This is a genomic window from Rhizobium sp. R86522, from assembly GCF_042466255.1.
Taxonomy (GTDB): Bacteria; Pseudomonadota; Alphaproteobacteria; order Rhizobiales; family Rhizobiaceae; genus Allorhizobium.
Map to the genome: position 1 here is coordinate 906378 of NZ_JAXHBX010000001.1, position 111176 is coordinate 1017553.

Annotated in this window: 115 protein-coding genes and 2 pseudogenes (2 of these 117 cut by a window edge); 53 read left to right on the forward strand and 64 right to left on the reverse strand. The window is 61.7% G+C overall.

Features of this window, described 5'->3' with window-relative positions; genetic code table 11:
• The 3 genes from SJY08_RS04265 to SJY08_RS04275 form a co-directional block, all read right to left on the reverse strand.
• Positions 1-73, reverse strand: partial view of a hypothetical protein gene (locus SJY08_RS04265; protein ID WP_377274804.1) — the 5' portion only. It extends 431 nt beyond the left edge of the window; the window shows 73 of its 504 coding nt (coding positions 1-73); it begins with the start codon at positions 71-73; its stop codon lies beyond the left edge, outside the window.
• 68 nt (positions 74-141) lie between these two features.
• Positions 142-456: a helix-turn-helix domain-containing protein gene (locus tag SJY08_RS04270; protein WP_377274805.1), complete on the reverse strand. Its 315-nt coding sequence runs from the start codon at positions 454-456 to the stop codon at positions 142-144.
• Entirely contained in the window at positions 446-805 is a 360-nt protein-coding gene (locus SJY08_RS04275) for a type II toxin-antitoxin system RelE/ParE family toxin (protein ID WP_377274806.1), read from the reverse strand. The genes SJY08_RS04270 and SJY08_RS04275 overlap by 11 nt, the downstream gene beginning before the upstream one ends.
• A gap of 708 nt (positions 806-1513) precedes the next feature.
• Between SJY08_RS04275 and istA the strand changes: the two genes are divergently transcribed.
• From istA to SJY08_RS04290, 3 genes are all read left to right on the forward strand, one after another.
• The gene (gene istA, locus SJY08_RS04280) at positions 1514-3040 is read left to right on the forward strand and encodes an IS21 family transposase (RefSeq protein ID WP_340542099.1); all 1527 of its coding nucleotides are present in this window, start codon (positions 1514-1516) and stop codon (positions 3038-3040) included.
• Positions 3030-3842, forward strand: coding sequence for an IS21-like element helper ATPase IstB (gene istB, locus SJY08_RS04285; RefSeq protein WP_340542100.1), 813 nt, complete (start codon positions 3030-3032; stop codon positions 3840-3842). The genes istA and istB overlap by 11 nt, the downstream gene beginning before the upstream one ends.
• Positions 3843-4049: 207 nt before the next feature.
• Positions 4050-4622: a hypothetical protein gene (locus SJY08_RS04290; protein ID WP_377274807.1), complete on the forward strand. Its 573-nt coding sequence runs from the start codon at positions 4050-4052 to the stop codon at positions 4620-4622.
• Between the two features lie 84 nt (positions 4623-4706).
• Here SJY08_RS04290 and SJY08_RS04295 read toward each other — a convergent pair whose 3' ends face one another.
• From SJY08_RS04295 to SJY08_RS04305, 3 genes are all read right to left on the reverse strand, one after another.
• The gene (locus SJY08_RS04295; protein WP_377274808.1) at positions 4707-5261 is read right to left on the reverse strand and encodes a cysteine hydrolase family protein; all 555 of its coding nucleotides are present in this window, start codon (positions 5259-5261) and stop codon (positions 4707-4709) included.
• 259 nt (positions 5262-5520) lie between these two features.
• Positions 5521-6759 carry a saccharopine dehydrogenase family protein gene (locus SJY08_RS04300; protein WP_377274809.1) on the reverse strand — a complete coding sequence of 413 codons (1239 nt, stop codon included), beginning with the start codon at positions 6757-6759 and terminating at the stop codon, positions 5521-5523.
• A 50-nt stretch (positions 6760-6809) separates the two neighbouring features.
• A complete protein-coding gene (locus SJY08_RS04305; protein WP_153762549.1) occupies positions 6810-7907 on the reverse strand; it encodes a carboxynorspermidine decarboxylase in 1098 nt (365 codons plus the stop codon).
• 216 nt (positions 7908-8123) lie between these two features.
• Between SJY08_RS04305 and SJY08_RS04310 the strand changes: the two genes are divergently transcribed.
• The 6 genes from SJY08_RS04310 (at position 8124) to SJY08_RS04335 (ending at position 14275) form a co-directional block, all read left to right on the forward strand.
• Positions 8124-9398 carry a diguanylate cyclase domain-containing protein gene (locus SJY08_RS04310; RefSeq protein ID WP_377274810.1) on the forward strand — a complete coding sequence of 425 codons (1275 nt, stop codon included), beginning with the start codon at positions 8124-8126 and terminating at the stop codon, positions 9396-9398.
• A 103-nt stretch (positions 9399-9501) separates the two neighbouring features.
• A complete protein-coding gene (locus tag SJY08_RS04315; RefSeq protein WP_054151457.1) occupies positions 9502-10683 on the forward strand; it encodes a benzoate/H(+) symporter BenE family transporter in 1182 nt (393 codons plus the stop codon).
• Complete coding sequence (locus SJY08_RS04320) at positions 10680-10904, forward strand: hypothetical protein (protein ID WP_069043662.1); 225 nt, start codon at positions 10680-10682, stop codon at positions 10902-10904. Before SJY08_RS04315 ends, SJY08_RS04320 begins: the two co-directional genes overlap by 4 nt.
• 295 nt (positions 10905-11199) lie before the next feature.
• Positions 11200-11451, forward strand: coding sequence for a type II toxin-antitoxin system BrnA family antitoxin (brnA, locus tag SJY08_RS04325; protein ID WP_069043663.1), 252 nt, complete (start codon positions 11200-11202; stop codon positions 11449-11451).
• Between the two features lie 327 nt (positions 11452-11778).
• Positions 11779-13494, forward strand: coding sequence for a 2-isopropylmalate synthase (gene leuA, locus SJY08_RS04330; protein ID WP_377274811.1), 1716 nt, complete (start codon positions 11779-11781; stop codon positions 13492-13494).
• A 4-nt stretch (positions 13495-13498) separates the two neighbouring features.
• Complete coding sequence (locus SJY08_RS04335) at positions 13499-14275, forward strand: alpha/beta fold hydrolase (RefSeq protein ID WP_377274812.1); 777 nt, start codon at positions 13499-13501, stop codon at positions 14273-14275.
• A 106-nt stretch (positions 14276-14381) separates the two neighbouring features.
• Here SJY08_RS04335 and SJY08_RS04340 read toward each other — a convergent pair whose 3' ends face one another.
• Complete coding sequence (locus tag SJY08_RS04340; RefSeq protein ID WP_069043666.1) at positions 14382-15290, reverse strand: metallophosphoesterase; 909 nt, start codon at positions 15288-15290, stop codon at positions 14382-14384.
• Positions 15291-15331: 41 nt separating this feature from the next.
• Between SJY08_RS04340 and SJY08_RS04345 the strand changes: the two genes are divergently transcribed.
• Positions 15332-15838 (forward strand): NUDIX domain-containing protein, encoded by a 507-nt coding sequence (locus tag SJY08_RS04345; RefSeq protein ID WP_377274813.1) that lies wholly within the window; start codon positions 15332-15334, stop codon positions 15836-15838.
• A gap of 3 nt (positions 15839-15841) precedes the next feature.
• On the opposite strand, the gene SJY08_RS04350 is transcribed toward SJY08_RS04345, so the two are convergent.
• Positions 15842-16825, reverse strand: a complete 984-nt coding sequence (locus tag SJY08_RS04350; RefSeq protein WP_300888296.1) for a glutathione S-transferase family protein — start codon at positions 16823-16825, stop codon at positions 15842-15844.
• Positions 16826-17073: 248 nt separating this feature from the next.
• On the opposite strand from SJY08_RS04350, the gene SJY08_RS04355 reads away from it, so the two are divergent.
• On the forward strand, positions 17074-17631 hold the full coding sequence (locus SJY08_RS04355; protein WP_377274814.1) for a GNAT family N-acetyltransferase: 558 nt from the start codon (positions 17074-17076) through the stop codon (positions 17629-17631).
• Here SJY08_RS04355 and SJY08_RS04360 read toward each other — a convergent pair.
• Both SJY08_RS04360 and SJY08_RS04365 read right to left on the reverse strand, forming a co-directional pair.
• Complete coding sequence (locus SJY08_RS04360; RefSeq protein ID WP_377274815.1) at positions 17616-18731, reverse strand: AI-2E family transporter; 1116 nt, start codon at positions 18729-18731, stop codon at positions 17616-17618. The two genes, SJY08_RS04355 and SJY08_RS04360, sit on opposite strands and share 16 nt — an antisense overlap.
• 149 nt (positions 18732-18880) lie before the next feature.
• Positions 18881-19300 (reverse strand): N-acetyltransferase, encoded by a 420-nt coding sequence (locus SJY08_RS04365; RefSeq protein WP_054151466.1) that lies wholly within the window; start codon positions 19298-19300, stop codon positions 18881-18883.
• A gap of 199 nt (positions 19301-19499) precedes the next feature.
• On the opposite strand from SJY08_RS04365, the gene SJY08_RS04370 reads away from it, so the two are divergent.
• Positions 19500-20012: a GNAT family N-acetyltransferase gene (locus tag SJY08_RS04370; RefSeq protein WP_377274816.1), complete on the forward strand. Its 513-nt coding sequence runs from the start codon at positions 19500-19502 to the stop codon at positions 20010-20012.
• 57 nt (positions 20013-20069) lie between these two features.
• Here SJY08_RS04370 and SJY08_RS04375 read toward each other — a convergent pair whose 3' ends face one another.
• The 4 genes from SJY08_RS04375 to SJY08_RS04390 are packed head-to-tail and all read right to left on the reverse strand — an operon-like array spanning position 20070 to position 26913.
• Entirely contained in the window at positions 20070-22139 is a 2070-nt protein-coding gene (locus SJY08_RS04375) for a hypothetical protein (protein ID WP_377274817.1), read from the reverse strand.
• Between the two features lie 4 nt (positions 22140-22143).
• The gene (locus SJY08_RS04380; RefSeq protein WP_377274818.1) at positions 22144-24966 is read right to left on the reverse strand and encodes a DUF4159 domain-containing protein; all 2823 of its coding nucleotides are present in this window, start codon (positions 24964-24966) and stop codon (positions 22144-22146) included.
• Positions 24966-25883, reverse strand: a complete 918-nt coding sequence (locus SJY08_RS04385) for a DUF58 domain-containing protein (RefSeq protein WP_377274819.1) — start codon at positions 25881-25883, stop codon at positions 24966-24968. The genes SJY08_RS04380 and SJY08_RS04385 overlap by 1 nt, the downstream gene beginning before the upstream one ends.
• 16 nt (positions 25884-25899) lie before the next feature.
• Entirely contained in the window at positions 25900-26913 is a 1014-nt protein-coding gene (locus tag SJY08_RS04390) for a MoxR family ATPase (RefSeq protein ID WP_069043673.1), read from the reverse strand.
• A 160-nt stretch (positions 26914-27073) separates the two neighbouring features.
• Here SJY08_RS04390 and SJY08_RS04395 point away from each other — a divergent pair, with 160 nt between their 5' ends.
• The 4 genes from SJY08_RS04395 (at position 27074) to SJY08_RS04410 (ending at position 30243) form a co-directional block, all read left to right on the forward strand.
• The gene (locus SJY08_RS04395; RefSeq protein ID WP_377274820.1) at positions 27074-27697 is read left to right on the forward strand and encodes a DUF1285 domain-containing protein; all 624 of its coding nucleotides are present in this window, start codon (positions 27074-27076) and stop codon (positions 27695-27697) included.
• Positions 27694-28326, forward strand: a complete 633-nt coding sequence (locus SJY08_RS04400; RefSeq protein WP_054151473.1) for a CoA pyrophosphatase — start codon at positions 27694-27696, stop codon at positions 28324-28326. Before SJY08_RS04395 ends, SJY08_RS04400 begins: the two co-directional genes overlap by 4 nt.
• The gene (locus SJY08_RS04405; RefSeq protein ID WP_377274821.1) at positions 28323-29579 is read left to right on the forward strand and encodes a CCA tRNA nucleotidyltransferase; all 1257 of its coding nucleotides are present in this window, start codon (positions 28323-28325) and stop codon (positions 29577-29579) included. Before SJY08_RS04400 ends, SJY08_RS04405 begins: the two co-directional genes overlap by 4 nt.
• A gap of 175 nt (positions 29580-29754) precedes the next feature.
• Positions 29755-30243: a fasciclin domain-containing protein gene (locus SJY08_RS04410; RefSeq protein WP_054151475.1), complete on the forward strand. Its 489-nt coding sequence runs from the start codon at positions 29755-29757 to the stop codon at positions 30241-30243.
• A gap of 75 nt (positions 30244-30318) precedes the next feature.
• Here the strand turns inward: SJY08_RS04410 and SJY08_RS04415 are convergent, their stop codons facing one another.
• The 3 genes from SJY08_RS04415 to hemF form a co-directional block, all read right to left on the reverse strand.
• Positions 30319-30507 (reverse strand): DUF1059 domain-containing protein, encoded by a 189-nt coding sequence (locus SJY08_RS04415; RefSeq protein WP_054151476.1) that lies wholly within the window; start codon positions 30505-30507, stop codon positions 30319-30321.
• A gap of 126 nt (positions 30508-30633) precedes the next feature.
• Positions 30634-30909, reverse strand: a complete 276-nt coding sequence (locus SJY08_RS04420; protein ID WP_054151477.1) for a hypothetical protein — start codon at positions 30907-30909, stop codon at positions 30634-30636.
• A 171-nt stretch (positions 30910-31080) separates the two neighbouring features.
• Positions 31081-31995 carry an oxygen-dependent coproporphyrinogen oxidase gene (hemF, locus tag SJY08_RS04425; RefSeq protein WP_377274822.1) on the reverse strand — a complete coding sequence of 305 codons (915 nt, stop codon included), beginning with the start codon at positions 31993-31995 and terminating at the stop codon, positions 31081-31083.
• Between the two features lie 139 nt (positions 31996-32134).
• Here hemF and SJY08_RS04430 point away from each other — a divergent pair, with 139 nt between their 5' ends.
• Both SJY08_RS04430 and SJY08_RS04435 read left to right on the forward strand, forming a co-directional pair.
• On the forward strand, positions 32135-32395 hold the full coding sequence (locus SJY08_RS04430; RefSeq protein ID WP_054151479.1) for a hypothetical protein: 261 nt from the start codon (positions 32135-32137) through the stop codon (positions 32393-32395).
• A 161-nt stretch (positions 32396-32556) separates the two neighbouring features.
• Complete coding sequence (locus SJY08_RS04435) at positions 32557-33510, forward strand: flagellar hook associated protein (protein ID WP_377274823.1); 954 nt, start codon at positions 32557-32559, stop codon at positions 33508-33510.
• Positions 33511-33590: 80 nt separating this feature from the next.
• On the opposite strand, the gene SJY08_RS04440 is transcribed toward SJY08_RS04435, so the two are convergent.
• On the reverse strand, positions 33591-34904 hold the full coding sequence (locus SJY08_RS04440; protein ID WP_377274824.1) for a cell envelope biogenesis protein OmpA: 1314 nt from the start codon (positions 34902-34904) through the stop codon (positions 33591-33593).
• Positions 34905-35057: 153 nt separating this feature from the next.
• The gene (locus SJY08_RS04445) at positions 35058-35516 is read right to left on the reverse strand and encodes a tRNA (cytidine(34)-2'-O)-methyltransferase (protein ID WP_377274825.1); all 459 of its coding nucleotides are present in this window, start codon (positions 35514-35516) and stop codon (positions 35058-35060) included.
• Positions 35517-35882: 366 nt separating this feature from the next.
• On the opposite strand from SJY08_RS04445, the gene SJY08_RS04450 reads away from it, so the two are divergent.
• The 10 genes from SJY08_RS04450 (at position 35883) to SJY08_RS04495 (ending at position 48845) form a co-directional block, all read left to right on the forward strand.
• Complete coding sequence (locus SJY08_RS04450) at positions 35883-37751, forward strand: ABC transporter ATP-binding protein (protein ID WP_377274826.1); 1869 nt, start codon at positions 35883-35885, stop codon at positions 37749-37751.
• A gap of 262 nt (positions 37752-38013) precedes the next feature.
• Complete coding sequence (locus SJY08_RS04455) at positions 38014-39936, forward strand: methyl-accepting chemotaxis protein (protein WP_377274827.1); 1923 nt, start codon at positions 38014-38016, stop codon at positions 39934-39936.
• 196 nt (positions 39937-40132) lie between these two features.
• Entirely contained in the window at positions 40133-42055 is a 1923-nt protein-coding gene (locus tag SJY08_RS04460; protein WP_377274828.1) for a methyl-accepting chemotaxis protein, read from the forward strand.
• 213 nt (positions 42056-42268) lie between these two features.
• A complete protein-coding gene (locus SJY08_RS04465) occupies positions 42269-42733 on the forward strand; it encodes a DMT family transporter (protein WP_377274829.1) in 465 nt (154 codons plus the stop codon).
• Positions 42734-43156, forward strand: a complete 423-nt coding sequence (locus SJY08_RS04470; protein ID WP_054151487.1) for a DMT family transporter — start codon at positions 42734-42736, stop codon at positions 43154-43156.
• Positions 43157-43281: 125 nt separating this feature from the next.
• Positions 43282-45153 (forward strand): ABC transporter ATP-binding protein, encoded by a 1872-nt coding sequence (locus SJY08_RS04475; RefSeq protein WP_153762525.1) that lies wholly within the window; start codon positions 43282-43284, stop codon positions 45151-45153.
• A 272-nt stretch (positions 45154-45425) separates the two neighbouring features.
• The gene (gene petA / locus SJY08_RS04480) at positions 45426-46004 is read left to right on the forward strand and encodes a ubiquinol-cytochrome c reductase iron-sulfur subunit (RefSeq protein WP_377274830.1); all 579 of its coding nucleotides are present in this window, start codon (positions 45426-45428) and stop codon (positions 46002-46004) included.
• A 14-nt stretch (positions 46005-46018) separates the two neighbouring features.
• The gene (locus tag SJY08_RS04485; protein ID WP_377274831.1) at positions 46019-47287 is read left to right on the forward strand and encodes a cytochrome bc complex cytochrome b subunit; all 1269 of its coding nucleotides are present in this window, start codon (positions 46019-46021) and stop codon (positions 47285-47287) included.
• 21 nt (positions 47288-47308) lie between these two features.
• Positions 47309-48184 (forward strand): cytochrome c1, encoded by an 876-nt coding sequence (locus SJY08_RS04490; RefSeq protein ID WP_377274832.1) that lies wholly within the window; start codon positions 47309-47311, stop codon positions 48182-48184.
• Between the two features lie 118 nt (positions 48185-48302).
• Entirely contained in the window at positions 48303-48845 is a 543-nt protein-coding gene (locus SJY08_RS04495; protein WP_006725613.1) for an adenine phosphoribosyltransferase, read from the forward strand.
• Positions 48846-48897: 52 nt separating this feature from the next.
• Here SJY08_RS04495 and SJY08_RS04500 read toward each other — a convergent pair whose 3' ends face one another.
• The 5 genes and pseudogenes from SJY08_RS04500 to SJY08_RS04520 all read right to left on the reverse strand — a co-directional run bounded on the left by SJY08_RS04500 (position 48898) and on the right by SJY08_RS04520 (position 51805).
• Positions 48898-49506, reverse strand: a complete 609-nt coding sequence (locus SJY08_RS04500; protein ID WP_377274833.1) for a LysE family translocator — start codon at positions 49504-49506, stop codon at positions 48898-48900.
• A gap of 37 nt (positions 49507-49543) precedes the next feature.
• The gene (locus tag SJY08_RS04505) at positions 49544-50371 is read right to left on the reverse strand and encodes an AraC family transcriptional regulator (RefSeq protein ID WP_377274834.1); all 828 of its coding nucleotides are present in this window, start codon (positions 50369-50371) and stop codon (positions 49544-49546) included.
• 6 nt (positions 50372-50377) lie between these two features.
• Positions 50378-50853: pseudogene (locus tag SJY08_RS04510) on the reverse strand (glutathione peroxidase).
• A complete protein-coding gene (locus SJY08_RS04515) occupies positions 50850-51338 on the reverse strand; it encodes a MaoC/PaaZ C-terminal domain-containing protein (RefSeq protein ID WP_377274835.1) in 489 nt (162 codons plus the stop codon). Before SJY08_RS04515 ends, SJY08_RS04510 begins: the two are co-directional and overlap by 4 nt.
• Positions 51335-51805: a MaoC family dehydratase gene (locus tag SJY08_RS04520; RefSeq protein WP_377274836.1), complete on the reverse strand. Its 471-nt coding sequence runs from the start codon at positions 51803-51805 to the stop codon at positions 51335-51337. The genes SJY08_RS04515 and SJY08_RS04520 overlap by 4 nt, the downstream gene beginning before the upstream one ends.
• A 67-nt stretch (positions 51806-51872) precedes the next feature.
• On the opposite strand from SJY08_RS04520, the gene SJY08_RS04525 reads away from it, so the two are divergent.
• On the forward strand, positions 51873-52535 hold the full coding sequence (locus SJY08_RS04525) for a Crp/Fnr family transcriptional regulator (protein WP_377274837.1): 663 nt from the start codon (positions 51873-51875) through the stop codon (positions 52533-52535).
• A gap of 88 nt (positions 52536-52623) precedes the next feature.
• Positions 52624-52830, forward strand: a complete 207-nt coding sequence (locus tag SJY08_RS04530; protein WP_054151498.1) for a DUF2892 domain-containing protein — start codon at positions 52624-52626, stop codon at positions 52828-52830.
• Between the two features lie 73 nt (positions 52831-52903).
• Here SJY08_RS04530 and ychF read toward each other — a convergent pair whose 3' ends face one another.
• Entirely contained in the window at positions 52904-54007 is a 1104-nt protein-coding gene (ychF, locus tag SJY08_RS04535; RefSeq protein WP_377274838.1) for a redox-regulated ATPase YchF, read from the reverse strand.
• 112 nt (positions 54008-54119) lie between these two features.
• Between ychF and clpS the strand changes: the two genes are divergently transcribed.
• On the forward strand, positions 54120-54428 hold the full coding sequence (clpS, locus tag SJY08_RS04540; protein ID WP_006725606.1) for an ATP-dependent Clp protease adapter ClpS: 309 nt from the start codon (positions 54120-54122) through the stop codon (positions 54426-54428).
• A gap of 5 nt (positions 54429-54433) precedes the next feature.
• Positions 54434-54841: a hypothetical protein gene (locus SJY08_RS04545; RefSeq protein ID WP_377274839.1), complete on the forward strand. Its 408-nt coding sequence runs from the start codon at positions 54434-54436 to the stop codon at positions 54839-54841.
• Between the two features lie 11 nt (positions 54842-54852).
• Here SJY08_RS04545 and SJY08_RS04550 read toward each other — a convergent pair whose 3' ends face one another.
• Complete coding sequence (locus SJY08_RS04550) at positions 54853-55257, reverse strand: RidA family protein (protein ID WP_377274840.1); 405 nt, start codon at positions 55255-55257, stop codon at positions 54853-54855.
• 166 nt (positions 55258-55423) lie between these two features.
• Between SJY08_RS04550 and SJY08_RS04555 the strand changes: the two genes are divergently transcribed.
• On the forward strand, positions 55424-56032 hold the full coding sequence (locus SJY08_RS04555; protein ID WP_153762519.1) for a TetR/AcrR family transcriptional regulator: 609 nt from the start codon (positions 55424-55426) through the stop codon (positions 56030-56032).
• Positions 56033-56075: 43 nt separating this feature from the next.
• Entirely contained in the window at positions 56076-56474 is a 399-nt protein-coding gene (locus SJY08_RS04560) for a hypothetical protein (protein ID WP_069043699.1), read from the forward strand.
• Positions 56475-56484: 10 nt separating this feature from the next.
• Here the strand turns inward: SJY08_RS04560 and prmB are convergent, their stop codons facing one another.
• The 5 genes from prmB to SJY08_RS04585 form a co-directional block, all read right to left on the reverse strand.
• Positions 56485-57414, reverse strand: coding sequence for a 50S ribosomal protein L3 N(5)-glutamine methyltransferase (gene prmB / locus SJY08_RS04565; RefSeq protein ID WP_377274841.1), 930 nt, complete (start codon positions 57412-57414; stop codon positions 56485-56487).
• A gap of 68 nt (positions 57415-57482) precedes the next feature.
• Entirely contained in the window at positions 57483-58199 is a 717-nt protein-coding gene (pth, locus tag SJY08_RS04570) for an aminoacyl-tRNA hydrolase (protein WP_377274842.1), read from the reverse strand.
• A 78-nt stretch (positions 58200-58277) separates the two neighbouring features.
• Positions 58278-59018, reverse strand: coding sequence for an ABC transporter substrate-binding protein (locus SJY08_RS04575; RefSeq protein ID WP_054151506.1), 741 nt, complete (start codon positions 59016-59018; stop codon positions 58278-58280).
• Between the two features lie 24 nt (positions 59019-59042).
• Positions 59043-61421, reverse strand: coding sequence for an EAL domain-containing protein (locus SJY08_RS04580; protein WP_377274843.1), 2379 nt, complete (start codon positions 61419-61421; stop codon positions 59043-59045).
• Positions 61422-61631: 210 nt separating this feature from the next.
• Complete coding sequence (locus tag SJY08_RS04585) at positions 61632-62231, reverse strand: 50S ribosomal protein L25/general stress protein Ctc (protein ID WP_054151508.1); 600 nt, start codon at positions 62229-62231, stop codon at positions 61632-61634.
• Positions 62232-62496: 265 nt separating this feature from the next.
• On the opposite strand from SJY08_RS04585, the gene SJY08_RS04590 reads away from it, so the two are divergent.
• From SJY08_RS04590 to SJY08_RS04605, 4 genes are all read left to right on the forward strand, one after another.
• Entirely contained in the window at positions 62497-64611 is a 2115-nt protein-coding gene (locus SJY08_RS04590; protein WP_377274844.1) for a putative bifunctional diguanylate cyclase/phosphodiesterase, read from the forward strand.
• Positions 64612-64757: 146 nt separating this feature from the next.
• On the forward strand, positions 64758-65714 hold the full coding sequence (locus SJY08_RS04595; protein ID WP_054151509.1) for a helix-turn-helix domain-containing protein: 957 nt from the start codon (positions 64758-64760) through the stop codon (positions 65712-65714).
• Positions 65715-65850: 136 nt separating this feature from the next.
• On the forward strand, positions 65851-67365 hold the full coding sequence (gene adh, locus SJY08_RS04600) for an aldehyde dehydrogenase (RefSeq protein WP_300888338.1): 1515 nt from the start codon (positions 65851-65853) through the stop codon (positions 67363-67365).
• Between the two features lie 160 nt (positions 67366-67525).
• Entirely contained in the window at positions 67526-67903 is a 378-nt protein-coding gene (locus SJY08_RS04605) for a DUF779 domain-containing protein (RefSeq protein WP_377274845.1), read from the forward strand.
• A gap of 67 nt (positions 67904-67970) precedes the next feature.
• Here the strand turns inward: SJY08_RS04605 and SJY08_RS04610 are convergent, their stop codons facing one another.
• The 8 genes from SJY08_RS04610 to lgt all read right to left on the reverse strand — a co-directional run bounded on the left by SJY08_RS04610 (position 67971) and on the right by lgt (position 77383).
• Positions 67971-70253, reverse strand: coding sequence for a methyl-accepting chemotaxis protein (locus SJY08_RS04610; protein ID WP_377274846.1), 2283 nt, complete (start codon positions 70251-70253; stop codon positions 67971-67973).
• Between the two features lie 80 nt (positions 70254-70333).
• Positions 70334-71188: a hypothetical protein gene (locus SJY08_RS04615; protein ID WP_300888340.1), complete on the reverse strand. Its 855-nt coding sequence runs from the start codon at positions 71186-71188 to the stop codon at positions 70334-70336.
• A 143-nt stretch (positions 71189-71331) separates the two neighbouring features.
• Positions 71332-72264, reverse strand: a complete 933-nt coding sequence (locus tag SJY08_RS04620) for a ribose-phosphate pyrophosphokinase (protein WP_377274847.1) — start codon at positions 72262-72264, stop codon at positions 71332-71334.
• 152 nt (positions 72265-72416) lie between these two features.
• The gene (locus SJY08_RS04625) at positions 72417-73202 is read right to left on the reverse strand and encodes a hypothetical protein (protein WP_377274848.1); all 786 of its coding nucleotides are present in this window, start codon (positions 73200-73202) and stop codon (positions 72417-72419) included.
• A gap of 142 nt (positions 73203-73344) precedes the next feature.
• Entirely contained in the window at positions 73345-74496 is a 1152-nt protein-coding gene (locus SJY08_RS04630) for a Xaa-Pro peptidase family protein (RefSeq protein WP_300888342.1), read from the reverse strand.
• Between the two features lies 1 nt (position 74497).
• A complete protein-coding gene (pgeF, locus tag SJY08_RS04635; RefSeq protein ID WP_377274849.1) occupies positions 74498-75292 on the reverse strand; it encodes a peptidoglycan editing factor PgeF in 795 nt (264 codons plus the stop codon).
• 132 nt (positions 75293-75424) lie between these two features.
• A complete protein-coding gene (locus tag SJY08_RS04640) occupies positions 75425-76525 on the reverse strand; it encodes a class I SAM-dependent methyltransferase (RefSeq protein ID WP_054151518.1) in 1101 nt (366 codons plus the stop codon).
• Between the two features lie 9 nt (positions 76526-76534).
• The gene (gene lgt / locus SJY08_RS04645; protein WP_377274850.1) at positions 76535-77383 is read right to left on the reverse strand and encodes a prolipoprotein diacylglyceryl transferase; all 849 of its coding nucleotides are present in this window, start codon (positions 77381-77383) and stop codon (positions 76535-76537) included.
• Positions 77384-77573: 190 nt separating this feature from the next.
• Here lgt and SJY08_RS04650 point away from each other — a divergent pair, with 190 nt between their 5' ends.
• The 4 genes from SJY08_RS04650 to SJY08_RS04665 all read left to right on the forward strand — a co-directional run bounded on the left by SJY08_RS04650 (position 77574) and on the right by SJY08_RS04665 (position 79938).
• Entirely contained in the window at positions 77574-77834 is a 261-nt protein-coding gene (locus tag SJY08_RS04650) for an accessory factor UbiK family protein (RefSeq protein ID WP_377274851.1), read from the forward strand.
• Positions 77835-78275: 441 nt separating this feature from the next.
• A complete protein-coding gene (locus tag SJY08_RS04655) occupies positions 78276-78776 on the forward strand; it encodes a YbjN domain-containing protein (protein ID WP_006725585.1) in 501 nt (166 codons plus the stop codon).
• 2 nt (positions 78777-78778) lie between these two features.
• Positions 78779-79597, forward strand: coding sequence for a pyrroline-5-carboxylate reductase (gene proC, locus SJY08_RS04660; RefSeq protein WP_377274852.1), 819 nt, complete (start codon positions 78779-78781; stop codon positions 79595-79597).
• Positions 79594-79938 (forward strand): tRNA-binding protein, encoded by a 345-nt coding sequence (locus tag SJY08_RS04665; protein WP_377274853.1) that lies wholly within the window; start codon positions 79594-79596, stop codon positions 79936-79938. The genes proC and SJY08_RS04665 overlap by 4 nt, the downstream gene beginning before the upstream one ends.
• A gap of 40 nt (positions 79939-79978) precedes the next feature.
• On the opposite strand, the gene SJY08_RS04670 is transcribed toward SJY08_RS04665, so the two are convergent.
• The 3 genes from SJY08_RS04670 to SJY08_RS04680 are packed head-to-tail and all read right to left on the reverse strand — an operon-like array spanning position 79979 to position 82631.
• Positions 79979-81361, reverse strand: a complete 1383-nt coding sequence (locus tag SJY08_RS04670) for an ATP-binding protein (RefSeq protein ID WP_153762510.1) — start codon at positions 81359-81361, stop codon at positions 79979-79981.
• Between the two features lie 42 nt (positions 81362-81403).
• A complete protein-coding gene (locus SJY08_RS04675) occupies positions 81404-82105 on the reverse strand; it encodes a response regulator (RefSeq protein ID WP_377274854.1) in 702 nt (233 codons plus the stop codon).
• 1 nt (position 82106) lies between these two features.
• On the reverse strand, positions 82107-82631 hold the full coding sequence (locus SJY08_RS04680; protein WP_076394660.1) for a MarR family winged helix-turn-helix transcriptional regulator: 525 nt from the start codon (positions 82629-82631) through the stop codon (positions 82107-82109).
• A 306-nt stretch (positions 82632-82937) separates the two neighbouring features.
• Between SJY08_RS04680 and SJY08_RS04685 the strand changes: the two genes are divergently transcribed.
• Positions 82938-83102 carry a hypothetical protein gene (locus SJY08_RS04685; RefSeq protein ID WP_153762508.1) on the forward strand — a complete coding sequence of 55 codons (165 nt, stop codon included), beginning with the start codon at positions 82938-82940 and terminating at the stop codon, positions 83100-83102.
• An 89-nt stretch (positions 83103-83191) separates the two neighbouring features.
• The gene (locus SJY08_RS04690) at positions 83192-83836 is read left to right on the forward strand and encodes an MBL fold metallo-hydrolase (RefSeq protein WP_054151527.1); all 645 of its coding nucleotides are present in this window, start codon (positions 83192-83194) and stop codon (positions 83834-83836) included.
• A gap of 58 nt (positions 83837-83894) precedes the next feature.
• Here SJY08_RS04690 and SJY08_RS04695 read toward each other — a convergent pair whose 3' ends face one another.
• The 4 genes from SJY08_RS04695 to SJY08_RS04710 all read right to left on the reverse strand — a co-directional run bounded on the left by SJY08_RS04695 (position 83895) and on the right by SJY08_RS04710 (position 87152).
• Positions 83895-84344, reverse strand: a complete 450-nt coding sequence (locus SJY08_RS04695; RefSeq protein WP_069043714.1) for a BA14K family protein — start codon at positions 84342-84344, stop codon at positions 83895-83897.
• 155 nt (positions 84345-84499) lie between these two features.
• Positions 84500-84715 carry a cold-shock protein gene (locus tag SJY08_RS04700; RefSeq protein ID WP_006725577.1) on the reverse strand — a complete coding sequence of 72 codons (216 nt, stop codon included), beginning with the start codon at positions 84713-84715 and terminating at the stop codon, positions 84500-84502.
• A gap of 538 nt (positions 84716-85253) precedes the next feature.
• Positions 85254-86402, reverse strand: a complete 1149-nt coding sequence (locus SJY08_RS04705) for a PQQ-dependent sugar dehydrogenase (RefSeq protein ID WP_377274855.1) — start codon at positions 86400-86402, stop codon at positions 85254-85256.
• Positions 86403-86555: 153 nt separating this feature from the next.
• Complete coding sequence (locus SJY08_RS04710; protein ID WP_377274856.1) at positions 86556-87152, reverse strand: hypothetical protein; 597 nt, start codon at positions 87150-87152, stop codon at positions 86556-86558.
• Between the two features lie 62 nt (positions 87153-87214).
• Here SJY08_RS04710 and SJY08_RS04715 point away from each other — a divergent pair, with 62 nt between their 5' ends.
• A complete protein-coding gene (locus SJY08_RS04715; protein ID WP_069043717.1) occupies positions 87215-88417 on the forward strand; it encodes a pyridoxal phosphate-dependent aminotransferase in 1203 nt (400 codons plus the stop codon).
• A gap of 68 nt (positions 88418-88485) precedes the next feature.
• Here the strand turns inward: SJY08_RS04715 and SJY08_RS04720 are convergent, their stop codons facing one another.
• From SJY08_RS04720 to SJY08_RS04730, 3 genes and pseudogenes are all read right to left on the reverse strand, one after another.
• Entirely contained in the window at positions 88486-89715 is a 1230-nt protein-coding gene (locus SJY08_RS04720; protein ID WP_377274857.1) for a PQQ-dependent sugar dehydrogenase, read from the reverse strand.
• 164 nt (positions 89716-89879) lie between these two features.
• A complete protein-coding gene (locus SJY08_RS04725) occupies positions 89880-91085 on the reverse strand; it encodes an OpgC family protein (RefSeq protein ID WP_377274858.1) in 1206 nt (401 codons plus the stop codon).
• 190 nt (positions 91086-91275) lie between these two features.
• Positions 91276-91419: pseudogene (locus tag SJY08_RS04730) on the reverse strand (calcium:proton antiporter); the annotation flags it as partial.
• A gap of 87 nt (positions 91420-91506) precedes the next feature.
• On the opposite strand from SJY08_RS04730, the gene SJY08_RS04735 reads away from it, so the two are divergent.
• On the forward strand, positions 91507-91776 hold the full coding sequence (locus tag SJY08_RS04735; protein ID WP_054151533.1) for a DUF2188 domain-containing protein: 270 nt from the start codon (positions 91507-91509) through the stop codon (positions 91774-91776).
• A 48-nt stretch (positions 91777-91824) separates the two neighbouring features.
• Here the strand turns inward: SJY08_RS04735 and SJY08_RS04740 are convergent, their stop codons facing one another.
• Positions 91825-92763 (reverse strand): LysR family transcriptional regulator, encoded by a 939-nt coding sequence (locus SJY08_RS04740; RefSeq protein ID WP_377274859.1) that lies wholly within the window; start codon positions 92761-92763, stop codon positions 91825-91827.
• 93 nt (positions 92764-92856) lie between these two features.
• Here SJY08_RS04740 and SJY08_RS04745 point away from each other — a divergent pair, with 93 nt between their 5' ends.
• Complete coding sequence (locus SJY08_RS04745) at positions 92857-93897, forward strand: NAD(P)H-binding protein (protein ID WP_377274860.1); 1041 nt, start codon at positions 92857-92859, stop codon at positions 93895-93897.
• On the forward strand, positions 93894-94286 hold the full coding sequence (locus SJY08_RS04750; protein ID WP_377274861.1) for a DUF6220 domain-containing protein: 393 nt from the start codon (positions 93894-93896) through the stop codon (positions 94284-94286). The genes SJY08_RS04745 and SJY08_RS04750 overlap by 4 nt, the downstream gene beginning before the upstream one ends.
• Positions 94287-94329: 43 nt before the next feature.
• Here the strand turns inward: SJY08_RS04750 and SJY08_RS04755 are convergent, their stop codons facing one another.
• From SJY08_RS04755 to trxB, 4 genes are all read right to left on the reverse strand, one after another.
• Complete coding sequence (locus SJY08_RS04755) at positions 94330-95430, reverse strand: alkene reductase (RefSeq protein ID WP_377274862.1); 1101 nt, start codon at positions 95428-95430, stop codon at positions 94330-94332.
• A gap of 59 nt (positions 95431-95489) precedes the next feature.
• A complete protein-coding gene (locus SJY08_RS04760; RefSeq protein ID WP_054151538.1) occupies positions 95490-95783 on the reverse strand; it encodes a helix-turn-helix transcriptional regulator in 294 nt (97 codons plus the stop codon).
• A gap of 362 nt (positions 95784-96145) precedes the next feature.
• Positions 96146-97042 carry a LysR family transcriptional regulator VtlR gene (locus tag SJY08_RS04765; protein ID WP_054151539.1) on the reverse strand — a complete coding sequence of 299 codons (897 nt, stop codon included), beginning with the start codon at positions 97040-97042 and terminating at the stop codon, positions 96146-96148.
• Between the two features lie 20 nt (positions 97043-97062).
• A complete protein-coding gene (trxB, locus tag SJY08_RS04770) occupies positions 97063-98040 on the reverse strand; it encodes a thioredoxin-disulfide reductase (RefSeq protein ID WP_069043724.1) in 978 nt (325 codons plus the stop codon).
• Between the two features lie 238 nt (positions 98041-98278).
• Here trxB and SJY08_RS04775 point away from each other — a divergent pair, with 238 nt between their 5' ends.
• On the forward strand, positions 98279-98746 hold the full coding sequence (locus SJY08_RS04775) for an Lrp/AsnC family transcriptional regulator (protein ID WP_377274863.1): 468 nt from the start codon (positions 98279-98281) through the stop codon (positions 98744-98746).
• Between the two features lie 9 nt (positions 98747-98755).
• On the opposite strand, the gene SJY08_RS04780 is transcribed toward SJY08_RS04775, so the two are convergent.
• The 3 genes from SJY08_RS04780 to greA are packed head-to-tail and all read right to left on the reverse strand — an operon-like array spanning position 98756 to position 101312.
• Positions 98756-99712: a glycosyltransferase gene (locus tag SJY08_RS04780; RefSeq protein WP_377274864.1), complete on the reverse strand. Its 957-nt coding sequence runs from the start codon at positions 99710-99712 to the stop codon at positions 98756-98758.
• Between the two features lie 3 nt (positions 99713-99715).
• Entirely contained in the window at positions 99716-100813 is a 1098-nt protein-coding gene (locus tag SJY08_RS04785; RefSeq protein WP_377274865.1) for a glycosyltransferase family 4 protein, read from the reverse strand.
• 22 nt (positions 100814-100835) lie between these two features.
• Positions 100836-101312 carry a transcription elongation factor GreA gene (gene greA / locus SJY08_RS04790; protein ID WP_054151746.1) on the reverse strand — a complete coding sequence of 159 codons (477 nt, stop codon included), beginning with the start codon at positions 101310-101312 and terminating at the stop codon, positions 100836-100838.
• A gap of 267 nt (positions 101313-101579) precedes the next feature.
• Between greA and SJY08_RS04795 the strand changes: the two genes are divergently transcribed.
• From SJY08_RS04795 to SJY08_RS04805, 3 genes are all read left to right on the forward strand, one after another.
• On the forward strand, positions 101580-102809 hold the full coding sequence (locus SJY08_RS04795) for a putative DNA modification/repair radical SAM protein (protein WP_054151544.1): 1230 nt from the start codon (positions 101580-101582) through the stop codon (positions 102807-102809).
• Entirely contained in the window at positions 102809-104269 is a 1461-nt protein-coding gene (locus SJY08_RS04800) for a UdgX family uracil-DNA binding protein (protein WP_377274866.1), read from the forward strand. Before SJY08_RS04795 ends, SJY08_RS04800 begins: the two co-directional genes overlap by 1 nt.
• A 355-nt stretch (positions 104270-104624) precedes the next feature.
• Positions 104625-105191, forward strand: coding sequence for a phosphoribosyl-AMP cyclohydrolase (locus SJY08_RS04805; RefSeq protein WP_054151546.1), 567 nt, complete (start codon positions 104625-104627; stop codon positions 105189-105191).
• 58 nt (positions 105192-105249) lie between these two features.
• Here the strand turns inward: SJY08_RS04805 and SJY08_RS04810 are convergent, their stop codons facing one another.
• The 3 genes from SJY08_RS04810 to SJY08_RS04820 form a co-directional block, all read right to left on the reverse strand.
• Complete coding sequence (locus SJY08_RS04810; RefSeq protein WP_054151547.1) at positions 105250-105954, reverse strand: response regulator transcription factor; 705 nt, start codon at positions 105952-105954, stop codon at positions 105250-105252.
• On the reverse strand, positions 105951-107549 hold the full coding sequence (locus SJY08_RS04815) for an ATP-binding protein (RefSeq protein WP_377274867.1): 1599 nt from the start codon (positions 107547-107549) through the stop codon (positions 105951-105953). The genes SJY08_RS04810 and SJY08_RS04815 overlap by 4 nt, the downstream gene beginning before the upstream one ends.
• Positions 107550-107972: 423 nt before the next feature.
• A complete protein-coding gene (locus tag SJY08_RS04820; protein WP_377274868.1) occupies positions 107973-108401 on the reverse strand; it encodes an SRPBCC domain-containing protein in 429 nt (142 codons plus the stop codon).
• Positions 108402-108514: 113 nt separating this feature from the next.
• Between SJY08_RS04820 and SJY08_RS04825 the strand changes: the two genes are divergently transcribed.
• Positions 108515-109372, forward strand: coding sequence for a DMT family transporter (locus SJY08_RS04825; RefSeq protein ID WP_083229699.1), 858 nt, complete (start codon positions 108515-108517; stop codon positions 109370-109372).
• A 21-nt stretch (positions 109373-109393) separates the two neighbouring features.
• On the opposite strand, the gene SJY08_RS04830 is transcribed toward SJY08_RS04825, so the two are convergent.
• The 4 genes from SJY08_RS04830 to carB all read right to left on the reverse strand — a co-directional run.
• Positions 109394-109579 carry a hypothetical protein gene (locus SJY08_RS04830; protein ID WP_054151550.1) on the reverse strand — a complete coding sequence of 62 codons (186 nt, stop codon included), beginning with the start codon at positions 109577-109579 and terminating at the stop codon, positions 109394-109396.
• A 124-nt stretch (positions 109580-109703) separates the two neighbouring features.
• A complete protein-coding gene (locus tag SJY08_RS04835; protein WP_054151551.1) occupies positions 109704-109898 on the reverse strand; it encodes a DUF2283 domain-containing protein in 195 nt (64 codons plus the stop codon).
• A complete protein-coding gene (locus SJY08_RS04840; RefSeq protein WP_083229700.1) occupies positions 109895-110152 on the reverse strand; it encodes a DUF4258 domain-containing protein in 258 nt (85 codons plus the stop codon). The genes SJY08_RS04835 and SJY08_RS04840 overlap by 4 nt, the downstream gene beginning before the upstream one ends.
• Positions 110153-110162: 10 nt before the next feature.
• On the reverse strand, positions 110163-111176 hold the 3' end of the coding sequence (gene carB / locus SJY08_RS04845; RefSeq protein WP_377274869.1) for a carbamoyl-phosphate synthase large subunit. Its footprint extends 2481 nt past the window's final position; only the last 1014 of its 3495 coding nucleotides appear in the window; its start codon lies off the right edge, out of view; the stop codon is at positions 110163-110165.

A 111176-nucleotide genomic window follows, 5' to 3' on the forward strand; every position in this document is an offset into this window, starting at 1 on the left:
CTGGGCTGTGGTGGAGTTCGGTGAGGAGAGGGCGGAGGGCGGCGGTGAGGTCGGTGTGGAGGGCTGGGGGCATCGCGGTCTCGGGGTCAAGTGGGTGGCGTGTGGCGGCCTCGTAGCATGGCGGGGGCGGGGTGGATATGCTCAGTTCGGCTCTGGTGTCAGATCGACACGGCTTTCCTTCCCATCCGGCGTCTTGAGCACGAGTTCGACGCCGCCGCCGATCGAGCGCATGTAGCGGACGACGGAGGAGAGGAGCACGTCGTCGGCGCGTTCGATCTTCGAGACGGTGTTCTGGGTCATGCCGGCGCGGGCTGCGACATCCTGCTGGGTGACCTGCATGGCCTTGCGGACCTCGGCCAGCGCCTTGCCCAGCCGCCGTTCGTTGCGCTTGGCGTCGAGGCGTGCGCGGACGTCGTCCGGCAGTTCGGCGCGCAGTGTTTTCCAGTCAGTGTCCATTGCGTTTCTCCTTCAGCCAGGTTGAAAACCGAGTATCGGCCTTGCGGATCAGGGTCTTGTAAAACAGTACCTGGCTCATACCCTGCTTGTCGCCGCCGCAGAGGATGATGGCGCTCTGGGCTGGATCAAAAGCGAAGGCGAAACGCCAGACCTGTTTGCCGAACCGCACCCGTATTTCCTTCATGTTGGCATGGGTGGAGCCTGCCAGCGTGTCCACTTCGGGCCGACCGAGGAAGGGGCCGTCTTCTTCGAGATGGTCGAGGACCTCGCCGACCAGTTCCTTCAGGCCCATCTCCAGCGCTTTCCATTCGGGGACAAATTCGGGATGAAATTGCACCTTGTATGGCATTGGTTGGTTCCAGAATATATCTTTGAAGATATGGCGTCAATTGCGGCAACACTTGAAACTGCTGCCGTAAAATCCTGACGTTTGGGACACGACCGCTAATTTAGGTTTATGGTTGCGGCTTTTTAGTTTTAGTGCAATAACACAACCTATTCGTGCTTTTTCGGATCATCAAGCCGTTTTTTTTAAAGAACGGGGGCTGTACTGTTCGTACCAAAAAGTCGAGGCGGCAGAGGTCGTTGCGATTACACACGACCGAAGACCTGTTGAGATTATTTGGCTTAGATCACGCTTCAGGAGGAGTTCTAGCGCCCGATCTGGTCAAATAGCTCGGGAATTCTCTGGGGCGGGTGTTCATTCTTGCTGGAAGGTTTCCCGAAAGCTGGATCAATAAGGGAAGGTGTAATGGACCTAATTGAAAGTGCTCGGCAATGGGTGCTCCAAAACCTGCCCTACGATAGCTCCGATGCGGAACTAACGGCGCATCTGAATCAGCTGGATGCTCATGGTTTGTTGGTAGCATTTCATAATTGGAACAGCCGCCTGATCCGACAAACTCCCCGGAAAATTCACCGGTCGTCCACTTTTGAGGCGTCGCCTGTTGATTTCCATTGAGAGCTGACCCGGCGCAGCCAGATATTTCCATTGAGAATTGACCCATGTTTCAACCGTCCCTCGCATGTTTTCAGCGGGGGCTCTGGAGTGATCGACATGGCGTTACTGAGCGTGATCCGGCGCTGGCATTTTCGAGAGCATCTATCGATCCGGGAGATTTGCCGCAGGACCGGCTTGTCCCGGAATACCATCCGCAAATATCTGCGCGCCGACGGCGTGGAGCCAAAGTTCAACGTGCCGGAGAGGCCGAGCAAGCTTGATCCGTTTGCAGATCGGTTATCGGCCTGGCTGAAGACGGAGTCGAAGAAAGGCCGCAAGCAGAAGCGGACGATGAAGCAGCTACACGTTGATCTTGTCAGCCTCGGCTACAAGGGGTCCTACAATCGTGTGGCGGCATTTGCGCGGGAATGGCGCAATGATCGTCAGAGGGAATTGCAGACGACGGGCCGCGGTACATTTGTGCCCCTGACGTTCGAACCAGGCGAGGCCTTCCAGTTCGACTGGTCAGAAGATTGGGCGATCATCGGCAATGAGCGCACCAAGCTGCAGATCGCCCACACGAAGCTGAGCTACTCCAGGGCCTTCATCGTCCGGGCATACCTCCTGCAGACGCATGAGATGCTGTTCGATGCCCATAACCATGCCTTCCGTGTCTTCGGTGGCATTCCTGGTCGCGGCATCTACGACAACATGCGCACGGCGATCGACAAGGTCGGTCGTGGCAAGGAGCGCGACGTCAACGTCCGCTTCATGGCGATGGCCAGCCATTATGTGTTCGAGCCCGAGTTCTGCAATCCGGCTTCCGGCTGGGAGAAGGGACAGGTCGAGAAGAACGTGCAGGATGCGCGTCATCGCTTCTTTCAACCGATCCCGCGCTTTCCATCACTGGGGGCCCTGAACGATTGGCTCGAGGAGCGTTGCAAGGAGTTCTGGGCCAACACACCCCACGGTCAGATGCGTGGCACCATTGCCGACATCTGGGCCGAGGAAGTCCCAGCTCTCATGGCGCTCTCCAGGCCGTTCGACGGGTTCGTCGAATATACGAAGCGGGTCACGCCAACCTGCCTCGTGCATCTGGAGCGCAATCGCTACAGCGTTCCGTCATCCTTCGCCAATCGACCGGTGAGCCTCCGGGTCTATCCGGATCGTGTCGTGGTCGCCGCAGAAGGCCAGATCGTCTGCGAGCACCGCCGCGTCATAGATCGGTCCCATGATCGGCCGGGTCAGACCATCTACGACTGGCGTCACTATCTGGCGGTGGTGCAGCGTAAGCCTGGTGCTCTTCGTAACGGCGCACCGTTCATTGAGCTTCCCGATGCATTCCGGACCTTGCAGCAATACCTGCTCAAGAAGCCGGGGGGCGATCGGGAGATGGTCGATATCCTGGCGCTGGTCCTTCAGCACGACGAGCAGGCAGTCCTGTCTGCCGTCGACATGGCGCTGAAGTCTGGCGTTCCGACCAAGACGCATGTGCTGAACCTGCTGCATCGGCTCGTTGACGGCAAATCCTTCACGCCGCCAACCCTCGATACCCCTCAGGCACTGACGCTCACCAATGAACCCAAGGCTAATGTTGAACGATACGACACCTTGAGAAAGACGGAGGCTCGCCATGCGTCATAATCCAGCAAGCGGCGCGATCGTCATCATGCTGCGGCAGTTGAAGATGCATGGCATGGCCCAGGCCGTCGGGGAACTTACTGAGCAGGGATCACCCGCGTTCGAGGCTGCCCTTCCGATCCTGTCGCAGCTTCTCAAGGCAGAGATGGCGGAGCGCGAGGTTCGATCAACGGCCTATCAGCTCAAGACAGCACGCTTTCCAGCCTACCGTGACCTGAATGGCTTCGACTTTACCAGCAGCGAGATTAACGAGGCGCTCGTGCAACAGCTTCATCGCTGTGACTTCCTCGATGACTCCAACAATATCGTTCTGGTCGGCGGACCTGGCACGGGAAAGACGCACATTGCCACCGCGCTCGGCGTTCAGGCAATTGAACACCACCACAAGCGGGTAAGGTTCTTCTCGACGGTCGAACTGGTCAACGCGCTCGAGCAAGAGAAGGCACAAGGCAAGTCAGGACAGATCGCCAATCGGCTCGTCCACTCTGATCTCGTCATTCTCGACGAGCTGGGATACCTGCCATTCAGTACTTCAGGCGGGGCGCTGCTCTTCCACCTGCTCAGCAGACTTTATGAGCGCACCAGCGTCATCATCACCACCAACCTCAGCTTCAGTGAATGGGCAAGCGTCTTTGGCGACGCAAAGATGACCACCGCGCTGCTCGACAGGCTCACCCACCACTGCCACATCCTCGAAACCGGAAACGACAGCTTCCGCTTCAAGAACAGCTCGGCGCATCAGCCCAAAACATCAAAGGAGAAACGCAGGAACTTGACCCAGACCAACAACACGAACGATACCTAAAGGCGGGTCAATTCTCGGTGGAAACGCCGGGTCAGCTCTCAGTGGAAATCAACAGCGTCGCCGTCTACTTCCAAGTATCCGGGAGCTGTCTCTCGGATCATTGCCGACATCGAGATAGGCAACAATCTGACGAAATACCTGAGTCGTGGGGTCACCCATTCCGCTCAGGTGCCGCAGCAAGGTGGCAAGTTCAGCAAGCGGCGAGACTTGGACCTGTTGCTGACCTGCTGGAATATTCACCACCTGCATCTCGGTGCTGAGATCGAATGCGACGGTTTCGTTAGCCGAACTGATGACCTGCTATTTGCGGTTTTCCGAGATCATGACGCATATCTGGTAGACATCGTTGGACATGGAGGCTGGTACGAGGAGAATTTGCTGCGCGTCCTGATGAACGAACTTCCTGGTTCCAATGTAGTTCAAGAACTCAACAATGTTGCAGGGCAAGCCTACGAACCGGATCAGCTGGATATCAAGAAGTTCCGAAATGCCGGTGTCAACATCGCTCATACAATCGACGGAAAAGTCGTGATTCCTTTGGGTGGCATGACTTTGGCTGGCACCAGTTTATTTGCAACACGGGATGCGGACATGCTGCTAGCGCAACTCGAAGCTTTCGAACTGGAATGGCAGGAAGACCCCGACAAGATCAGGACGCAGTTCGCCAAAAATGGTGTCAAGCTTCCGCCCACGCCTACGTTCGAATTCAGGATATCAGAGTTGGGCCCCGGTGTTGTTGAGTTGGCTACAAATTCGTTTTGTCGCATCAAAGTGTCGTAGTTGTATTGGTGCCTGCCCATAGCCGGATGGATGCGCTATACTCCGGCTTAGCGCTTTCCGCATCATTGGGCCGAAAGACCTCAGCTAAGTCGCTCGCACCATCTCCACCACATCCTCCACCCCCACAACCCGCCCGATCTTCCCGTCCAGATAGCGCAGCGTTACCCGTGCGTGGTCGTCATCATAAGAGCCGATGCACTCCCTCGGCAGCAGAACGCGGTAGTCTCGCTGATAGGCATCGATGGCGGCGGTTCGGATGCAGGCGTGGGTGTTGATACCGCAGAGGACGAGATGATCGACCTTCTGCTCCTGCAGGTGCTGATCGAGCGTGGTGCCGAAGAAGGCGCTGTAGCGCTTCTTGATGATGGTCACGTCGTTTTCAGAGACTTCGAGGTCCGGATGGAGCTGCGCGCCCTCTGTTCCCTCGATCACGCCGGCAATGTTTTTGTCGCGCATTTCCAGAAAGGCATCGCTGAGGTCGGCGCGGAATTCCTGCCGTATCCAGACGATGGGCAGTGTCTCTGCGCGGAAGGTGCGGACGAGGTGGTTTGTGCTGCCGATCAGGGAGGTGACGACGCTGGCATCCAGCGGCGCGAGGAAGTCGTTCTGCAGGTCGATGATCAGAAGGCAGGGTTTCATGTCGCTGATCGTTATGGGCTTGGCACGACAGACATGTGACGGAATGGGTTGCCAAGAGGGAGGTCGTCATGCTCGGCATTGTGCCGAGCATCTGCCGTGGCATCCGCACTCTCGACCGTGCCGTCTGCCGCTGGCGGCAGTAGATCCTCGGGACTTCGCCCTGACATGACGGCGGTGGGCCTTGTGGGCATAAAAAACCCCGCCAGATCGCTCCGGCGGGGTCCGCATTCCCTCAATCCTCAAGCGCTTCCCTGCGCTCTCAGAATTCCACAGCCCGATCGCCGTTCTCGTCCTGAATGCGGGTCGGCAGGCCGATCTTGTTCAGGAGGTTGATGAAGGGCTTCGGCGGCAGTTCTTCGACGTTGGCCATCTTCTTCACGTCCCATTCGCCTGTCGCGACCAGCATCGCGGCTGCGACCGGGGGGACGCCGGCGGTGTAGGAGATGCCCTGGCTGCCCACTTCGTTATAGGCTTCCTTGTGGTCGGCGACGTTGTAGAGGAAGACGGTCTTTTCCTTGCCGTCCTTGAAGCCCTTCACATAGTCGCCGATGCAGGTCTTGCCTTCGTATTCCGGGGCAAGCGAGGAGGGGTCGGGCAGGCAGGCCTTGACGACCTTGAGCGGCACGACTTCGGAACCGTCGGCCAGCTTGACCGGCTGTTCGGAGAGGAGGCCGATCGACTTCAGTACGGTGAAGACGTTGATGTAGTGATCGCCGAAGCCCATCCAGAAGCGCACGTCGGCGCCGTCCATATTCTTGGCCAGCGAATGCACTTCATCATGGCCGCAGAGATAGGCGCGGCGGGTGCCGACGACCGGCAGGTCGTAGTCCTTGCCGATCTCGAACATCTTGTTGACCTTCCATTCGCCACCCTGCCAGGAATAGACGACGCCGGTGAATTCGCGAAAATTGATTTCCGGGTCGAAGTTGGTGGCGAAGTATTTGCCGTGGCTGCCGGCATTGATGTCGACGATGTCGACGTCGGTCACCTTGTCGAGATACTCGTCCTTGGCGAGACGCGCATAGGCGTTGACGACGCCCGGATCGAAGCCGGCGCCGAGGATGGCGGTGATGCCCTTTTCAGCGCATTCTTCCGCACGCTTCCACTCGTAGTTTCCGTACCACGGCGGGGTCTCGCAGATCTTGTTCGGCTCTTCATGGATCGCGGTGTCGATATAGGCCACACCGGTGTCCATGCAGGCGCGCAGCACCGACATGTTGAGGAAGGCGGTGCCGACATTGATGACGATTTGCGCGCCCAGCTTCTTGATCAGGGCCTTGGTGGCTTCGATGTCGAGGGCGTCGAGCGCATGGGCTTCGAGGACGCCCTCCTGCTTCATCGCCTTCTTTTCATGAACCGAAGCGATGATCGCGTCGCACTTCGCCTTGGTGCGCGAAGCGATGTGTATGTCGCCGAGCACGTCGTTGTTTTGCGCACATTTGTGGGCAACCACCTGCGCGACGCCGCCGGCGCCGATGATGAGCACGTTCTTCTTCATAATGGGACCAACTCCTATGTCCAATCGTCAGAACCTGGGCTTGAAGGATTTCAAGACAGGCTTTGTTCGTAGTCCGTGTAGTCGAACTCACGGACCGTCCTGAGGCTGCCATCCAGTTCGCGGATGGCGATTGCCGGCATTTGCACGCCGTTAAACCAGTTTTTCTTGACCATCGTGTAGCCGGCGGTGTCCTGCAGCGAGATGCGGTCGCCGATGTTCAATTCCTGTTCGAAATTGAACTCGCCGAAGATATCGCCAGCAAGGCAGGACTTGCCGCAGACCTGGTACCGGTGCGGTCCCTGGTTAGGGTGGACCTTTGCGCTTTCCCGGTAGATCAGAAGATCGAGGAGATGCGCTTCGATGGATGAATCCACCACGACAAGGTCCTTGCCGTTATAGAGCTTGTCGAGCACGGTGACTTCGAGCGTGGTCGACTTGGTGATCGAGGCTTCGCCGGGCTCCAGATAGACCTGAACCCCGAATTCGCCGGAGAAGCGCTTGAGGCGCTCGGCGAACTTCTCCAGCGGATAGTTCTCGCCGGTGAAATGGATGCCGCCGCCGAGCGAGACCCATTCGGCCTTCTTCAGGAGGGGACCGAACTTCTGTTCGATATCGCCGAGCATCTGATCGAAAAGGTCGAAATCGCCGTTTTCGCAGTTGTTGTGGATCATGAAGCCGGAGATCAGGTCCATGACCGGCTCGACCTTCTTCAAATCCCATTCGCCCAGCCGCGAGAAGGGGCGGGCAGGGTCTGCGAGGTCGAAGGTCGAGGAGGAGACGCCGGGGTTCAGCCGCAGGCCGCGGATGATGCCGGAGGACTGGCTCTCGAAGCGTGTCAGCTGGCCGATCGAGTTGAAGATGATCTTGTCGGCATGGCTGACGACTTCGTCGATCTCGTAATCGGCGTAAGCGACCGAATAGGCGTGGGTTTCCTTGCCGAAGCGCTCATGGCCGAGGCGGACTTCGTTGAGCGACGAGGAGGTCGTGCCGTCCATGTAATCGCGCATGAAATCGAAGACCGACCAGGTGGCGAAGCATTTCAGCGCCAGAAGCGCCTTGGCGCCGGAAAGTTCGCGCAAGGTCGCGATCTTTTCCATGTTCTGGAGCAGCTTGGACTTGTCGATCAGGTAATAAGGAGTCTGGATCAAGGCTCTATCCTTCGTGAACCCAGCCATATCTGGCGGAAGTGAACGGGACGCCCCGAATGCGTCGGAGGGGTCCCATAGGCAAAAGGGGGTCAAAAGGCAAGCATATGCTCAAGGGAATCTCCCCCGTTCCTCCTGTTTGCCTTGACATGGTGAAACGGCGATGACGATCAACCCGGCCGTTTCACAAGGCCGTCTTGCGTGGACGGGAATGCAGCCATGCGTGAGGCGGCGGGCTTCGTTCAGCAATCGGCAAGCTTTGCGTTGCTAAGCCAGGTTGTATCGGTTCTGCCTGGACGCCTCATGCAACTCGACCTCGCCACCATCCTGATCCTGCATCCGCTGTCGCTGACGGTCGGCGCGCTGTGTTTCCTCTATCTGCGCTTTGGCTCGCGGCGCGGCCATGGGCTCGGCAAGATGGCCGTCGCGTCCCTCGTGCTTGCTGTCGCCTCGGTACTGGCGGGCGCCTCCGAGCAGGGCTTCGTCGCTTACGAGACTTGGACCTATCTCACGACGATCGTCACCCCCGTTGCCTATGTTCTGATGCTTGTGGGGCTGAGCGACGTGATCACGGAAGACCGTGCGGGCAGGCTCTGGTGGGCGCTGCTCGTGCCTGCTGGCATCGCGGTCGCTGCCCTCGTGACCGCGTTTCCGCTGGAAAGGTTCTACCGCGGCGCAGTTTTCCTCACCTGCATGGGCGGCTTTTCGGCCGCCTCCGCTGCACTGGTGATGTGGGATCCGAAAAGGCAGAGGCTGACGAGCCGTTTCGGGCTTGCGGCAGCCTTCGGCGCCAAGGCCGTCACCGCTGCCGTAACCTTCGTGGCGCTCGTCGTGCCTGATAGCGTCCAGATGACGCCGGCGGCGGCATTTCTCGTGCTGATCCTCGCCCAGTTTGCCATCGCCATGTTTGTGCTGATTCTGGTGCAGGAGCGGGCAGAACAGAGACTGATCGCCCTCACCGAAACCGACAGCCTGACGGGCATCCGCAATCGCCACTGGATGATGGACCGTCTGCCGCGCGAGGCGCCGGTCGCCAGTGCCTATGTGATCATCGACATTGACCACTTCAAGCAGGTGAATGATCGTCTTGGTCATCTGGCGGGTGACGAGGTGCTGACATCGGTGGCGCAGGCGATGACACGACAGCTGGGGCGCAATGCCATCCTGGCGCGTATGGGGGGCGAGGAGTTCGGCCTCTATCTGCCGGCTGCCAACGAGGCTGATGCCATGCAGACGGCGCAGCAGTTGTGCGCCTCGATCGCCGCGCTGACCATTTTCCACGAGGGGACGAAGATTGCGGTGACCATGAGTGCCGGCGTGGCTGTGGCGCCAACGGCAATGTCGATCATGCAGCTCATCGGCCGCGCCGACGAGGCGCTTTACGCCGCCAAACGCGGCGGCCGCAATCGGGTCATTCTGGCGCGATTCGAGACCGCGGCACATGATATGCGCCTCCCGGAGGTCGATGTACCACTGGTGGCAAAACCCGTCTGAACCGCGGGAGGGCGAACGCTTTTGCCGTAGCGGCGGCTTGTCACAGCGACTGTAATTTGATTGGCCTTGGATCCATCCAGGTTCGTTTTTTGGCGAGTCCATCATGCTCAAAGACTTTTCTCCCCAGGCGGCCTTCATGGGCGTGCTCGTCGCCTTTGTCGGTTTTGCCAGTTCGTTTGCCGTCGTGCTCCAGGGGCTGAAAGGCGTCGGCGCGACGGATTACGAAGCGGCCTCCGGGCTGATGGCGCTGTCGGTCGCCATGGGGCTCTGCGGGATCGTCTTGAGTGTGTGGACGAAGCTGCCGGTCTCTGTCGCCTGGTCGACGCCGGGTGCTGCGCTGATGGTGACGGCGGGGATTCCGGTCGGCGGGTTTCCTGCGGCGGTCGGGGCGTTTCTGGTCTGTGCGGCGCTGATCGTGCTCGCCGGCCTCATCCGGCCCTTCGGGCGGGCGGTTGCCGCCATTCCGGCGCCGATTGCCAATGCCATGCTGGCGGGTGTCATTCTGAATTTGTGCTTCGCGCCGTTCAAGGCGGTCGCCTTCGATCCTTTGCTCGGTCTGCCGATCCTCGTGGTCTGGGCGGTGGTCGCGGCCTTCAAGCGGCTTTACGCGGTGCCGGCTGCGCTTTTGACCTTTGTTGTTGTCATCGTCTTCGGCGTAGACTTGCCGGAGGGGGCAATGGCCAGCTGGGCGGCATCGCTTGCGCCGCCGGTGGAGTTCGTGTCGCCGGTCTTCACGCTGCCGGCGCTGGTGTCGATCGCACTGCCGCTGTTCATCGTCACCATGGCCTCGCAGAACATTCCTGGTATCGCGATCCTCAAGGTCAACAAATATGACCCGCAACCGGGGCCGATGTTTGCCGTGACCGGTCTTTTTTCGGCACTCGCGGCACCTCTCGGCGGCCATGCAGTGAACCTTGCGGCAATTACAGCGGCAATGTGTGCAGGCGAGGACGCGCACCAGGACCCGAAGCGGCGCTACTGGGCGGCGATCATTGCTGGGATCGGCTATGTGCTGCTCGGGCTGGCAGCCGGTGCCGTCACCGGCTTCGTGTCGCTGGCGCCCCCGATCCTCATCCAGTCGGTTGCGGGACTGGCGCTGATCGGGGCCTTTTCGGGGTCATCGGTTGCGGCGTTCCAGGTGCCGGAGACGCGGGAGGCGGCAGCGGTGACGTTTCTTGTCACGGCATCGGGGATTTCCATCCTCGGGATTTCGGGGGCGTTTTGGGGGCTGATCGCCGGGGTGGCGATGCTGGGGCTGGTCAAGCTGGCGAGAAACCGCACGTGAGACGGCTGCGCATCAAAGCCATCATCTTTGTGCTCTTTGCCGGTTTCTTCGGCTATGTCTTCTACACGCGCTACTGGATCTGGCGGGACTGCATCGCGGCTTCGCAATCGAGTTGTGTCACGCCCGATGGCAGCAATGTTACCGATGGCGGGATGGTCTGGGGCGTGATCGCGCTCGCCTTCCTGGCTGCGGCCGTCATTGCCCAATTCGGGCGGCGGTGATCTGGGTGTGCCGGATCTGGTGCAGTCGTAAGGGTTGCGCTAGGTTTTGCGCATGGAGTTCGAATTCGATCCGGTCAAAAGCGAGGCGAACAAGGCGAAGCACGGAATCGATTTCGTGGCGGCGCAGGAGTTGCGGTATGATCCTTAGATTTGAATGCTGGGTATGCTGCCGAACCAAGGCGGATCCGAATAGGCCTGATCTTTGGTCTCTTGTGGGCAGGTATCTACGTTCTGCGTGACGAGCGCGTTCGGATCATTTCCGTTCGCCGGGCAAGAATTCAGGAAAGGCGTTTCTATGAAGACAATCAGCGCTGAAGAGCTGGATCGCCTGTTCGATGAGGGCGAAGAAGATGTGCTGCAGTACTTCAACCTGACCACGGCCAGACGTCCCAATCTCGAACCGGTTGAGCTGACCGTGACGGTCATGTTGGGAACGAAGCTTAGGCTGGAGCGTCAAGCAAAGGAACTCGGCGTATCCGTTGACTCCTTGCTTGAAGACTGGCTGCGCGAAAAGCTGGACGAGGCAAGTCCATCCGCCGCCGAATAACACCCTTGCGCGATTCAATTCATCGCGTTATTCCTGACCCCATGAAGATCAACGGCACGACCATTGCTGCGACTGAAATGACGGCCCGCACTGCGGCCCGCTTCGTCGCGTCGGTGCCAAACTCGCTTCTTCTTCTCGGCCTTATCCGCGGTTGCCGGGTCCATTGAGGAGCGCCCGGCGGCCGGGTCAGCCGTTTGGCGATTGCTCCTCGAAATCCCCTTTTGTAATGCAATCCATCCCTTGAATAGGGCCTGTTCGGACGTGCCAAAGCTCCGCTGATTTGTTATCAGCCATGGCAGCCGCCAGGGACGAGAAGAGACCAAGACGATGATTTTGAAGACCCATACCGTGAAGCAGGGCATGCCGGACGCTTCGCAGAAGTACCGCGCCTATCCGCAAATCGCCATTCCGGACCGCACCTGGCCGTCGAAGGTGATCGACAAGGCGCCGATCTGGTGCTCGGTTGATCTGCGCGATGGCAACCAGTCGCTGGTCAACCCGATGGGCCATGACCGCAAGGCGCGCATGTTCCAGCTGTTGCTCGACATGGGTTTCAAGGAAATCGAGATCGGCTTTCCCTCGGCCTCCCAGACGGACTTCGACTTCGCCCGCTGGTGCGTGGAAGAGGGCGGCGTGCCCGCCGATGTGTCGCTGCAGGTGCTGGTGCAGTGCCGGCCGGAGTTGATCACGCGGACGTTTGAGGCGCTGGAAGGTGCCAAGAACCCGATCATCCACTTCTACAACTCCACCTCCGAGCTGCAGCGCCGCGTGGTGTTCGGCAAGGATGTCGCTGGCATCAAGCAGATCGCGGTTGATGCGGCGAAGATGATCATGGACATGGCGGCGAAGGCTGGTGGCGGCTATCGCTTCGAATATTCGCCTGAGAGTTTCACCGGCACCGAGCTGGAAGTGGCTTTGGAGATCTGCAACGCCGTTATCGCCGAAGTGAAGCCGACTGATGACAACAAGCTGATCCTGAACCTGCCGTCGACCGTCGAGATGGCGACGCCGAACATTTATGCCGACCAGATCGAATGGATGTGCCGCAACATCGACAACCGCGAAAACGTGCTGATCTCCTTGCATCCGCATAATGACCGCGGCACGGGCATCGCTGCGACCGAGCTGGGCCTGATGGCCGGTGCCGACCGCGTCGAAGGCACGCTGTTCGGCAATGGCGAGCGGACCGGCAATGTCGATATCGTGACGCTGGCGCTCAACATGTTTACGCAAGGCGTCGACCCGCAGCTGGATTGTTCCGACATCGAGCGGATCAAGGCCGTCTACGAATATTCCAACGAGATGGTCATTCCCGAGCGCCATCCTTATGTCGGCGAACTGGTCTATACGGCCTTTTCCGGCTCGCACCAGGATGCGATCAACAAGGGCATGAAGTCGATCAAGACGGCGAATTCGCCGGTCTGGGAAGTGCCTTATCTGCCGATCGATCCGCAGGATGTCGGCCGCACCTATGAGGCGATCATCCGCATCAACTCGCAGTCGGGCAAGGGCGGTATCGCGTACATCCTGCAGGAGGATTACGGCATCAACCTGCCGCGCAACCTGCAGATCGAGTTCCGCGAGGACATTCAGCGGATCACCGACGAAGAAGGCAAGGAACTGCCGTCGAAGAAGATCTACGACCGCTTCATCGAACGGTACGTCGATCAGACCGGCGCGCGCATCAAGTTCGTCGATCACCACACCTATCCGGCCGGGACTGACCAGAAGGGTATTCGGGTGGTTGCCGCCGAGATTACCGACAATGGCGAGACAAAGCGGATCGAAGGCAAGGGAACGGGCCCGATCGACGGCTTCGTCAACGCGCTCTCGACCTATCTCGGCGTCGACCTCTCGGTGCAGGATTATTCCGAGCACTCTTTGCAGCATGGCTCGAATGCAGCTGCCATCGCCTATGTCGAAATGACCCATGCTGGCGGCAAGTTGTTTGGGGCTGGCATCAACACCAACATCGTGACGGCCTCGCTGGAGGCGATCGTCTCGGCCGCCAACCGTGTGTTGGACGAGCAGAAGAAAGCCTGATGAGATGACGCTCTTCGCCGAGGTTCGACATCCGTCCTCGGCGAAGGCCCCACTTGCGTTGCTGCATGGTTTTGGCGGGATCGGCGCCTCCTGGGCGCCGGTCATCGAGCGGCTCGAGCCACACCAGCCGCTTGTCGTCTATGACCTGCCGGGGCATGGGCGCTCGCTTGATGCCGAGGGTGTCGGGCATGGCGGCGTGATGGCCAAGGCAATACTTGCTGATCTCGACCGGCGCGGCATTTCGAGCTTTCATCTTGGCGGTCATTCCATGGGTGGTGCGATTGCCAGCCTGATTGCACTCAGGGCGCGGGATCGGGTGGCATCCCTGACACTTGTGGCGCCAGGTGGCTTTGGTCCCGAGATCGATCATCAGGCCTTGCGGCGTTATGGTTTGGCCGTCGAACCGGACGAGTTGGCTGTCGGGTTGGCCGCAATGGCTGCCCAGGGTGTTGCGTTTGAGGCAGCGGCTCTCGATCGGCTCGCGGCTGCTCGACGGATTGCCGGGGCGACGGATCGACTGATGGAGATCCTCCAATCCTTCCTCGTGGAAACCGACGAACGGATCGGGCAGGGGACGTTGCCGCTCTCCTCATTCTCCGATCTCGGCATTCCAACGCGATTGCTCTGGGGGACGGCCGACCCGATCCTGCCGGTCGCGCAGGCAAAAAACATCTGGGAGGGCGCGTCGGTCACGCTGATCGAGACTGCAGGCCACATGCTGATCGACGAGGCGCCGGATAGGGTGGTGGTGGCGATCCGGGCGGCGATGGCTGAAGGATAGAACATTCCGGCGGAATTAGAATCGCCTGAAATGCTCTATCTCTTTGCTTTGACGCAATTCCGAACGCAAAACCGGTTCCCACTTTTGCTGGAATTGCTCTAGCGGCTCAACCGAGCAGCCGTTCGCTGTGATCGAGCTTGAGCGGGGCATCTTCGCTTTCGATCTTGTAGCGCTGCCAGTCGAGTTGCCAGTTTCCGGCTTCGCCATCGATCGAGAAGAGATTGTAGCCGGCAGCGGGTTTCTTGGCGCCTGGTCCCTGGCTTGCTGAGGCGATGCCGACGACGGGGACGTTCTTTTCGCGGTCCGTCAGCCAGTAGAGCGTGTTGAGATGGGTGTGGCCGTGCAGCACGAGTTCGGCGCCGCCGGTGCGGATCGCTGCGGCGAAACGGCGGATGCCGATCATCCGCTTGTGCTGGGGAGCCGCTCCCCGGATTGGCGGGTGGTGGATCATCACCACGCGGAAAAGACCTTCCTCGCCGGCGGCCTTTAGAAGTGCTGCGGTCTCGCGGGCCTGGCGACCGCTGAAATAGCCCTGGGCGGAGAAGGGTGGGGTGGCGATGGAGGTCGAGCAGCCGATCAGCGCGACCGGGCCACGGCGGCGGATATAGGGGAAGAGCTTGTGATCGTCCTGGAAGATCAGGGGGTCGTCGTCGCCGCGCATGTAGTCGTACCAGGCCTGCACGACGCGCTCGTGGGCGCCAGGCACATAGGCGTCGTGATTTCCCGGCACAACGGATGTATCGAGCGGTGCACCGGCTTCCTTCAGCCATTCGGAAACGAGCTTGACCTCAAGCTTTGAGGCGAGGTTCACGAGGTCGCCCGTTATGGCAAGGTGATCCGGGTTTTCGGTACGAAGCGACTCCAGGACCATTTCCAGCGCATTGGGGAAAAGGTGCTTGCGGCGGTTGCGATGCCAGTTCACATAGCCCGTAATCCGCTTAGAGGCCAGTTCCCGGATCGTCAGGTTCGGCAGCGGGCCGAGATGCACGTCGGAGATGTGGGCGAGCTTGAACATGGCGCTTCTCTTAACGACGCTGAAACCGAGGGGCAAGGAAAATGACGCCAGCGGGTGGTACCGGGACGGGTGCCGATAGCGAAAGGCTCGGATGGCCGAAGAGGTTCCTCATTCGCCTTCTGCATGTCTATTTTGCCATCAATCGTGGCATGACGCTTGGTGTTCGTGCCGCCTGTTTCGACGACGCGGGGCGGATCTTCCTGGTCCGCCACACCTATGTGCCCGGTTGGCATATGCCGGGCGGCGGGGTGGAGCGCGGCGAGACGGCGATCGAAGCGCTTTTGAAGGAAATGCGGGAGGAGGGTAATCTTGAACCCGTCGATGCTCCCGCACTCTTCCATGTCTACTTCAATGCCCGGATCAGCCGGCGTGACCATGTCTTGCTTTACCGTGTCAACGTGCGGCAGACGATGGTCCGCCCCGCAGACCGGGAGATTGCCGAGGCTGGCTTCTTCCACTTCGACGCTCTGCCGGAGGGCGTGACCCAGGCGACACGGCGTCGGATCGCGGAACTGCGCGGGGAAATCTCCCCGGCGCATCACTGGTGAGTGTCAGGCGCCGAGCTTTTCTCGACCGTGCGGCGCCATCAGGTCCTCATCAGGGCCAACCGGCACGACCCCGGTCGGATTGATCATGGTGTGGCTGCGGTAATAGTGATGCTTGATGTGGCGCATCTCGACCGTCTCGGCCACGCCCGGCGTCTGGTAGAGGTCGCGCAGATAGGCCGACAGGGCAGGATAATCGGCGATGCGTCGGATGTTGCACTTGAAGTGGCCGACATAGACGGGGTCGAAGCGCACCAGCGTGGTGAACAGACGCCAGTCGGCTTCCGTCATGCCGCTACCGAAGAGGTAGCGCTGATCGGTCAGTCGCTTCTCCAGCCAGTCGAGTGTCTCGAAGAGCGGATAGACGGCGCTTTCATAGGCTTCCTGGGTTGTGGCGAAACCGGCCTTGTAGACGCCGTTATTGACCGTGTCGTAAATGCGGGCGTTCACCTCGTCGATCTCGGAATGGAGATCTTCGGGGTGCATGTCGAGGCCCGAGCCGGTCAGGCCGTCGAAGGCCGAATTCAACATGCGGATGATCTCGGAGCTCTCGTTCGAGACGATAGTGTTCTGATGCTTGTCCCAGAGGACCGGTACGGTCACGCGGCCCGAGAAGGTCGGGTCGGCTTTGACATAAACCTGCCAGAGGAAATTCGAGCCGAAGAGATGATCCGGCGTGGCGCCGTCGCGGTCGTGGAATTCCCAGCCGTTCGACAGCATCAGCGGATCGACCACGGAAACCGAGATCAGGTCTTCGAGGCCCTTCAGGGCGCGGAAGATCAGGGTGCGATGCGCCCAGGGGCAGGCATAGGAGACGTAGAGGTGGTAGCGACCTGCCTCTGCCTTGAAACCGCCCTTGCCGGAAGGGCCAGCGGAGCCGTCTGCGGTCACCCAGTTGCGGAAGCTCGAGTCAGCCCTCTTGAAGTGCCCCGAGGTCGATTTCGTGTCGTACCAGACGTCCTGCCAGACGCCATCCACCAGTCTACCCATGGTCGCTTCCTTCTCGTTTGAACTTGACCCGGAAGATACGGCTGTCGGCTGCAATTGCGAGGGGCGATGGGTTGAACAGTGCGTTTTCCGTTGGACGGACAGAAATTTTGCTGCTATCGGAACAACACTCAAGATTTGAAGGCCCCGATGACCCTCGCACGGAACCCACGACGACGCTGAAGCTCTCGAACGCACGATATTCGTGCGCGTGAACCCTATTGCTGTCTGTCTATTGGTTTCGGTCATCCATGTTTCACTCCGGCCTTGTCTACCTCACCGAGGATGCGTCGCACGACGCTGTCATCGAACTCATCAACGAAGAAGCTTTCGGTCCCGGCCGGCACACCCGTGCGGCAGCGCGAATCCGCGAGCAGGGCCCACATGACCGGTCACTTTCCTTCATCTGCACCGACAATGGTGAGACGATTGCATCAGTACGCATGACGCCAGTGCTGGCCGGGGATGTGAAGGGGCATCTGCTCGGACCGCTTGCCGTGCGCCCTTCCCACAAGAACCGGGGCATAGGCCGCGAGCTGGTGCGGATCGCGATCGAGGCGGCGCGGCGCAAGGGTTCGGAAGGCGTGATTCTGATCGGCGACCCGCCCTATTACATGCCGCTCGGCTTCGAGAAGGTCGCCTACCAGGCGCTCGACTTTCCCGGTCCAGTCGATCCGAACCGCGTGCTCATCGTGCCTTTGGTGGGCGACGTGCATGACCGTTTGAAGGGTGTGATCGCCTGGCGGGACGCAAGTCCCGTCGAGGCCGCGGATGCGGCCGACGGTTCGAAACGCTACGCCTCCGCCTGACGCGGCGACTGCTCCCAGGGAAGGCACGGCCGTTCGCGCATCGGGTGGACGCTTTCAACCTCACGTTCGAGACAGGCACGAATGTAGACCCGGTTCACCAGTTGCATCAGCAAGGCAGTGAGCGGTGTTGCCATGGCGAGCCCAATCAGGCCGAAGAGCGTTCCGAAGACAAGTTGCGACGAGATCACCAGGACGGGAGGAAGAGACACTTTCTGCTTCTGCACGATCGGCGTGACGACGTAACTCTCCAGTGTCTGGACGAACATATAGACGGCAAGCACCATCAGCACCGCATTTGTCCCATCGGGTACGGCGAGCAGCAAGCCTGGGATCGCGGCGAGGATGGGGCCGACATTCGGGATGAAGGCGAGCAAGCCGGCGATGAGGCCAAGCGCCAAGGCGAGCGGTATGCCGATCAGCCAGAGACCGAGACCGGTCAGAATGCCGACGACGGACATCGATATCAACTGTGCCGACAACCAGCTCTGCAGCGTCGCGATGCTCTCGTCGATCACGTTGCCGGCCTCAGGACGGAGCGACGGCGCAAACAGGCGCAGAAAGCCTCTTCTGTAGGTGCCGGGATCGAACGCGCCATAGAGCGCGATAAAGAGCAGCAGGACACTGTTGCCGAGATAGCCGAATGCGGAACCAAGCGCCTGCGTGGCGGCGCCGCCGAACGCGCCGGACCAGAGATCGGTCTGCTCAATGCGATCGAGGAGTTCGCGGCCCCAGGCATATTGCTCGATGCGCTCGGCAAGGCTCTGTGCCGCTTCGGGGAGCTGTCGCCACAGCTCGTCGATCTGCGTCGATACGGCGGGCGCTGCGACCGTGCCGCCAATTGCAAAGCCGCCGACGATCAGCAGGAGGAAGATCGCCACACCCCATGCCGGGCGCAGCGACAGATGCCGGGCAACCCAGAGCCCTCCAGCCCGAAAGAATACGGCGAGCAGGAGCCCGGCAAAGATCATCAGCAGCGTTGCGGGCAAAAGAACCAGGAAAAGGATGAGCGCCGCTGCGAGGACGCTGAGTGACAGGACGCGCATCGAGACGCCTCTATCCCGCGCTTGATTGCGGCCTGATGCTCTGTCCGTTCGGTTCATGTGAATTGCCCCTTGTTCGCCAAAAGTCGCTGGGGCCATGCCGGCACCCTAGACCGGGAACAGTGGGGAGCGCTCGATGTTCCGATCCATTCTTGGCCCGCATGTGCTGGCGGTGATCCGAACAATGGGCGATCGGGCGAAGCAGAAGCTCAGAAGCGCTTGATCAGCCAGCAGATATCATAGCCCTTGGCAAAATCCTCGATGCGGCCGAAGACGTGGTAGCCGGCACGTTCATAGGCACGGCAGGCAGCCGGGTTGATCGTGTCGATATAAGCGCCGATGCAACCGCGCGCCTTCGCCTCTTCTTCGGCGAGTGTCAACAATCTGCCGGCCATGCCCTGACCGCGCAGGCGCTCAGGGACCGAGAGCAATTCCACATAAAGCCAACCGCGACCGGTATAGCCGACGAGGCCACCGTCGACGGAGCCGTCGTCTGCCTGAATCGGAATGAAGAGATCGCGCCTATCGGATGGGCCGAGCAGGGTCTCGTTGTGGGCCTTGATGCTGGCGAGGATCGCGTCGCGGGCGGTTTCGGGGACGGTGTCGGCGGGAGGGAGTGATGGAGGCATGGGCGAAGGTTAGGCTGCGTTGGCTTCATTGTCCACGTGCTGGTCGGCTGGCCCACATCGGTCATGGGGGGATTCCGAGTGACCACAGCCGCAAAGTGCCTGTTTCCTCAGGGGGCTTGGTCGACGATGCATCGTTGGTCCGCCGTCGAATATGCTAGATCTGGTCCGCCCAGCTACCGATTTTGCAGTGAGAATTCCGATGCATCCGATACCGACATTCACAACAGGTCGCCTCGTTCTACGCGCCATGCGCAAGGAGGACTGGCCTTCGTACAAGCAGCTGATGGCGTCGGAACGGGCGCAATTCATGGGTGGCCCTTTCCTGGATGCTGCAGCCTGGGGCATGTTCTGCAGCGACCATGCGCAATGGGATCTGTTTGGTTGCGGGGCGCTGATGATCGATGAAACAACGACCGGTGCCTGTGTGGGACAGGTGGGGATCAATGCGGGGCCGCTGTTCCCGGAGTTCGAGTTGGGATGGTTCGTTTATCCTCAATTTGAAGGCAGGGGCTATGCCCATGAGGCGGCTGAAGCGCTGCTCCATTGGGCGAGAGAAGTGCGACGGCTTCCGAGCCTTGTTAGCTATGTCGATCCTGAGAATGTCAGGTCAGGGAGCCTTGCCATGCGGCTCGGCGCCGTGCTGGACCGGACAGCGGCTCGGCCCGCGCCAGAGGATCTGGTGTATCGGCACTATCCAAAGAGAGAGGGTTAGGCGGCGTCAGCAAGTAGCAGAGGGCGGGTGGTGCTACCGCCCAGAGGGCGGGTGGTGCTACCGCCCCTCGCGCCACCACATGGCCGAGACTGCCAACAGCAAGATCCCCAAGCCAGCAAAACCGGCAAACAGGGGCATTGTGTTGACGCCCTTGAGCACCGTTTCGTCCGTCAGCTTGATCAGCATGCGGCGGTCGTCGGCGACGCGGACTTCGCCGCGCACCGGCAGGATGTCGGGGATGCGAATGGTCTCGTCGCCGTCGTCGAGGCGGGCGGTCAGGCCGCGGGTTTCCTCGCTGATCGGCGACAGCGTGTCCGTGCTGGAGATCATTGCGCGGAATTCGGGGGCGTCAACGGCGCCGACATGGACGAGGCTCGAGAAGTCGCCATTGGTGATGGTGAACAGGCCGGTCTCGGTCATGCGGCGTTCGCCGCGATAGAGGCCGGGCTGGATCTCGTTTAGGTTCAACGCAATCGTTTCGCCTGAGGGCGTGGTGATCGTCGCGGGGCCGGGGGCGTCGCCGATGGTCTGGCGGGTCACTTCCAGCGTGCGGCCGGTGGCGCGCGCCTTCAGTGCCTCTTCCTCGAGCTCCGGCTCCTTCATCAGCCAGTGGGCGATGCGGCGATAGAGCGACACATGCGGGCCGCCGCCTTCAAAGCCGCGGGCCCAGAGCCAGCCCTGATCGGAGAGCAGCATGGCGACGCGGCCCTCATTGGCGCGGTTGAGCACGAGCAGGGGACGGTCGCCGTCGCCCGTCATGACGGTTTCGCCATCGGTACGGCCGACATCGACGCTGCGGAACCAGCGGCCCCATTGTGGCGGCTCCACGGCGGAGCCATCGAGGCCACGGGTGACGGGGTGGCGTTTGCCCTGCTCCGAGATGCGGGGATAGAAGCCGGCCTGATGAACATCGCCGGTCGGGGTGGCCGGAAGCACGGACTCGAGCGGTGTGAGGGCGATCGAGTCCTGTCCGGCATGTTCCGGGCCGGCGGCGATCAGCAGCGCGCCGCCATTCCTGACATATTCGGCGATGTAATCGTAATAGAGGATCGGCAGCACGCCGCGATGCTGGTAGCGGTCGAAGATGATCAGGTCGAAATCATTGATCTTTTCGACGAAGAGTTCGCGGGTCGGGAAGGCGATCAGCGACAATTCGTTGATCGGCGTGCCGTCCTGCTTTTCCGGCGGGCGCAGGATGGTGAAATGGACGAGGTCGACCGAGGCGTCTGATTTCAACAGGTTGCGCCAGGCGCGCTCGCCGGCATGCGGTTCGCCGGACACGAGCAGCACGCGCAGGTTCTGGCGGATGCCCTCGATCAGGTGGATGGCGCGGTTGTTGACATCGGTGACTTCGCCCGGTGTGGCGGCGACGGAGAATTCGAGGACATTGTTGCCGCCGCGCGGCACGCGGAAGGCAAAGGAGGTCTCGGCGCCGGGAACGGCCGGGACGATCCCCAAATCTTCGCCGTTCATCTTGACCGAAACATCCGCGGGCTGGTTCGAGGCTTCGCCGTCGTCGAAGACGCGGAAGGTCAGCTCCTGTTCCTCGTCGACGATTCCGAAGCGCGGAGCGCGGAGGACTTCGATACGGCGATCGAACTCGTCGGCCTTGCCGGTGATCAGCGAATGCACCGGAGCATCGAACGGGAGCGCCTGGTTTTCGGCGGGGATGTCATGCACCTGGCCGTCGGTGACGAAGATTGCGCCGCCGACACGGGCCGGCGGAACGTCCGTCGTTGCCGCAGCCAGCGCTTCGAAGAGCTTGGTGGACGGGGCGTCGCTGTCGCCGGGATCGGTGACCTCGATGATGCGCGGCTCGATATTGGGGAAGCGGCCGAGGCGGTCGCGGATGGCCTGCAGCGCCTGATCCGTTTGTTCGGCGCGGCCGGCGATCTGCTGGCTCTGGCTGCGGTCGACGATGACGGGCACGACGGTGGTCAGCGGGTCGCGCTCTTCCTGCAGGAGGAGCGGGTTGGCAAGGGCTGCAAGTACGGCGATCGAAGCGGCCAGGCGGATGGCGGTGCCGCGTACGCCGCGCAGGAAACCGAGGACGGACAGCACCACGGCCAGCACGGCAAGGGTGGCGATGGCGATCCAGGGGATGAAGGGGGCGAATTCGAGCGTCATGGTCTCACTGCCCCAGTCGTTCGAGCAGCGCAGGCACGTGGACCTGGTCTGCCTTGTAGTTGCCGGTCAGCATATACATCATGATGTTGACGCCGGAGCGGAAGGACATTTCGCGCTGCATCTCATCGGCGGGGACGACAGGGAGCACGCTTGCGCCATTGGCATCGATTGCCCAGGCGCCCATGAGATCGTTGCCGGTGATCATGATCGGGCTCACGCCATCGCCGGAGGAGGCGACGCCGCTGTTGCTGGAGAGCGCTTCCTGGCGGGCCTCGACCCAGAGCGGGCTGCCGCTGTAGCGGCCGGGAAAGCCCTGCAGCAGATAGAAGGCGCGCGTCAGCACGTGGTCTGATGGAACCGGCTCCAGCGGCGGGATGTCGATATTGGCAAGGATCGCCTGCAGGCGTTCGCCGTTTGGAGAGGCGCCGACCTCGTTGCCGAGTGTCGAGCCCTGGTCACGCGTGTCGAAGAGCACGGTGCCGCCGGCGCGCATATAGGCGTCGATGCGGCTGATGGCAGCGGCAGAGGGCATAGGGGCGGAGGCCGAGATCGGCCAGAAGATGATCGGGTAGAAGGAAAGCTCGTCCTTCGAAATGTCGACACCTATGGGCGGAGCGGGCTCTAGCGTCGTGCGGTAGGTGAGGAAGTCGGTGAGGCCGGCGAGACCCTGCTCGGAAAGGCGATCAACCTCGGCTTCGCCGGTGATGACATAGGCGAGGTGGGTGTTGTCGAGCCGCTCAAGGATCTGTTCGTCGCCGGGCTTGGCATCAGTCGACTGGGCAAGCGCCTGACCGGGCATTGTTGCCGCAGCGAGCGCGACGGCAAGCGCCAGGATTGAGGCGGCAGCAGCCGGCGCGCGTTTCGGCAGGCGGGAGTAGGCTCCGCCCATGAAGAGGACGATCAGGCTGTCGATGACGAGAAGCAGGAAGGCGAGCGTCAGCAGGGAGGGCTTCAGCGGGGTGGCGGCCGTGCCGGCCATCGGGTCGCGGGCGACGGTGAGGCCTGCCGGCGAGGGGAGCGGGCGCAGTGTGGCATCCGATGGCAGGAGGTTGAGTGCCGTGAAGCCGTCTTCCGTGCCGTAGAGGCCCGGCGGATTGTCGAAGGTCGCGGCTTCTGGACGGTCCGGGCCGAGCGACAGGGGCTTTGCGGTGCCCGCCTCGGCGGTGAGCGCGCCGCGTTCGGTCAGAAGACGGAAGGGCGGAAGCGACGGGGCGGTCGCCTGGCCGGCCTGAGCCTCAGCTGCGCCGACACGAGTGAGCTGGACGATACGGCGGAGCATGTCGACAAAGGTGCCGGAAATCGGCAGATCCGACCAGGTGGCCTCGGCGCTGACATGGAAGAGCACGATGCGACCGGCGCGGTTGTCCTCGACAGTGACGAGCGGTGTGCCGTCGGCAAGGCTTGCCCAGGTGCGGGCGGCGAGATCCGGCGTCGGTTCCGCCAGAACCTGGCGCTTGACGAGGATGCCTTCGGGCCGCGGCATGCCGGCAAAGGGGCCGAAATCCGGGAAATCGGCGAGCGGCTGCGGCTCGGCCCAGGAGAGCGCGCCGCCGAGCGCGCGTTCGCCCTGGCGCAGGATGACCGGCACGAGCGGGTCGTCTGCGGGGGCGGCGGCAAGGCGCGGACCGGCAAAGCGGATCAGCGTGCCACCACGGTTGATCCAGGCCTGCAGCGGATCATAGACATCGGCCGGCAGACGGCCGACATCGGCCAGCACGAGGGCAGACGGGTTCTGGTTGAGGATTTCAGGTATGGCGACTGCGAGGTCGGTCTGGCCGGGCTTGACCACGTCGGCATAGGGGCCAAGCGCGCGTTCGATGTAATAGAGCGGCGAGAGGAGTGGCTGGAAGCCGTCACCGCTGTCGCCGGAAACAAGCGCGACCTTGCGGCGGCGGAAGCCGTCGTCGAGCAGGTGGGTGGCGCCGGCCGAGGCGACGCCTGCGATCGAGAGGCGGGCGAAATCATTGCGCAGTTCGAAGGGCGCTGCGATCTCGCCGGACGCTTCCGTCGTGCCGGGGGCGAAATCGACTTGACCGGAGGCGATGACGCGACCCTGGCGGTCCTGAGCATCGATGATGAGGCTGCGAGGTTCCGAGGCGTTGAGGCGCGAGAGCGTGACGGTGAGCGCATCCGAGCCGTTGTTTGCGCCGGTGATGGCGACGCTTGCTGCACCATCGCCCTCGACGATGCGGAATTCGGCGGGCGAGAGGCTGGCGAGATCCGACAGGAACGGATCTTCCGCGTCGCGGGCGATGCCGTCGGAGACATAGGCGAGCGTGCCGGGGCGTTCCGACGAGAAGGTGGTGCGGAGCGCTTCGATGGTCCTTGCCCGATCGGGGCGCTGCGGATGGGGTGTGGCGGCGGCAAGTTTTTCGAGCGCCACGGCGGCGGTGCCGGGTATCGCGTCATGGTTTGCCTCTGCCGTGAAGACGATCGAGACGGGCAGGCTGCGGTCAGCGGCATCGCCGATCAGGGCGGTCGCGGTCTCGACGCGGCGATCCCAGTCGCCGACGGTTGCCCAGCCGTTGTCGACAACGAGCAGCAGAGGACCGTCGCCGGAGAGGGTGGCGTTGCGCGGATTGAGCACGGGGTCGGCCAGCGCAAAGATGACGATGGCGGCCATCAGCATGCGCAGAAGGGTCAGCCACCAGGGGCTTTTCGAGGGCGTTTCCTCGCGCTTCAAGACGCCAGCCAGGATCTTCAGCGGCGGGAAGACTTCCGTCTTCGGGCGCGGCGGGGTGAGCTTCAGGAGCCACCAGATCAGGGGCAGTGCAAGCAAAGCACCAAGAATGGCGGGAGCGCCGAAGGCGAGTGGCATACCGAACATCAGCCCGCACTCCTGTTGACGGCGGGCGGCATGCCCGACAGGTGCATGTGGACAGCGACGAGGGCCTCCGAGGCGAGGCGATCGGTGCGGTTGTGGGTGAAGCTCCAGCCCATGCGGCGGAGCTGATCCGACATCGATCCTCGGCGAGCGAGATAGGCCTGCTGGTAGTCTTCGCGCAGGGTCTCGGCGCGGCCGGAGGTGAGCTTTTCGCCGGTTTCGGGATCGGTGAACTCGGTGCGGCCGGTATAGGGGAAGGTCTCTTCCGCCGGATCGGCGACCTCGAGCACGTGGCCGCGAAGACCGCGGCGGGCGAGCGGCGTGATACGCTCCATCACCCGGTCGGCATCGTCGAGAAAGTCGCCGATCAGCACGATGTCGCTTGCGCCGCGGATCATTCGGGTGTCGGGCAGGCCTTCGGTCAGCGGCGCATGCATGATGGCGGTCGCAAGACGCTCGGCGGCGTTGCGGGCGGAGATCGGCTCCATGATGCCAGGGCAACCGATGCGTTCGCCGGAGCGCGCGAGGATTTCGGCGAGTGCCAGCATCAGCACAAGCGCGCGGCTTTCCTTGGAAACAGAGGCAAGCGTCGACTTGTACATCATTGAGGGCGACATGTCGGCCCAGAGCCAGACCGTGTGGGCCGCTTCCCATTCGCGGTCACGGATATACATGTGGTCGTCGCGGGCAGAGCGGCGCCAATCGATGCGCGAGAAGCTCTCGCCATCTGCATAGGGGCGGAATTGCCAGAAGTTTTCGCCGATGCCGCGCTTGCGGCGGCCATGCCAGCCGGCAATCACGGTATTGGCGATGCGCTTTGCCTCGACCATGCAGTCAGGCACGAGCACGGCGCGCTGGCGGGCGCGCTTCAGCACTTCGCTGCCGTCTGTCTGCTCGACGATCTGGCCGATCGATGCCACGCGGTTAAGGCCTCCCTTACTTGCGCAGGTCGGAAACGAGACCCGCGATGACGTCGCGGACGGTCATGCCTTCGGCACGCGCCGCAAAGGTCAGTGCCATGCGGTGTTCGAGCACGGGTTCGGCGAGCGCGTATACGTCGTCGATGGAGGGGGCGAGGCGGCCTTCATAGAGGGCGCGGGCACGAGCGCAGAGCATCAGGGCCTGTCCGGCGCGGGGACCCGGACCCCAGGCGATGTTCTTGTCGGTCGTGTCGTTGCCGTGGCCCGGACGTGCCGAGCGGACGAGCGTCAGAATGGCGTCGACCACGGTGTCGGAGACCGGCATCTGGCGGATCAGCTTCTGGATCTCCAGCAGGCGGGCGCTGTTGATCACTGCACTGGCGCGGCGGTCACCGACGCCTGTCGTCTCCAGCAGGATCTGCCGTTCGGCGGCAAGTTCCGGATAGAGAACGTCGACCTGCAGCAGAAAGCGGTCGAGCTGCGCTTCAGGAAGCGGATAGGTGCCTTCCTGCTCCAGCGGGTTCTGGGTCGCGAGCACATGGAAGGGAGCGGGCAGCTGATAGGGCTGGCCGGCGATGGTGACGTGGTACTCCTGCATCGACTGCAAGAGAGCAGACTGGGTGCGCGGGCTTGCGCGGTTGATCTCGTCGGCCATCAGCAGCTGGGCAAAGACCGGACCCTTGACGAAGCGGAAGGAGCGACGCCCCGTCTCGTCCTGGTCCATGACTTCCGTGCCGATGATGTCGGAGGGCATCAGGTCGGGCGTAAACTGGATGCGGTTGGCATCGAGGCCAAGGGCCGAGCCGAGCGTCGTCACCAGCTTGGTCTTGGCGAGACCGGGAACGCCGACCAGAAGAGCATGGCCACCTGAGAGAATGGCGAGGAGGGTGTTTTCGACGACCTTTTCCTGGCCGAAGATCACCTTGGCCACTTCCTGGCGGATCGCCGCGATATCTGCGAGCGCCTTCTCGGCCTCGGCGACGATCGCTTTCTCGTCCATTGCAACATCGGGATTTGGCATCATGCCCATGGTCTGCTCCAATTGGTTTTGGCCGAGTCCGGCGAATCGAACGGACGCGTAAGGTGCATGTTACTGAAACTAACTTATTGGCGAGAGGACGGCTGACAAGGACGTTTCGAATGACTATCTCGTGACTGTTATAAGCTAAAGACAAAACCGGGACGCAAAGATGGCAGGCGATACGCTGAAGGCGACTACAGATGCGGCGGGGCTCGCCGCGCTGATTTCGCGCGCGTCAGCGCAAACATCGGGCGGAAAGGCATCACTACCGCCGGTGGAACGCTGGGAACCGCCGTTCTGCGGGGATCTCGACATGGAAATCAGGGCTGACGGTACCTGGTTCTACATGGGCACGCCGATCGGTAGGGCGCCACTCGTCAGGCTGTTTTCGACGGTTCTGCGCAAGGATGAGGACGGCAAGACCTATCTCGTCACGCCTGTGGAAAAGGTCGGTATTCGTGTTCAGGACGCCCATTTCGTCGCGGTCGAGATGAGCGTGACGGAAGAGGCGGGTGAGTCGGTGCTGACATTCCGCACCAATGTCGGCGATGTGGTCGAGGCGGGGCCTGAGCATCCGCTGCGCTTCGAGATCGTTGGCGACAATCACGAGCTCAAGCCTTACCTGTCCATCCGTGGTCGTCTGGAGGCGCTTGTCTCGCGAGCGGTCATGTATGATCTCGTCGAGCGGGGAGAGGTGGTGGAGATCGAGGGCAAGGCAATGTTTGCCGTGCGCTCTCGCGGCGCGGTATTTCCGATCATGCCCGCCGAAGAACTCGATCGCCTGTCCCGATGACATCAATGACGTTTACCGCAGAGGACTTCCGTCGCCGGGCGCTGGAACAGGTGGGTGCACCGCTTGAGCATGCTTGGCGCGACCATGGCGACCATGCGCTGAACCCGGACACCATCCTGCAATACGAGCAGCTGAAGCTGAAGGACGCGGCGGTGCTGATCGGTGTGATCGACGATCCGGACGAGGCGCGCATCATCCTGACGCAGCGGACCAGCAAGCTCCGGCAACATGCCGGGCAGATCGCCTTTCCGGGCGGCGGTATCGATGCGACGGACAGGTCGCCGGAAGAAGCGGCGCTGCGCGAGGCGGAGGAAGAGATCGGCCTCGACCGTCGTTTCGTCGAGACGGTCGGGCGGCTGCCGCAATATCTCTCGGGAACCGGTTTCCGCATCCAGCCGGTGCTTTCCGTCGTGCAACCCGGCTTCGAATTGACGCTCAATCCCGACGAGGTGGACAGCGTCTTCGAGGTGCCGCTTTCCTTCCTGATGAACCCATCCAATCACCGGCAGGACAGCCGGATGTGGCAGGGCTCCGTCAGACATTTCTACGTGATGCCCTATCGGGAGCGGCATATCTGGGGCATTACGGCCGGCATCATCCGGACGCTTTATGAAAGGCTCTATGCATGACCAATCTGTCCGATCGCGACTGGTTCCAGGAGCCTGCCCTCAAGAAACTGATGACGCTGCTCAACAGCGGTGGCGCGGTGACACGGGTGGTCGGCGGCGCGGTGCGCAACAGCCTGATGGGACTTGATGTCGGGGATATCGACCTCGCCACGACGTTGATGCCGGAAGAGGTGAGCGGCCGGGCGGCGGCGAAAGGCATCAAGGCGGTACCGACCGGGATCGAGCACGGCACTGTGACGCTGGTCGTTGACGGCAAGGGTTATGAGGTGACGACGCTCCGGCGTGACGTCGAGACCAATGGTCGCCATGCCCAGGTCGCCTTTGGCGCAAGCTGGCAGGAGGATGCCGACCGGCGCGATCTCACGATCAACGCGCTTTATGTCGGTCTCGATGGTGAGGTGATCGATCTCGTCGGCGGCCTGAAGGACATCGAAACGAAGACAGTGCGCTTCATCGGCGATGCCGAGCAGCGGATTGCCGAAGACTACCTGCGCGTCCTGCGCTTCTTCCGCTTCTTCGCCCATTACGGCAGCGGCCGTCCCGATGCGGACGGGTTGAAGGCCTGTGCAAGGGCGCGGAGCCAGCTGAAATCGCTCTCCGCCGAGCGCGTCTGGAGCGAGATCAAGAAGCTCTTGTCCGCGCGGGATCCGGGGCGGGCACTCCTCTGGATGCGCCAATCGGGCGTGCTGACCGAAATCCTGCCTGAAACGGAGAAATGGGGCATCGATGCGATCCCCGGTCTGATCGCAGCCGAACAGGCATTGGGCTGGGATCCGGATCCGTTGCTTCGTCTCTGCTCTATCGTGCCGAAGGATGCGGCGCGGCTGGTGACGCTGTCCGAGCGATTGCGGCTGTCGAATGCCGAGGCGCTGGCGCTCGACCGGTTCGCACGGGCGCCGAAGCCGCAGGAGACGGTGACCGACGTCGCCTTCGACCGCGATCTCTACCGCTTCGGCAAGGACGGCATGATCTCGATGCTGAAGCTCGAGCTTGCCTCCGCCCGTGCGCGTGCAGAGGGTGACCAGAAGGCGATGGCGCGGAGTGCGCGGCTGTTTTCGCTGTTGAAGCGTGCCGAGGGCTTTGTGCGGCCGGTGCTGCCGATCAAGGGCTCCGACGTGCTTGCCGCCGGTATCCCTGCCGGGCCGCAGGTCGGGGAAATTCTCGGCAAGCTCGAGGAAGGCTGGATCGCATCGCAGTTCAATCTCAGCCGCGAAGATCTGCTGGCCCGGCTGGAGACACTGGCGAAAGCTTGAGAGTTCGGCGCATCGAGGTAGGACGATACGCCCGAGAGCGGGTTCGGTTCATCAGGCCCCGCTCAACAAAGAGTGTCCATTTGTCCGCGATCCAGCGGCGATCCCTGGAGCGTATCTCTCCCGGCTTCAGATGATCGACATGATGTCGGTCTGGCCTTTCAGAGGAGGGATTTCCATGACACGCTTCGCAGTCGCATTTCTTGCCGCAGGCATGACCTTTGCCGCTTCTTCGGCGAATTCCGCCAACATTGTCGAGACCGCCCAGCAGGCGGGCAGCTTCAAAACTCTTTTGGCCGCCGCTCAGGCTGCCGGTCTCGTTGACGCGCTTTCGGGCGGCGGTCCGCTCACGGTCTTTGCGCCGACGGACGAGGCTTTCGCAGCGCTTCCGGCCGGTACGGTCGAAAACCTGCTCAAGCCGGAAAACAAGGATCAGCTGGCCGCGATCCTGAGCTACCACGTCGTCGGTCGTGAACTGACCTCGACGATGCTGCCGGGCCGCACCATCCATGTCCGCACGATCAAGAGCGGCGGTGACCGGACGCTCGCCGTGTCGAAGTCTGGCGCAGGCGTGACCGTCGATGGCGCAAACGTCGTATCCGCCGACATACGCACCGATAACGGCGTCATTCACGTGATCGACAAGGTCATGCTGCCGAGCAGCTAAGACACGCAGGTTCGTCCTGGACACGGAGCCCGCCTGTCGGGCTCCGTTGCCGTTCATGCCGTGTCGCCTGAGGTTTCAGGCCGTCTGGGACTGGTCGTTGCGGATCCGTTCCTTGATGTGGTCCACCATGGACGGACGGATGATCTCCTCGCCATGGGTGACCTTCAGGTGTTCCACGGCCCGTCTTACGACTTCTGCCTCCTCGTCGGCCCGCGTGTGCCAATCGCAGCCGGGGACAAGAGTTCCGCATTCGAAGCGTTTCATGATCGTCTCCTCCTTCGTCGTCTCAACTCTCCCGTAACCGCAGAATGCCATGATTGTTCGGCGGATGGCAAAAAAATGGCCCGCACGAGGCGGGCCAAGGGTATCGACGCGGTGGATTCGGACTGATCAATCGGGCATGGCCCAGGCATGGAATACGGAGCGCGCGGGTTGGCGCTTGCCCCGATGGCTGCCAGTCTCGATGTCGTTTGCGGCAAGCCGGTCGGCGAGATCCTTGCCGGCCAGACCGAGGCGCACCTGCTCAACGAAATAAGAATGGGGCAAGTCGACATCACTCGACTGACGCATTTGCTCCGCCAGCCGATCGATCAATTCGGGTGCCTTGAGCGCACGATCGGTGGGGTCACTGACGCGGGATACGGATACTGAGCTGGATGGGGTCATCGCAATCTCCTCCTCGATACTGCGTGAGGCCGCAGAATGCCTCCCGTCCGGCGCGAGCGCAATGCAAACTGTCAAGTTCGCGACACACTTTGTCGTAAGCGGCGGGAATCACCGCTCATTCTTTTTCGTGAGTTGACGTGTGGATAACCGTGACAGCGGTAACCCGTGCGATCAGGGATATCGCACGAGCGGCGGGAGCGAGGAGAGGATTGATTCGACGTTACCGCCGGTCTTCAGGCCGAAGATCGTGCCGCGGTCGTAGAGCAGATTGAACTCCACATAGCGGCCGCGACGGACAAGCTGTTCCTCGCGGTCCCCGTCCGTCCAGGGATTGTTGAAATTGCCCCGGACGATCTTCGGATAGACGAGATTGAAGGCGCGGCCGACATCCTGGACGAAAGCAAAGTTGGCGGCCCAGCCGCCCTTGTCCTCGTCTGCCGTCAGCCAGTCGAAGAAGATGCCGCCGATGCCGCGCGCCTCGTTGCGGTGGGGCAGGAAGAAGTATTCATCGCACCACTTCTTGTAGGCGGGATAGTCGGCGACGGCGGGATGGCGTTCGCAGGTGACTTCCATCGCGCGGTGAAACAAACGAGTGTCCGGATCGTCCTGGCTGCGACGGCGGTCGAGGACGGGCGTCAGGTCGGCGCCGCCGCCGAACCACTGGCTCGATGTGACCACCATGCGGGTGTTCATGTGCACCGTCGGCACATGCGGGTTCACGGGATGGGCGATCAGCGAAATGCCGGAAGCCCAGAAGCGCGGGTCTTCCTCGGCGCCGGGCATCTGCTTGCGGAACTCGGGTGAGAACTCGCCATGTACGGTCGAAGTGTGCACGCCGACCTTCTCGAAGACGCGGCCATACATCATCGACATGCGGCCGCCGCCGCCCTTGCCCTCTTCGCGCTGCCAGTCCTTGGCCTGGAAACGACCCGGCTCGCGATCGGCCATCGGGCCGGTGAGCTCGTTTTCCAGCGTCTCGAAAGAAGCGCAGATCGTGTCGCGCAGGCTTTCGAACCAGGCGCGGGCGGCGTCCTTCTTCTCCTCGATATCCTCTGGCAGGCCTTTCGGCAGAACCGGTCGCTCCATGTCGTCCCCCTCAACTTCTTCAGGCAAACGAATATCAGGTGAAATCGCGGGCGGCCATATGGGGGCGGGGGTGTCCCCGTAAAATCGACTCGCCTTCCGGTTTTGCGTGGATTAATCTCTCGCCCATGCGAGGGATTTCATGACGAAGATACCTGGCCCGCCGCCATTTACAGGTCTCAGGAAGCGTATTGCCGATCACCGCGCCGGAACGGCCGGGCGTCTGGGCGGGCAGTTCGTGCGCGAGACCTATTGTCTGACCCGCGAAGAGGCCCGAGCCAAGGCGCGCGAGTGGTTCGACGCCTTTCCGAAGGCGGCCTACTGGACCGAGGTAGAAAGCTGGCGGCAGCTCGACGAAGACCAGATCGAGTTCACCATGCGCCGGCTGCCTTCGGCCGACTGACTGCGCCCTGCTCAGGTGCGATCCGAAGGCGAAACCTCAATTCGCTAAAATTCTAACAATCTTCGAAAGCCAATCACAAAGCCTCGTCGCTAGGGTGATCCCTATACAGCCGGAATGATGCCGGCTTCGGATCGACATGACATGCGACACAAGGTTTTCCCATGACTGCAGCCTCGTTCAACCCATCCATTGCCAGTCAGGCTTCGATGGCGAGCGCTGCCGCGTCCGCCCTTGACCGGGTAGCACCGCGCGCGGTGGCAGCGCCTGTCGCCGAGGTAGATGCGGCTGCATCGAGCTATTGGTCGATTTCCACCACCATGCGGCCCGGCAGCCTGTCGGCTGGCAGCGTGCAGGAAGCGAACGAGATTGCGGCCGCGGTCTCCGATACGGCTGCACTCGGCCTGGAGCAGGCGACGGATATCGTCGCACGCATCCAGCAGAAGCTCGTGCTTGCCAAGGCTATCGGTGCCGATCGTAATGCGATCAATGCCGATATCTCGCAGATGAAGGTCGATCTCGGTGCCGTCGTTGAGGACAGCACGTTCAACGGCGACAACTGGCTGATGGTTGAGGCCGGCGGGCGGCCCAAGGTCGCCTCGCTCCTCGCCTCGGTCACCACCGGCGATGACGGTGGCCTGTCCATCAATATGGTCGATTTCGACACTGCCAAGTCGACGCTCGTCTCGCGCCAGGAGGCGCGCGACGGGGTGCTGACGCGGGCCTATGCCGGCACCAACCTCGGCGGCGTGCCTTACAATTACCACCTGATGGATGCGCAATCGCGCGAACCGGCAGAGGCCGGGGCCCGCGAGATCAGGCTCGATAGCGGCACGACCAGCGACGAGATCGACGGGATGATCGCGACCCTCAATCGGGTCTTGATCGATATGGTGAGCGCCAGTGCCGAGGTGAGCAAGACGCGCAGCCAGGTGACGGGCGGCGGCGTGGTTCTCCAAGGCTTGCAGGGGATGTCCGAACTCGGTGTCAGCCGACTGGTCGATACGGAACTCAACGAGCAGCGGGTTCGGCTGACAGCAGAGAAGGTGCAGGACCAATTGCAGTCCTCCGCGCTCAACATGGCGAATGTTTCGATGACGTCGTGGTTGAAGCTCTGAGCTCAAGCTGCTGTTTGTGAATTGAAAAGGCCCGCTTTGAGCGGGCCTTTTGCTGTTTTCGGCAGCTGACCTGCTCTCGTTCAGCTCTTGGCGCGGGGACGCCTTGCCTTGCCGCGCGGCAGCGGGACCATGATGGGGCTCGCGGCTTTTCCGGCCTTCTTCGGCAAGTCCGTGTCCTTTTCCGGGGCGGCCGCTGTCGCAACAGGATCGACGGTCGGATCTGCCGCCTCCGGTGATGCCGAAGCCTCCGGCAAGGGCTCGTCTGGTGCTGGTGGTTCAAGGTCGATCACGGCTGGAAGCGGCGCCTCCCCGGCAAGCACGGGAAGGGCTTGCGGCTCGACCGGTTCTGTTTGGATGGTGACCGGTTCTGCGACGGTGTCTTCGACGAGGTTGGCTGCGACCGTCTCGGGTGTTGCGGTTGTCGCCTCAACGGGTGCTTCTGCAGCGGGCGCTTCACCGCGCAGGATGTCGTTGATGATTTTGGTGACCTTCAAGGCTGTCGGCAGGTCGGTGTTGGTCGAATGGCCGCAGAAGGAGACCTTGATGTCGGTCGCAATCTTCGGACGCGAATTCAGTTCGCCGAACCAGTCGAGTTCGCCGACGACGTCGATGACCTCGGTGAAGGCTTCCGGCATCTTGATCCGGCCACCGAAGGTGACGATCCGCGCGGTGTTGGCCAGCGTCTCTACCCGACCCGGGTCACTGGCCTTCAAGGCGTAGAGGGCGTCGGCAATGACGCGGTTGCCGCGGGAATGGCCAGCGATCAGGGTGAAGGACAGCGTGGGATCGGCAAGCAAGGTCGATACCGTATCGGCATCGAGGCCGGTGCGGCGATTGGTGTCGGTATCCTCGCTGCGCTTGCCATAGGCACCGAGCTTCGGCCGACCGACGACGTCGTCGATCACCTCGAGATTGCTTCTGATATGGCCGAGCCAGCCGAAGAGGAAGGCGCCGCCGATCGCCTCGTTGACGATGTCGCCAAGACCGTAGCCCGACACCACGGCTGCCACAGGGGCGTCGATCGCGTCGGCCACGTTGCGCGCGAAGGCGGCGGCACCGATCGCCGAGCCGCCGATGCCGGCGACTGCCATGGCGCGCACCTCGCGCCCACCGCGCAGGCGGAATTCCTCGACGCTGTCGCAGAGCGTCAGCATCCCGGCGCCTGTGGGCGGAACGATCATGATCAGGCCTTCAGAGGCCAAGCTGTCACTGATGTAGAAGGTCTCGTCGGCTGTGAGGGCCTTCACGTCATAATAGAGCGCGTCCATGCCGGTATTGCGGAGACGCCAGGGCTCCAGGGCGGCGTTGCGGACCGGGCGCTGGCTCAAGCGCTCGGGGAAGCTCAAGGATCGGGCGAACTGGGTGAGACCCAGGGCGAATGCTGTCTCGAACATGACTCCATCTCCCTATTTTGCTGCAATGCAGCATAGCGCGATACGGTTGAATTAGCAATTGCCGTTGAAGCGGCGCATCGCTAACGTCTCGCTATCCTAGGCGAGGGCGACTGTGGGCGCCTTGATCTATGTCTGGTTCCTGCCGATCTGGAGTCAGAAGCCGGTCTGGCGCAGCGCTTCCCCGGTGATCATCGCCGCCGACATCGCGACATTGATCGAACGCTGGCCCTCGATCATGGGGATAATGATCCGGTGATCGGCCCGGTCATGCACCTGATCCGGGACACCGGCACTTTCGCGCCCGAAGAGAAGGATGTCATTTCCGGCGTAATCGAATTGGGTGTAGGGCAGGGCGGCTTTGGTCGAGGCGAGCACGAGGCGGCGGCCTTCCGAAAACCTCCAGGCGTCGAAGCGCTCCCAGTTGACGTGGCGGGTCATGGCGACGCTTGCGAGATAATCCATGCCTGCGCGCTTCAGGTTCTTGTCGGAGAGCACGAAGCCGGCCGGCTCGATGATATCGACCTTCATGCCGAGACAGGCGGCGAGCCGGAGGATGGTGCCGGTGTTGCCGGGAATGTCTGGCTGGTAAAGGGCGATGCGCAAGTCGGTCATGGGCCGGTCTTATGCGATCGGGGCACGTCGCTCAAGGCGGTCGCTGTCTTGCTGACTGCCGGCTGTGATCGGTGTGCAACAGTTGCGGGCGAATGTCTCGATCGCCGCGAAAGCCGGCTGGAAAATTCCCCTGTCCGCCGATAGAAGGAAGCTCTACTTCAACACTAAAGCGGGAGGGCCATCGATGGATCTATTCGGTATTTCGCGCCATCCCCGATTTATGGCTGTTGCCGCCTGAGGGCGTCACCTCCGCCTCTTTTCCCAAACTGATTCATCCTGCGGCCATAAGTGGCCCCAATCATTGAATATTCGCGTCCTTGCGCCACCTTCGTCCGGTGTCGCGCGCGCCATTTCTGGAGACGTTTCATGTTCTCGTGGTTCGAAAGCCGCCTGAATCCGTACCCGGCCGATGACCCGGTCCTGCCGCCCAAGGGCCTTGTCGCCTTCTGCTGGCACTACACCAAGCCCGCCGGCTGGTGGCTGGCGTTGCTCGGCCTGTGCTCCGGCCTGATCGCGGTTGCCGAAGTGTTCCTGTACCAGTTCCTCGGCAATATCGTTGACTGGCTGTCGACGGCCGAACGTTCGACCTTCCTGCAGACGGAAGGCGGCACGCTTGCCTGGATGGCGGGCCTTCTGCTGATCGGCCTGCCGGTGCTCGGTGTGATGCACACGATCACCATGCATCAGGTGCTGGCCGGCAATTTCCCGATGATCGCGCGCTGGCAGATGCACCGCTTTCTGCTCCGGCACTCGATGACCTTCTTCGCCAACGAGTTCGCCGGTCGCGTCTCGACCAAGGTGATGCAGACGGCGCTGTCTGTCCGCGAAAGCGTGATGAAGATCATCGACGTCTTCATCTATGCGACGACCTTCTTCGTCTCGATGCTGGCGCTGGTTGCGTCCGTCGACTGGCGCCTCGGTGTGCCGCTCGTCCTTTGGCTGGCGATCTACGCGCTGATCCTGCGCAACTTCATTCCGAAGCTGCGCAAGCTCTCCAGCGAACAGGCCGATGCCCGCTCGATGATGACGGGCCGTATCGTCGACAGCTATACCAATATCGCGACGGTGAAGCTGTTCTCGCATGCCGGCCGGGAAGAGACCTACGCCAAGGAGGGCATGGATGCCTTTCTCGGCACGGTACATCGGCAGATGCGGCAGATTTCGCTGCTCAACATCTGCGTCGATATCAACAATGCCATCGTCCAGTTCTTCGTGGCGGCACTCGGCATCTGGTTCTGGCTGAACGGCACGGTGACCGTCGGTGCGATTGCGGTTGCCATCGGGCTTTCCATGCGCATCAACGGTATGTCGCAGTGGATCATGTGGGAGGTCGCAGCCCTCTTCGAAAACATCGGCACCGTCTATGACGGCATGGGCATGATGACCAAGGCCCACGACATCGTCGACAAGCCGGCTGCCAAGGCGCTTACCGCACCGAAGGGCGAGATCGTCTATGACGGCGTGCGCTTCCACTATGGCAAGCAGAAGGGCGTGATCGAGGACTTCTCGCTGACCATCAAGGCGGGCGAGAAGGTTGGCCTCGTCGGGCGCTCCGGTGCTGGCAAGACGACGCTGATGAACCTGCTTCTGCGTTTCTACGACCTGGAGAAGGGCAGGATCCTTGTCGATGGCCAGGATATCTCTGGTGTCAGCCAGGACAGTCTGCGGGCACTCGTCGGCGTTGTGACCCAGGATACGTCGCTTCTGCACCGCTCGATCCGCGACAACATCGCCTATGGTCGTCCCGACGCCACCGATGCCGAAGTCATCGAAGCGGCGAAACGGGCCAATGCCTGGGAGTTCATCCAGGGGCTCTCCGACATGCAGGAGCGGACGGGGCTCGACGCGCATGTCGGTGAGCGCGGTGTCAAACTCTCGGGCGGCCAGCGGCAGCGCATCGCGATCGCCCGCGTGTTCCTCAAGGATGCGCCGATTTTGGTGCTCGACGAGGCGACCTCGGCGCTCGATTCAGAAGTGGAGGCGGCGATCCAGGAAAGCCTGTTCAAACTTATCGAGGACAAGACGGTGATCGCGATTGCGCACCGGCTGTCGACGCTGACGCAGATGGACCGGCTGATCGTGCTCGACAAGGGCCGGATCGTCGAAGAGGGAACGCATCAGCAACTGGTGGCGAATGGCGGCATCTATGCCGATCTCTGGAACCGCCAGTCTGGTGGTTTCCTCGCCGATCAGGCCGACGGGCCGAACGAGGTCCGGGAAACGGCAGCCGAGTAACACGCCGCAGGCGCGGTCAAGACGATTGCTGGAAGACTGGCGGCGGCGGAGCAATCTGCCGCCGACCTTTTTTGGGCTGCAGCCATTCGGAAATACCCCATTTTTAGCGCTATCAAAGGTTGTCTGCAATCTAAGTAAAATATTCAGTGTTTACATTCTAGAACGATTTCATCCCGACCTATCCGGACGATGTCTTGTCCTTACACCTGGCGACCTCCCACGCCCGGTTGGGAATGTATTTTTCCTCCCGCCGGAGACATTCATGTCCAATCTCAAGATCAAAGTCGTGTTGCCGTTGCTGTTTGCCGTGGTGCTGACCTTTGGCATCGGCCAGGGCATTCTGGCCATCAATTTCATCGGAAACGTCAAGGAGCAGGTCGATGTCATCGGCCGTGAGCGCCTGCCGCGCACGCTGGCCGTCGCGCGCATGAACGCCACCTTCGCCGAGGTCCGCCGCGGCTACGCCATGCTGTTGAATGCCGAACCGGCAGAGCTGGATTCGATCGTGTCTGCCACCCAGACCGCTGTGGCGGAACGCGATGCGGCATTCGCCGCCTATGAGCCGATGATCACCATGCCTGCAACCCGGGCACGTTTCGACAGCATGAAGGCAGCGCTCGCACAATATGATCGCCTTGCCTTGCAGATGGTCGAATTGAAGCGCACGGGCAGTGAGGCTGCGGCCAAGGCCGTGTTCAACGGTGCCATGGCAACGAATGCGCGCTCGCTTGTTCAGCTCATGGACGAGACGATCAAGGCGAATATCCAACTCAGCGACGCGGCGATCGCGACTGCCGACGATGTCTCCACGACCGCCATCAACACGACGATCACCGCCGTTCTGATCAGCGCGCTGATTGCCGCCGGTGCCGCCTTCTTCAGCTTTGCTCGGATCGTTCGTCCGATCTCGGCCATTACCGGTTCGATGCGCGCGCTTGCTTCCGGCGACACACAGTCCGAGATCCCGTTTGCCGGTCGTCAGGATGAAATCGGCGAGATGGCGGCTGCTGTCAGCGTGTTCCGCGACAATGCCATCGAGCGTGCCGCGCTCGAGCGTCAGGCGGAAGAAAACCGTTCGCTCAGCGAAACCGAACGACAGGCCCGCGAAGCCCAGAAGGCTCGCGAAGCGGCCGAAGTGCAGTTTGCCGTCGACCAGCTTGCCTCCGGTCTGAAGCGTCTGTCGGATGGTGATCTCGTCGCGCAGATCAACGAGCGCTTTGCCGATCATCTCGATCCGCTGCGTTTGAATTTCAACCAGTCCGTCTCCCGCCTGAAGGACGCAATGCGCGCCGTCAGCGAAAATGCCCGGACGATCGATGCCGGCGCCAACGAGATGCTGGCTGCCGCCGACGATCTGTCGAAGCGGACCGAGCAGCAGGCAGCCTCCGTCGAAGAGACGGCAGCAGCACTCGAGCAGGTGACGACTGCCGTCAAGGACAGCGCTGTGCGTGCCGATGAGGCCGGTCAGCTGGTCAGCCGCACGCGGGAAGGGGCCGAGCATTCGGGCGAGGTCGTGCGCCGTGCGGTTGCTGCGATGCAGGCGATCGAGAAATCCTCTTCGGAAATCTCGAACATCATCGGCGTGATCGACGACATCGCGTTCCAGACCAACCTTCTGGCGCTGAATGCCGGCGTCGAAGCGGCTCGCGCCGGTGAAGCCGGCAAGGGCTTTGCGGTCGTTGCCCAGGAAGTGCGTGAGCTTGCGCAGCGTTCGGCCAATGCGGCGAAGGAGATCAAGGCCCTGATCACCACGTCTGGCGAACAGGTCCGCAATGGTGTCAGCCTCGTGGATGAAACCGGCAGGGCGCTGGAGACCATCGTGCGCGAGGTGCAGGAGATCAACCAGAATGTTCTGGCGATCGTCACCTCCACCCGCGAGCAGTCGACCGGCCTCCAGGAAATCAACATGGCCGTCAACCAGATGGACCAGGGCACGCAGAAGAACGCGGCTATGGTGGAGCAGTCCACGGCTGCAAGCCATGGTCTGGCTCAGCAGGCCGGTCAGTTGATACAGCTGATGGCGCAGTTCAAGACGGGCGAGAGCGGCTATCAGGCATCGCCGCGGGTCGCCCCGGCAACGCCGGCCGCCCAGCCGCAGCCTTCGCCCGCACGGGCACTGGGCCGCAAGATCGCCAATGCCTTCAAGGGCAACACGGCGGTGGCGGCAGAGTGGTCCGAGTTCTAAGCACTGCATTCCAGAGGATGCGAAGAAGAGGGGCAGACATGCCCCTCTTTTTTTGTCGGTGCTTGCGCACTGGATTGTGGATGAGGCGAGAACTGCCCTTCGGCGCGTAAGGCTTTGTTAGAATTCGGATTGGCATGGAAGTCTGCCGGCATTTTTTCCCGGTCGTCTCATTCCGTTTCAATCCAGGATTTCAGTCGTGAAAAATCTCAAGATCAAACTTCTGCTGCCGCTTCTCTTCGGTCTGATGGTGATCGTGTCGCTCGGGCAGGGTGCAATTGCCGTCCGCTCCGTGACCGACATGAGTGGTCAGATGGAAGCGCTGGGCGGGCGCCTCGATCGGTCCATGATGATTGCCGAGATCGATTCCGTCCTCGGCGACGTTCGCCGTCTCAACCTGATGATCCTGACGGCTGCCACCTCGGCCGACAAGAAGACGCTGGTCGAGGATCTCGCAGCCGCGCGCACGCGGCTGGATGCCGCGATCGCCGAGTTTGACGCCGCGATCGTTCTCCCCGATGCCCGGCAACGTTTTGACAGTTTCAAGGCGACCGTCGTCGAGTTCAATGGCCTGGGCCAGAGCTTCGTCGAACAGGCCATGGCCTCGAAGCTCTATCAGGCGAAGGACACGCTGGCCCAGATGGTGCCGCTCGGCAGCGCCGCGGAACAGAGCCTGGGGGAAATCAAGGACATCAACCGGGCTGCCGGCGTGCAGGTTCGTCAGGATGCCGATGCGTCTGCGACGCTTGCCATGCGCCTGTCGCTGGCGGCCTTCGTGCTGGCAGCGCTGATGGCGCTCGGTGCAGCGGTCGTGTCGATCCTGCGGGTTGCGCGCCCCATCTCCGCGATTACCGGTTCGATGCGGACGCTTGCCGGCGGCGACACCGAAACGGAGGTTCCTTTCGCGAACCGTCGGGACGAGATCGGCGAAATGGCGGCGGCCGTTTCCGTCTTCCGCAACAATGCGATCGAGCGGGCGGCGCTGGAGCGCCAGGCCGAGGAGAACCGGTCGCTGAGCGAGACGGAGCGTCAGGCGCGCGAAGCACAGAAGGCGCGTGAAGAAGCCGAGGTGCAGTTTGCCGTCGACCGTCTGGCCGGCGGATTGCAGAAGCTTTCCGATGGTGATCTTGCCGTCGAAATCGGGGAACGCTTCGCCGAGCACCTCGACCCACTGCGCGTCAACTTCAACCACTCGGTCGAACGGCTGCGCGATGCCATGCGCGCCGTCGGTGAGAATGCGCGCGCCATCGACGCCGGTGCGAGTGAAATGCTGGCAGCTGCCGACGACCTGTCCAAGCGCACCGAGCAGCAGGCAGCCTCCGTTGAAGAAACGGCAGCAGCGCTCGAGCAAGTGACGACTGCAGTCAAGGACAGTGCCGTGCGGGCCGAGGAGGCCGGGGCGCTCGTATCGCGGACACGGGTCGGCGCCGAGCGTTCGGGCGAAGTCGTGCGTCGCGCGGTCGATGCAATGCATGCGATCGAAAAGTCGTCGAGCGAAATCTCCAACATCATCGGCGTGATCGACGAGATCGCGTTCCAGACCAATCTTCTGGCGCTGAACGCGGGTGTCGAGGCGGCGCGTGCCGGAGACGCCGGCAAGGGCTTTGCCGTCGTTGCCCAGGAAGTGCGTGAACTCGCCCAGCGTTCGGCCCATGCAGCGAAGGAAATCAAGGGACTGATCACCGCGTCCGGCGAGCAGGTCCGGAGCGGGGTCACGCTGGTCGGTGAGACCGGTCAGGCGCTCGAAGCCATCGTCCGGGAAGTGCAGGAGATCAACCAGAACGTCGCTGCTATCGTCACGTCTGCACGCGAGCAGTCGACCGGTCTGGCCGAGATCAACGCGGCCGTAAACCAGATGGACCAGGGTACGCAGAAGAATGCGTCCATGGTTGAGCAGTCGACCGCTGCCTGCCATGGCCTGGCGCAACAGGCGACGTCCCTGACGCAGTTGCTCGGTCAGTTCCGTCTTGGCGAAGAGGCTCCGGGCATGACCGCCCCGCGGCTTGGCCCCACGCCCGGCGCAAGCCAGCCGCAGGCCTCACCGGCGCGCGCCCTCGGCCGCAAGCTCGCCAGTGCCTTCAAGGGCAATGCCGCTGTTGCCGCGGAGTGGTCGGAGTTCTGAGATCCCTGAATATCGGATCCGGAGACCAAGAAATGGGGCAGGGATGCCCCGTTTCGCGTTTATCGCGGGCGGTCGCCCCCAGGCATTCATGCGGCTGATCGGTTCATTTGCCGAATTGGCTTGTCGGCGGGATGGCGAGGGGGCTATGCGGTGCCTTCGAACAGACGGTGCCGACATCTTCACGCGGGCCCTCTCGTTCCGTTCAGGAGTGACATGCTGAAACATATCGACTGGATCTGGGCGGTCCTTGCCGGGGCGCTGCTCGCCGTCATGGTGACCATCAACAGCGGCCTTGCGGCTTTGACGACGCCGTTTACCGCATCCTGGGTGGTGCACGGTGTCGGCGGCGTGGTCGCCTTTGTCCTGCTGGTGGCCAATGGTGCCGTCGCGCGTCGGGCGGGCCGCATTCCGGCCACTGGCAAAGCGCCCCTCTGGTCCTATCTCGGCGGTGCGCCCGGCGCCTTTGCGGTGGCGTTGAGTTCGATCGCGGTCAATTCGGAGCTGGCGCTGGCCGGTGGCCTTTCGCTATTGCTTGTCGGGCAAATCCTGTTCGGGCTCCTTTCCGATCAGTTCGGGCTGTTCGGCACGCCGAAGCGCAGGCTCAACCGGTTTGATTTCCTGGCCACAGCATGCGTTATCGGCGGCAGCGCGCTGCTCATCTTCTCGAAGGGGGCGTGAATGCTGGGCGCTGTTCTCATTGCACTCGCCGGCGGTGCTGCCGTCGGCATGAGTCGGTCGATCAACGGGCGGCTGACCATGGACCGCGGCGCGTTTACGGCCTCGGCCTGGAACCACTGGATCGGCTTCCTGCTGTTGACGGTCTATGTGCTGCTTTTCCACCGCATCGGCCTGCCGCTGATCGCTGATGTCCCGGTCTTCTATCTGACAGGCGGCGTGATCGGAGCCTGTTTCGTGGTCATCAGCTCCTATGTCTTTCCGCGCATCGGTGCGGCCCGTTCGGGCCTCTTGATCATCGGCGGGCAGATGATCACAGGCCTGATCATCGATCTGGCGCGCGGCACGGCTGAGTTCCATATCGGCCAGCCGGCCGGTGTGGCATTGATCCTTCTCGGCATCTATCTCACCCGCTACACGCGCTGACGGCGAGCCCCTTTCCCGCAGCATGAGCGGGCAGGCGGCGGCGCGATCGGGTCTGACCAAATTGTAATGGTCGAGATGCTGTTTGAGGCTTTGCCCTCCCGGGCAATCGGCCTATATCGCTTTTCATGTTTCAAGCTGTCGCCCGCCTCTTCGAAAACTGGCTCGATCCCTTCGCCCGATCGGACAATCTGCGTCCACCGGAAAAGATCTGGGCCTTCGTCTGGTTCTATGTCAGTCAGGCGAAGATGGCCTTCTTCCTGATGGCGATCTTCGGCGGTGCCGTGGCCATGCTCGAAGCCGGCCTGTTCTGGTTCGTTGGACGGCTTGTCGACCTGCTCGATACCGTGCCCAAGGATGCCGGGTGGGACGGGCTGATCGCAGCGCATGGCGGCGAGTTGTTAGCGATGGCGCTGATCGTCCTCATCGGTCGCTTTATCGTCGTGACGATCGGTGCCCTCGTCGAGGAACAGGTGATCGTCCTCAACTTCTTCAACCTGGTGCGCTGGCAGGCGCATGCGCATGTGGCGCGTCAGTCGCTCTCCTTCTTCCAGAACGATTTTGCCGGGCGCATCGTCACCAAGGTCTGGTCGGCGGGGCAATCGACCGGGGATCTGCTGACGTCGCTGCTGCAGGTCGTCTGGTTCATGGTGATCTATACCATTTCGACCATGGCGCTGGTTGCACAACTCGACTGGCGGCTGGCGGCGATCATCGGCGCCTGGGTGGCGATCTTCCTGGTGCTGGCCCGGTATTTCGTGCCGAAGATCCGCCACCACGCAAGAGAGACGGCGGAGGCATCGTCGATGCTGAACGGCCGTCTGGTCGACAGCTATTCGAACATCCAGACCCTGAAGCTTTTTGCCCGCGAGCGGCAGAACGACCATTATATCCGCGCCGGGTTCGACCGGTTCCAGGATACGCTGCGGCCCTTCGCGCGGTTGCTCACCGGCGTGCGGGCTTCGCTTTCCATCCTTTCCGGCTTCATGATCCTGATGGTGGCGCTTCTTTCCGTCGATCTCTGGTTTGCCGGGGCGGTGACCGCAGGTGGCGTCGCGTTCACGCTCGGCCTCGTTCTGCGCCTCAACATGCTGCTCGGCCGGATGATGACGCAGCTCAACGGCATCATGCGCAACATCGGCACGATCCAGAATTCGGCCGAACTGGTTGCAAAACCCATCGGGCTCACCGACAAGCCGGATGCGGCGAAGCTACAGGTGAAGTCGCCGGAGATCCGCTTCGAAGACGTGACGTTTCATTATGGCCGCAAGACCGGTGCGATCGACAATCTGACGCTGACCATTGAGCCCGGCGAGAAGGTCGGCATCGTCGGACGCTCAGGCGCGGGCAAGTCGACGCTGGTCAATCTGCTCCTGCGTTTCTACGACCTGGAAGGTGGCCGTATCCTGATCGACGGACAGGATATCTCGACCGTCACGCAGGAAAGCCTGCGCTCGCAGATCGGCATGGTAACCCAGGATACGGCGCTTCTGCACCGCTCGATCCGCGACAACATTCTCTTCGGTCGCGAGGATGCGAGTGACGAGATGCTGTTGAAGGCCGCCGAGCGCGCCGAAGCACTCGACTTCATCCAGCGGCTGGAAGATCAGCGCGGGCGGAAGGGTTTTGACGCCCATGTCGGCGAGCGGGGTGTCAAGCTCTCCGGCGGCCAGCGGCAGCGCATCGCGATCGCCCGCGTGATGCTCAAGGACGCGCCGATCCTCGTGCTCGATGAGGCGACATCGGCACTGGACTCGGAAGTGGAGGCGGCGATCCAGTCCAATCTCGACCGGCTGATGCAGGGCAAGACGGTGCTGGCGATCGCCCACCGTTTGTCGACCATTGCCGCCCTCGACCGACTTGTTGTGATGGACAAGGGGCGGATCATCGAGCAGGGCACCCACCAGGAACTGGTGGCGCAAGGCGGGCTCTATTCCGAGCTCTGGGCACGGCAATCGGGCGGCTTCCTCGATACGCGGGACCAGCTGGTAACGGCTTGATACCTGCGGCCGTGTTTTCCTGGACGTCCAACGCGCTGCATTGCTTGATAAACTGTCGCTCACACTTGCGTTAAATCAAGCTTTTGGGGATGGTATCCCGGAAATCCGCGACAACGTGGCTCCTTGTCCGACGAAGACTGGACAGAATAGAATATCGGGCTTAGAACGCGCCAATCTGGCGGGGAATCTGTGGCTGCACAGTGGCCGGATTGTGATTCCCGCTGCGGGGGCAAATGCGGTGTGTCGCAGGATTGCGAGAGGAAAAAGTGACCGTGAGCGAACACGAGACAACGACAGAACATGCGGGCGAGCCTACGCGCCGCGACTTTCTCTACATGGTGACCGGTATTGCCGGCGCGGTTGGTGCGGCTTCGTTCGCCTGGCCTTTCATCGACCAGATGCGTCCGGATGCATCGACGCTCGCGCTCGCTTCGATCGAAGTGGACGTGTCTGCGATTGAGCCGGGCATGTCGCTGACCGTCAAGTGGCGCGGTAAGCCGGTCTTCATCCGCAACCGTACGGAACAGGAAGTCGCGGAAGCCAACGCCGTTGCGCTTGCTGACCTCAAGGATCCGGTTGCCCGCAACGACAATGTCGATGCGACAGCCGAAGCGACCGACCTCGCGCGATCGGCCGGCGAAGGCAAGGAAAACTGGATCGTCATGATCGGCTCCTGCACCCATCTGGGCTGCGTGCCGCTTGGCCAAGCCGGTGATTTCGGTGGCTGGTTCTGTCCCTGCCACGGCTCGCACTACGATACCGCGGGCCGTATTCGCAAGGGTCCTGCGCCGACGAACCTTCCGGTGCCGACCTTCGCATTCACATCCGACACTGTCATCACGATCGGCTGAGGGGATAAGACACAATGAGTGGCCATTCGAGTTACCAGCCGTCCACCGGCGTCGAGAAGTGGATCGATGCGCGCCTGCCGCTGCCGCGTCTGATGTATGACAGCTTTGTTTCCTACCCGGTTCCGCGCAATCTGAACTATGCCTACACCTTCGGTGGCATGCTCACCGTCATGCTGCTCGTGCAGATCCTGACCGGTGTCGTGCTTGCCATGCACTATGCTGCTGAGACGACCGTCGCCTTCAACTCGGTCGAGAAGATCATGCGCGACGTCAACAACGGCTGGCTGTTGCGCTACATGCATGCCAACGGCGCATCGTTCTTCTTCATCGCCGTCTACCTGCACATTGCCCGTGGTCTCTACTACGGCTCCTACAAGGCGCCGCGCGAAATCCTATGGATCCTCGGCGTGGTGATCTTCCTCCTGATGATGGCAACCGCCTTCATGGGTTACGTTCTTCCCTGGGGCCAGATGTCTTTCTGGGGTGCGACCGTCATCACCGGCTTCTTCACCGCCTTCCCGTTTGTCGGTGAAACCATCCAGCAGTTCCTGCTCGGCGGCTTTGCGGTCGACAATCCGACGCTGAACCGCTTCTTCGCCCTGCACTACCTGCTGCCGTTCATGATCGCCGGCGTGGTCATCCTGCACGTCTGGGCGCTGCACGTCACCGGTCAGACCAATCCGACCGGCGTTGAAGTCAAGTCGAAGACCGATACCGTTCCCTTCACGCCCTATGCGACGCTGAAGGATGCACTCGGCCTCTCGGTCTTCCTGCTCGTGTTTGCCTATTTCGTCTTCTACATGCCGAACTATCTCGGCCATCCGGACAACTACATCCCGGCTGACTCGCTGAAGACCCCGGCCCACATCGTTCCGGAATGGTACTTCCTGCCTTTCTACGCGATGCTGCGCGCGATCACCTTCGACATCCTCTTCATCGACTCGAAGCTCGGCGGCGTCCTCGTGATGTTCGGTGCGATCATCGTGCTGTTCTTCCTGCCGTGGCTCGACACGTCGAAGGTGCGTTCTGCCGTCTACCGTCCGTGGTACAAGCTGTTCTTCTGGATCTTCGTTGCCAACTCCATCCTGTTGGGCTGGCTCGGTGCCATGCCGGCGGAAGGCATCTACGTCATCCTGTCGCAGGCCGGTACCGCCTACTACTTCGGCTTCTTCCTCGTGATCATGCCGCTGCTCGGACTGTTCGAGACGCCAAGGCGCATCCCGAACTCGATCACCGAAGCGGTTCTCGAAAAAAGCGGCAAGTCCGCGGCCGCACAAGCCTGAGCACGTGAGAGGACGATAACAATGAAAAAGCTTGTCACGAGCATCGCTCTGATCGCAGCCATGGCCGGTTTTTCCGGCCAGGCCATCGCGGCAGAAGGCGGCGATCTGGCCGAAATGACGCATCATGCTGCGCAGACCGGTCACTATCCGATCCTGAAGCCCGAGCAGATGGACTGGTCCTTTGCCGGCCCCTTCGGCAAGTATGACAAGGGCCAGCTTCAGCGCGGTCTCAAGGTCTTCACCGAAGTCTGCGCTGCCTGTCACTCGATGGACCTCGTCGCCTTCCGCACGCTGGAAGACCTCGGCTATTCGGAAGCGCAGGTAAAGGCGTTTGCCGCAAACTACGAAGTTGAAGACGGCCCGAATGCTGACGGCGAAATGTTCATGCGCCCGGCCGTTGCCTCCGATCACTTCCCGTCGCCCTTCCCGAACAAGGAAGCGGCAGCGGCGGCAAACGGTGGTGCGGCTCCGCCGGACTTCTCGCTGATCGCAAAGGCGCGCGGCGTGACCCGCGGCTTCCCGACCTTCGTCTTCGACATCTTCACCCAGTATCAGCAGGGTGGCGCGGATTACATCCACGCGCTGCTGACCGGCTACCAGGATCCGCCGGAGGGTGTTGAAGTTGCCGAAGGCACCTACTTCAACCCTTACTTCATCGCCGGCCAGTCGCTGGCGATGGCGCAGCCGATCTCCGACGGCCAGGTGACCTATGACGACGGTGCGCCGGAAACGATGGAGCAGTATTCGCTCGACGTCTCCGCCTTCCTGATGTGGGCCGCCGAGCCGCATCTCGAAGACCGCAAGCGCATGGGCTTCATGGTCATGGTGTTCCTCGCGATCTTCACCGCGTTGATCTACCTGACGAAGAAGTCGGTCTACTCGACCAAGGAACACTGATCCTTCTAGGATGACGTTTCACGGAAAAGGCGGTCTTCGGGCCGCCTTTTTTGTTGGGGGGCCATGCCAATCTTGGTAAGGTCCCGCGCAACTCCTCCTGTCACAATCCGGATGCCCCATGACCAAGATCGCCCACGAACTCGCCGCAGCCATCCGCTCCATTCCCGACTATCCCAAGCCCGGGATCATATTTCGTGACATCACCACGCTGCTCGGCGACGCGCGGGCGTTTCGTCGCGCCGTCGATGAGCTGGTGCAGCCCTATGTGGGGTTGAAGGTCGACAAGATTGCCGGCATGGAGGCACGTGGCTTCATTCTCGGGGGCGCGGTCGCGCACCAGCTCTCGGCCGGCTTCGTGCCGATCCGCAAGAAGGGCAAGCTGCCGCACGAGACCGTGCGGATCGCCTACAGCCTGGAATACGGCGTCGACGAGATGGAAATCCATATGGATGCGGTGAAGCCGGGCGAGAAGGTGATCCTTGTCGACGATCTCATCGCCACCGGCGGCACGGCCGTGGGCGCCGTACAGCTGCTGCGCCAGATCGGCGCTGACGTCGTGTCTGCCTGCTTCGTCATCGACCTGCCGGAGCTTGGTGGCCGCAAGAAGCTTGAGGCGCTCGGTGTCGAGGTTCGCACGCTCGTAGAATTCGAGGGGCACTGAGCCTTTTTACAACGACCGGGCGCTGCCGCCCGGTCGACCCCTCACTGGTCCCTTAACGCTCAGCCAGCGCCAATCTCCCCGCCATTGCCAAGAAGCCGCATGAGAGCAACCGGTTGATGATCCGCATCCTGTGCGGACGCTCCACGATGCCATTCCGCATCGCGGCTGCGGCAAGGCCGTAGAGTGCGAAGACCACGAAGGTCACGGCCATGAAGACGAGGCTGAGACCGGTCATGGTGGCCAGGGGTGCAGGATCGGCCGTATCGACGAATTGCGGCAGGAAGGCCAGGAAGAAGAGCGAGAGCTTCGGATTGAGCAGGTTGATCAGCACCGCTTTGCGGATGATCCGCCAGGCCTCACCGCTCGGTTCGGCCGTCTGCTCCTGGACGAGGCCGCTTTTCCAGAGACCGATCGCCATCCAGATCAGATAGGCGATGCCGGCATAGCGGATCGCCTCGAAGAGACGCAATTCGGCGGCGACGAGGGCGGCGAGCCCCAGCGCTGCCGCCAGCATATGCGGGACGATGCCTAGCGTGCAGCCGAATGCGGCGATCAGGGCGTCGCGGCGTCCGCCACCGAGGGCTGCTGCCAGCGTAAAGAGCGCGCCCGTGCCGGGCGTTGCGACAATGATCAGGGTCGTCAAAAGGAAATCGAGGGTCATGCTTATCTCCTGCGTTGCTGGAGCAAGCATGCCGGTGTCAGGTGCTCTCGTCTTGTACAGGATTGCAGCCGAGCCAGGCGCTGCGATAGGCGCCGGGGGTAAGGCCGAAGCGGCGACGGAATTCGCGGTGCATATGGCTCTGGTCGACGTAACCGCAGGCCGCAGCGACCTCAGCGGGGACGAGACCTTGCATCAGCAGGCGGCGGCCCAGGTTGGCGCGGCTCTGCATGCGGTAGGCATGGGGCGTGAGGCCGGTGTGGCGCAGAAAGGCGCGGATCAGCTGAAAGCGGCTGAGGCAGGCTTCGCGGGCAAGGCCCGAGAGATCGGCAAGGGTTGTCGGATCCTCGTCCAGGCGTTGGCGAACACGGGCGAGACTGGCGGGCAGGGGAGGTGGTGCCTCGCGGCGGCGAAGCAGCGCCTTTCCAAGGATGAGGACGAGCACTTCATTTAGGGCGTCCGCTGGATGGTCTTGCGGTCCATGGTCAAACCGGTGATGCAGGGCCGCGAGGTGATTGCGTATATCGGTGTCAGCGAAGACCGGACATTCGAATTCCAGGTCCGAGGTCGAGGAGACCAGATCGGATATGCTGTCCGTGACGAGGGCCGGCGTCAGGTAAAGCATGCGCCAACTGCGCGGCGTCCGGCCGATCGGGGCGCCGTCATGCACTTCGCCCGGATTGACCGTGATCAGCTGGCCGGCATCGGCTTCCACCTGACCGCGCCCCGAGGACGAGATCTGACCACCGGCGGAAAGGAAGCCGATGCCATAGGTGTCGTGGCTGTGTTTGGGAAAGACATGGGCGCTTGTTGCCGAGACCGCTTCCAGGCCGATGATAGATGTCGGATGGAAGCGGAAGCCGGCCATGGCGGATCAGTGGGCGAGCGCTTTGGCGATGTCGTCGGCAAGCTCCGATGGGGCCGTGCGCGGCGAATAGCGGGCAATCGGTTGGCCATCGCGGCCGACGAGGAACTTTGCGAAGTTCCAGCCGATTTCCTGTCCCTGCTCTGCGCCCGGGGTTTCTGCCTTCAGAAAGGCGTAGAGCGGGTGGGTGCCTGCGCCGTTCACCTCGATTTTCGCGAACATCGGGAAGGTCACGGCGAAGCGGGTTTCGCAGAAGAGCGCGATTTCCCTTTCCGTGCCGGGCTCCTGGGCGCCGAACTGGTTGCAGGGGAAGCCGGCACCACGAGATCAAGATTGGCCTTGTGGAGGGCCTCCAAGCCTTCGTATTGGGGTGTCAGACCGCAGGCGCTCGCGGTGTTGACGATCAATAGTACCTTGCCGGCATAGTCCTTCAGGCTGCGCTCGGTGCCGTCGATGGCGGTCATGGTGAAATCGTGAACGGTCATTGGGCTTGCTCCTCGTCGGGGAAGAATTCGATCAGATTGCTCTTGAAGCGCAAGACTGTTTCACCGTGCTGGTTGACGCCCTCTGAAAGGGCCGAATTCAGGATGTAGCGGTTTCGGCCCTGAACGGTGCGGCTTTCGAGCGGGGTCATGAAGTAGGTGATGGTATCGCCGACATAGACGGGTTTCAGCCATTGCAGCTCGGCAAAGCCGGGGGAGGGGCCGATCCTCGGCGGTTCCATACCTTCGGCATCCAGGCGTTCGATCTCCCGTCCGATGAAGCCGATGAAGCTCTTCATCCAGTTGGCGCAGGTATGCCAGCCGGACGCACAGAGCGCACCGAAGACGTAAGCCTTTGCGGCCTCAGCATCGACATGGAAGGGCTGCGGATCGAATTTCTCGGCGAAGCGGATGATGTCTTCGGCGGTGAAGGTGACCGAGCCGAGCTCAAGGCGGGTGCCGGCCGGATAGAGGTCGAGCATCTTCATGCCGGCACCTCCGAGGACTCGCGGCGGCGGATCATCACTGCGTTGCGGGCCTTCATGACCGTTTCGCCGCGCTGGTTTTGCAGTTCATGGCCGAAGGTGACGATGCCGAGGTGGGGGCGGGAGCGCATGAGGCGGACCTCTTCGACGATGGATTGGCCGGACAGCGTGTCGCCAGCCAGCACGGGTTTGCGCCACTGCATGAATTCAATGCCGGGAGCGCCTTCGGACGCGGCTTTGAGAACGTAAGCGTCGATCATCAGGCGCATGAACAGGCTGGACGTGTGCCAGCCGGAGGCGGAGAGGCCTCCGAGGATGGTTGCCTTGCCGGCTTCTTCCGAGAGATGCATGGGCTGCGGATCGAATTCGCGGGCGAATTCGATGATCTCTTCGGCTGTCACGAGACGCGGCCCGAGCGCAAAGCTTCGACCCTCCGTGAAGTCCTCGTAGTGAAGCCTGTCATCCTGCATGCGTCGTCTTCTCCCTTCCCTGTTCGGTGCTATCTATGGTTCATAAGCGGGAATCGGGAGGTGGTCCATGGCGGGCTGGGCGGAACAGGCGAGCTTTCTGGCGGAGATCGATCCGGATGCCCGGCGGGCGCTGGAGACGCTGAAGCCGATGCATGTGCCTGCGCGCACGACGCTGTTCCGGCCGGGGGATGCCGCGCAGAGCTTTGTCATTCTCCTGTCCGGCCGTATCGGTGTCTATCTCACGGGCCGCAACGGGCGGGAGTTGCTGCTCTATTCCGTGACGCCGGGGGAGACCTGTGTGCAAACCACGCTCGGTGTGCTGGGCGGCGCGGTTTATTCGGGCGAGGCGGTGGCCGAGAGCGACCTTGTGGCGGTCATGGTGCCGCCTGCTATCTTCGAGACCCTGATGGCGGATTCGGTGGCGTTTCGCCATTTCGTCTTCAGAGCCTTTGCCGACCGGCTGGGCGATCTGATGTTCGTGCTGGAACAGGTGGCCTTCGTGAAGGTGGAGCAGCGACTGGCCCATGCGCTGATCGAACGGGCAGACGAGGAGGGGCATGTCGCTCTCACACATCAGGAGCTCGCCGTCATCATCGGTACGGCACGAGAGGTGGTATCGCGGCGGCTGGAGGCGCTGGTCTCCAAGGGCGTGGTTGCCAATGAGCGGGGGCAGATCCGCATCATCAATCGCGGCGAGCTTGCCCGCATGGCGCGGGCTCCAGAAGGTTAAGACTTTGCAAAGCCCGTGACTAAGTCACCGACGGGGCGGCAAGGGCGCGCTAGTCTCATCCCATCGTCAAACAAACGGAGGGAAAATCATGTTTGCCAAGAATGTCGGTGGTCTCGACCGCATCCTCAGGATCGTTGCAGGCCTCGTACTGCTGTCGCTCTTCTTCCTCTATCCGGATGCGTCGTGGCGTTATTTCACCCTGATCGGGATCGTGCCGCTTGCGACCGGTCTGATGTCGAGCTGCCCGCTCTATTCGATCATGGGCCTTTCGACCTGCCCGGTGAAACGCGCCTGAGTTCCCCAATCTCCCTGATCCAACAAAAAAGGCCGCGAGTGATCGCGGCCTTTCGTCGTTCTGATTGTTCCGCTTATGTGTTGAAGCGGAAGTGGATGACGTCGCCGTCCTGGACGACATATTCCTTGCCTTCGTCGCGGCCCTTGCCGGCTTCCTTGGCGCCGACTTCGCCCTTGAAGGCGATGTAGTCGTCATAGGCGATCGTGAAGGCGCGGATGAAGCCGCGTTCGAAATCGGTGTGGATGACGCCGGCAGCTGCAGGTGCCTTGGTGCCTCGGACGATGGTCCAGGCGCGGGTCTCCTTTGGGCCGACCGTGAAATAGGTGATCAGGTCGAGCAGGTGATAACCGGCGCGGATCAGGCGGTCGAGGCCGGCTTCGTCGAGGCCAAGTGCGGAGAGGAATTCGACCGATTCCTCTTCCGGCAGCTGGGCCACTTCGGCTTCGATGGCAGCCGAGATCACGACGCATTCGGCGCCCTGTTCAGCGGCCATCTTGGCAACGGCTTCGGTGTGCTTGTTGCCGGTCGCGGCGTCACCTTCGGCGACGTTGCAGACATAGAGGACCGGATGCGAGGTCAGTAGGTTGAGGGTCTTGAGGATCTCGATCTCGTCGGGTGCAAGCGTCTTCAGGAGGAGACGGGCGGGCTTGCCTTCGTTGAGCAGCTTCACCACCTGCTCCATGATCGGCAGCTGGGCAGTCGATTCCTTGTCCTTGGAGGCGGCGCGCTTGCGGGTCTGTTCTACGCGGCGTTCCAGGCTTTCGAGGTCGGCGAGCATCAGCTCGGTCTCGATCGTGTCGGCGTCGCCAACCGGGTCGATCTTGCCTTCGACATGGGTGATGTCGTCGTCTTCGAAGCAGCGCAGCACGTGGACGACAGCATCGACTTCGCGGATATTGGCGAGGAACTTGTTGCCGAGGCCTTCGCCCTTCGATGCGCCGCGCACGAGGCCGGCGATATCGACGAAGGAGATGCGGGTCGGGATGATTTCCTTGGAGCCGGCGATGTCGGCCAGCTTCTTCATGCGCGGATCGGGAACGGCCACTTCACCGGTGTTCGGCTCGATCGTGCAGAAGGGATAATTGGCTGCCTGGGCGGCCGCCGTCTTGGTCAGCGCGTTGAAAAGAGTGGACTTGCCGACATTCGGCAGCCCGACGATACCGCATTTGAAGCCCATGGCTCTATATACCTGCTCGGGATGGATTTTCGTTGCCCACGCCTATGGGGTATAGGAAGGGCATGGTCAAGTGTTGCGGCCCTGATGCGGCCTCTAGATCCGGAAGGAACCTATGGCGAAGGATACGGTACTGACGCCGAAGACGGTTACGAAGCCCAAGGTGGAGAAGCCGCGGCTCTACAAGGTGCTCCTGCACAATGACGACTATACGCCACGCGAATTCGTGACGATCGTCTTGAAGGTCGTGTTCCGGATGAGCGAGGAGACCGGCTACCGCGTCATGATGACAGCGCACAAGTTTGGCTCGGCGGTGGTTGTCGTCTGCACGCGGGAGATCGCCGAGACGAAGGTGACGGAAGCCATGGACCTCGCCAAGGAAGCGGGCATGCCGCTGTTGTTCACGGCCGAACCGGAGGAGTGAGGCAGATGGCGAATGCACCTGCGCAGACCGATTGGGTCCTTGTCAGACGTATGATGCAGGCTGCCATCGACTTCTGCGAACAGGTCGAGACAGCGGGGTATCGCGAGACCGATCGTGATGCGATAGCGGTCGTCAATGGCCAGGCCGTCAGTGTGCAGGATGTGTTGACGAGCGCATGGACCTATCCGGAGACCATGCGCTACGCCATCATTCGTCGGCGTCATCAAACCGATGACGATCTCGCCTATGTGCCGGAGACCGCCCGGATCCTGACGGCGATGGCTGCTGCTTGCGCCGAACTCTGTGGCGCGAAGCCAGGTATCGGAGAAGCTGCCGGCACCGCCGACATGCTGCGGTGGTTCGAGATGCATGCCGGCGAGATGCTTAAAGCCGCGTTGGCAACGCGGCCCTGAGGGGCGATACCTCAGATTGCCGGCGTCCCGGGAATCCGCGCGATCACCTTGATCTCGAAATCGAAGCCGGCCAGCCAGTTGACGCCGACCGCCGTCCAATTCGGATAAGGTGGGGCGGGGAAGACTTCCGCCTTTACCTTCATGATAGTTGCGAATTGGGTCTCCGGGTCGGTGTGGAATGTGGTGACGTCGACGAGGTCGGCAAGTGAGCAGCCGGCGGCGGCGAGTGTCGCTTCGAGGTTGGCGAAGGCGCGGCGGACCTGGGCCTCGAAGTCCGGTTCTGGCGTGCCGTCCTCGCGGCTTCCGACCTGGCCGGAGACGAAGAGCAGGTCGCCGGTGCGGATCGCGGCGGAATAGCCATGCTGTTCGTAAAGGGCGTGTCTGTTTGCGGGGAAGACGGGTTCAGGCTTGGTCATGGGTATCTTTTCGGGCATGCGGCATCGTTCCGCCCAAGGGTGGGTCGGTGAAATGCCGCTTGGCTGCAGGCTGAGAATTTCATATACGTCGCGTATGTAGAGCTACTCGCATGCGGGTCGTATGTCAAATTCATATACGCAATGTATGTGAAGTCAGGAGAATAGTGTGAAGCGCACACGGTCTGAAAGCATGGCGGAAAATCGCAGCAAGCTGATCGCTGCTGCGCGCAAGGCCTTTGCGGACAAGGGCGTTGCGGATGCCTCTATGGATGCGCTCACCGCAGAGGCTGGGCTGACGCGGGGGGCGCTCTACCACAATTTCGGCGACAAGCGCGGGCTGTTTGCCGCCGTCGTCAACCAGATCGACAGCGAGATGGCCGAGCGCGCCAAGGCGCGAGGTGCGGCGGCAGGAAAGGGGTGGAATGCACTCCTAGCCGAGGGGGCAGCCTATATCGAGATGGCGCTAGACCCCGAGGTGCAGCGCATCGTGCTGCTCGACGGGCCTGCGGTGCTCGGTGATCCCTCGTTATGGCCGAGCCAGAATTCCTGCCTTCAGGTGACCCGTCAGGCCGTCGAGGACCTGATGTCGGAAGGCATCCTGAAGCCGGTCGATCCGGAGGCGGCCGCGCGGCTGATCAGCGGTGCCGCGCTCAATGCCGCGATGTGGATCGCGGCGAGTGCGGAGCCCGAGAGTGTCTTGCCGAAAGCGCAGGAGGCGTTCCGGGTGCTTGTTGAGGGGCTTCTAGCGAAGCCGGTGCAGGCCGGCCAAACCTGAGGCCTGAAACCAATTTATTACGTCTGCCGACTAGACTTCCACCATGACGCCCGACCCGCAGACACTCGCCGAAGCGGCCACCTGGCACTATGCCGTGGCGCTGGCTGTGCTCGCCCTGATGGGTGCACTGGGGCATGTTTCGCGTGCCGTTTTCAACATCTTGCCGGACCGCCTGTCGGACCGGCCGATGATGGATCTCGTGATCAGCGACGGCTACAGCTGGACCGACATGGTCTTCAAGACCGAGTATGACGAGGCAGGCTACTACCGCCTCGACAGCCTGCACAATCTGCGGCTTGCGGTGTGCTGGGCCATGCTGAGCGGGTTAATCGTGCTGCTGCTCGTCCCCGATGCCTCGAAGGTCACGGCCTACTGGATCGACTGGGGCCTCGCAGCACTCGTCGATCTCTTCTGGTATCGGGTCAAAACCTTCGAGTGGTGATAGCCTCGCCTCACTTGCCCTTGCTTGCCTTCACGCCCAGTGCTTCCGCGCTGATCCAGAACACCGCGTCTTCCTCTTCCGTCGTCTCGACCCAGAGGAAATCGAGGTCGGGGAATTCGGCTTCGAGGATGTCGCGGCCGCGGCCGATTTCGCAGAGCATGCCGCCACCCGGGTTCAGGTGCTTGGGGGCCTCAGTGAGCAGCGTGCGGACGAGGTCGAGGCCGTCTTCACCGCCGTCATGGGCCATGGCGGGCTCGGCGCGGTATTCGGCCGGGAACGCGTCCATAGCCTCGTGATCGACATAGGGCGGGTTGGTGATGATCAGGTCGAACTTGCGGCCGGCAAGTGGCGTGAAGAGATCGCCCTGGTACAGCGTCAGCTGGTCTTCGAGGCCATAGGCCTGGCGGTTCTTTTCGGCCACTTCCAGCGCATCGGCGGAGAGATCGACGGCATCGACTGCAGCGAGTGGGAAGAAGCGTGTGGCGAGGATCGCGAGGCAGCCTGAGCCGGTGCAGATGTCGACGACGCTTTCGACCGCAAATGGATCGGGCAGGAAGGTTGAGCCGAATTCGCCGCCATATTCGTTGAAGAGAATTTCGCCGATATGCGAGCGCGGCACGATTACGCGTTCGTCGACGAAGAAGCGCAGACCCTGGATGTAGGATCGGCCAGTCAGATAGGCAGAGGGCTTGCGGGTCGCGACACGCGTCTCGATGCGGTCGGCGAGCAGGCGGCGTTCTGCGGGGAGAAGCTTCGCGTCGAGGAAGGGATCGAGCGTGTCGATCGGCAGGTCGAGGCTGTCGAGGATGAGGAACGCGGCATCGTCGATGGCGGTGTGTGTGCCGTGGCCGTAGCTCAGTTCTGCGGCGTTAAAGCGGGAGATGGCATAACGCCAATAGTCGCGCAGGGTGACGAGGTCGGTGGTGATGTCGTGGCTCATGGCGGTCTTCCGGTCGTTTGCGCGGCAATCGGTTAAGGGCGGGGCAGGGCGTGCTCGTGAGGGTGTGGTCAATCGCCCTTGGGGCCGAACATCTTCTTCAGCATCTCGGCCATTGGGCCGCTCTCGGGAAGCTTCTTCGGCTGGTTGAAATTGCGGGCCTGATGGATATGGGACTGGGCGGGTTTCGGCGCCTTTGCTGGCTTTTCGTCCTCAGCCTTGCTGCCGGTTGCGAGCGCGAGCTTATTCATCAGCTGCGAGTCTTCACCGCGCACCAGCATCTCGGCATTGTCGGCCAGTGCCTCGATCAGCGGATCCAGCCATTCGGCGTCCAGCTTGGCGAAGTCGCCGAGCACGTGGTTGTGCACTTTGGACTTGTCGCCGGGATGGCCGATGCCGAGGCGCAGGCGCCTGTAGTTCAGGCCGCAATGGGCATCGATAGACTTGATGCCGTTGTGGCCGCCATGGCCGCCGCCGGTCTTGATGCGGGCCTTGCCGGGCAGGAGGTCGAGTTCGTCATAGATCGCGACGATGTCTTCGGGGCCGAGCTTGTAGAAGCGCATGGCTTCGCCGACGCTTTCGCCAGACAGGTTCATGAAGGTCTGCGGCTTGATCAGCATGACCTTCTCGCCGGCCAGCGTGCCTTCGGAGATCTCGGCCTTGAATTTCTTAGCCCATGGCGAGAAGGCGTGGCGGCGCTGGATCGCGTCGACCGCCATGAAGCCGATATTGTGCCGGTTCTTCTGATACTGCGCACCGGGATTGCCGAGGCCGGCCAGGATGATCATTGCCCGAGATCCGTCTTGAGGTTCATGGCCTTTCCCGACAGCGAAACGGTTCGAAAGTCAAGACTGATGTCGGGGCCGTCAGGGTTTGGCGGCGACCTGACCGATATTCGAATAGCGCAGATTGTAGGTGTCGAAGATCTCGGCCTGGGTGCCGTCGGCAATCAGCTTGTCCAGCGCGCCCTGCATCCGGGCCAGCAGATCCTCAGGGAAATTGACGTTGCAGGCGATGGCGAACTTTTGCTCGGAGAACACGAACTGGGCTTCGAGGTCGACGCCCTTCTCCTGCAGCTCGATGTAATGCTGCTCCGAGATCGGCATCAGGTCGATACGCTTGCTCTCGAGCTTCTTCAGCGTGAGCTTCAGGTCGGTGGCGAGGTCGATCTTCGGAAAGCCCTCGTTCTCCAGCAGGGTCTGGGTGTAGTCGTTGCGCTGGGTGCCGACGATGTGGCGCTTGGCCTCTTCGATATTGGCGACCTTGATGCCGGAATTCTTGTGCGATACCATGAAGTTGCGGCCAACCGCAATCGGCTCCACCCATTTGAAGCGCGTGTCCCGCTCGGGGATGTGGGCTGTGGTGAAGACGCAGTGCATCGGTTCGCTCTCGGCAAGCGCGATTGCGCGGGCCCAGGGCATCATTTCAATGGTGTAGCGGACGTTGATGTCCTTCATCATCAGAAGAACCTGGTCGTAACCGGCTCCGCGGATTTCGCTTCCCACCCTGAAATTGTAGGGCGGGTAATCTTCCGTGGTGAAATGGACGATGTCTGCGGCGGCGACCGGGGCCGCCGCAAGTGAAAGCATGATGGTAAAGACTTTCATTGCGGTTCCCTCTTTCTGATGATGTCAGCCTGCGGACACCTTTGGCAGGTTTGTCGGGGCGGACAGGGCGAGTTCGATCAGCTTCGGCAGCGGCTGCGGACGGGCGAAGTGGTAGCCCTGGCCATAGTCGACACCGAATTCTTCCAGAATGCGGCGCTGTTCATCCGTCTCGATGCCTTCGGCGACGACAGTGCATTCCATCTTGTGGGAGATGGCGGTTATGCCTTCGACGAGCATGCGGCTCTTGTGGCGGAGTTCGGGTTCGTCCTCGGTCAGCGATCGGATGAAGGACTGGTCGATCTTCACGATGTCGACGGGGAAGCGGTTGAGATAACTCAACGAAGAATAGCCCGTGCCGAAGTCGTCGAGCGCGAGACGATAACCATAGCGGTTGAATTCATCGAGGATGGTGCGGATCTGCGGATTGTCGTGCAGCAGCGTCGCTTCGGTGATCTCGATGACAATCCGGCGCGGTTCAATGCCGAAATGGGCGGTGAGGGCTGCCAGCCTTACCGGCAGTGATGCATCGAACTGCAACGGCGAGAAGTTGACGGCGAGATAGGCCTCGTGGTTGCCGGTGGCCGCACTCAGGCGGGCAAGGTTGGAAAGAGCCTTCTCAAGCACATGGCCGCCGAGGCGGCTGATCGCGCCGGTTTCCTCGGCGACGCCGATGATTTCTGCCGGTGGCACAACCCCGCGCTGCGGGTGGACGAGGCGCATCAAGGCTTCATAGCCGACCGTCCGGCCACTCTCGATCTCGACGATCGGCTGGAAAAAGGCATCGAACCAGTCCTCCTTCAGACCTTCCTCGATGTCATGTTCGATTTCGGCACGGCGGCGGGTGTGATCCTGGATCTGCGGGTCGTAGAGCTGCGCGCCATTCTTGCCGTCGCGCTTCTTGCTGTACATCGCCATGTCGGATTTCTGCAGCAATTCGGTGGCATTGGCGGCATGGCGCGGATAAAGGGCGATGCCGATGCTGGCGCTCAAGCGCACGGTCGAGCCCTCGATCGACATGGGGTCGACGAAAATGTTGCAGAGTGCACGGCTGATCGCGGTCGCCGCGTCCTCGATCGCGACACCACGCAACAGGATGGCAAATTCGTCACCGCCCAGCCTTGCGGCGATCGCGCCCTTCGGAAGCTGTTCCTGCATGCGCTCCACGAAGCGGCACAGCACGAGGTCGCCGGCCTGGTGGCCGAGATTGTCGTTGATCCACTTGAAGCGGTCGAGATCGACGAAAATGCAGGCAAGTTCTTCGCCCGCGGCGTCCGTGGCGACGATCTCGCTGTCGAGGGCTGTTTCAAAGCCCTTGCGATTGCGTAGGCCGGTCAGATGGTCGGTGATCGCCTGGCGATGGTTGCGCTCCTCGGACTGCTTCAGCGCCGTTACATCGGTCATGACCGACAGGGAGAGGTCTTCCTCGGCGCCCTCGATCTTGCGGCTTGCTTCGGCGATGAGGACGTCCATCACGATGCCATCGGCGCAGACGAACTGGGTCGTTGCTTCCAGAACGTCGGCGATGGAGCGCGTCTTCTTACGCTCCAGATAGGCGGCGCGCGCTTCTGGCGGCACCAGTTCGATGAAGCGACGGCCGACGATCTGCTGGCGATGGTAGCCGGTGGCGAGCAGCCAGTAGTCGCTGACGCCAGTGATGCGATCTTCTTCATCGAGCGAAAAGAGCATGGCCGGCGTGGTATTGTAGATGTCGGTCGCGCGGCGATGGGCGAGCCGCAACTCGTCCTCCTCCTGCTCGAGCTTGATCTGCATGGCGTTGAAGCTGCGGGCGAGCCGACCGATCTCGTCGTTGGACTGCCAGTCCACATGGTGACGGGAGCCCAGGCGGCGGGTCGCCTCGATCGCAGCGGTGAGCTTGAGCAGCGGCTTCATGACCATCAGGCGGTTGCCGATGATGGCCGCGCCGACGACACAGAGGACTGCCAGCATGAAGATGCCGATCAGCATGACCTCTGCCTGGCGCAGCGAGGAGAAGATGTCGATCCGGCTGTAATAGATTGTGATGGTGCCGACCAGCTTGGGGCCTTCGACCGCCTGGTAGAAAATCTCGCGGGTGATCGATTCCAGGCCGTTTTTCGGCCATTTCGGCAGTGCGGGCATGGAGACGGCAATGCCGCCCGAGACGTCCTTGACGTTGACGCGGCTGACAGGGCCGTTCGAGACGATGGTGGCGGTGATCTGTTCGACGCTTTCCTGGTCGAAGTCCCAGAGCGGCTTGGCGAGCGCCTGCGCATTCGCGGCGAGCAGGATGTCGAGGTTCTGCTGCAATTCGTCGGAGGCGCGTTCCGTCGCCAGCCACAGGAACAACGCGAAGAGCGGCACGACGAGGATAAAAATCGTCGTTCCCACGATCGCCAGGAAGCGGCTCTCCACCGAACGGGTCATCAACGGTCCGCCTCAAGCGGCGCGGGATGATGCGGCATGCTGCTCAGTGCTCCCTCACGCAATGATTGAGAGGCGGAGCGTTTCACGAAATACTTTAAACTTGCCTAAAGAGAAATAGTTGGATTCGAGTCTCTTCTACAGCCGCGCGTAAGCAACAAAAAAGCCCACCCCGCAAAGGGTGGGCTCAATCCGTCAAATGGATCAGATCGATCAGGCTTCAGCCGAACCTTCTTCTTCCATGCCGCCAGCCGGAGCAACGATCGTAGCGATCGTGAAGTCGCGGTCGGCGATTACAGGCGTCACGCCCTTCGGCAGCTTGACGGCCGAGATGTGGATCGCATCGCCGACCTTGAGGCCAGCGAGGTCAACAGTGATCGCTTCCGGGATGTCCGAAGCCGGGCAGTGCAGTTCAACTTCGTGGCGAACGATGTTGAGAACGGCGCCGGTCTTGATGGCGGACTTCTCTTCGTTGATGAAGTGAACCGGGACCTGAACCGAAACCTGGCTGTTTGCCGATACGCGCAGGAAGTCGACATGCATCGTGAAATCACGAACGACGTCGAGCTGGTAGTCCTTCGGCAGAACGCGGATCTTTTCGCCATTGACTTCAATGACGGCGACGGTGGTCATGAAACCGCCGGCGTGGATGCGCTTGGTGATCTCGTTCGTGTTGATCGAGATCGCAATCGGGGCCTGCTTGTCACCGTAGATGACAGCCGGGATGAGACCGTTGCGGCGAAGTTCGCGGGAGGACCCCTTACCTACCCGTTCGCGTGCTACGGCCTTGAGCTCGTAAGAAGCGTGGCTCATGGCTTTACCTTTCAAGTTACTGGAGAGCCCTGGCGACGCATCTTGGTCATGCCAGAACCGGAGACCGTTGCCGGTCCCATCCACATTGCCTCCAAGGGTGTCTGTGCGGATCGGGCGCCTATAGACCAGATGCGGTGGAATAGCAAGGTTATGCGGGAGAAACCGCCGCATAACGCGCTTGTGACCCGGCTGCTCGCCAACGGGGCGTGAAACACAACTTGGTAACCATGCGCGGTGAGCATTTTGAAATTGACCACTGCTAGGTTTGGCCGTCAATTCAAACTGGTTCTTGCCCATGCTCGCCGTTCTAACCTGCATTGCTGTCGATCACGACCCGGTTTCACTGATCGCCGCTGTTCTTATCTGCGTGTTGGGGTCGCTTCTCACAATGCGCCTCTTCAGCCGCGTCCGCAGTACGCGGGGTCCGGTGCGTGCGAGCTGGATTGCACTGACGTCCATTATTGGCGGTTCATCCATCTGGACCACACATTTCGTCGCCATGATGGGTTATGAGGCCGATGCCCTTGCCGGCTATGAACCGACCGCGACGCTGCTTTCGCTGATGCTCGCCATCGTGATCACGGGCATGGGTCTCTTCATTGCCGCCGTGACTACGCGCAGCTTCCTCATCGAAGCCGGTGGAGCGCTCGTCGGTGCGGGCATTGCATCGATGCATTATGTCGGCATGTCTGGCTATCAGGTTCAGGCGGATCTGCATTGGAACATGAACTACGTCTGGGCGTCTCTCGTGGCGGCAGGACTGTTCGGCGCCCTCGCCACCAATCGCGTGGCTCGGCCCGTCACGCAATTCTGCCGTTATGGCGGTGGCGCCGCACTCGTGCTGGCCATTGCGTCGACGCACTTCATCGGCATGACAGCGTTGACCGTCGAGCCGAATTTTGGTGCTTCGTTGCCGGTGAACATGCTGCCCGAAAACGTGATGACGGTGGTGCTTATCTTCGTCACGCTGTTGATCCTGGTGATCGGCGCGATGACCTATGTCATCGACCGGCAATCGAACCGCTCGGCGGTCGAGCGCTATCGCCAGCTGTCGCTGCATGATGCGCTCACCGGCTTGCCGAACCGCATGGCATTCATGGAGCGTCTCGGACATCTCATGGATCGCCCGGCTGCGCGCAACGATCGCATCTACATCTTCTCCTTCGATCTCGACCGTTTCAAGGAGATCAATGACGTGCACGGTCACGCGGCAGGTGACCACGTGCTGCGCGTGGTTGCCGAGCGCATGTCGGAGAGCCTGAAACCGGGTGAATTCGTGGCCCGCATCGGAGGGGATGAATTCATCGCGGTCAGTCCCCGGTTGTTCACCGCAGGTGCTGCCGAGGCCTTTGCACGGGGCATCATTTCCGAACTGGTGTCGCCGATCCAATGGAAGGGGCTGACACTGTCCGTCGGGACAAGCATCGGGATTACCACCTTCCCGGACGGCGCCGATGACATCGACGACCTCATGGCGCAGGCTGATATTGCCATGTATCGCGCAAAGTCGGCCGGCTCGAACAATGTCTGCTTCTACGACAAGTCCATGGACCAGGCCGCTCGCGAGCGGAGCGCGCTCGCGATGGACATGCGGGCCGGCTTCCTGCGCAACGAGTTTCAGCTGTATTTCCAGAAGCAGAACGACACGCAGACCGGCGAGGTGGTCGGTTTCGAGGTTCTGTTGCGCTGGTCTCATCCCACACGGGGCATGGTTCCGCCGTCCGAATTCATTCCGATCGCGGAGCGGACAGGATTCATCGGCGAGCTCGGTGACTGGGTGCTGCGTCAGGCCTGCCTGGAAGCCGTGCAGTGGCGCAATCCGCTCAAGATCGCCGTGAATGTTGCGCCCAAGCAGCTGGCCAATTCAGCGCTGCCCGAGCGGGTGCGCGAAATTCTCGATGAGTCGGGTCTCGATCCGGCGCGCCTCGAACTGGAGATCACCGAGTCCGGGATCATTGATGATCAGCAGCATGCACTGCATATCATCCGCCAGCTGAAGGCGATTGGTGTCAACATTGCCATGGATGACTACGGCACTGGGTATTCTTCGCTTTCGACGCTGCAGCTTTTCCCCTTCGACAAGATCAAGATCGACCGGGGCTTCATCGACAGCGTCGTGGAGAACCGCCAGTCGGCCGCCATCGTCCGCTCGACGCTCATTCTGGCCCAGAGCCTCGACATTCCCGTGCTGGCAGAAGGCGTCGAGAATGCGGAGCATCTGCGCTTCCTCCAGCAGGAGGGGTGTCAGCAGGTTCAGGGCTTCCTGTATGGCAAACCGCAGCCGCTCTCGGAACTGCAGGATATCGTCAATCCCGCGCTGTCCTCGGTGCCGAGCGGGGAGCCTCTCAAGTCTGGCGGCGCTGCCGATATGGCGGCCTGAGCGCCCGAAATAGACGCATTTTGAAAGTGTCGCAGATTTGCGCCATTCCGGGCGACGAAATGTTGGCTGATCATTTGCCGCTTATATGAGCGATTGCCTCTGGAGCCGGAAGGCGCATACTGCAGCCCGTGCTTTGGGAGGAGCAGATGCGTCAGGATCTCAGACATTCCGAACTCGTGTATTCGACGGCGCAGAAGGCATCAGCCGCTGTGACCTCGCCGGTCGCTGCCTCGTGGAGCCGTTGCCTCAATCTTTACCACCTGCAACCCGAAGAGGCGCGCAAGCCGGTTCTGGTCGAAGAGGCGATGTATCGCGAAGCGCGCGAGCGCATGGAGCGGCTGATCGGCAGCTCCGCCGACGAGGTGGACCGGCTCTATCAGTTGGTCGGAAAATCCGGCTGTTGCATCATTCTCGCCGATCAGAACGGCATCGTGGTCGACCGGCGTGGTGCGCCCGGTGACGATGTCGAGTTCCGGGCGCTGGGGCTCTGGCAGCAGACGCTGTGGAGCGAGGCGAGTGTCGGGACAAACGGGATCGGTACGGCGCTGGCCGACGAGCGTGCCGTCGTCATCCACCGCGACCAGCATTTCATGAGCGCCAATATCGGTCTGTCCTGCGCGACCGCGCCAATTCGCGACCATCTCGGCCGGCTAACGGCAGCACTCGATGTTTCCACCTGCCGCAACGATGTCTCGGATATGACGCTCGCAGTGCTTTCGCAGGCCGTGCGGGATGCCGCAGCCCGGGTCGAAAGCAATCTCTTCCGCCAGGCGTTTGCCGGCGCGCGGATCGTCATGGTGCCCCAGGCGAACTCCCTGTCCGCATTGATTGCGGTCGATGGGGACGACCTGATCCTCGGCGCGACCAAGGCGGCGCGTCTTGCCCTGAAGCTCGATGACGGGCTGATCGCGCAGGGACTTCCGGCTGCCGATGCGCTGCGCGAGACGCGCGGCGAAGCGACCAGCGACCTCGAGGATGCCGAGCGGGCGGCTCTGCGCCGCGTGCTTTCACGTGCCAATGGCAACGTCTCACAAGCAGCCCAGATGCTCGGCATAAGCCGCGCGACACTGCATCGGAAGATGAAGCGCTTCCAGCTGCACTGACGGGCCGATAGGTGTCGCATTCCTGAAACACTGTGCGCTGCAGCACTGTTTCGCGCCACTATCTCCTGCGCCGGAACGCAGCAATCATCCTGCCATCAGGACCCGAGGAGGGGTCCTTTCACAGGGAGGATGACAGATGAACATTCAGGTCCAGACGATTGCGGCTTCGCCGTTCAAGCTGAAATACGGCAACTTCATCGGCGGTGAATTCCGCGAGCCGGTCAATGGCCGCTACTTCGAGAACACGACGCCGGTGACCGGCGGCAAGCTCTGCGACATCGCCCGGTCCGATGAGCACGACATCAATCTGGCGCTCGATGCGGCCCATGCCGCCAAGGACAAATGGGGCCGGACGTCGTCGACGGAACGCTCCAACATCCTGATGAAGATCGCGCAGCGGATGGAGGATAACCTCGAACTTCTCGCCCGCGCCGAGACCTGGGACAATGGCAAGCCGCTGCGCGAGACCATGGCGGCCGATATTCCGCTCGCCATCGACCACTTCCGCTATTTCGCCTCCTGCATTCGCGCCCAGGAAGGCACGATCGGCGAGGTCGACCACGACACGATCGCCTACCACTTCCATGAGCCGCTCGGTGTCGTCGGTCAGATCATTCCGTGGAACTTCCCGATCCTGATGGCGGCTTGGAAGATGGCACCGGCGCTGGCTGCCGGAAACTGCGTCGTGCTGAAGCCTGCCGAGCAGACACCGGCTTCTATCCTCGTCTGGATCGAACTGGTTGGTGACCTTCTGCCGCCTGGTGTGCTCAATATCGTCAACGGCTTTGGCCTCGAAGCTGGCAAGCCGCTCGCGACCAGCCCCCGCATTGCCAAGATCGCCTTTACCGGCGAGACCTCGACCGGCCGTCTGATCATGCAATATGCCAGCCAGAACCTCATTCCGGTGACGCTGGAACTCGGCGGCAAATCGCCGAACATTTTCTTCGAGGATGTCATGCGCGAGGACGATGACTATCTCGACAAGGCGCTCGAAGGTTTCGCGATGTTCGCGCTTAACCAGGGCGAGGTCTGCACATGCCCGAGCCGCGCGCTGGTACACGAGAAGATCTATGACCGCTTCATGGAGAAGGCACTGAAGCGCGTTGCCGCGATCAAACAAGGTGACCCGCTCGACATGTCGACGATGATCGGTGCGCAGGCATCGTCCGAGCAGCTGGAAAAGATCCTGTCCTATATGGATATCGGTCGCCAGGAGGGCGCCGAAGTGCTGATCGGCGGCGAGCGCAACAATCTCGCAGGCGAACTGGCCGGCGGCTATTACGTCAAGCCGACCGTGTTCAAGGGCCATAACAAGATGCGCGTCTTCCAGGAGGAGATCTTCGGGCCTGTTGTCTCCGTCACCACCTTCAAGGACGAGGCGGAAGCGCTCGAAATCGCCAATGACACGCTTTATGGCCTCGGTGCCGGCGTGTGGAGCCGCGATGCGAATACCTGCTACAACTTCGGCCGCAACATCCAGGCCGGTCGTGTGTGGACCAATTGCTATCATGCCTATCCGGCCCATGCGGCCTTCGGCGGCTACAAGCAGTCGGGCATCGGTCGCGAGACACACAAGATGATGCTCGACCATTACCAGCAGACCAAGAACATGCTGGTGTCCTACAGCCCGAAGGCACTCGGGTTTTTCTGAGGCCCGCCACCTCCCCCTTGAGGGGGGAGGTCGCAGCGAAGCTGCGGGTGGGGGTGATGGTTCAATTGCCCGATCGGTCACCCCACCCCGGCACTGCGTGCCGACCCTCCCCCTCAAGGGGAGGGTGGGTCCCGTCGCAACGCACTTGGAAGGAACCGCCGTGACCGACAATTCCAATCCAGGTGAACCCCGCGTCATCGCGACCGAAGCCGCACTCGCGTTTCTCGCCGAGATCAAACAGGACCATCCAGACATTCTGTTCCACCAGTCCGGTGGATGCTGCGACGGGTCATCGCCTATGTGTTATCCGGCGAGCGACTACCGGGTCGGCGAAACGGATGTGAAGCTCGGCGAGATCGGCGGCGTGCCGTTCTACATCAGCGGCAGCCAGTATGCCGTCTGGGCGCATACCCAGCTGATCATCGACGTGGTGCCGGGGCGAGGGGGCATGTTCTCGCTCGACAATGGCCGTGAGCGGCGCTTTCTCACACGCTCGCGGCTGTTTTCCGGGGGCGATGCCTGCAGTCTTCCGACCTGAAGTCTCTGCAGACTAAAAACCCGCCGCTTGAGATCGGCGGGTCAGGTTGGATTGCGGATGCAGGCGATCAGGCGGCGCGGCGGGCGGAGCCCTCGCGCTGGCCGATGGTGAAGCGTGAGACCTGTTCGGTCAGGCCGTCCGCTTCCTGGGCGAGTGCGAAGGCGGCAGCCGTCGTTTCCTCGACCATGGCTGCGTTCTGCTGGGTCATCTGGTCGAGATCGTTGACCGAGGCGTTGATTTCGGAAAGTCGGGCGGACTGTTCCCTTGATGCGTCGACGATTGCGCCGATCTGATCGTTGATTGCGGCGATGTTGTCCTCGATGGTGTGCAGGCGTTCTCCCGTCTGCAGAACCAGGGCCACGCCATCGGAGACATTGCTTGTCGAGGCGTTGATCAGTCCGTTGATGTCGCGGGCTGCGGTAGAGGACCGCTGAGCGAGTTCACGCACCTCCTGGGCAACGACCGCGAAGCCCTTGCCGGCTTCGCCGGCACGGGCCGCCTCGACACCCGCGTTCAGCGCGAGAAGGTTGGTCTGGAAGGCAATCTGGTCGATGACATCGATGATCTGGCGGATCTTGGAGGAGGACTCCTCGATCCGCTGCATCGCGACAATGGCTTCGTTGACCACTTCAGAGGAGGCCTTTGCCCCCTTCAGGGCACCAGCCGAGACCTGTACGGCTGTTTCGCAGCGACGCAAGGCGTCGTTGACGCTGCCGGTCATCTCGCCCAGCGCGGCGGCTGCTTCCTCAAGCGATGCGGCCTGCCGTTCGGTGCGATGGGCAAGGTTGGCTGATGCGCCCTTGAGGTCGTTCGAACCACCACGAATGGTGTCAGCGCTGGCCATGATTGCGCGAATGGTCTCCTCAAGCTTGTCGAGGGAGCCATTGAAGTCGATGCGCAAATGGTCAAGCTCCGGCACAAACGGTGTGTGGATGCGCAGGTGCAGTTTGTCGTCCGAAAGGTTCTTCAAGCCCGCGGCTAGAGCAGTCACGGCTTCCTGAAGTTCCTGGGCGCTACGCTGCTTTTCAGCCTCGCGCTCGCGCCGTTCGGCGTTCATCTCGAGATCGCGGCTCTCGGCCTCTTTCTCGATGCGCTCCTTTTCCAGTGCGCTGCGGCGGAAGCTGTCGAGGGCCCGCGCCATAAGGCCGATCTCGTCGCGTCGTCCGGTTCCGTCGATTTCGATCTCGGTGTCGCCGTTGTTCAGACGGTTCATCAGGCCTGCCAACTGGGTGAGGGGGCGCGTGAGGCTGGAGGAAACGGCGATACCGATGCCACCCATCACAACGAGGACGGCCACGGTTGCTACCAGGGCCCATTTGGCCAGCTCATTGGAAGACGCCAGGATGCCGCGTTCGTCCTGGCCGATCGCAAGAAGGTTCTTCTGGCCGAATAGGGTGACGGGCGTGAAGGAATAAAACAGGGTGCGATCACCGGAGGCTGCGAAGTCGGAACCCTTGGCTCCGCCGCGTGCTGCTGTCACGAGTGCTTGTGGCACGGCGGCATTGGCGCCGCCGGAAAAGGTTCCTGCCCGCAGGCTGCCGTCCTCGGCCAGCAGAACGCTGTCATCAATGCTCTGGCCCATGCCGTCGGGCGTGATCGATGCCGTCAAGCGAGTTGTGCCCACACGCATCACGATGACCCCCTTGCGGACGACCTCTCCCCAGACCGAAATCGCCAGGGGCTGGGCGACCAGCGCCGAGCGCGCGTCGTCTTCAGCCTGCATGTCAGTGAAGCCAATGGCGTGGACCTGGGAGACGTCGCCAGCTTGCGCCGCATCGAAGGCCGCCTTCAACGCGGCATTGGCGGGATCGGAGACGCTGGTCAGGAATGCGTCGCCCTTGGTGACCGAATAGATGATCTGCCCAGCGTTATCGATGACGTAGATATCGCTGACATTGGTGTTCTGACGCGTGCTGGCAATGGCGCCGTGAATGGAGGCGTGGCGGACACCGTAAAGCAGCTTGAGGCCTGATCCGTCGATTGACGCGCGTTCCTCAGAGTTCTTGCCGGGATCCTGGAAGACCTCGCGGATCTTTGCTTCCTCGATCTTGATGACCGTCGCAACAGAGTCGGCGGCTTCACCGATCGCGGTGTTCTGTGCGAGTTCGCCAAGCGCCTGCTGAATGCGGGTTTCATAGGCGGTGAGCACCTTGGCCTGTGTTGCGGCAACGCTTTCGAGGCGCAGCTTGCTGGCATCGATCAGTCCGCTCTTGCCGACCTGGTAGCTCAACAGGCCGACAGCCATACAGGACACTAGCGTCGCTCCAACCACCAGCCCCGCGAATTTTGCCTTCACCGACGACAGCACGTTTGTACGCGCATTCGTTCCGTTCGAACCCGTCACACCCATTCCTCCAGAAAACATCCCGAATGGAGGCTAAGCTGATTTGCTTACCGGCAGATTAAGGTTACCGGGGCTGCAGCCGCTCGTCAGCGCAGGCCGATCGTCTCGCAAGCGGCATCGATGAAGGCCAGCTTGACGGCCTGCGTGGCGAGGTATTCCTGGAGAAAGTCACGGGAAATCCACATCGTCGAGCGACCGCGATTGCCTTCCCAGCCGACACTGCCGATGGCTTCTGCTTCGCGCAGCTTGCGCGTCAGATGGGTGCGGGAGAGCCGGAAGTTCTCGGCAAGTTCCGGCACCGAGCGCACCTGTGTTGGCAAGCGTTCGATCGCCGGATCGACCGGGTCTACCCCGACCATCAGCCAATCCATGACGATGCCACCATTGTTCAGCCAGGTGAACAGCGACCAGGTCTGAGGCGGTGTGCGGATTTCCGGCGAGACCATGGCAAGGCGGGTGATCTCCGGATGCAGCCGGGCGAGGATCGTTTCGTCCGCCTCGAAGGCATCCAGCCTGTTGCCGCCGTCCAGCCGATCGAGGCTGATGAGATGGATGAAGACCCAGCGGCGGGTCGCTGCGATCGTGATCGGTGCCGGCACGAAGGGGCGGTTGCGGCGGTCTGGCGTCTGGCCGTGCTGGGCGATGCCGTAGACCAGCATTTCCTTGATGAAGGCGTCTGCGGTGTTGACCGAGGATATGCCCAGCGTCTTCACCTGCTCCAGATAGCGGGCCATCAGAATGACGGGCTCCGGATTGCCGCGGGCGACCTCCTGGAAATAGTGGCTCATCGCCAGATGACCCAGCAGCCAACGTTGTTGGGTGCCGAACACGGCGGCAAGCCGTGGGCTTTCCTCATTGACGCGCAGCAGAGCCCTGGACTGGTCCCGGACCGTTTCATGCAGATCTGTATTGGCCAGAAGTCGTTCAACCGAGAGTGACATCAACTCACGCGCAAAAGCCGGGGGCGGGTCCAAAAAGGGGTATTGCGCGCGAAGCTGTATGCAAAGCAAAGAGGCTCTGCAAGTGGCTGTGACACCGCTCACATTTCTTTGTCTCTCTTAATCTTAACTGTTAAGGATCGGTCTCAGTCGAACAGACTGGAGACCGACTCTTCCTGGCTCGTGCGGTTGATGGCTTCGCCTAGCAGCGTTGCCGTCGAGAGCACGCGGATATTGTGCGCCGACTGGACGGCCGTTGTCGGCTGGATCGAGTCGGTGATCACGAGTTCGCGCAGCTTGGAGGAGGCAACACGGGTCACTGCACCGCCAGAGAGCACGCCATGGGTGATATAGGCGGTCACGCTGGTTGCACCGTTCTTCAGCAGCGCTTCGGCCGCGTTGCAGAGCGTGCCGCCGGAATTGACGATGTCGTCGATCAGGATGCAGTCCTTGCCGGTGACCTCACCGATGACGTTCATGACTTCGGATTCACCCGGACGATCACGGCGCTTGTCGACGATCGCCAGCAGACAGTCGAGGCGCTTGGCAAGCGAACGGGCACGCACCACGCCGCCAACGTCAGGCGATACGACCATGACATTGTTGGTGTCATACTTGTCCTTGATGTCGCGCGCCAGGAGCGGCACCGCATAAAGGTTATCCGTCGGAATGTCGAAGAAACCCTGGATCTGGCCTGCATGCAGGTCGAGCGTCAGAACGCGGTCGGCCCCGGCTTCGGTGATCAGGTTGGCGACCAGCTTCGCCGAGATCGGCGTGCGGGGTCCGGGTTTGCGGTCCTGACGGGCATAGCCGAAATAGGGAAGGACCGCCGTGATGCGGCGTGCTGAAGATCGACGGAAGGCGTCGATCATGATCAGCAGTTCCATCAAGTGGTCGTTCGTCGGGAAGGACGTCGATTGAACGACGAACACGTCTTCGCCGCGCACGTTTTCCTGGATCTCTACGAAGATTTCCTGGTCTGCGAAACGGCGGACGCTGGCCTTGCCGAGTGGTACGTTGAGATAGGAGCAGATCGTTTCGGCCAATTGCCGGTTCGAATTACCTGCGAAAACCTTCATCTTGGCCCGCCTGTTACCATGCTGAGATGCGGGCTTTTTAGCGCCGTTCCCCCTGAATGCAAGAGGTTTGGACGGCTAGGCCCATATTTTCGGTTGATGCGCCAAATGGGGCGCATGTTTTGCGGTTTTACAGGGCGGAAGTCGCTCGGGTGTCAACCTGCACGACTGTTCCGCCATGATACATATTCGGCCATGCTCTTGGTTGCGATCTGCTGCATTACGGAGGCAGGGACCCCGGCCCAGGGGTCCTGCGCGCCCGAGGGCACCACCTCCTGGCCCTGGATGCGGTGCAGCCGTCCGCCGCTGCCATCCAGGATGTCCCAGACATAGGTGATCGTGACATTCCCGCTGTCGGAGAAGGCGGAGAAGTAGCCCTTGAGGATGTGTTCGCTCGAAGCGTCGCTGGCACTCTTGATGGTGAGGCCACGGGCACGCGCCTCGGCGCCGAGCTGGCGGGAGAGTGGCGTGACCGCCTGAACCGGTGCGCCGATGATTGGCAGAAAGCGGATGCTGCCCGTCGATTGTGCGGCCGGGGGCAGGGCTGCCTGCTGGGACTGAACCGCCTGCGGGGCGGGCTGTGCGGGTTGTGTCGCCTGCAGGGTGGCGGCCTGCTGCTGTGGTGCGCTGGGGAAAGCCTGCTCAGGCGCGCCGTCAAGTGGTGCTGAGGCTGCTGGATTGCGGCTACCCTGTGCGAGGGCCGCGGCTTGAGCCTCCAGTGAATTCTGCGGGCCGCGGACCGGCTCTGTATAGACGCCGGTCTGACCGAGCGGTGCGGTTTCAACCGGCTGGGTTCCGCCAGCCGGGGCCGCAAGCTCCTGTGAATAGGTCGCCGGCAGGCTGCCATTGCCGACATCGGCCGGGGGCGTCAGCACATCCGTGCTGTTGCAGCCCGAGATCAGTGCCAGCAGGCCGATGATACCGGCCAGTTTCGTGGTCATCCTGCGAGAACGTCTCACCACGGCGGGTCCTTCCGCTTTGATCCTGTCACAATTAATGTGACTAGCATGATCAGCCTGTCAATTCCCTGAACAGACTGGCAAAACCGCGCCATGCTCCTCAAATGGTGCCAGATCGCGCCCGTCAGACGCTGATCAGGTCGAGCGGATGGCGCGAAAGGGCGCGCGGGCCGGTTTCCGTCGTCAGGTAGGTCTGGCCGATGGTCATCGCCGCTTCCTTGTCGCTGTCCATGATGATCATGTGCACGAAGACGGACATGTCGGCTGCGATCTCCAGCGGGTTACCCGCATGGAACATCTGGTGCTCCATCCAGGATGGCGCGAAACGCGCACCGACCGAATAGCCGCAGGCATTGAAGCGATGGCGGGTCAGGCCACGGTCGTCCATGACCTTGGCATGGGCGTCGAAGACCTCGCCAAAGGTGTGGCCGGGGCGCAGCACCTGCTCGATTGCCCGCATGCCCTCGATCGCCGCCGTGAAGAGTTCGCGGTGACGGGAGGAGACGTCGCCGATCAGGACGGTGCGCAGCATGGGGGCGTGATAATGGGAGGCGACGCCGGCCCATTCGAGCGTCACCTGGTCGTTGGCCGACAGCTTTCGGCGACCCGACTTGTAGCGGCAGAGAAGAGCGTCCGCGGCCGATCCGATGACGAAGGGATTGGCGGGATAGTCGCCGCCGCCAGCCAGCACTGCCGACTGCATCGCAGCGAGGATCTCCGCTTCGTCGGCATCGGGTCCGATCAGGGGCAGGGCAGCGTCGAAGGCGCGGTCGGCCAGTTCGGCAGCCTCGGTCACCTTGGCTATCTCGGCCGGTGACTTCACCAGGCGCAGATTGCTGACAAGGTAAGAGGCATCCACAGCTTCGCAAAAATTGGTGAGCTGGTTGTCGACGAGACGCGCGACGCGGCCGGTCATGCCGTGGGTATCGTATTCGACGCCGACGCGCATGCCGAGAAGATCGAGATCGCTCAGGAGGTTGCGCAAATCGACGGCCGGGTCGGCATTCATCCGGTCGACCCAGACGACGATGTTTTCGATCGTCGAGGTCTGCTTGGCCTGACGCAGGTCGGGGGTCCGGGTCAGCAGGGTCAGGCTGCCGTCGGCCTTGACGACGAGGGTCTGGAAGAAGCAATAGCCGAAGGTGTCGTAGCCGGTCAGCCAATACATGCTCTCCTGCGCGAAGAGCAACAGGGCGTCGAGCTTTTCCTCGGCCATGCGGGCCATCAGGCGGGTGCGACGGGCGGAAAATTCGCTTTCGGTAAAGTGCAGGGCCATCTTAGTCCTCCATGATAGCGATCGCGGATATCTGTCGCCCATAGTCGGGTTCGCCCGCATGGGTTGTCCGGCGATAGGAGAAGAACGTTTCAGGGGCCGCATAGGTGCAATGGCCGGTGCTGTCGGCGATGACGCCCGCTTGCGTCAGGCGCATGATCGTGAGGCCGGGCAGGTCGAACATCGCATGGCCAGGTTTCGACGAGGGGGTGAAGAAGGCCTCGAATTCCGGATTGGCGGCGAGGAAGCGGTCGACGAATTCCGGACCGACCTCGTAATTTCTCTGGGAGATCGAGGGGCCGAGGGTTGCCCTTATGGCCTCGCGCCGAGCGCCAAGCGCGATCATGGCGTCAACGGTGTTTTCGAGAACGCCACCCAGTGCGCCCTTCCAGCCGGCATGGGCCGCACCGATGACCCGATTTTCAGGGTCGGCGAAGAGGATCGGGCCGCAATCGGCGGTCAATACGCCAAGCACCACGCCCGGGCTCGCCGTGACCTGTGCATCGGCCTGGGGCCGACTGCCGTCATAATCGGCGCCGACCACCACGACGTCGGGCGAATGAATTTGATGGGCGGTGGCGAGCCGTTCGTGCGGCAGGCCAAACCAGGCGCTGACCCTGCGGCGGTTCTCGCGCACCTTGTCAGGCTCATCGTTCGAACCGATACCGACATTGAGGCCGCGATAGATGCCTTCCGAGACGCCGCCGTCGCGGGTGAAAAAGCCGTGGCGGATGCCGGCTGCAGTCGTGGCGTCGAGGCTCTCTGCTAGGATGGGGCGTGGCTGGTCGGCTGTGCTCATGATTTGTCTCCTGAGCCTTGGCAAATCACGCGTATGCAATGCGGATACTGCGAAACGATTGGATTCAATCGGCTTTCTTCAAGTTCGAGCCGTCTGGAACGGGCGCGATCGTGCAGATCGCATCCCCTCCTGTCAATGCTTGGACTTGAATGGCAACAAGTGGACGACGGGCATGGAGACCGCCATGACCTTGAACAGCTCGCCCATGTAGCCATTGCCGGCGCCGGCGAGGCGATGCACGGCCTCGACGATTTCGGCTTGCATCTTCTCGTCCTTGTCGCGGCCGAGCGAAGCGGCGCGCTGCTCGATGCCGAGCCCGACGAGGAAGTCGCCCTGATGCATGCAGCCGTTGAGATGCACGCCTGCGGCAAGGGCGGTGCGGGCGAGGTTTTCGAAGTCGACGTGGCTGGTAAGGTCGGCGAGCCCCGGATTGGCGAGCGGCGGATCATACTCGTGGGCACGCACCGCCTGAAGGGTGTCACCGAAATTGGTGACCATGTGGCCATAATCGATGATCAGAGCGGTGCCGTGGCTTTGCTTCAGACGTTCGCAGATCGTCAGCATGACCGACTGGCGGGCGGGGGCCACTTCGAAGATTTCGCCGTCGGCAGGCGCATCGATGCCCTGTGGCAGCATCGCCGGGTCGAGCGTTGCGACGCCGAGCGTGAAGCACAGCTCGCCGTTGTCGTCGATGCCAACCATGCGCTCGCGAAAGCCGTCTGACGTCCTGACGAACTGGCGGATCGGGATCGCATCAAAGAGTTCGTTGGCCGCGAGCAGGGTAAATCCCTCAGGCACGCCGTCGAAGCTTTCGTGCCACGAGACTTTGTCACCGTGGCCGGAGAGCGTTTCCATCTGGGTGAGCTTCAGGAGGGCGCTGGTCTCGACGAGGTGGATTGTCGCCGTTTCGTAAAGCTCCGGTGCCGCACGGGATATCACCCTGAGCATGTCGGCCATCATGGTGCCGCGGCCAGGGCCGATCTCGACAAGGCGCACGTCACGCGGTTCACCATGGCGCTGCCAGGTGTTGATCATGAAGATGCCGAGCATCTCGCCGAACAGCTGGCTGATCTCGGGCGCCGTGACGAAATCGCCTGCACGGCCGAACGGATGGCGGGTGCGATAGTAGCCGTGTTCGGGGTCGGCGAGGCAGAGGGCGAAATAGTCCGTGATGCTGATCGGGCCATTGGCTGAGATCAGTGACTTGATCTTTTCGGCGAGCGGTGTGGCCATCTTGGCTCCTCAGCCTTGGGTCGCGGGGGCCTGACGCCCCGACCGCACGAAAATCCAGATCCCGATCAGGACCATCGGTAGCGACAGCACCATGCCCATGGTCATCCAGCCACCATAGAGATAGCCGAGCTGCACGTCGGGCTCGCGGAAGAATTCGACGAAGATGCGGGCCGAGGCATAGCCGGCCACGAAGATGCCGGTGATGCGACCGGGGGCGCGGAGGGCGCCGAATGCGCGGGCGAGGATCTGCAGCACGATAAGCAGGACGAGACCCTCGAGTGCTGCTTCATAAAGCTGGCTCGGATGGCGGGGGAAGGGGCCGCCAGTGGGGAAGGCCATTGCCCAGGGTACATCGGCCGGCCGGCCCCAGAGTTCGCCATTGATGAAGTTTGCGATGCGGCCGAACAGCAGCCCGAGGGGCACGACGCTGGCGACCAGGTCGAAGAGGCTCCAGAGGCGGATCTGATGTTTCCGGGCGAAATAGACCATGGCGAGCGTTGCGCCAATAAAGCCGCCATGGAAGGACATCCCGCCGTTCCAGACCTCGATCGCGCGCATCGGATTGGCCGCCACCGAGGCGAAGTCGTAGAAGAAGATGTAGCCGAGACGGCCGCCTGCAACGACGCCGATCGCGACCCACAGAATGAAGTCGTCGATCTGTTGCAGGGTGGCGGGCGCCTGGCCGTTCGGCCACAGATGCGGGCGCTTCAGAAGATCGCGGGCTATCAGCCAGCCGAGGAGGATGCCGGCAACATAGGCGAGGCCATACCAATGGACCGACAGCGGGCCGATCGAGAAAGCGACCGGGTCGATCGCGGGAAAGGATACGGCGGCGAAAAGGTCCAGGACTGACAACAATGGAGTACTTTCGTTAATGCTGCTGGAAAATGGCGTTGCGAACTGGCACGGTCAAGATGGAATTGCGGCGGCTGCGACACCGTCAACCACCTTTATCTGTCCTTCGCGTCTTGCGTGCCGGGCTGTCTGGTCCTACCTCATCTTAAGGTACCGATTTTCCAGTCCGCAGTCTGCTTCAGAGGAGTTTTCCATGTCGACCGGCCCCAACCGTATTCTCGATGATTTCGCCAAGTTGATGACGGACGCCGCGGGCGCAGCCCAAGGCGTTCGAAAAGAGGTGGAAACAGCCTTTCATGCTCAGGCGGAGCGCTGGCTGAACAGCATGGATCTGGTCAAGCGCGAAGAGTTCGACGTGGTTCGCGAGATGGCGCTGAAGGCGCGTGAAGAGAACGATGCGCTGCTGATGCGCATCGAGGCTCTCGAGGCTCAGCTCTCCCCCCAGCCGAAGTAATCGCTGCTCCGTTTCGAAACAGCTTCGCGAGACGCCGCAAGGCTTAGCAAGACCCATTGCCTGTGGCTTTGGGTCTTTTTGTATTTTCAGCACCTTGACGGGTGTCGCTCAGGCCGGAACCCACGAAAAAATTGCAGCTTGTGGACAGCTGCGAAAAAGCCAATCGGCAGAGTTGCTTATGGGGTGATGCAAAGGCGATTCTGAAAGCGCCATCCACAGGTCACACAGTCAAATGTGGCGAGGGGGGCTGGTGCTGGCCCCTGACGATTATACACTGATTTTCAACGATGATTCTGAGCGGGGGCCGCGTAAGTTTCGGGCAGGGTGCGTGTTCTACCCTGGGGTCCTTCGGAATCGTTTTCAGTAGTTTCCGGTTCAGGTGTCCGAGTGACCCGGCGGTTCGCCGGGCGCCCGTATTCATTCCGGTCAAGAAGGTGATGCATGAGCCTCATGGAAATCGAAGTCGAACGCCAATCCAACCCGGTCGATATGATCGAGTTTGTAGCGGCGACCAATGACTGGTCGTTCGAGCGTTCGGGCGAAGACGAAATCGCAATGACCGTCGAGGGGCGCTGGGCCGACTACCATGTCTCCTTCTCCTGGATGGAGGAGTTCGAGGCGCTGCATCTGGCTTCCGCCTTCGATCTGAAGATCCCTGAAAACCGCCTGAACGAAGTCATCAAGCTTCTGTCTTACGTCAACGGGCAGGTGCTGATGGGCCACTTCGACCTGTGGCGGAACGAAGACGTCGTGATCTTCCGTCAGTCTCTGCTGCTCGCCGGTGGCGCAGAGCCGACCAATCGTCAGGTCGAGGTGCTTCTCTCCTCCGCTGTCGATGCATGTGAAGCCTATTACCAGGCCTTCCAGTTCGTCGTCTGGTCCGGCATGGACGCCAAGAGCGCCATGGATGCCGTCCTGTTCGAGACGGTCGGAGAAGCCTGAGCATGACGAATGCCGCATTCGGACAGATCGTCCTCGTCGGTGCTGGCAATATGGGCGGCGCGATGCTGGCCGGCTGGCTGAAGAGCGGTGTGCCGGGGAGCGCCGTCACGGTGCTCGACCCGGGTCCATCCGACAAGATGATGGCAGCGATCAGTGACGCCGGTGCCCGGCACTTGGTCACGCCGCCGGAAGGTCTGACGGCTGATATTCTTTTTCTCGCCCTGAAGCCGCAGGTCATGGACGCGGTCCTGCCGGGCCTCAAGTCTCTCGTCGGGCCGCAGACGACGGTGGTTTCCGTTGCCGCCGGCAAGACCATCGCCTCGATGGAAGGCCATCTCGGCAAGGCAGCCATGGTGCGCGCCATGCCAAATACGCCGGCCATGGTTGGCCGTGGCGTCACTGGCGCCTTTGCCAATGCTGCCGTCTCCGAGGAGCAGCGCGACGTCGTGCATCGTCTTCTTCAGGTGTCCGGCCCGGTCGAATGGGTCTCGAGCGAAGCCGACATCAATGCCGTGACCGCCCTTTCTGGTAGCGGACCGGCCTATGTCTTTTACCTCGTCGAATGCATGGCAGAGGCAGGCCGGAAAGCGGGCCTGCCGGCGGACCTCGCCATGCGCCTCGCACGAGAAACGGTCGCGGGGGCTGGTGAATTGTTGCACCAGTCCCCCGACCCTGCCTCGCAATTGCGCAAGAACGTGACATCGCCTGGTGGGACGACGGCTGCTGCGCTCTCTGTGCTGATGGCTGATGATGCGATGCAGCCGCTGTTCGATCAGGCGATCGAGGCGGCGCGCAAGCGGGCCGAGGAGCTCGCCCAGTGAGCGGGACCGAAATCACCTTTGCCGACTTCGAGAAGGTCGACATTCGCGTCGGCACGATCGTCGAGGTCGAGACCTTTCCGGAGGCGCGCAAGCCGGCCTACAAGCTGAAGATCGATTTCGGCCCGGAGATCGGCATCAAGAAATCCTCGGCGCAGATCACCGTGCATTACACGCCGGAGACGCTGATGGGACGCCAGGTGCTTGGGGTCGTCAACTTTCCGCCTCGCCAGATCGGACCGTTTCGCTCGGAGGTTCTTACGCTCGGATTCGAGGACGAGAACGGCGCCATCGTGCTTGCGGCTGTCGAGCAGCCGGTGCCGAGCGGCAAGAAGTTGATGTGACGAGGGGCCCAAGGGCCCCTTTTTCTTGGTCTGAACAATCTCAGACGGGAACCCGGATGATGGCGCGCAGACCGCCGAGCGGGCTGTCTTCGAGCGTGACATTTCCGCCGTGGCTGCGGGCGATGTCGCGGGCGATCGCAAGGCCGAGCCCCGTACCGGAGGCGTCGAGGTTGCGGGCTTCATCGAGGCGATAGAAGGGCTTGAAAACATCGTCGCGCGCTTCCTTCGGAATGCCCGGGCCGTCGTCGTCGAAGACAATCACCAGCCACTTGGCCGTGTGCCGGGCGTCGATGTCGAGCCTGTGTGCGTAACGTCGCGCGTTGGAGGCGAGGTTGGTCACCAGACGCGTGAAGGCGTTGGGACGCACATGGACCAGCGCCTCGCCTTCCAGTGTCCAGGAGAAGGCGCGGTTGTGCAGGCTGAAGTCAGCGGCGACGCGTTCGAAGAGGTCGCGAAGATCGAGTGTACCGACGTCTTCCTCGACCTCTCCCTTGGCAAAGTCGAGATAGCCTTCGAGCATGCTCTGCATGTCGTCGATGTCCTGGTTGAGGCTGTCGATTTCCGGCCCGTCACCGGCGAGCGCGAGCTGCAGGCGAAAACGCGTCAGGATGGTGCGCAGGTCGTGGCTGACGCCCGCCAGCATGGCGGTACGCTGTTCCATCTGACGTTCGATGCGCTCACGCATCAGGATGAAGGCAAGGCCGGCGCGGCGCACTTCGTCTGCTCCGCGCGGCGAGAAGTCTTCCGGCGGGCGCTGTCCCTTGCCGAAGCTTTCGGCGGCGTTGGCCAAGGCCATAATCGGGCGGATCTGGCCGCGCAGGAAGAGAATGGAAATGGCGATCAGCACCAGCGCCGTCGAGACCATCCAGACGATAAAGATGTGGGTATTCGAGGCGTAGGCGGAATTGCGCGGCGCAAAGATGCGCAGGGTTTGGTCGTCAAGGACGACGCGGATCTCGACGAGGCGAGATGTCCCCACCGTGTCGATCCAGAAGGGACGGCGGATCTGCGCGGCGATTTCGTCCGAGAGGATCTGGTCGAGAATGGAGAAGAAGGGGCGCGGCCGGGGCGACGGCAATTCCGTGCCAGGCTCCAGGGAGACCATAAGGTTCAGGCGACTGGCCGCGACGTTGACGATCTTGTCAAAATCCTCGCGGTCCGGATAGAGCTCGATGAGCTCAATGACGGCCGCGATATCGCGGGTAACCGCTGCGGACAATCGTTCCGTCACCAGCTGCCAGTGGCGCTCCATGAAGACGAAGGCAACGACCGTCTGCAGGATCAGCATCGGCAGGATGATGATCAACAGCGAGCGGGCATAGATGCCGGTCGGCAGCCGATGACGCAGCCAGCGGAGAGAGCCCTTCAGGCCGGTCGCCGGGCTGCGGTCGTGATCTCGCCGGATCTGATCGAACAGCGTCATATGCTACACTTCCTCGGCGCATCGCGCGCCGTTGCCGCAGCCTCAGTCCATGCTGAGGCGATAACCGATGCCGCGCACCGTCTGCAGCCAGACGGGGTTGGCGGGATCATCCTCGATCTTGCGCCGCAAGCGATTGATCTGGACGTCGATCGTGCGCTCACCGACTTCCGCGTCATTGCCGACCAGTTCGTGGCGCGGGATCGTATCGCCGGCCCGCGTCGCGAAGAGATACATGATGTCCTGTTCGCGGTCTGTCAGGCGGATGACCTCCGCACCTTTGCGCAGTTCCTTGCGCAGGACCGAGAAGGTGTAGGGACCGAACATGACCTGCTCGATCTTTGGTGCATCGGGGTTCATGTTGCGCTTGAGAATATTGTTGATCCTGAGCACCAGTTCCCGCGGATCGAAGGGTTTGGCGAGGTAGTCGTCAGCACCGGCTTCGAGGCCCGCAATGCGGCTGTCGGCCTCCGAGCGGGCGGTCAGCAGAATGACCGGCGCGCGCTTGTCGTCGGAGAGGCTCTGGGTGAGCGAAAGGCCGGATTCGCCCGGCATCATCACGTCGAGGACGAGGAGGTCGAAGATCAGGCCTTCAAGCTTGCGGCGCGCCTCGGCGGCATCGGCAGCGACGGAAACGCGGAAGCCTTTTTCCGTCAAGAACCGATGCAAGAGGTCGCGAATGCGCGTGTCGTCGTCGACTACAAGGAGATGCGGGGCGTCGTCGGTCAGCTCGATCTTCTTCGACACGTCAGTCTGCTCCATCCGTTTCGAGAGGCTGGGTCACGGTCTGTTTCTGCATGCCGTCGAGGAAACGGCGCACGGTCGCGCGCTCATCCGATGTCATGCCCTCCATCGCATGCGCAATGCGACGGGATTGGGGATCGGAGAGCGCCAGCGACAGTTCGCGCCCGGCAAGCGTCGGGTAAAGACGGCGCTGGCGGCGGTCGGCGGGACCCGCCATCTGCCTGATATAGCCGCTGTCGATCAGTTCCTTCAAAACCCGGGCCAGGCTCTGCTTGGTGATCTGCAGGATGCCGAGCAAGTCGGCAACGGTCATGCCTGGACGGCGGCTGACGAAATGCACGACGCGGTGGTGGGCGCGTCCGTAACCGAGCTTGGCAAGGATGGCATCCGGATCGGACACGAAATCACGATAGGCAAAAAACAGGCTTTCGATGGTTTCGAAGTCGATCGACTTGTCATCGACCACCGGCAGGTCCGGCAGGATCTTCTTGGCAGTCTTCGTCGCAGACTGTCGGGCCACGCTCGTCATTCCTTTCCTCCGGCGCAGACGCTAGCGCCATCGCCGGTTACTACCCTCATCGCCCAGGGGCGATGCTTTCCCGAAGGCTAAGCCGCATGGAGCGACTAACCGTTCTTCCTCGTCTCCCTGACGGGGATTGCCGGCAAAACTATGCGCAAGTGTAGCAAATTTCCAACAAATTTACGCTGACCGCACAGGTTAGGCGACGGTCGGGAAACCTATGGCCGCCACGCTCGTTACCACTGCACTGATCAATCACAAGTTCCGGACAAGCAGCTTCGGCCAGGCTTTGCCGAAGGAGAGAGGATTCGCGCCATGATGAACCGTGACCGTACCGCCCAGATTACTGCAAGCCCCAGCCTTCGTCCCGTTGCGATCTTCGTGTTCACCGCCAAGCTGATGGTGGCGAGCTTTCTCGTTGCCCAGGCTTCCCTGCTTCCGGCGTCCCCTGTCTCTCAGGTCTACGGCCTGTCCCGTTAAGCCTAAACCCTGTGAGTTCGTCGCGGTTTCTCTCTTCGGTCTGGCATGATAAGGCGCATGTCGATCACGATCAGAAGGATAGCGAGCCCATGGGACAGATACAGGCGGGCATCATCCCGGTTACCCCTTTCCAGCAGAATTGCACGATCCTGTTCGATGATGAAACGCGCGAGGGCGTGATCGTCGATCCGGGTGGGGATGTGGATGTCATCCTGCAGGTGATTGCGGAGAATGGACTGACCCTCAAGGCGATCTGGCTGACGCACGGGCATCTGGATCATGCGGGAGGTGCTGCCGAGCTCAAGGAAAAGACGGGGCTGACCATCATCGGGCCGCACAAGGACGACCTGCCGCTTCTGCAGCGCATCGAGACGCAGGCGGCGAGCTACGGCATTTCGGGATTGCGTAGCGTGCTTCCCGACCGATGGCTCGAAGACGGCGATACGGTCAGCTTCGGCGATCATACCTTCGAGGTCTATCACTGCCCGGGTCACGCCCCAGGGCATGTCATCTACTTCAACCGCGACCAGAAGTTTGCCCATCTCGGCGACGTCTTGTTCAGCGGCTCGGTCGGGCGAACCGATCTGCCGGGTGGCGACCACCAGACCCTGATGAACTCGATCCGCGACAAGGTCCTGCCGCTCGGGGACGACGTCGGCTTCATCTGCGGCCACGGACCCGGGAGCCGCATCGGCGACGAACGCCGATCCAATCCCTTCATCCAGGGGCTCTGAACGAGAAAAAGCGCCGGGTGACCGGCGCTTTTGTCATTCTGCGGTGCGGTTACGGTCCTCAACGGGCCGTGCAGAAATGGGTTCTGCCGTCATAGCCGACGAAGGTGCCGGTCCGCGGGTTGAAGCTGCGATAGCGCTGCGAGCAGTAGTCATACCAGGCGCCGGTCCAGGGCTCGACGCCATAGGACTGAACCACCGGGCGCGGCTGCTGGTAAACTGGGCGCGGGCGATAGGTATGGCGCGGCGGCGGCGGATAATCATCGACGTAGTAGCCGGGCTCGTCATAGACCGAGACGGGGCGATCGATATAGACGCGGCGCTGCGGCGGCGGGCTTGCGAGTGCGGAGCCGACGATCATTCCGGTTGCGAGACCGATGACGCCCAGTGCCAGGGCATCGTCGCTGCGGTGGCGATAATGGCGGTCGCCGGCTTCGGCCTGGCTTGCCGCGGCGATCGGCGTCAGGGTGACTGCAGCCGCGAGAAGTGCGTGTTGCGCGAATTTCATCATGACGTCGTTCCTCGACCTTGCGAAATTACCTGAGCCGGTGTGGCTGTTCGGGCCGTCGGCGATGATCGCAATCTAGGAGGCTTTGCCTGAACGCAGGCTGAACGAAAAAACCCGGCATGAATGCCGGGCCGCAATTCGTAGAAAACCGGGTAAAATCAGCCGGAGATCTGCAGGTTTACGGCCTTAGGGCCCTTGCCACGGCGATCGGGTTCGGTGTCGAAGCTGACCTTCTGGTTTTCGGTCAGGCCCGACAGGCCCGATGCCTGAACGGCGGAGATATGGACGAAGATGTCCGCGCCGCCATTGTCGGGCTTGATGAAGCCAAAGCCCTTGTCGGTATTAAAAAACTTTACAGTGCCAGTCTCGGCCATGCGTCAGGTCCTTTTCTCTCTGCCCATATTCGGCGGGGCAGCATTGCAATGTACCCGCAAGCGGGTGAGCGACAGGCATTTGTCGAAATTAGAGGAAAGGGGCCCTGTTACCGCAGTCTAACTCCCGACGATGTTTCCATCCTGTCAAGTTAGCCTGCCCGGGGTTGTTATAGCGTCCCCGGCGCGCACTCATTTATAGGTCTTCCCATGCTCGCAAAATTGCCCGAACGCCCGAAGATTGCTTGGTTTGTCGGAAATTGGCAAGCGAAAGTTTTAACCCTGTCCGGGGCGAGACTCCTTTGTTTTCAGTGTGAATGGAGTGATTCGTTACCGTCGCAAGGCCTCGTCACGCCATTTCGAAGAAAATTTGCATCGCTTGCGATGGAGATTGAGGTAAAACCCCTCTCGAACACGGAAATTTGCGGGTGAAAATTTTCCGTGTTCGACGGTCTCGCATCCTGCGGGGGCCAAGCTTGTCAGGCAAATTGGCCCCAAACATGGGGCAAATGCCCGGCGGATAACAGGTTCGCGGCGTTCCTCAACTCTGGCCAGCACGGGTAAGGCGTAGAAGCTGTCCATCCTCTTCGTCGGTCACCAACAGGATGGAGCCGTCTGGCGCGACCTTCACGTCGCGAATGCGGCCGTAGTCGCCTTGCAGAATGCGTTCTTCTTTGCCGATCGAGCCGTCATCGTTGCGCTCGATGCGGGCAATCAGCTGATATTTCAATGCGGCGACCAGGAAGTCGCCTTCCCATTCCGGGAACATGGCGCCGCGGTAGATTGCTAGCGCTCCCGGCGCGATCGACGGGTCCCAGTAGTGAAGCGGCTGCTCGTAGCCATCGGCAGTCTGACCGATGCCGATTTCGGCGCCGGAATAGTGCTTGCCATAGGAGATGACCGGCCAGCCATAGTTGTTGCCTGCTTCGGGTGCATTGATCTCGTCACCGCCGCGCGCGCCATGTTCGACGGTATAAAGCCTGTTATCGGCGGGATCGATGACGATGCCTTGGGGATTTCGGTGACCGCTGGACCAGACTTCGGGAAGAAGTTGCCCGCTGGGGTTGGCGGAAGAAGGGGTGCCGTCGGCATTGATGCGGATGATCTTGCCGGCGTGATCGGCCTGATCCTGGGCGCGGTCCGGTTCTCCACGATCGCCGATGCCGAAAAACAGGCTGCCATCAGCGGCGACAGCGATACGGGATCCAAAATGCTGGCCGGCGCCAGTCAGCTTGTTCATGAGAAAGATCCGACGGACATCCTCGAGGCGTCGTTCGTTTGCGCTCAGGCGCGCGGAGAAGACAGCCGTGCCCTGTCCACCCGGACCGGGGGCGGCTGCGGTAAAGAAGAGGCGGCGGCTTTCGGCGAAGTCGGGAGAGAGGGCGAGGTCGAGCAGTCCACCCTGGCCAACGGCTGCGATCCTCGGCAAGCCGCCCAGCGGACGACCGACTTCACCATCACGAATGATGCGCATGCGGCCGGGACGCTCGGTGACGATGAACGCCCCATCCGGCATCACTTCAACAGACCAGGGGTTTTCGAGGCCCTTGGCTATGCTGGCGACCTCGATGGTGACGTCTCCGGCCCGGATCTCCCGGGGCTCTTCTGCCAATGCGGACGTCGCAACCGATATGGCAAGGACGGGCACGCACAGCCGTGCGATTCTGTCGAAGGGGTTCAGCATCATCATCTCCTCACAGCCATCGATTGCTCGTCGAGAAGATGGGGACTGAAATGCAGCTGGCAAGGCGTTTCACAGCCGGCGCCCGCCTCATGACGTAGTTTTGAAGGCGAAGTGTGCAGCTGGCGTCGGCATTCCAGATCCAGATGTTCGACCTGCCGCTTACCGCTGATCGCTGTTTTCGCCTTGGACGATTTCCTGCCATCCGCGCTTCCAAAGGGCGAAGCCGCCGGCTGCCATGACCGTGAAGCAGGCGAAGAGGAGAATTATCAGCACATGGCGCTCCTTCTGCGGGAGGGGCAGGTGCTCAACTGCTGAGGTCGGGACATCGACCAGTCGGACAGGGGCCGCTGGGACGATGCTTCCGGTGGTCAGGCGATCTGCCGAGACGGTGGAAGCCGACGGGGCCACGATGACCTTGTCCTGGCTGGGCGGCGAGGCGGCACCGGGGCTTCCGAACATGAAGAGAGCCAAAGCCAAGCCGCTGGCAGCGGCGAGCCAGGCCAGTGAACGGCTTCGCCTTGAGGGTGGCGTGCATGCTTCCAATTCATAATCCATGACAGGCACCTTCATTCTTGTCCTGACCGCATGAAACCGTGTGATCGCGTCGTCATGGCGACGAAATTGTGGCGTTTCCCAACTCGAATTGTGATTTCGGCGGTGCTTGGGAAATCGTGCCCACAGACGCATTGGAATGGTGACGCAAATCTCTTGCGCCATCCGTGCTTTTGGCTTGAAAGGCCGGGGCTCTTTCGCCATAGAGCTTGGACCTGAGGCCCCGGAGAGCGGGGTCGATGTTCAATCAGCTCAGGACCTGCACAATGGCTTTCCTTGCCGACGCCCTTTCCCGCATCAAGCCTTCCGCGACCATCGCCGTCACGCAGATGGCCCGGGAACTCAAAGCGCAGGGGAAAGACGTCATTTCGCTCTCCGTCGGCGAGCCCGACTTCGATACGCCGCAGAATATCAAGGACGCGGCCGTTGCCGCCATTGCTCGTGGCGAGACGAAGTACACCCCAGTCGCCGGCATTCCGGAGCTGCGCAAGGCGATCGCCGACAAGTTCAAGCGCGAGAACGGTCTCGACTACAAGCCGGAGCAGGTGATCGTCGGCACCGGCGGAAAGCAGATTCTTTTCAACGCCTTCATGGCGACGATCAATCCGGGAGATGAAGTGATCATACCCGCGCCATTCTGGGTCTCCTATCCGGAAATGATCGCGCTGTGCGGCGGCACGCCGGTCGCTGTCGAGACGACGATCGAGAACAATTTCAAGATGACCGCCGAGCAGCTGGACAAGGCGATCACGCCGAAGACCAAGTGGTTCATGTTCAACTCGCCGTCCAACCCGTCGGGTGCTGCCTACAGCCGCGAAGAGCTGAAGGCGCTGACCGACGTGCTGATGAAGCACCCGCATGTCTGGGTTCTGACCGATGACATGTACGAACACCTCGTGTTCGGCGATTTCGTCTACTACACCCCGGCCCAGGTTGAGCCTGAACTCTACGAGCGGACGCTGACCATGAACGGCGTGTCCAAGGCCTATGCGATGACCGGCTGGCGTATCGGCTATGCAGCCGGCCCGCTGCCGCTGATCAAGGCGATGGACATGATCCAGGGCCAGCAGACGTCTGGCGCCTGCTCGGTTGCCCAATGGGCGGCCGTCGAAGCGCTGAATGGTCCGCAGGACTTCATCACGGAATCCAAGAAGGCTTTCGAAGAGCGCCGTGACCTCGTCGTCTCGATGCTCAACCAGGCGTCCGGCATCGTTTGCCCGAAGCCGGAAGGCGCCTTCTATGTCTATCCGTCGTGTGCTGCGCTGATCGGCAAGACCGCCCCGTCGGGCAAGGTCATCGAGACGGACGAGGACTTCGTCATGGAACTGCTGGCGACCGAAGGTGTCGCGACCGTTCACGGCTCGTCCTTCGGCCTTGGCCCGAACTTCCGCGTTTCCTACGCGACCTCGAATGCCAAGCTGGAAGAGGCCTGCAGCCGCATCCAGCGCTTCTGCGCTTCGCTGAAGTAAGCAATTTTCTGGTTCAAACCAGAAGAAAAGGGCCCGCGTTGCGGGCCCTTTTACTTTGACAATAATGATCAACCCTTGGTCAGCTTGATGATCGTCGAGTTGCCGCCGCCACGCTGTTCGGTGACGGCGTAGACTGCGCCATCGCGACCAACCTTCACGTCGCGGATACGCGCATCGAGATCAACGCGCTCCTCGAACTTCACCCGGTCGTTCTCCATGTGCAGCACGACCACGCCCTGGCTGACGAGACCGCCGACGAGGAAAGCGCCCTTCCATTCGGGGATAGCGTCGGCATCGTAATAGGCCATGCCGGAGGGCGCGATGACGGGGTCCCAATAATAAACTGGCTGTTCGGTGTCGGCCATCTGGGTGATGCCGTCGCCCACTGCGGCGCCACTGTACTCGACGCCGTAGGTGACTTCCGGCCAGCCATAGTTTTTGCCCGCCTCCGGAAGGTTCAGCTCGTCGCCGCCCTTGGGGCCATGCTCTACCGTCCACAGTTGGCCCTCACCGTCAATCGTGGCTGACTGGAGGTTACGGTGACCAAGCGACCAGATTTCCGGCTGGGCGCCGTCCTCGCCGATGAAGGGGTTGCCTTCCAGGGCTTCACCCGTCTGGCTGATGCGGAAGATCTTGCCAAGGCCGCTCTGCAGGTTCTGGGCCTGAACGCGAGGCTCGGCATCGGAGCGCTCTCCGACCGTCACATAGAGCTCACCTTCCGGACCGAAGGCGAGACGGGAGCCGAAATGCTTGTTGCCGTCATAGCCCGGGGTCTGGCGGAAGATCACGGTGACGTCTTCGAGGGCGCCGCCGCCCTGGTCGTCGGCAACGAGGCGTGCAGAGGCAACCGATGTGCCGTTGCCGTCGTCATCCCGAGGTTCGGCGAAGGAGAAGAAAATCCTGCCCGAGCTTTCAAAGTCGGGCGCGAGAGCCACATCGAGTAGCCCGCCCTGGCCATCGGCCAGGACTTCCGGAACGTTTGCAATCTCGGGGCCGGCCGTGCCATCAGTGCCGATGATATGCATGGCACCCTGCTTGGCGGTCACAAGCATGCGGCCATCGGGCAGGAATTCCATCGCCCAGAGATGCGGCAGGCCCTCGGCAACGACTTCGGTCTTGATGTTGACGACTTCCGGTGGCTGCGGGGCTCTTGTCTGACCGGAAAAGGCCGGTTCCTGGTTCGGGGCGTTCGGTGCCTGGGTCTCGACTGGCGTTCCGGGCTGTTGGGCAAAGGCCGGAAGGGAGACGAGGCTGACGCTCAGCATGGTTCCGGCAAGAATGTGGGGTATACGCTTCATCAATTCCTCCTGGTCGAATGATTGGACCCGTTCAACGCCTGAAGTGGTCCGAAAGCTCCGCCTCGGTAGAGCGTGCCAGATCAAGTTCTCTTTATCGGATGGTGAGGAGAGGTCTCATCCGCAACGAGAGAGCGGGCCTGGTGGCCCGCTCTGACGGTTTTTGCTCATGCCGGAGTTTTGATCCAGCTGCCGACATAGGGTGCGTTGGCGAAAACTTTCTCGCGGTCCCGCCACAAGGCCGGCAAGGCGAGGATGGCGAGCGCGCCGATGGTGACGGCCGTCTTGGTCAGCTGTGACAGTTCCGGTGTCCGGGCGTCGATGTAGTAGACCGCATAGACGATCAGCACGTGCCAGACATAGATCTGCAGCGAATGCCGGCCGAGCAGCTGAAGGAAGTTCAAGGTGAACAGGCTCGTGAGCGTCGAAGCGATCTTGCGGATGACCGCATTCTCATGGCGCGGGCCGGCGATCAGGATCCAGGCCATGCCATAGGCCACGGCTGCGAAGTTGATCAGATAGACCGGTCCGAAATCGGCGCGGACTTCCATCAGGCCGAATTTTTCGAGCACGAAGCCGGGCATGAAGCCGTGCGCGGTTGCGATGCGGAGTGGCAGGAAGAAGAGTGTGACCGCAAGCGCCGTCCAGGCAAGCGTCGTGCGCTTGGGGTCGAAGACCTTCTGCCACTCGATCTTCTTCATCGAGGTCAACGTACCGGCGATGATGCCGGCGAAGAAGACGATCTGCCAACCTAGCAGGTTGAAGGACACGCGCAGGCCCTCCTTGTCCGGCGCACCAGCTAGCCAGGCATCGAGCGGATAGGTGACGATGCGGTGCAGGCCGAGCTGGGCGGCCAGCCAGACCAGGAGCGAGCCGATGGCGACGCCGAGCCAATGGCCGCGCAGGCAAAGCCAGATCACGACGGGGGCGAAGACCATGTAGGCGATGTATTGCGGCAGGATGTCCATGAAGGTGGGCTGGACGAGGAATGTGGCGACCGGCGCGAGCGAGCTCGGATCGAGCAGGCTTGCGTCACCCAACCAGTTCTTCCAGGCTGTGACCGCACCCGGCAGGACCAGCTGCAGGGCGAGCACGATCAGGACGATCGCCATGGCGTAGCGGTAGAGTTCCAACGCGCGGGACCAGATCTTGTCGCGGCCGACCGTATAGCCGTCCTTCATCATCTTGCGGCTGTAGACCATGCCGGTCAGCAGGCCCGACAGGAAGACGAAGCCTTGGGCATCTTCGACGAAGGCGAGGTTGCGGTGGTTGATTTCGACGAGCCAGAGGCCCCCGGTGAATACCAAATGGTTGATGAGCATGAAGACGAGGAAGTATCCCCGCATGCCATCGATCACGTCCAATCTCTTCACGTTCGACTCCCGAGTTGGCCCCCTGGTCACCCGCGGCGGCGATCATCGTCCGCATCATGTTGACAATGCGGCGGGAGGCCCAGTCGGGGCCGATCCGTGCGGAGGGAACGGCGGTTTTTGACAAAAGTTCCGAGCCTGATTGCTCATGGAGCCGTGGTCGGATGCCGCAGTCAGAGCTGATCATGCGTGTTCAGGGACCGCGGAAGGCGAGCATGATGAAGGTGGCGAAGAGGACCAAATGGGTCATGCCTTCGATCGCGTTCGTCTCGCCATTGTTGAGATTGATCGCGGCTGCGATCAGGGGCATGGCGACCATGGTGGTCTGGACCTGCGTCGTCGTCCTTCCCCGTCCGATCGCTCGTCCGTTTGCGCCGGGGCCGTTTTGATGGAATACTCCTTCTCAGCCTAGGAGGAGAAGGCCATGGTGAAGATCATCTACGAGATCGTTCCTCATGATGGCGGTTGGGCCTATCGGCTCGGTGGCGCCTATTCGGAAGCGTTCCCGACCCATGACCAGGCCCTTGAAGCCGCACGCATCGTCATGCTGGAGCAGCAGGTCGGCGACGAGCCGGTGACCATCAGTTATCAGGATGAGACAGGACGCTGGCGCGAGGAATACAGCGATGGCGGCGATCGTCCGGAAGTCGAGATCGTCGATACCTTTGTCGACGAACAGAGACCTCCTGCCTGATGGCCCGTATAAGAACGTGATTCTTTTCAACCGTTTAAGGTCGTTCATTCACGTCGTGAGTCCACTTGTCTTGGTGGCGGCCGGAGCGTCGCGAGACAGCCTCTTCCAGTCGTTGAGGCCGGAAACCAAAGCATCGAAGGTGGCGCGATAGCGCGGCACGGCCTTCAGATTTTCGTGCATCACAACGAAGGTTTCGAGCGATATATCGAGTGTTCCTGGCAGGACTTCCACGAGGTCTGGTTCGCGGGCTGCGATGGCGTGCTGGCACATGCCGATGCCGAGCCCGGCACGGATGGCGGCGAGCTGGACCAGGTTGCTGTCGGCGCGGAAGTCGAAGCCGATGCCAGCCAGATCCTGCCGCTCCTTGAGGATGTCCCTGATATAGGCGAGCTGCCTGTCGAAGCCGATCAGGCGGTGTCTTGCAAAATCGCTCAAGGCGGTCGGCAAGCCGTGGCGGTCCAGATAGCGTCGGTGGGCGTGAAAGCCGAGCGATAGCTTGCCGATCCGCTGGCTGAGCAAGGCGGCCTGTCTGGGCTGGACCATGCGAATGGCAATGTCTGCCTCCTGCTGAAGCAGATCCTCAACCGCATCGGAGGCCGAAAGCTCGATTTCCAGCCCCGGATGCTTCTCCTGTAGCTGGGCGAGGATGGGGGGCAGAGTTTCGACTGCTATCACCTCGCTGGCGCTAATGCGCACGGTGCCGCGTACCGCCTCCATGTCGCCTGACGCAATGCGCGCGAGAGCCGACGACATCGCGGCCATGCCAAGCGCATGTCCCTGCATGGCGCGCGCCTTTTCCGTGGGCAGCAGACCCTGTGGGCTGCGCAGGAAAAGCGGCGCGCCAAAGGCCTGTTCCAAAGCCTCGATATGTCGGCCGGCCGTGGGCTGGGTCAAACCCAGTCTGCGAGCGGCGGCCGACAGCGACCCGGTCTCGAGGACGGCGAGAAAGGTTCGGTAGTGATCCCAGCTGATTTGATCGATGGTCATTCATATCTGTATATCGACTGAACGTTCTTTGGCAATTCTGCATATCGTTAGTCGCTGTCACACTCAGTCCAGTTTCAATCACAGGAGATGAGCATGACAGAGATAGGGACAATGACATCGCTGGAGCGACCGCTTGCACTGGTGCTCGGGGCAACGGGCGGCATCGGGGGAGCGCTGGCAACAGCTCTTCTGCAGCGCGGCTACCGCGTTCGTGCCATGCACCGCGCACCGGAGCGCCAAACATCTGCTCGTCCGGCTTACGAGTGGGTGAGGGGTGACGCAATGCGGGCCGAGGATGTCTTGCGGGCGGCGGAAGGCGCAAGCATCATCGTGCACGGCGTCAATCCACCGGGCTATCGGAATTGGGGCGAGCTCGTCCTGCCTATGATCGACAACACGATTGCTGCCGCCCGGGTGGTCGGGGCGCGCATCCTGATGCCGGGGACGATCTATAACTTCGGCCGCGATACCTTCCCGCTCGTGGCCGAAGACAGTCGGCAGGAACCGGAAACGGTGAAGGGCCGCATCCGGGTGGAGCTCGAGCGGCGGCTGGAACAGGCGGCGGCGGAGGGCGTGCCCGTGCTGATCGTTCGCGCCGGGGACTTCTTCGGGCCTGATGCCGGCAACAACTGGTTCGCACAGGGTCTTGTGCAGGCGGATAAGCCGGTGCGCTTCGTCGTCAATCCCGGACGCAAGGGTGTGGGGCATGCCTGGGCCTATCTGCCGGATGTTGCCGAGACCTTCATGCGGCTGCTCGATCGTGCGGACGCATTGCCGAGTTTCGCCCGCTTTCACATGGACGGATTCTACGATCAGGATGGCATGCAGATGGTCGCGGCAATCGGCCGAGCCGTGGGGCGGGAGCGCACGCTCACCATCGGGTTTCCCTGGCGTCTGGCGGGACTTGCCCGGCCTTTCATGCCCCTGATGCGGGAACTGTACGAGATGCGCTATCTCTGGCGCGAAACAATCAGGCTCGACAATTCTCGTCTCGTCGAATTCCTTGGGGAAGAGCCCCATACGCCGATCGATGGCGCGGTCAAGGCGACATTGCGGAGCCTCGGCTGCCTGACACAGGCCGAAACTGCGGCTAGGGGTGAGCCGGTGCTGCGTCTTGCGGGAGGTGAGCAATGAGCTGGGCTGTGGTTGCTGCTCCGATTGCGGTGCTTGTCTTCAGGGGGCTCGCGGTCACCGTGCTCGCAGGGGTCGTCGTCCAGTTCTTCCTTGCGGGCATGACGGTCTTCGGCGCCGCGATGGGCTGGGATGCGCATGCGGCGACGGGCGGGGCCTTGGGTGTGCCCTTGATCGGGCTCTTCCTGATATCCCTGTCTCAAGGACTGCGCGCATACCGCGGTATCGCCGGCATGCTGTTCGCCCTCTATCTCGCCCAAGTGATGCTTGCCGCACTTGGTGGCGCACTGCCGCTTCTCGGGGCGCTGCATCCGGTCAACGGTCTGGTGATGGCGCTGTTCGCTCTTCAGCTTGTCAGACGCTTGAAGCCTCACAATCGAGGTTCCTTCTAGTCCAGGGGAAGGGCGCCCGGTGTCGCGGGCGCCCCTTTTAGTGTCAGGCAAGCGCCGGATAGGTCGTGTAGCCTTCCGCGCCGCCGCCGTAGAGCGTGGCCTGATCCAGCGGGTTGAGGCTCGCATCTTCCTTCAGGCGGCGGACGAGATCCGGATTGGCGATGAAGGGGCGGCCGAAGGCGACGAGGTCGGCATAGCCGCTCTCGACTGCTTCGATCGCAGAGGCGCGGTCATAACCGTTGTTGGCGATCCAGGCACCCTTGCCGCCGGCAGCGCGGTAGGCGGCCTTCAGCGCCTTCCAATCGAAGGGCAGCACGTCACGCGGGCCACCGGTCGCACCTTCGATGACATGCACGAAGGCGAGGTCGAACTTGGCCAGCGCCTCGACGAGTGCCGTATAGACGGCCTTCGGATCGGGGTCGGAGACATCGTTCGCCGGGGTGGTCGGGGAAATGCGGATGCCGGTCTTCTCTGCGCCGATTTCCTTGGTCACGGCTTCGACGACTTCCAGCGTCAGGCGGATGCGGTTTTCGATCGAGCCGCCGTATTGATCCGTGCGCTGGTTGCTGTTCGAACGCATGAACTGCTCAAGCAGGTAGCCGTTGGCAGCGTGGATCTCCACCCCATCGAAGCCGCCTTCAATGGCAGCGCGTGCCGCCCTGCGGTAGTCTTCGATGATGCCGGCCAGTTCTGCCGTTTCCAGAGCACGCGGCTCGGAGGTCTCGACGAATGCGCCGGAACCATCGGGATTGAGGATATAGGTCTTGGACTGTGCCGCGATGGCGGAGGGAGCGACCGGGGCGCCGCCCTCGGGCTGCAGGCTCGTATGCGAGATGCGGCCGACATGCCAGAGCTGGGTGACGATCTTGCCGCCTGCTGCATGCACGGCGTCGGTGACCTTCTTCCAACCGTCGATGGCTTCGGACTTGTAGAGACCGGGAACGTCGGCATAGCCCTGCGCCTGATGGGTGATCGCCGTGCCTTCGCTGATGATCAAGCCCGCAGTCGCACGCTGGCGGTAGTACTCGACGTTGAGATCGTTCGGAACCGCGCCCGGTGACCGGTTGCGGGTCAGCGGCGCCATGGCGATGCGGTTCGAAACGGGGATGGTGCCGACGGATGTCGGTTCAAAAAGCTTGGACATGAAACCTCTCGGGAGTTTCCAATGATGGGAAGGTTCATCGGGGATCCCGATGTGGGGCCTTAGAGTGTTCCATTCAAGGTCTTGACGAACTCCGCGATGGCATCTTCATTGCGGCGATAGAGAACCCGCTGGCCGACACGCTTGGAACTGATGAGGCCCGCGCGCTGAAGGGTCGCGAGATGGGCGGAAACCGCGGATTGTGACAGGCCGGATCGCTCGAACTGACCGGCGCTAATGCCGTCGGTTGCGTCTTCTTTGGGCACCCCGAAGTACTCTTTGGGATCCTTGAGCCAAATCAGCATTTCCATGCGCGCCGGGTGAGCCAGCGCCTTCATCACGTCCTCTAGGAACATGTCCCCTCCAAATCGTCTGCATTTTCAGTCTGCTGCGGAGAGATCTCTGCCGTCGGGGCCGAGAGGCCCGGCGTCAGTTCCGCCAGACGCTGTAACGGCTCGAAGGATCTATTGTTCCAACGAAATAACAAAAAAAGAGGGCCACCGGAATAACCAGGGCCCTTTGAATTGTGAAGGTCAAAAACCTCCAGAGGGGAACAGCTGCTGCGGTGGAACTGGGAGGAAAAAGCCACCATGTGCATCAGCTGTGTGCGATATGGTGGTTTTTTGTGCAGTGAACAATGCATTTTTATGCATGTCAGGCATGCATGATGCGCAAGTCTGTGTGCGCAACCTACTAAAAGGGCAGCCGTCAGGCTGCCTTAGAAGTTCCAGTTGCGGGCCTTGGCGACGATGAAGTCCCTGAATGCCTTCAGCTTTGCGGCGTTCTTGATCTCGTCGGGATAGCAGAAATAGGTGTCGAAGGAAGGCACGTCGGCACTGGTGACCAACTGCAGCAGACCCGGATCGCGGCCGACGATGTAATCCGGCAGCATGGCGATGCCGATACCGAGCAGGCAGGCACGCTTGATCGAGGTCAGACTGTTGATCTGCAGATGCGGCATGCGCGGATTGTCGGAGGAGCGGCCGGCGACTTCCAGCCAGTTGACGTCCAACAGGTAATTCGGTGCCGGTTCGCCGAAGGTGATAATCCGGTGGTTGTCGAGATCCTCGATGGACTGCGGTTCGCCGTAGCGGTTGATGTAGGACGGTGCCGCATAGACGTGCATATGCACCGTGAACAGCTTGCGCTGGATGAGGTCCGATTGCTGCGGCTGGCGGAGCCGTATTGCGCAGTCGGCATGGCGCATGTTGACGTCCAGTTCCTCGTTGTCGAGGAGCAGCTGGATCGACATGTCTGGGTAGAGCTGCAGAAATTCCTGCACCTTGTCGGTCAGCCAGCCCTGGCCGAGGCCGACGGTGGTCGTGACCCGCAGCTTGCCGGACGGCTTTTCAGTCGTCTCGGTCAACTGCATCTTTACCGTCTGCAGCTTCAGGAGAACGTCATGGGCGGTGCGATAGAGCAGTTCACCCTGTTCGGTGAGGATCAGGCCGCGCGCATGGCGGTGGAAAAGCTTGACGCCGATGTCCTGCTCCAGGGAGGAGACCTGGCGGCTGATCGCCGACTGGGACAGATGCAGCTTGTCGGCCGCGTGGGTGAAGGACCCAGCTTCGGCGGCCGCATGAAAAATGCGCAGTTTGTCCCAGTCCAGCGGCATGCCGCCCCCTCTCATGGCGGCTATTCCGCGGCTTGTTGTGTCTCGACGGGCAGGGCCGAGAGGAAACGTTCGGCCTCGAGCGCTGCCATGCAGCCCATGCCGGCGGCGGTGATCGCCTGGCGGTAGACGTCGTCGGTCACGTCACCGGCGGCAAAGATGCCGGCCACGTCTGTTGCGGTCGAATCCGGCGCGGTCCAGAGATAGCCGTTGGACTTGAGCTTCAGCTTGTCCTTGAACAGTTCGACGGCCGGCGCATGGCCAATGGCGACGAAGACGCCGTCGATCGGCATGTCGGTGACGGCACCGGTCAGCGCATCCTTGAGCCTGACGCCGGAGACGGACGGCGGCATCGGCGGCTTGGCCGGGGCGCCGGTGATTTCCTCGACTGTCGTGTTCCAGAGGACGCGGATGTTCTCCTTGGCGAAGAGGCGTTCCTGCAGGATCTTCTCCGAACGGAAACTGTCGCGGCGATGCACGACGGTGACCGACTTGCAGATATGCGAGAGGTAGAGCGCTTCCTCGACAGCCGAGTTGCCGCCGCCGACGACGATGACGTCCTTGTTGCGATAGAAGAAGCCGTCGCAGGTGGCGCAGGCGGAAACGCCGAAGCCCTGGAAATGCTGCTCGCTCTCGATGCCGAGCCACTTGGCCTTGGCGCCGGTGCAGATGATCAGCGTGTCAGCGGTCCAGACCTGGCCGCTGTCGGTCTTCACGGTGAACGGACGGTGGCTGGTGTCCACTTCGGTGACGAGATCGCTGACGATTTCCGTGCCGACATGGACCGCCTGATTGAGCATCTGCTCCATCAGCCAGGGGCCCTGGATCGGATCGGCAAAGCCCGGGTAATTTTCCACATCCGTGGTGATCATCAGCTGACCACCCTGTTCCATGCCGGCGATCAGAACCGGCTTCAGCATGGCGCGGGCGGCGTAGATTGCAGCGGTGTAGCCGGCAGGGCCGGAGCCGATGATCAGCACCTTGGTGTGGCGGGCAGTCATGTCGCTTCCTTTCAATGCGCGGTCTTCGTCTTCGATCGGGGGTATCAAGCGCAGGCAAGCCCGACCGTTGCGCAACTGTCGCCCATTTAGGATCGAAGCGACAAGCAATTCAAGGCATGGCCCGGCATTAGCAACAGAGCTTTGCGCGTCCACGCAATAATTGTGCGTGAACGCGGAGGATTCTTGCCAATTACGTCTGAAAGAGTAGATATCGCACACATCTTCAAAAGGATCGACCGTGCTCAAGGTAGAACTCGACGCCATCGACCTGCGCATTCTGAAAGAATTGCAGCGGGACGGGCGCATGACCAATGTGGAACTCTCCGAACGTGTCGGCATTTCGGCGCCGCCCTGCCTGCGCCGGGTGCGCAAGCTCGAGGAGGCCGGCGTGATCGAAAGCTATCACGCCGTTCTAAATGGCAGCCGGCTGGGCTACGATCTCGTTGCCTTCTGCATGGTGGGATTGAAGCACCAGTCGGAAGCGAATCTGAAGGCCTTCGCGGCGGCGACCGACAGCTGGCCGATCGTCCGTCAGGCCTGGATGGTCAACGGTGACAGCGATTTCCTGCTGCATTGCGTGGCGGAAAATCTGACCCGTTTCCAGGACTTCGTCATCGAGGTGCTGACGGCCAATGAACATGTCGACACAGTCAGGACGATGTTGACGATCCGGCAGGTGAAGAAGGTCGGTCTGGTGGAGATCTGAGCGGCCCGCTCAGAAAGGTTTCAGCGCTTCTGCCAATCTCGTGCGGAAGCCTGTGTCGATCTCGACGAAACGTTGGCGCGCAGCACTGCCCAGCGCCTGTTTTTCTGCGACGTCCATTGTCAGCAGGTTCTCGATGATCTTTTCCATCGCCTCGAGATCAACGAGATAATTGGTGCCGAGATGTCTGGGCTCCGTGCGTCCATAGGGAATGAGAATGCCGCAATCGGCGGTCACGTGCTCGTTCATCGGCGGGCCGTCGGTGGTGACGGTGACCGCCCCGACGGAGAGCGCTTCGACCAGATGATGGCCCCAGCCTTCGGAGCGAGACGGGCAGAGGTGGATCCCGCAACTATTTTGCCATTGCCTGAGTTCGGCATCGGTGATGTAGCCGCTGACCACACGGATATTGGTGATCCCGGCGGCCTTCGGATGCGGATCGCGCTGGACCAGAACCAGTTCCGGCCATTCCGGATGACGGGACCACAATTCGATCACGTCTTCCGTGCCCTTCAGCGTGCTGCCGCCGGCCAGATGAAAGAAGCTGTTCCAGTTTCTGGCAACGCTCTCGTCGAGCCGGTCTTCCGAGGTGAAGCCGACATAGGCAGTGGGAGCGCCGAGGCAGCGGAAAATCTCTTCGGCATGTCGGCTCTTGGCCAGAACCAGGTCAATGCCCTTCAACCGGCCAATGTGGCGGCGCGGGAAGCGCTCCTGGTTCGGGCAGAGCAAGTTGAACCTGCCGGCGCTGAACCAGTGCGGAAAGGCGCGTTCGATATGGATGATGGTTTTGGCCTGCTTGCGGCCGAGGATCCGGTCGAAAAACTTTCTTGCCCGAATGCCTTTTGTTGCCACACCCTCGGAGCGGCCGATGGAGGCCAGTGCTTCGATCAGCAGCGACGTGTCGCGTGTCAGCCCGAAACTGTTGTCCTTGTTGACAATGAGGATGTCGAGCAGATCGCGGTCGGCCATCAGTCAAACTGTTCCGGATGTTGCGGGCTTGGGGCGGGCACTTGCCTGGGGCAGGGTAGTCCCGAGCAGGCTTGCATAAACGTCGGCCAGCTGATCCGCTTCGCGTTCCAGCCCGAAAGCCGCCTCGACATGTTCGCGCCCGCGTCGACCGGCCAGTATCGCCTTTTGTGGTTCGAGAAAGGTCGAGATTGCGTCGCGCAGGCGATCAAAGTCGCCGGCCGGCACGACGGAGCCGGTCTCGCCTTCGATGATCATCTCGGCATAGGCGCCGGCGTCACTTGCAACCACGGCGGTGCCTGAAGCCATGGCCTCGAGCGGCGTCAGGCCGAAGCCTTCGTTGCGCGAGGGAGCGACGTAGAGCGTCAGACGGCGATACCACGGCTTGATGTCATCGACTTCGCCGAGGAAACGGATGCGGTCTGTCAGGCCGGCGGCTGCGATGTCGGCCTTCAGCTTGTCTGCAAAGGCCGTGTGTTCGGCGGTGATCCGGCCAGATATCACGGCCGTCCATTCCGGATTGCCCGGAAGGAGTTCGATCATGGCCCGGACGAAAAGATCCGTGCCCTTCTGGTGGCGCACCCGGCCGAAACATCCGACCAGATGCCGGCCCTTCAGATCTTCGGGAAGGCTCGTGTCGAGCTCGTCCGACGGATGGAACAGCTGAAGGTCCACGCCGTGGCGAATGACGCGATGCGGGACCTTGAGAAAAGAACCGGACTTTCCATTCGTCGCTACCACGCCGTCCATCTTCGAGATGAGCCAGCGGGTGTAGCGGCTGTGATGCCTTTGGGCCGCAGACGTGAAGAGCAGCTTCAGCGGCATGCGGAAGATGTTGCGGAGGATCAGGCCCACCAGCATCTCGTTGTTGCGACGGGCATGCCAGACGCGGGCAGGGGTAGCGTTCGGCCGCTTCCAGAGGCCGGGTAGCTCGGCCCAGCGCATTTTCGGCAGGTGACCGGGCAGGCCGGGACCAAGCGTCAGGATGCCTAGACCCTGGCGCCTTTGTTCCGGCACGAGCTGGATCACGGTCGATGTCACGCCGGAGAGGCGCCGCTTGAAATGCGGCGCAATCACCGTGATGTCGTCGAGGGATTGCGCCACAGAGGAGCCCTTCCGGCCTAGATCAACCCCACTTGACCGCGAGGATCTCGTAGGCCTTGGAGCCGCCGGGGGCGACGACTTCGATGCTGTCGCCAGCTTCCTTGCCGATCAGCGCGCGGGCGATCGGCGAGGAGATCGAGATGCGGCCGGCCTTCACGTCGGCTTCCTGGTCGCCGACGATCTGGTAGGTCTTCTCTTCTTCGGTGTCTTCGTCCATCAGCTTGACTGTCGCGCCAAACTTGATCTTCGAGCCAGACATCTTCGAGAGGTCAATGACCTCTGCGCGGGCTATCAGGTCTTCCAGTTCGCCGACGCGGCCCTCATTGTGGCTCTGTGCTTCCTTGGCGGCGTGATATTCCGCATTTTCGGAAAGGTCGCCATGAGCGCGCGCCTCGGCAATTGCCTCGATGATGCGCGGACGCTCTTCCTGCTGACGCCAGCGCAGCTCTTCGCTGAGCTTTTCGAAACCGTTCTGCGTCATCGGTACTTTGTCTACCATTTCCTCTTCCTTCGTCTTCATGGCCGCGAGCGCGGGCACAAAAGAAAACAGGTTCCGAAGCAAAGCTGCGGAACCAGTCACAAATCACGTTACGGCAGACTATAGCAGAATGCTTTGCGCAATTTCCAGAGTTTTCGTCGGGCGCCTCCGAAAGCCGACCTGACGGCGAGAAAAATCAGCGAAATCAATGACCATGGTGCCCGGTGGACGCAATGTCGCAAGGCGGAAACTTGACCATTGTCACGGGAACGTATAGGGAACATTCCCATGAAGAAGTCGCTCAAAGAACGTCTCGCCATTCTCTCCGATGCCGCCAAATATGATGCGTCCTGCGCGTCCAGCGGGACGACCAAACGTGACTCGTCCGCCTCTGGCGGTCTCGGCTCGACAGAGGGGTCGGGCATCTGCCATGCCTACGCGCCTGACGGCCGCTGTATCTCGCTTCTGAAGATCCTGCTCACCAATTTCTGCATCTATGACTGTGCCTATTGCATCAATCGCTCTTCGAGCAATGTCGAACGGGCGCGGTTCACGCCGGACGAGGTCGTCTGGCTGACGATCGAATTCTACCGTCGCAATTACATCGAGGGTCTGTTTCTCTCCTCCGGGATCATCAAGTCCTCGGATGATACGATGGCCGAAATGGTGAAGATCGCCAGGGACCTGCGCACCAAGCACGAGTTTCGCGGCTATATCCATCTGAAGACCATCCCCGAGGCATCCGCGCATCTGGTCGAGGAGGCGGGGCTTTATGCCGATCGCCTGTCGATCAATATCGAGCTGCCGACCGATCACGGGCTGGAGCGCTATGCGCCGGAGAAGCGTCCGGTCAACATCCGCCGCTCGATGGCGGATCTGAGGCTGAAGATCGACGAGGCGCGCGAGCCGACGCTCACCGGACGGCGCAAGAAGTTCGTGCCCGGCGGCCAGAGTACCCAGATGATCGTCGGGGCTGACGGCGCCAATGATGCGACGATCCTGGGCTCCAGCGCGCGGCTCTACAGCAGTTACGGGTTGAAGCGTGTCTACTACTCCGCCTTCAGCCCGATCCCCGACAGCTCGAAAAACCTGCCGCTGATCAAGCCACCCCTGATGCGCGAGCATCGGCTCTATCAGGCGGACTGGCTTTATCGTTTCTACGGTTTCTCGGTCGAGGAGATTTCGTCGATCGGGCAGGGCGGCATGCTCGACCTTGAACTCGATCCGAAGCTTGCCTGGGCGCTGGCGAACCGCGATCGTTTTCCGGTTGATGTCAACAAGGCGGATAGGGAGACGCTACTGCGTGTCCCGGGTTTCGGGACGAAGACTGTGAACGGCTTGCTCTCGGCCCGCCGTCATCGGCGCGTGCGGCTCGAGGACCTGACGCGTCTCGGTGTGTCGCTCAAGAAGGTACGGTCCTTCATCGTCGCCGAGGGATGGTCGCCGAATCGCAGCCTCGATCGGACCGATTTGCGAGCGGTGTTTGCGCCGCCGGCCGAGCAGCTGTCGCTATTCTGATGCGAACCGTCACGCTCGAAGGGCGAGGGGCGTTCGACGAGTGGCGCGATGCTGCACGTTCGCTCCTGGCTGATCGGGTGACACCCGATCAGGTTCGCTGGCAGCTTTCTGGCGAGGGGGGCGATCTCTTCGGCGCGATGCCGCCAGAGACCGGGCCTGTCGATGTGCCTTCCGGGATCGTCGTGCCGAAGGGCTTCATGGAGGCGGCGGAGGCGGCGATCTGCCATACGGATCCGGCTCGATTTTCACTTCTCTATCGCATTCTCTGGCGGCTGCAGGCGGAACGCAGCCTTCTGCAGGTTAGCTCCGATCCTGACGTCTCGGACCTCATCCGCTTGATCAAGAATATCAGGCGCGACAGCCACAAGATGAAGGCCTTCGTGCGGTTCCGCGAAGTCGAGGGTGTGCAGGCTGGACGGCGGCGTTTCGTTGCCTGGTTCGAGCCGGAGCATTTCATAGTGTCGCGCACTGCCGGCTTCTTCCAGCGGCGCTTCACCGACATGGACTGGCTGATCGCGACGCCGAAGGGCTCGGCCGCGTGGAACGGGCAGGAGCTCAAGACGTCGCGCGAGCCGGCCGCCCGGCCGGAAGCGGAGGATGAGACCGACGAGCTCTGGCGCACCTATTTCGCCAATATCTTCAATCCGGCGCGGTTGAAGATCAAGGCAATGCAGTCGGAAATGCCGAAGAAATACTGGAAGAACATGCCGGAGGCCTCGCTCATTCCGGACTTGATTGCGGGTGCGGAGCGGCGGGTCGCCGAGATGGCAGAGCGGCAGGCGAGCCAGCCGCCGGCCTTTCACGAGCGGCTACAGGCGCAGTGGCGTGAACGAGAAGACGAGGAGGCGTCGGTCAATCTGCCGCCGCTCGAACGGCTGCGGGAGGAAGCGGCTGGCTGCACGCGCTGTCCGCTGCATTGCCATGCGACACAGACGGTGTTCGGCGAGGGGCCAGAGGATTCGGAGATCATGTTCGTCGGGGAGCAGCCCGGCGATACCGAGGATCTGGCGGGAAAGCCGTTCATCGGTCCGGCTGGCCAGGTCTTCGATGAGGCCGTGGCGGCGGCAGGGATCGACCGAACTCAGGTCTACGTCACCAATGCCGTCAAGCATTTCAAATACGAGCGGCGCGGCAAGCGGCGGATCCACATGCGTCCGGAAGCCGGTGAGGTGGCGCATTGCCGCTGGTGGGTCTCAAAGGAGATAGAGATCATCAGGCCGCGCATCGTCGTGGCGCTCGGCGCGACCGCCTATCTGTCGCTGACAGGTGAGAGCCGGCCGATCGCCGAGGTGCGGGGCATGCCGATCCCGATGCAGGACAACCGAATGCTGCTTGTCACGACGCATCCAGCGGCGATCCTCAGGATGCTCGACGAGGATCTGAAAGCGCGCAGCCTAGATGCCTTTCGGTCGGATCTTCAAGGCGTGCGGCGGCTTTTCGACACGCTGCCAGCCCTTTGACGAGGTGCTTCTGTGGCCGTCGATGTGGCTTTCTTCGACTGCCGTTCGCACATACACATCGGTCGCAATGGCGGCGAGCAGGAGGAGCGTCGCCGTCGCCAGCGCGCAACAGAGTGCGAACCCGCCGGCAAAGCTGTCGCGCGCCATGCCGATCCAAGGGGCGGCTTCTTTTCCCGTCTTGCGGCGAACTCTCAGCGCTGATCGACCGGGCTCCCGCGACTGCCGGAGTGGCCGCCGCTCGCAATCTCTCCCTTTAATCTTCCGTTCATGTTCGGCTCATGCAGCTTTCAGCTTCGCGACCCATCTTCATGCCAACGCACTGGGATGGTCCCAGCGTCGCCAATGAGGTTAAGAAATGTTCAGATTTGCCGTTTCGACATTTGCTGCTGTGATGATTGCCTTCTCCGCCCAGGCGGAGATGCCGGTCAAGGCAACGATCATCGACAGCACCATCACCCAGGCCCAGGTCGAGGCCGCCCAGGTTGCCTGGGGCGACGCGCTCGTGAAGATCGCCACGGATTACAAGGACGGCGGCATCGACAAGGCCAAGGCAACGGCCAAGGCGGTGATTGACGGAGCCTATGGCTATAACCTCGGCCCGGTGCTGTTCAAGCCGACTCTGACCGTCGAGCCGCAGACCTTCCGGCCGACGGCCGAAGGGGCGCTCGCCTATTTCGTCGGCCATGACCCGAACTACCCTGCCGATACCGGCTTTGCGCTGAAGGGCTGGACCTCGGTCAAGATCGAGAATTCGGCAATCTTCATCAGCGGCAAGACTGCGCAGACCATTGGCAAGGTCCATATCTCCGATGCCGAAGGCAAGGTCACCACAGTCGACAAGACCTGGGGCTATCAGCTTGACGATGCCGGCAATCTGCGGATCGTCCTGCATCACTCCTCGCTGCCCTATACCGTCAACTAACACTTCCGATCAGCAAACCTCAGCCTGTCTGGTTGTGTTGCGCGCCCCTGAGCACTCCTCAGGGGCGCGTCGCCGTCAGGCGATAGCCTAGGCCCCGGATGGCAGTGATTTTCACATCGGGGTCCAGACTGGCAAGCTTACGCCGAAGCCGGCTGACATAGACGTCGACGACATTGGTCAGCGGATCACGATCGGCCGCCCAGACCCGCGCCAGAATGCGTTCTCGGCTGACCGTTGCCCCGGCCTGTGCGGCCAGCAGTTCGATCATTGCCATTTCCAATCCACTGAGCAGGACCTCGCCAGTTGCGCTGCGCAGACCCGGCAGTTGCCGATCCAGGGTAATCTGACCAATCTGCAAAAGCTTGGGCGCAGTGGTGGCCTTTGTCCGACGCATCAGCGCTTCAATTCGGGCCAGCAATTCATCGAAATCAAAGGGTTTGGCCAGATAGTCATCGGCCCCGCGTCGCAAGCCATCAGCGCGCTCCTGGCTTTCTCCCATGGCGCTCAACATCAGCACCGGGACCTGGTGGTTGCGCTGGCGTAGCATCTGGCAGAGGCTCAATCCATCGAGTTCCGGCAACATGACATCAAGAATGACAACACCTGCCAGGTTCTCCGTCGCGCAGGTGCGGGCAAAAGTCTCGGCGGCGGCCAGGCCCTCGCGGCCGTTTCGGATCCAGGTGACGGTATAGCCTTCGGCCTGCAGGCCGCGCTGCAGAAAATCGGCAACCCGGACATCGTCCTCAATCAGCAGAATGTTCATTGAGGCTCCTCATCCGTCAATGGCGGCGACAGCGGCAGGGTCAGGCGTGCAAGCGTGCCGGTACCCTGTGGCGATTCCAAGATCGTCAGGCTGCCGCCCTGGGCCTCGGTTAACTGCCATGCGATGGCCAGACCAAGTCCGAGACCATCGGGTCTGTGCGTGCGGGCCTTGCTTGAACGCCAGCCGCGATCAAAAACATGGGGCAGGTCTTCGGCGCTGATGCCGATGCCCTGGTCGATGATGTCGATCTCAATACGCTCAGCCGCGGCTTTCGTGACGCTTACCTGGACCTCGCCACCGGGATGCGAATAGCGGATGGCATTGTCGATGAGGCAGACCAGAACCTGGCGGAGCCGGTTGGGATCAGCCTCGACCACATCCTTTGGCAGAGGGTCCGGCCCTTTGAGCTGAACGGCCCGTTCGGCCGCCATGGCGCCGGCAGCCTCCAGGGCCGCATGAAGTACCTCACCAAGTACCAGCTCTGAACTCTCGATCACCGGCCGGGCCTTCGGATCGCGCACCAGCACCAACAGATCCTCGATCAGGTGGCCCATCTGGCGCGAGACCGTGACGATCCGTTCCAAGGCGGAACGATAGGCGCTGCTGTCAGGATTTTTCTGTCTAAGGGCCACTTGGGCTTCACCGCGGATCACGGTGACCGGGGTGCGCAGTTCATGGCCGATATCGGCAAGCAATTGGGCACGTGCCCCTTCCGATGCCGCAAGTTCATCCACTGTGCGGCTGAGTTCGGCGGTGCGGGTGGCTACCTGCTGTTCAAGCTCAATCCGGTCTTCGGTGGCGCGGTTGCGAGACTGTTCAACCTCACCCGCCATGCTGTTCAGCTGGTCGCCGAGGTGGCGGAATTCGAGATCGCGAAAGCGTTGAAAACGATAGGAGAAATTGCCCTTTTGATAGGCGCTCAAACCCTGTTCCAGCTGTTCCAGCGGTTGACGGAAGCGGCTGACCAGAAAGGTGGCGAGGACAAAGGTGGCAAACAGTCCAAATCCGCCGGCGAACAGAAAGAGCTGGCGTGCGGTGGCCAACCCGGCATTGGCCCGCGTCCGCTCCGCCTCCAGCGCCATTTCCTCGGCGACAAGCGCCTTTTTCAGGGCCTGGGCCGGCGAAATCCCCTGTACCTGGCCGAACTGGATATCGACCTCGGCCATACGCGAGACCGTGGGCGAGGGGGATGTCAGCAGGGACGCTGTCTCCAGCTTGAGGCTGGCGACGACCTCCTTCAGAAAGGCAAGAAGCTTTGTTCTTTCTTCATGCTCCACGAGGTTCTTGTGGCGAGCGCGATCCATGTCCCGCGCCAAACCGGCCTTCTCCGCCACCCGTGCTATCAGGCCATCCATGCGCTCGAAGATTGCGCTGCGCTGGGCGGGGTCTCCGGGTTCATTCAGCAATCTGCGGAAGCTCCAGTTACGAAGTGCCGCCTTTTCCAGATCGAAACTGAGGAGTGCTGAATAAATGTCGTGGGCAATCCGCCCGCGCTCTACGCGGTACTGGGATTCGTTCAGCACATACCAGCCGGCGAAAGCAAGGATGACAGTTGGGATGGCCAGACCCAGAAAGGCCAGCCGCAGCTGGGTCACATAACGCAGGGATAGGTCAAGTCGTGTGCGTTTCATCGTGCGCCGCTGTCATGATTTGAGACGAGGTCATTCTTCTCTAACCGGGCCGCGCGCCGCCGGCATCCTTTTTTCTGCTGGTGAGAGCGGTTGGAAGGTGGCTTTGAGTGCCGCACGGCAGTGGGAAATGTCGCCGCAAGAAGCCACCGCTCAGCAAGCACCTTGCGCCGACCGAAGCGGCCGCCCAACGGGTGTCGAGAAAGCCGGCGACCATCAAGCTGGAGATGTCGTCGATCCGTAAAGGCTCGGTGGGCGAAGGATCGAGGTCGGGTCGCGATCGCTGGCATGCCGAGAAACAGGACCAAGAGGTCCATTGATAGATCAAGGAAGGCAATCGACAGGATTAAGAGGCCGATCAAATGTTGACGGGTTGCGAACTTGGCCTCTTTAGAGACCGAGGTCAGCCTCTAGTCGGTCGAAGTTCTGATGGTTGGCGGCGGCGATAAAGCGCTCGATTTCGCGGTTTTCCGGCGTGTCGTCAAACTGCATAAGCCAGGTCATGCGTGTTCCCTCGGCCTCAGTGGCGAACGTCACTTCGAGCGTGAAGACATGCATCGGCTCATGGTGGAGCGCCAGGATCCTTGACGGCGGTTCTATCACCTGAAAGGTCCAGTGATTGGCAAAGCCGGTGCCGTCGGAATTGGTCATGGTGACCAGCCAGTCACCGCCGGGCGAAAAGTCGAAATGGGTGATTTCGTTGGTGAAGCCGTGCGGTCCCCACCAGCGGGCAAGGGTTGCCGGATCGGAAAAGGCGGCGAAGAGGGTTTCGGCCGGAACGTCGAAGATGCGTTCGGTGACAATGTGCAGCTTTTCCATCAAAAACCTCCAGACGATCACAGCTTGCCAATGTGGGAGGCTTCGCGTTTAACACGTGGCAGACCCGGCCGGATAGTCTCGCGACATGGCAGGGTTCAGGAGGGGTATTTCAGTTGCATTCGACATTCGTACTGACCGCCATCGCCATGCTGGCCTTCGCCGCCAATTCGCTCCTGGCGCGAGAAGCGCTGGGGACAGTGTCGATCGAGGCCGCGGGCTATACCGCTGTCCGGATCGTCTCCGGCGCGCTTGTGCTTTACGGCCTGATGCGACGCGGGCCGCTTCAGTCTGCATCGGTCGACAGACGCCTGCCGGGGGACTGGTGGGCGGCTGCGGCTCTTTTCGTTTATGCCATCGCATTCTCCGCGGCCTATCTTTCGCTTGGTGCTGCGACCGGGGCGCTGATCCTCTTTTCTTCCGTCCAGGCGAGCATGCTGGCCTTCGGACTTTTCAAGGGCGATCGGCCAAGCCTGCGGGAGGTGATCGGGTTTGCGATCGCTTTCGGCGCCTTCGTCTATCTCATCCTGCCCGGCGTGGGACGACCGGATCTCGTTGGCAGCCTGTTGATGATCGCCTCGGGCATGGCCTGGGCTGTCTATACGCTGCGCGGTCGAGGCTCACGCGATCCGATCGGCGAGACCGCCGGCAATTTTGTACGAGCTTCCGTCTTCTGCCTGCCGCTGGCGGGTTTTGCGCTGCTTTACGAGACGGCGACGCTCGCGGGCATCCTTCTTGCACTCGGCTCTGGCATCGTTGCCTCCGGCCTAGGCTATTCCATCTGGTACAGGGCGTTGCGCGGGCTCACCACCTTCCAGGCGGCGCTCATTCAGCTGTCCGTCCCGGTGATTGCGGCGCTCGGTGCCATCCTTTTCCTCAACGAGAGGCTGACGCTGCATTTTGTAGTGGCGGCAGCTTTCGTCATTGGCGGCATCGCCTTCGCCATCCTCGCCAAGCAGAAGCGGCAAGCCTGAACGCGTCGAGATTCGGCTTGGTCAGTTGAAGAATGCGAGCAATCCCGAAATGACCGTTGCCCCACCGATGGGCGCGATGAACAGCAGGATGATGTTTAACCCGACTATCCAGGCCAGCGCCTTCTGCTGGCGCGGTGTCAGTGGCTGCGGCCCCCGGCTCGGTGGTGGCTCTGGCGGCGGCGTATAATTCTTGAGATCGAGAAACATGACGGGAAGCCTGCCTCCAGTGCCGGACCACTATCATCAACCGGATAATAGATAGGCAGCAGTCACGCTTTTCCAGCGTTGACTTCGTCCTTAAAGCAAAGATTATCCTGATATCTTCAAGGGCTCAAGCAGCATCTTCGAGTGCAGCGGCCGGCAGATTGGCGCGTGCATTGAGCACTTCGAGACCGACGATACGACCATCGCGGTCGTAATCAAGCATGATGCCTTCGGAGACCTCTTCGCTCTCCAGGACCGGTTCCGTGGAAAAACGAATATAGGCAGCGTCGGCAGCTGCATCATATTCCAGTCTGGGCTTCATCTCGGCATCCGTGCGTTGCGATCGAGAAACGCCGTTATGATACGGATTTCTGTTTCGCTTTCCAAGCAGATTACCCGCAAGATGCGGTCTTCGCGTTCAGGAATACGGCCAAATCGTCGTTCCGTCGGTAGGCCTGATGGATCGCTTTCAGACCAATCTGGATTGCGAACCGTTCGCTCTATCCAGTCGAATTCGAGCTGCCGCTCCAATATCACCGTTTTTGCGTGCGCGGTGAAGTGGAGCGGCTTGCTCATTTGGTGCGCCTCAGAAGTAGCTCTGAAGCGGGCGAACCTCGAGCTGGCCGCTCTTCAGCGCCCGGATGGCTTCGGCGGCCGCCAGGGCTCCTGCCATGGTCGTGTAGTAGGGTACCTTCTGCATCAGGGCGGCGCGGCGAAGCGACTTCGAGTCCGAGATCGCCTTGTTGCCGTCGGTCGTGTTGATGACCAGCTGGACCTGACGGTTGCGGATGGCGTCCTCGATATGTGGACGTCCCTCAAGCACCTTGTTGATCTTGATCGCGTCGATGCCGTTTTCGGCGAGGAAGCGCTGCGTGCCGCCCGTTGCCATGACCTTGAAGCCGATCTGGGTGAGGATCTGGATCGCGGGCAGGACGCGGGCCTTGTCCTCGTCGCGGACCGAGACGAAGACCGTGCCATCTCGCGGCAGTTCGACGGATGCTCCGAGCTGGCTCTTGGCAAAGGCGAGCGCAAAGTCCGTGTCGAGGCCGATGACTTCGCCGGTCGAGCGCATTTCCGGGCCAAGCAGCGTGTCGACGCCGGGGAAACGCGCGAACGGGAAGACGGCTTCCTTGACTGCGATGTGCTTCAGGTTGCGCGGATCGGGCTTTTCGCCATAAGCGGCGATCGCGTCGTCGAGCTTTTCGCCGGTCATGATGCGGGCGGCGATCTTCGCGATCGGGGCGCCGATGGTCTTGGCTACGAAGGGCACCGTGCGCGAGGCGCGCGGGTTCACTTCGAGAACGTAGATCACGTCGTCCTTTATGGCGTACTGGACGTTCATCAGGCCGCCGACATTGAGCGCCTTGGCCATGGCGGCCGTCTGGCGTTCCAGCTCGTCGAGCGTTGCCTTGGAGAGCGAACGCGAGGGCAGCGAGCAGGCGCTATCGCCCGAATGGATGCCGGCTTCTTCGATATGCTCCATGATGCCGGAGACGAAGACATTCTCGCCGTCGCAGAGTGCGTCGACGTCGACTTCGATGGCGTTGGTCAGGTAGCTGTCGAAAAGCAGCGGGTTCTTGCCAAGCAGGGTGTTGATCTG

What these genes read in the sequence shown, in the direction of transcription:
- SJY08_RS04765 (WP_054151539.1), bottom strand. Translation starts at nt 97,042, where the DNA reads ATGCCGCTGGACTGGGACAAACTGCGCATTTTTCATGCGGCCGCCGAA.
- SJY08_RS04530 (WP_054151498.1), top strand. Translation starts at nt 52,624, where the DNA reads ATGTTTGCCAAGAATGTCGGTGGTCTCGACCGCATCCTCAGGATCGTT.
- SJY08_RS04440 (WP_377274824.1), bottom strand. Translation starts at nt 34,904, where the DNA reads ATGTTCGAGACAGCATTCGCCCTGGGTCTCACCCAGTTCGCCCGATCC.
- SJY08_RS04270 (WP_377274805.1), bottom strand. Translation starts at nt 456, where the DNA reads ATGGACACTGACTGGAAAACACTGCGCGCCGAACTGCCGGACGACGTC.
- SJY08_RS04315 (WP_054151457.1), top strand. Translation starts at nt 9,502, where the DNA reads ATGCTCAAAGACTTTTCTCCCCAGGCGGCCTTCATGGGCGTGCTCGTC.
- SJY08_RS04705 (WP_377274855.1), bottom strand. Translation starts at nt 86,402, where the DNA reads ATGATGATGCTGAACCCCTTCGACAGAATCGCACGGCTGTGCGTGCCC.
- SJY08_RS04420 (WP_054151477.1), bottom strand. Translation starts at nt 30,909, where the DNA reads ATGACCCCATCCAGCTCAGTATCCGTATCCCGCGTCAGTGACCCCACC.
- SJY08_RS04380 (WP_377274818.1), bottom strand. Translation starts at nt 24,966, where the DNA reads ATGTTCGGTATGCCACTCGCCTTCGGCGCTCCCGCCATTCTTGGTGCT.
- SJY08_RS04360 (WP_377274815.1), bottom strand. Translation starts at nt 18,731, where the DNA reads ATGAACCGAACGGACAGAGCATCAGGCCGCAATCAAGCGCGGGATAGA.
- SJY08_RS04740 (WP_377274859.1), bottom strand. Translation starts at nt 92,763, where the DNA reads ATGACCATCGATCAAATCAGCTGGGATCACTACCGAACCTTTCTCGCC.
- istA (WP_340542099.1), top strand. Translation starts at nt 1,514, where the DNA reads ATGGCGTTACTGAGCGTGATCCGGCGCTGGCATTTTCGAGAGCATCTA.
- SJY08_RS04810 (WP_054151547.1), bottom strand. Translation starts at nt 105,954, where the DNA reads ATGAACATTCTGCTGATTGAGGACGATGTCCGGGTTGCCGATTTTCTG.
- SJY08_RS04525 (WP_377274837.1), top strand. Translation starts at nt 51,873, where the DNA reads ATGGCGGGCTGGGCGGAACAGGCGAGCTTTCTGGCGGAGATCGATCCG.
- SJY08_RS04750 (WP_377274861.1), top strand. Translation starts at nt 93,894, where the DNA reads ATGAGCTGGGCTGTGGTTGCTGCTCCGATTGCGGTGCTTGTCTTCAGG.
- SJY08_RS04500 (WP_377274833.1), bottom strand. Translation starts at nt 49,506, where the DNA reads ATGACCCTCGATTTCCTTTTGACGACCCTGATCATTGTCGCAACGCCC.
- SJY08_RS04415 (WP_054151476.1), bottom strand. Translation starts at nt 30,507, where the DNA reads ATGAAACGCTTCGAATGCGGAACTCTTGTCCCCGGCTGCGATTGGCAC.
- SJY08_RS04735 (WP_054151533.1), top strand. Translation starts at nt 91,507, where the DNA reads ATGGTGAAGATCATCTACGAGATCGTTCCTCATGATGGCGGTTGGGCC.
- SJY08_RS04575 (WP_054151506.1), bottom strand. Translation starts at nt 59,018, where the DNA reads ATGAAAGTCTTTACCATCATGCTTTCACTTGCGGCGGCCCCGGTCGCC.
- SJY08_RS04545 (WP_377274839.1), top strand. Translation starts at nt 54,434, where the DNA reads ATGGCGAATGCACCTGCGCAGACCGATTGGGTCCTTGTCAGACGTATG.
- SJY08_RS04805 (WP_054151546.1), top strand. Translation starts at nt 104,625, where the DNA reads ATGTTCAGATTTGCCGTTTCGACATTTGCTGCTGTGATGATTGCCTTC.
- pth (WP_377274842.1), bottom strand. Translation starts at nt 58,199, where the DNA reads ATGATCATCCTGGCCGGCCTCGGCAATCCCGGTGCGCAGTATCAGAAG.
- SJY08_RS04780 (WP_377274864.1), bottom strand. Translation starts at nt 99,712, where the DNA reads ATGGCCGACCGCGATCTGCTCGACATCCTCATTGTCAACAAGGACAAC.
- SJY08_RS04630 (WP_300888342.1), bottom strand. Translation starts at nt 74,496, where the DNA reads ATGGCCCTGCACTTTACCGAAAGCGAATTTTCCGCCCGTCGCACCCGC.
- SJY08_RS04405 (WP_377274821.1), top strand. Translation starts at nt 28,323, where the DNA reads ATGACCAATCTGTCCGATCGCGACTGGTTCCAGGAGCCTGCCCTCAAG.
- trxB (WP_069043724.1), bottom strand. Translation starts at nt 98,040, where the DNA reads ATGACTGCCCGCCACACCAAGGTGCTGATCATCGGCTCCGGCCCTGCC.
- SJY08_RS04390 (WP_069043673.1), bottom strand. Translation starts at nt 26,913, where the DNA reads ATGGGCATGATGCCAAATCCCGATGTTGCAATGGACGAGAAAGCGATC.
- SJY08_RS04350 (WP_300888296.1), bottom strand. Translation starts at nt 16,825, where the DNA reads ATGGGTAGACTGGTGGATGGCGTCTGGCAGGACGTCTGGTACGACACG.
- SJY08_RS04410 (WP_054151475.1), top strand. Translation starts at nt 29,755, where the DNA reads ATGACACGCTTCGCAGTCGCATTTCTTGCCGCAGGCATGACCTTTGCC.
- SJY08_RS04615 (WP_300888340.1), bottom strand. Translation starts at nt 71,188, where the DNA reads ATGTCACTCTCGGTTGAACGACTTCTGGCCAATACAGATCTGCATGAA.
- SJY08_RS04465 (WP_377274829.1), top strand. Translation starts at nt 42,269, where the DNA reads ATGCTGAAACATATCGACTGGATCTGGGCGGTCCTTGCCGGGGCGCTG.
- SJY08_RS04495 (WP_006725613.1), top strand. Translation starts at nt 48,303, where the DNA reads ATGACCAAGATCGCCCACGAACTCGCCGCAGCCATCCGCTCCATTCCC.
- SJY08_RS04340 (WP_069043666.1), bottom strand. Translation starts at nt 15,290, where the DNA reads ATGTTCAAGCTCGCCCACATCTCCGACGTGCATCTCGGCCCGCTGCCG.
- SJY08_RS04580 (WP_377274843.1), bottom strand. Translation starts at nt 61,421, where the DNA reads ATGACCCGTTCGGTGGAGAGCCGCTTCCTGGCGATCGTGGGAACGACG.
- SJY08_RS04430 (WP_054151479.1), top strand. Translation starts at nt 32,135, where the DNA reads ATGACGAAGATACCTGGCCCGCCGCCATTTACAGGTCTCAGGAAGCGT.
- SJY08_RS04670 (WP_153762510.1), bottom strand. Translation starts at nt 81,361, where the DNA reads ATGACGCTGTTCGATCAGATCCGGCGAGATCACGACCGCAGCCCGGCG.
- SJY08_RS04470 (WP_054151487.1), top strand. Translation starts at nt 42,734, where the DNA reads ATGCTGGGCGCTGTTCTCATTGCACTCGCCGGCGGTGCTGCCGTCGGC.
- SJY08_RS04795 (WP_054151544.1), top strand. Translation starts at nt 101,580, where the DNA reads ATGAAGAAGTCGCTCAAAGAACGTCTCGCCATTCTCTCCGATGCCGCC.
- SJY08_RS04435 (WP_377274823.1), top strand. Translation starts at nt 32,557, where the DNA reads ATGACTGCAGCCTCGTTCAACCCATCCATTGCCAGTCAGGCTTCGATG.
- SJY08_RS04295 (WP_377274808.1), bottom strand. Translation starts at nt 5,261, where the DNA reads ATGAAACCCTGCCTTCTGATCATCGACCTGCAGAACGACTTCCTCGCG.
- istB (WP_340542100.1), top strand. Translation starts at nt 3,030, where the DNA reads ATGCGTCATAATCCAGCAAGCGGCGCGATCGTCATCATGCTGCGGCAG.
- SJY08_RS04680 (WP_076394660.1), bottom strand. Translation starts at nt 82,631, where the DNA reads ATGACGAGCGTGGCCCGACAGTCTGCGACGAAGACTGCCAAGAAGATC.
- ychF (WP_377274838.1), bottom strand. Translation starts at nt 54,007, where the DNA reads ATGGGCTTCAAATGCGGTATCGTCGGGCTGCCGAATGTCGGCAAGTCC.
- SJY08_RS04450 (WP_377274826.1), top strand. Translation starts at nt 35,883, where the DNA reads ATGTTCTCGTGGTTCGAAAGCCGCCTGAATCCGTACCCGGCCGATGAC.
- SJY08_RS04490 (WP_377274832.1), top strand. Translation starts at nt 47,309, where the DNA reads ATGAAAAAGCTTGTCACGAGCATCGCTCTGATCGCAGCCATGGCCGGT.
- hemF (WP_377274822.1), bottom strand. Translation starts at nt 31,995, where the DNA reads ATGGAGCGACCGGTTCTGCCGAAAGGCCTGCCAGAGGATATCGAGGAG.
- SJY08_RS04475 (WP_153762525.1), top strand. Translation starts at nt 43,282, where the DNA reads ATGTTTCAAGCTGTCGCCCGCCTCTTCGAAAACTGGCTCGATCCCTTC.
- SJY08_RS04610 (WP_377274846.1), bottom strand. Translation starts at nt 70,253, where the DNA reads ATGGGTGTGACGGGTTCGAACGGAACGAATGCGCGTACAAACGTGCTG.
- SJY08_RS04375 (WP_377274817.1), bottom strand. Translation starts at nt 22,139, where the DNA reads ATGACGCTCGAATTCGCCCCCTTCATCCCCTGGATCGCCATCGCCACC.
- prmB (WP_377274841.1), bottom strand. Translation starts at nt 57,414, where the DNA reads ATGAGCCACGACATCACCACCGACCTCGTCACCCTGCGCGACTATTGG.
- SJY08_RS04520 (WP_377274836.1), bottom strand. Translation starts at nt 51,805, where the DNA reads ATGCAGGATGACAGGCTTCACTACGAGGACTTCACGGAGGGTCGAAGC.
- SJY08_RS04710 (WP_377274856.1), bottom strand. Translation starts at nt 87,152, where the DNA reads ATGGCGAAAGAGCCCCGGCCTTTCAAGCCAAAAGCACGGATGGCGCAA.
- SJY08_RS04760 (WP_054151538.1), bottom strand. Translation starts at nt 95,783, where the DNA reads ATGTTCCTAGAGGACGTGATGAAGGCGCTGGCTCACCCGGCGCGCATG.
- adh (WP_300888338.1), top strand. Translation starts at nt 65,851, where the DNA reads ATGAACATTCAGGTCCAGACGATTGCGGCTTCGCCGTTCAAGCTGAAA.
- SJY08_RS04550 (WP_377274840.1), bottom strand. Translation starts at nt 55,257, where the DNA reads ATGACCAAGCCTGAACCCGTCTTCCCCGCAAACAGACACGCCCTTTAC.
- SJY08_RS04720 (WP_377274857.1), bottom strand. Translation starts at nt 89,715, where the DNA reads ATGAAGCGTATACCCCACATTCTTGCCGGAACCATGCTGAGCGTCAGC.
- SJY08_RS04625 (WP_377274848.1), bottom strand. Translation starts at nt 73,202, where the DNA reads ATGACCACGAAACTGGCCGGTATCATCGGCCTGCTGGCACTGATCTCG.
- SJY08_RS04745 (WP_377274860.1), top strand. Translation starts at nt 92,857, where the DNA reads ATGACAGAGATAGGGACAATGACATCGCTGGAGCGACCGCTTGCACTG.
- SJY08_RS04620 (WP_377274847.1), bottom strand. Translation starts at nt 72,264, where the DNA reads ATGAAGGTTTTCGCAGGTAATTCGAACCGGCAATTGGCCGAAACGATC.
- SJY08_RS04300 (WP_377274809.1), bottom strand. Translation starts at nt 6,759, where the DNA reads ATGAAGAAGAACGTGCTCATCATCGGCGCCGGCGGCGTCGCGCAGGTG.
- SJY08_RS04640 (WP_054151518.1), bottom strand. Translation starts at nt 76,525, where the DNA reads ATGGCCACACCGCTCGCCGAAAAGATCAAGTCACTGATCTCAGCCAAT.
- SJY08_RS04400 (WP_054151473.1), top strand. Translation starts at nt 27,694, where the DNA reads ATGACATCAATGACGTTTACCGCAGAGGACTTCCGTCGCCGGGCGCTG.
- SJY08_RS04595 (WP_054151509.1), top strand. Translation starts at nt 64,758, where the DNA reads ATGCGTCAGGATCTCAGACATTCCGAACTCGTGTATTCGACGGCGCAG.
- SJY08_RS04800 (WP_377274866.1), top strand. Translation starts at nt 102,809, where the DNA reads ATGCGAACCGTCACGCTCGAAGGGCGAGGGGCGTTCGACGAGTGGCGC.
- SJY08_RS04715 (WP_069043717.1), top strand. Translation starts at nt 87,215, where the DNA reads ATGGCTTTCCTTGCCGACGCCCTTTCCCGCATCAAGCCTTCCGCGACC.
- SJY08_RS04455 (WP_377274827.1), top strand. Translation starts at nt 38,014, where the DNA reads ATGTCCAATCTCAAGATCAAAGTCGTGTTGCCGTTGCTGTTTGCCGTG.
- SJY08_RS04695 (WP_069043714.1), bottom strand. Translation starts at nt 84,344, where the DNA reads ATGATGAAATTCGCGCAACACGCACTTCTCGCGGCTGCAGTCACCCTG.
- SJY08_RS04370 (WP_377274816.1), top strand. Translation starts at nt 19,500, where the DNA reads ATGCATCCGATACCGACATTCACAACAGGTCGCCTCGTTCTACGCGCC.
- leuA (WP_377274811.1), top strand. Translation starts at nt 11,779, where the DNA reads ATGATTTTGAAGACCCATACCGTGAAGCAGGGCATGCCGGACGCTTCG.
- SJY08_RS04365 (WP_054151466.1), bottom strand. Translation starts at nt 19,300, where the DNA reads ATGCCTCCATCACTCCCTCCCGCCGACACCGTCCCCGAAACCGCCCGC.
- SJY08_RS04275 (WP_377274806.1), bottom strand. Translation starts at nt 805, where the DNA reads ATGCCATACAAGGTGCAATTTCATCCCGAATTTGTCCCCGAATGGAAA.
- brnA (WP_069043663.1), top strand. Translation starts at nt 11,200, where the DNA reads ATGAAGACAATCAGCGCTGAAGAGCTGGATCGCCTGTTCGATGAGGGC.
- SJY08_RS04445 (WP_377274825.1), bottom strand. Translation starts at nt 35,516, where the DNA reads ATGACCGACTTGCGCATCGCCCTTTACCAGCCAGACATTCCCGGCAAC.
- SJY08_RS04820 (WP_377274868.1), bottom strand. Translation starts at nt 108,401, where the DNA reads ATGGAAAAGCTGCACATTGTCACCGAACGCATCTTCGACGTTCCGGCC.
- SJY08_RS04655 (WP_006725585.1), top strand. Translation starts at nt 78,276, where the DNA reads ATGAGCCTCATGGAAATCGAAGTCGAACGCCAATCCAACCCGGTCGAT.
- SJY08_RS04345 (WP_377274813.1), top strand. Translation starts at nt 15,332, where the DNA reads ATGACGCCAGCGGGTGGTACCGGGACGGGTGCCGATAGCGAAAGGCTC.
- SJY08_RS04505 (WP_377274834.1), bottom strand. Translation starts at nt 50,371, where the DNA reads ATGGCCGGCTTCCGCTTCCATCCGACATCTATCATCGGCCTGGAAGCG.
- SJY08_RS04355 (WP_377274814.1), top strand. Translation starts at nt 17,074, where the DNA reads ATGTTTCACTCCGGCCTTGTCTACCTCACCGAGGATGCGTCGCACGAC.
- pgeF (WP_377274849.1), bottom strand. Translation starts at nt 75,292, where the DNA reads ATGAGCACAGCCGACCAGCCACGCCCCATCCTAGCAGAGAGCCTCGAC.
- SJY08_RS04690 (WP_054151527.1), top strand. Translation starts at nt 83,192, where the DNA reads ATGGGACAGATACAGGCGGGCATCATCCCGGTTACCCCTTTCCAGCAG.
- SJY08_RS04685 (WP_153762508.1), top strand. Translation starts at nt 82,938, where the DNA reads ATGATGAACCGTGACCGTACCGCCCAGATTACTGCAAGCCCCAGCCTT.
- SJY08_RS04700 (WP_006725577.1), bottom strand. Translation starts at nt 84,715, where the DNA reads ATGGCCGAGACTGGCACTGTAAAGTTTTTTAATACCGACAAGGGCTTT.
- SJY08_RS04835 (WP_054151551.1), bottom strand. Translation starts at nt 109,898, where the DNA reads ATGAAGCCCAGACTGGAATATGATGCAGCTGCCGACGCTGCCTATATT.
- SJY08_RS04830 (WP_054151550.1), bottom strand. Translation starts at nt 109,579, where the DNA reads ATGTTTCTCGATCTCAAGAATTATACGCCGCCGCCAGAGCCACCACCG.
- SJY08_RS04395 (WP_377274820.1), top strand. Translation starts at nt 27,074, where the DNA reads ATGGCAGGCGATACGCTGAAGGCGACTACAGATGCGGCGGGGCTCGCC.
- SJY08_RS04755 (WP_377274862.1), bottom strand. Translation starts at nt 95,430, where the DNA reads ATGTCCAAGCTTTTTGAACCGACATCCGTCGGCACCATCCCCGTTTCG.
- greA (WP_054151746.1), bottom strand. Translation starts at nt 101,312, where the DNA reads ATGGTAGACAAAGTACCGATGACGCAGAACGGTTTCGAAAAGCTCAGC.
- clpS (WP_006725606.1), top strand. Translation starts at nt 54,120, where the DNA reads ATGGCGAAGGATACGGTACTGACGCCGAAGACGGTTACGAAGCCCAAG.
- SJY08_RS04840 (WP_083229700.1), bottom strand. Translation starts at nt 110,152, where the DNA reads ATGAGCAAGCCGCTCCACTTCACCGCGCACGCAAAAACGGTGATATTG.
- SJY08_RS04310 (WP_377274810.1), top strand. Translation starts at nt 8,124, where the DNA reads ATGCGTGAGGCGGCGGGCTTCGTTCAGCAATCGGCAAGCTTTGCGTTG.
- SJY08_RS04485 (WP_377274831.1), top strand. Translation starts at nt 46,019, where the DNA reads ATGAGTGGCCATTCGAGTTACCAGCCGTCCACCGGCGTCGAGAAGTGG.
- SJY08_RS04650 (WP_377274851.1), top strand. Translation starts at nt 77,574, where the DNA reads ATGTCGACCGGCCCCAACCGTATTCTCGATGATTTCGCCAAGTTGATG.
- SJY08_RS04335 (WP_377274812.1), top strand. Translation starts at nt 13,499, where the DNA reads ATGACGCTCTTCGCCGAGGTTCGACATCCGTCCTCGGCGAAGGCCCCA.
- SJY08_RS04560 (WP_069043699.1), top strand. Translation starts at nt 56,076, where the DNA reads ATGACGCCCGACCCGCAGACACTCGCCGAAGCGGCCACCTGGCACTAT.
- SJY08_RS04515 (WP_377274835.1), bottom strand. Translation starts at nt 51,338, where the DNA reads ATGAAGATGCTCGACCTCTATCCGGCCGGCACCCGCCTTGAGCTCGGC.
- SJY08_RS04585 (WP_054151508.1), bottom strand. Translation starts at nt 62,231, where the DNA reads ATGAGCCACGCTTCTTACGAGCTCAAGGCCGTAGCACGCGAACGGGTA.
- proC (WP_377274852.1), top strand. Translation starts at nt 78,779, where the DNA reads ATGACGAATGCCGCATTCGGACAGATCGTCCTCGTCGGTGCTGGCAAT.